Here is a 114847-nt window from a genome sequence, read left to right as displayed (position 1 = left end):
GCTCGTCCCCGACGTCCTGGAGCGGCTGCGGGAGGCCGGCGCCACCGACATCCCGGTGATCGCCGGCGGGATCATCCCGAACGCCGACGCCGAGCAGCTCAGGGCCGCCGGAGTGGCCGCCGTGTTCACCCCGAAGGACTTCGACATCACCGGGATCATCGGCCGTATCGTCGACGAGATCCGCAAGGCCAACAAGCTCGACCCCCTGGAGGTCCCCGCATGACCGCCCGCCCGTCGCCCGCCACCGCCCTTCCAGCGAGCGGCTCCGCCGCGCACCCCTTCAACCGTCTCCGCCCGCGGCGTTCCTGCCTGGCCGTACCGGGCTCGAACCCCCGCTTCCTGGAGAAGGCGCAGGGCCTCCCGGCGGACCAGGTCTTCCTCGACCTGGAGGACGCGTGTGCCCCCCTCGCCAAGCCCGAGGCGCGGCACACCATCGTCAAGTTCCTCAACGAGGGCGACTGGACCGGCAAGACACGGGTCGTGCGGGTCAACGACTGGACGACGGAGTGGACGTACCGCGATGTCGTGACGGTCGTCGAGGGGGCCGGCCAGAACCTCGACTGCATCATGCTGCCGAAGGTGCAGACGGCCCAGCAGGTCGTCGCCCTCGACCTCCTGCTCACCCAGATCGAGAAGACGATGGGCTTCGAGGTCGGCAGGATCGGCATCGAGGCGCAGATCGAGAACGCGCAGGGTCTGAACAACGTCAACGAGATCGCGCAGGCCTCCCCGCGCGTCGAGACGATCATCTTCGGCCCGGCCGACTTCATGGCGTCGATCAACATGAAGTCGCTGGTCGTGGGCGAGCAGCCGCCCGGCTACCCGGCGGACGCCTACCACTACATCCTGATGAAGATCCTGATGGCCGCCCGCGCCAACGACCTCCAGGCGATCGACGGCCCCTACCTGCAGATCCGCAACGTCGAGGGCTACCGTGAGGTCGCCCAGCGTGCGGCCGCCCTCGGTTTCGACGGCAAGTGGGTGCTGCACCCGGGCCAGGTCGAGGCGTCCAACGAGATCTTCTCGCCCTCCCAGGAGGACTTCGACCACGCCGAGCTGATCCTGGACGCGTACGACTACTACACGTCCGAGGCGGGCGGCAAGAAGGGCTCGGCGATGCTCGGCGACGAGATGATCGACGAGGCCAGCCGCAAGATGGCGCTGGTCATCTCCGGCAAGGGGCGGGCGGCGGGCATGACCCGGACGTCGAAGTTCGAGATCCCGGAGGCCTGAGCGCGATGCAGTTCGGACGCACCTACGAGGAGTTCGAGGTCGGGGCCGTCTACAAGCACTGGCCCGGGAAGACGGTCACGGAGTACGACGACCATCTCTTCTGTCTGCTCACCATGAACCACCACCCGCTCCACATGGACGCGAACTACGCCGAGAGCACGACGGACTTCGGCAAGAACGTCGTCGTCGGCAACTACATCTACTCGCTGCTGCTGGGCATGTCCGTCCCGGACGTCTCCGGCAAGGCGATCGCGAACCTGGAGATCGAGTCGCTGCGGCACGTGGCGCCGACCTTCCACGGCGACACGATCTACGGCGAGACGACCGTGCTGGACAAATGGCCGTCGAAGTCGAAGAACGACCGCGGCATCGTCCATGTCGAGACCAAGGGCTACAAGCAGGACGGCACCCTCGTGTGCGTCTTCCGCCGCAAGGTGATGGTGCCCACCGAGACGTATATCAAGGAGCGCGGCGGTGAGCAGCCCGGCCGCCCGGAGCCGACCGCCCCTTCGGAGAAGACGGAGAAGTAGCCATGGCGCGACTCGCCCAGACCCACGGCCTCACGGACGTCCAGCAGGAGATCCTGTCCACCGTCCGCGACTTCGTGGACAAGGAGATCATCCCGGTCGCGACCGAGTTGGAGCACCGCGACGAGTACCCGCAAGCGATCGTCGACGGGCTCAAGGAGCTGGGTCTGTTCGGTCTGATGATCCCCGAGGAGTACGGGGGTCTGGGCGAGTCCCTCCTCACGTACGCGCTGTGCGTGGAGGAGATCGCCCGCGGCTGGATGTCCGTGTCCGGGATCATCAACACGCACTTCATCGTGGCGTACATGCTCAAGCAGCACGGCACCGAGGAGCAGAAGGAGTACTTCCTGCCGCGCATGGCGGCCGGCGAGGTCCGCGGCGCCTTCTCGATGTCGGAGCCGGCGCTCGGCTCGGATGTGTCGGCGATCACATCGAAGGCGGTCAAGGACGGCGACGACTACGTCCTGAACGGTCAGAAGATGTGGCTGACGAACGGCGGGACGTCAACACTGGTCGCCGTCCTCGTACGAAGTGACGAAGGACACCCCGAGGGCACGGCGCCGCACAAGTCGATGACGACCTTCCTGGTCGAGAAGGAGCCCGGCTTCGGAGAGGTCCGGCCCGGCCTCACCATTCCCGGGAAGATCGACAAGATGGGCTACAAGGGCGTCGACACGACCGAACTCATCATGGACGGACTGCGCATTCCGGCCAATCGTGTCCTGGGCGGCACCACCGGCCGAGGGTTTTACCAAATGATGGACGGTGTCGAGGTGGGCCGGGTGAATGTCGCCGCCCGTGGCTGCGGTGTCGCTCAGCGTGCGTTCGAGCTGGGTGTTCGGTACGCCCAGCAGCGCCACACCTTCGGCAAGCAGATCGCGCAGCACCAGGCGATCCAGTTCAAGCTGGCCGAGATGGCTACCAAGGTCGAGGCCGCCCATGCCATGATGGTGAACGCAGCACGCAAAAAGGACTCGGGCGAACGAAACGACCTCGAAGCAGGGATGGCGAAGTACCTCGCCTCCGAATACTGCAAGGAGGTCGTCGAGGACGCCTTCCGGATCCACGGCGGCTACGGCTTCTCCAAGGAGTACGAGATCGAGCGCCTCTACCGTGAGGCCCCGATGCTGCTCATCGGTGAAGGTACCGCCGAAATCCAGAAAATGATCATCGGTCGCCGGCTTCTCGAGGAGTATCGATTCCAGGGCTAGTCCAGGGTCGAATGTCTGGTTCGGGGTGTTTTCTTCGAGAAGAAGATCACACCCCGTCAGCGCTGTTCGGCCGTCGACTCGGCTTCCTGGCTTGCCCAGTTGCGGCCCGCGACCGGTACGATCCCCGGAAAGCCGCCGTCCCCTGTCACCGCGCGGCATCATCCGCTACGAAGGTCATCCATGCCCCACAGCCAAACCTCTGCACCTCGCGACAGCCTCGCTGGCGTACGGCTCGCGCGCGGAGCATCGCCGTGGCTTCTCCCGACCGTCGCCACCGCAGCACTCAGCCTCGCCCGCTCGCGCCGCTCCGGCGTCGCCCGGGCCGTGGCCGTCCCCGCCACCGCGCTGGCGGCGGGCATGCTGTGGTTCTTCCGCGACCCCGAGCGTGAGATCGCCCAGGGCCGGGTCATCTCGCCCGCCGACGGAGTGGTGCAGAGCATCATGCCGTGGAAGGACGGCCGGACCCGCGTCGCGATCTTCATGAGCCCGCTCAACGTCCACGTGAACCGCGCGCCGCTCTCCGGCACGGTGACGTCCGTCGAGCACATCCCGGGCGGGTTCGTCCCGGCGTTCAACAAGGAGAGCGAGAACAACGAGCGCGTCGTCTGGCACTTCGACACCGAACTCGGTGACATCGAGATGATCCAGATCGCCGGCGCCGTGGCTCGCCGCATCGTTCCGTACGTTCCCGAGGGCACCAAGGTCGAGCAGGGTGACCGGATCGGGCTGATCCGCTTCGGTTCGCGGGTCGACATCTACCTGCCCGAGGGTGTGGAGGTCGACGTCGAGGTGGGGCAGAAGACCGTGGCTGGGGTGACTCGCATTGACCGTGATTGATCCTGATACACAGGCCGGGAAGACGAGCCCGGCCACCGACTGGGTGCCGGAGGTCGACGAGGCGGAGGACGACGCGGAGGAGATGCCGCTGTCGCTGCGCCTGTCGATAGCGGACACCCTGACCCTGGGCAACGCCACGTGCGGCTTCATGGCGGTGTACTTCACCACCACGGGCATCCTGATCCCGCACCTCACCGGCAGCCAGGAGACGGGCATGGCCCGCCACAGCGCGGCCACCGCGGTCATCCTGATGCTCTGCGCGGCGATCTTCGACCTGTTCGACGGTCTGGTGGCGCGCAAGCTGCGCTCCTCGCCGATGGGCGCGGAGCTGGACAACCTCTCCGACCTGATCAGCTTCGGCCTGGCGCCGGCGTACTTCGTCCTCGTCTACGGCATGGTCGCGAACGACGCGCACCAGCGGGTGGCCGCGGTCGGTGCGATCGTCGTCCTGCTGGCCGTGGTGCTGAGGCTCGCGAGATTCTCCTGCGTGACGGTGAAGGACGGCACGTTCCAGGGCATGCCGTCGCCGTTCGGCGCGCTGACCGTGGTGTCGATCGTGCTCCTGGAGCTGCCGTTCGAGGCGACGCTCCTGGCGATCCTCGGCACGGCGTGGCTGATGGTGAGCCGGGTCGAGTACCCGAAGCCGCGGGGTGTCCTCGCGGTCGCGATGCTCTCCTGGATCGTCCTCTCCATGGGTCTGCTGGCGGCGTGGGCCTTCGCCGCCCCCGGCGGCCAGTTCCTGCTCCAGGCCGGCTGCGCCCTGCAGCTCGTCATGGGCGCGGTCATCCCCCTGTTCGCCACGGCCCGCCGGGTGAACAACTTCCGCGACAACCGGCGTGAGGCGCGGGCGGCCCAGCTGCCCTGACCCCCTCCGCCACCGACAGGTGTGGCCCGAGCCCTCCCGGCTCGGGCCACACCTGTTTTTCCGTTCAAAGGTGTCCGCGCGTTGCGCTTGACAGGGCAAACTACCTAGCGTGCGGGCACGATCGCTGATGGTGAGGGAGGGGTGCACGGTGGAAGAGGGGGTGATTTCCAGCGCCGTCACACGCACGCCGATGCCCGACGGCCCGTTCTTCTCCGTCCCCGAGGTCTACAAGGCCATCGGCGGCACCGGAAGCTGATGTTCTGCTTCGAGTGGCCGGGCCACCCCATGGTCCGGGAGACCACGGCGAAGAACGTCCACCAGTTCTCGAAGCTGTGGTTCAGGAACGGCACGGTGGACGGCCTCGGCAGCGGCAGCTGCTTCCGCGAACTCGACGGCAGTCTGATCCGGCTGCCCTGACGGATCGATCGGGCCGGCTCGCGTCGGACGGCGTCGGGTCGGATGGGGGCGCGTCGGATGGGGGCGGGTCAGGTCAGGAAGTCCCGGGCGATCCCCTCGGCCACCCGCTCCAGGATCGGGCCCGGGTCGGCGAGGCAGCGCCGTACATCCGGCTCGACCTCCGTCAGGGGGTACGCCCGGCGGATGCCCGCGCGGCCCAGCGCCTCCGGGGGCAGGACCAGGCGGCCGCAGACCGCCACGACCTCCTTGCCCGCGGCCCGTGCGGCCGCGGCGACCCCCGCGGGCGCCTTGCCGTGCAGCGTCTGCTCGTCGAGGGACCCCTCACCGGTGATCACCAGCGTGGCCCGGTCCAGGGCCCGCGCGAAGCCGAGGACGTCGAGCATCACCTCGATGCCGGGGCGGAAGCGGGCGCCGAGGACAAGGGCGCCGTAGCCGACGCCGCCCGCGGCGCCCGCGCCGGGCGCGCGGGCGAGCTCGGCGGCCCGGTCGCCGAGGGACTTCTCCAGGACCGCCGCGAAGTGCGCCAGCGCCTCGTCGAGGACCGTCACGTCCTCGGGGCTCGCGCCCTTCTGCGGGCCGTACACGGCGGGCGCCCCCTTGGGACCCGTCAGCGGGTTGTCGACGTCGCTCGCCAGGACGAGGTCGAGGGAGGCGAACCGGGGGTCCAGGTCCGACAGGTCCGCCGTCACCAGGTCGCGCAGTCCGCCGCCGCCCGGCCCGACGGGCTCGCCCGCCGCGTCCAGGAAGCGCGCGCCCAGGGCGGCGAGCATGCCCGCGCCGCCGTCCGTCGTGGCGCTGCCGCCCACCCCGAACACGATCGTGCGGGCGCCGGCGTCTAGGGCGGCGCGCAACAGCTCCCCGGAGCCGTACGTGGAGGCGGTGAGCGGCGCGAAGCCCCCCGGGGGCAGCAACTGCAGCCCGCTCGCCTCGGCCATCTCCACCACGGCGGTGTCGCCGCGCAACGCGTACGCGGCGGTGACGGGCTCACCCAGCGGGCCGGTCACCCGTACCTCGTGGCGGGTGAATCCGGCGGCGACCGCGGCGGCCACCGTGCCGTCTCCCCCGTCGGCCACCGGCAGCGCCTCGACCTGCAGGCCGGGCAGGACCCGGTGCAGACCGGCCGTCACCCGCTCGGCGACCTGGACGGCGGTGAGCGTGCCCTTGAACTTGTCCGCGGCGATCAGTACCCGCGGGATCCCCGTGCCGGTGTCCGTCCCGTCCACAGCGGCGTTCGCCACCTTGTGTTCCCCTCGCTCATCGGGCCTTGCACATGTCAAGGCAGTCGCGCCGCAGTGACCCTAACCTCAGCGGGGCCCCTCCGTCATGCCCCGTCCCGCCCCTCGAACACGACGCGCCGTGTGCCCACGCGTTCACCGAGCGGCGGTCCGCGGAATTGGGTAGACCTTTCGTCATGACCCCTGTGGGCAGCGAACTCGCCGACCGTGTGCACGGAGGCTGGCTGGGCCGGATCGCGGGCAACATGCTCGGCAAGCCGGTCGAGCGGGGCGACCACTGGACGCGGGAGCGCATCGACCGCTACCTGCGCCGCGCCGACGCGCTGCCCCTCACCGACTACCTGCCGGAGCCGGCCGACGAGGGGGACCGGCTCGCGCTGCGCCCCGAGTGGCGGGAGTGCGTGCGCGGCCGTGTGCACGGCAGCTGCCGCGACGACGACGTCGACTACGCGATCCTCGGGCTGGACCTGCTGGAGACGCACGGCTTCGACTTCACCACCGAGCAGGTCGGCGACCTGTGGCTGCTGCGGCTGCCGTATCTGCAGACGTTCACGGCGGAGCGGGCCGCCTACCGCAACCTGGCCAACGGTCTGAAGCCTCCGCTGACCGCCACCTACGACAATCCGTACCAGGACTGGATCGGCGCCCTCATCCGCGCCGACGTCCACGGCTGGACCAGTCCGGGCGCGCCCCGCCGCGCGGCCTCGCTGGCCCGCCGGGACGCGGTCCTGTCGCACACCGGGAACGGTGTGTACGGGGCGATGTGGGCGGCGGCGCTGGTCTCGGCGGCGTTCACGGCGGGGACCGTGCGGGAGGCCGTGGAGCAGGCGCTGACCGTGATCCCGGCGAGCAGCCGGCTCGCGCGGACCGTGCGGCGGGTCGCCGCGCTGCACGAGGCGGGGGTGGCCTGGGACGACACGCTCACGACGGTGGCCGAGGAGACCGCCGGGACGCACTGGATCCATGTCGTCCCGAACGCGGCGGTGCTCACCGCCGGGCTCCTGTACGGCGACGGCGACTTCACCCGCACCGTCGCGCTGACCGTGCGCGGCGGCCTGGACACCGACTCGAACGGCGCGACGGCCGGTTCGGTGGCGGGGGTGCTGTGCGGGGCGGCGGCCATCCCGGACCGCTGGAAGGACCCGCTGGAGGACACCGTGCGCAGCGCCGTGTTCGGCTTCGACGGGGTGCGGATCACCGAACTCGCCGAGCGGACGGTGCGGTTGGCGCGGACTTCGGCGTGAGGGTGGGCGCGCTCTAGGCTTTCCGGATGACCGCTCAAGACTTCGCCGCGTACATCGCGAGCCTCCCGAAGGTCCTCGCGGGCGCCGCCGTGATCCTCCGCGACGCCGAGGGGCGGGTCCTGCTCGTGGAGCCCAACTACCGCGAGGGGTGGGCGCTGCCGGGCGGGACGATCGAGTCGGACGACGGGGAGACGCCCCGGCGGGGCGCGCGGCGCGAGACCGCCGAGGAGATCGGCCTCGACATCGAGCCCGGTCGGTTGCTCGCCGTGGACTGGGTGCACGTCGCGGGGCGGCCGCCGCAGGTGGCGTACCTGTACGACGGCGGGACGGTCGGCGAGGGCGAGCTGGCCCGTATCCGGCTGCAGGAGGAGGAGTTGCTGTCGTGGCGGCTGGTGCCGCGGGCCGAACTGACCGGCCATCTGCCGGGGGCACTGGGCCGCCGGGTGCTCGCCGCGCTCGACGCGCTGGCGGACGGCACCGGTCCGGTGGAGCTGGAGAACGGGATCCGGGTCGGCTGAACGACCGTCGACAATGCGCCACGGCCGCCCGCTCTCGCACGGCCTGCCGGTGACAGGAGTCAGCTGACCTACGGTCAACTGGTCTTGCACAGAAGGCGAGAAGGGCGTCCGCCACGGTTGATGGAAAATTAAAGTGTTGGCCGAAAAAAGCTGCCCGCGGGATGCTTCGGCCTCTAGGCTGACCGCAGACCCCGTCCGGGCGACCGCCCAGTGCCGTCCGTTCCGGAACCGGGGGCGGCACTCGGGGTCCAGGACCGGCATCCCGGGCGCGGGCCACGGCTCCGGCAGGATGCGGGGCTCCGGGGAGCGGTCGTACGGGGTCCGCCCGACACGCCAGTCTCCCCCCACCGCGGGCCGTCTCCCGCCCGTACTGACCGAGAACAGGCAGCTGAGGTCATGGAACCACTTGGCCCTGACGACCCCGAGGTACTGGGTCCCCACCGGCTCGCGGCCCGGCTCGGCGCGGGCGGGATGGGGCGGGTCTACCTGGCGCGCACTCCTCAGGGGCGGTTCGTCGCGGTCAAGGCCATCCGCCCGGAGCTGGTGGGCGACAGGAACTTCCGGATTCGTTTCCGGCGTGAGGTGGAGGCCGCGGGGGCCCTGGGCGGCCGGTACACGGCACCCGTGGTGGACGCCGACCCGGACGGCCCGGTCCCCTGGCTGGCCACCGACTACATCGCGGGCCCCACCCTGGCGGAGGCGGTCTCCGAGCACGGGCCGCTACCGGTGGAGTCGGTACTGACGCTGGGCGCCGGCATCGCCGAGGCGCTGATCTCGGTGCAGGCCGCCGGGCTGGTGCACCGCGATCTGAAGCCGTCCAACGTCCTGCTGGCCGCCGACGGTCCGCGGGTCATCGACTTCGGCATCGTCCGCGCCGCCGACGGGTACGACCTCACCCGCTCGGGGGCGCTGTTCGGGTCCTTCGAGTACATGTGTCCCGAGCAGGCCACGGGTGAGCCGCTGGGTCCCGAGGGCGACGTCTTCTCCCTGGGGTCCGTGCTCACGTACGCCGCGACCGGGCACGCCCCGTTCAGCGGGACGGCGGCTGCCACGCTCCTCTACCAGGTCGTGCACAGTCCGCCGGACCTGTCGGGCGTGCCGGATCCGCTCGACAAGATCATCAGCCTGTGCCTCACCAAGGACCCGCGGCTGCGGATCACCCCGGACAAGCTGGCCGCCGCGTGCGCGCCGGGCGGGGTGGAGCAGGTGACGGGCGAGGGCTGGCTGCCGCCGTCGGTGACCGCGTCGATCGCCCTGCGCGCGGCGGCGGTCGCGATGTTCGCCACCGCGCCGGACGACGTGCTCACCGACCCCGCCTGCGGGGACGCCCCCGAGCCGTACCCGTACCGCCGGGACAGGGCGGGCGGCGACCAGGCGCAGGACGCGGGGCCCTGCGCCGGGGACCGGGCCCCCTACGCCTCCGATCCGGCGTCCCGCGCCTCGGACCGGGCCCCGTACGCCTCAGGTCCCGATCCCTGTGCTCCCGAGCGGGCCCCGTACGGCTCCGGGGGGCCGGTGGCGTGCGAGGCGGGGGGCTGTGACCACTCCGCCCACCCGGACGGGGGGAAGGCCCCCGACGAGCAGCGCGGCGCCGGGGCACCGGGAGCCCACGCCGACGGCTCCCCCGGGCAGCCGGAGCCCTACCGCGCGGCATCGACCGGGCACCGGCGGGTGCCCGACCGGTCGGGGCCGTCGCGGCGTACAGTGCTCGCCGCGACGGCCGCCTCGGCCACCGCGGCGGCCGTCGGGGGCGCCGTGTTCCTGTCGCGGCGGGGGAGGCCGGGCGGGCGGGGGGCGCAGCCGCTCGGTCCGGCCCCCGAGCCGGCCTGGGTGTACCGGGGCGACCCGTTGCTGCAGGCGCCGGCCGTGTTCCACAAGGGGGCGGCCCTGGTGAAGACCCGGCCGGGTGACCTGCTCAGTCTCGACCTCAGGGACGGCAGCCGGCCCACGTGGGTCTACACCGGCATCAGCCAGTCCCCCACCCCGGCGGTGCTGACGTTCGACGCGGTGGTCGCGCTGGGCGAGGGCTCGACGGTGATCGGCGTGGACCCGGCCGACGGCTCGGAGCGGTTCACCATCGACTTCGGGCCGGACTTCCGGTTCACCACGCTTCTCGGCGCCGTCGACGCCCGCTTCATCTCCGTCATCGGCGTCCGGCTCCAGCGGGAATCCGGCGAGCAGGGGGGCACGACGTCCACGGACACCGTCTTCGGCGTCGACCTCGCGAGCCGCCGCGCCGAGGTCATCCCCATCAGCCCGGAGGACGTCGGTATCCGGCTCGCCCCGGTGATCATCCCCGGGTACTTCGTCTACGCCGACGGTCTGCGCAATGTGACGGCCCGCGACACCGGCAGCTCCGGCGTCGTGTGGCGACACCCCGTCGGCTACGACCTGCGGCCGCACCTCGCCGTCCTCGACCGGACCGTGTTCGCCATCGGCCGGGAGCTTCAGGCCCTCAACCTCGCGACGGGCAAGGTGCGTTGGCGGGTGAGTCCCGAAGACGGCCAGTTCGCCTCGCTGGGGGCCCACGGCAACACGGTGTACGTCACCGGCACCGATCCCTCCGGCGTCCACGCGTTCAACGCCGCGACCGGCTCCCGGCGCTGGTTCTGCGCCACCCCGCGACTCAACGTCGACCTACCGGTGACCGCCGGGCCGAGCGCGGTCTACGTGCCCGCCTACAAGAACAGGAACGGCTTCTACGCCATCGACGCCGCCCGCGGCCGGCTGCTGTGGAACTTCACCGACGGAGTGGAGACCGGCGTCAACGACTGGCAGCTCGCCTGCGACCCCTCCGGCCTCCTGGTCGCCCAGCACTACGACCGCGCCTACGGCATCGCCGTCTGACCGCCCTCCGTGTTCCGCGTGCCCCTCCGGCCGGGGACCTCGGACCGGGCCGGGGGCGCGGGCCGGGGGCACGGGCCTTCGGCCGGGGGCGCACCCCGATTTCCGCTGGTCCCGCGCTGCCGGGCGACCTACCCTCGGCCCCATGAAGAAGCCCCTCGTCGCCCTGCTCAGCGGCGCCGGTGTCTCCACCGACTCAGGTATCCCCGACTACCGCGGCCCGAACGGGCTGTGGCGTACGGACCCGGAGGCGGAGAAGCTGGTGACGTACGAGTACTACATGGGTGATCCGGAGATCCGCCGGCGCTCGTGGCGGATGCGGCGTGACAACCGGACGCTCAACGCCCGGCCGAACGCGGCGCACCTGGCGGTGGCCGAGCTGGAGCGGTCCGGGGTGCCGGTGCGGGTGATCACGCAGAACGTGGACGGGCTGCACCAGCTGGCCGGGATGCCGGCCCGCAAGGTCGTCGAACTGCACGGCACGGCGCGGTCCGTGGTGTGCACCGCGTGTCACGCCCGTACGCCGATGGAGGACGCGCTCGCCCGCGTCGACGCCGGTGAGGACGACCCGCCGTGCCTGGCGTGCGGGGGCGTGCTGAAGTCGGCGACGGTGATGTTCGGTGAGCGCCTCGACCCGGCTGATCATCGTGAACGCCGAGCCCACCCCGTACGACGAGCTGGCCGACGAGGTCGTCCGGGAGCCGATCGGCACCGCGCTGCCGGAACTGCTGCGCAGGGTCGCCGCCGTGGGCGGCTGAGCGGCCGAACCGGACGGGGCCCCGGTCGCCGGGCGGGGCCGTCGGTCGCCGGGTAGGGGGTCAGAACAGCGTTGTGCCCTGTTCGAAGGCGAGCAGGCGCCGTTTGCGGTCCAGACCGCCGCCGTACCCGGTGAGGCTGCCGTCGGAGCCGACCACGCGGTGGCAGGGCACGATGATCCCGACGGGGTTCCTGCCGTTGGCGAGGCCGACCGCGCGGGACGCCCGGGGGCTGCCCAGGGCGTCGGCGAGCTCACCGTACGAGCGGGTCTCACCGAAGGGGATCCGCGCGAGCTGCTCCCACACACCGCGCTGGAACCCGGTGCCGTGCAGGCGCAGCGCGAGGGTGAACTGCCGCAGCTCGCCCGCGAAGTAGGCGGCCAGTTGCTCCTTCGCCTCGGCGAGGAGGGTGTCGTCGCGCGGGCCGAAGGTCTCCTGCGGCGGGCGGTGGCGCTGCCCGGTCATGTAGAGACCGCACAGCACGCCGTCGTCGGCGACGAGGGTGAGGGGGCCGTAGGGGCTGTCGGTGACTGTGTGCTGCTTCATGCCGTGTCCTTCAAGGGGCTCATGCGGGAAGGAAGTTGATGGGGTGACTGTCCGTAGCCCACAGGTACTGGACCGCGTACGCCCGCCAGGGCCGCCAGGCCGCGGCGCGGGCGGTGAGCGCGACCGGGGTGGACGGCAGGCCCATGTGCGCCGCCGCGCGCCGGACGCCGAGGTCGGTGGGGAGGAAGGCGTCGGGGTCGCCGAGGGCGCGCATGGCGATGACGTCGGTGGTCCAGGGGCCGAAGCCGGGCAGGTCGAGGAGGCGGGCGCGGGTCTCCGCCCAGTCGCTGTCCACCCCCAGGCGCAGTTCGCCCCCGGCGAGCCGCCCGACCAGCGTGGTCAGGGTCGTCCGGCGGGTGCGGGGCATCGCCAGGGTCCCGGGGTCGACGGCGGCGAGCGCCTCGGGTGAGGGGAAGAGATGGGTGAGGCCGCCCTCGGGATCGTCGACGGGTTCGCCGTGGGCGAGGACCAGACGGCCCGCATGGGTGCGGGCGGCGGCGGTGGAGACCTGCTGGCCGAGCACCGCCCGTACGGCGAACTCGGCCTCGTCGACGGTGCGCGGCACCCGGCGGCCGGGCGCCTTGTCGACCAGCGGGGCCAGCGCCGGATCCGCACGCAACTGCTCGTCCACCGCGACCGGGTCGGCGTCCAGGTCCAGCATGCGGCGGCAGCGGCTGATGGCGACGGGCAGGTCCCGCAGGTCGCTGAGGGTGAGCCGGCAGGCGATGTGGTCGGGGCGCGGGGTGAGGCCGACGATGCCGTGCCCGTACGGCAGCCGGAGCGTGCGCCGGTACGCGCCGTCGCGCCACTCCTCCACGCCGGGGACGGCGGTCGCGGCTAGGTGTCCGAAGAGGTTGTCGGGGTTGAGCGGGGCCCGGAAGGGCAGGCGCAGGGCCAGGACGCCCGGTGTGCCGGCGGGGCCGCCGGGCGGCACGGCCCTGGTCCCGGCCCGCCTCGCGGCCCGTTCCCGCAGTTCGCTGGGTGAGAGCGCGAAGACCTCCCGCACGGTGTCGTTGAACGTCCGGATCGAGGCGAAGCCGGCGGCGAACGCGATCTCGGCCATGGGCAGCGCGGTCGTCTCGATCAGCAGCCGGGCGGTCTGCGAGCGCTGCGCCCGGGCGAGGGCGAGCGGCCCCGCCCCCAGCTCCGCCAGCAGCTGCCGCTCGACCTGCCGGGTGCTGTACCCGAGCCGCCGGGCCAGCCCCGGCACGCCCTCCCGGTCGACGACGCCGTCCGCCACGAGCCGCATGGCCCGCGCCGCGAGGTCGGCCCGCCGGTCCCATTCCGGTGATCCGGGGCTCGTGTCGGGCCGGCACCGCTTGCACGCCCGGTACCCGGCCTGCTGGCAGGCCGCCGCGCTCGGGTAGAACGTCATGTTCCGCGGCTTCGGCGGCACCACCGGACAGCTCGGCCGGCAGTAGATCCGGGTGGTCAGCACGGCGGTGAACACCCACCCGTCGAACCGCGCGTCCTTCGACTGCACGGCCCGCACGCACCGCTCCACGTCCCTGTACATCCCGTTCCGCATGGCTCAAGCATCGAGCACGGGAGGGGGCGGGGCTGGCGAGAATCCGACATCGAGGTGGCGGCTGCCCCGGCACCGCCTGCGGCCTTCGGGGGACGGGCGCACCGCGCGACGCGCCGCGGACTCCCCTGCCCCCGCGGGTGCAGCTACCCCGCGGCCCGCCGCCAGGCGCTCTCCCGCAGCAGCCGCAGTCCGTTGAGGCCCACGAGCACCGTGGACCCCTCGTGCCCGGCGACGCCGAGCGGCAACGGCAGATGCCCCACCAGGTCCCACACCACCAGCACGGCGATGCACACGCCCGCGATCACCAGGTTCTGCACCACCAGCCGCCGGGCCGCCCGTGACAAACGCACCACGGCCGGGATCGCGACCAGCTCGTCCCGCACGACCACCGCGTCCGCCGTCTCCAGCGCCAGGTCGGACCCGGCGCGGCCCATCGCCACCCCGGAGTGCGCCGCGGCAAGCGCCGGAGCGTCGTTGACCCCGTCCCCGACGAACAGCACCCTGCGGCCCTCGGCGCCCTGCAACGCCCGTACGGCCGTCACCTTGTCCTGCGGCAGCAGCCCGGCCCGGACATCGGTGATCCCGGTGCCGTCGGCCACCCGCGCGGCGGTGCGCGGATCGTCCCCGGTCAGCAGGACGGGCGCGGTACCGGTCACCGCGGTGAGCCCGGCGACGGCGGCGGACGCGTCGTGACGCACACGGTCCGTGAGGGTGAGCAGCCCGACGGCGGCCCCGTCCCGCGCGACGACGACGGTCGTCCCTCCGGAGTCCCGGCGACGGGCGGCGTCACCACCGGAGGCAGCACCGCCCGGGACCGCACTGCCGAGGACTTCGCCGCCGAGAGCCGCCGCGTCGGGGACATCGCCATCGACCGCGGCATCGAGGACATCGCCGGCGGCGTCGGCGTACTCGCCCGGTCGGCCGACGGTGATCACGGACCCCTCGACGGTCGCGCGCACCCCCCGCCCCGGTGTGGCCATGAAGTCCGCGGCGGCGGCCGGGCGCAGCCCTCGTGCAGCGGCCGCGGCGACCACCGCGCGGGCCAGCGGGTGCTCGCTCGGGTGCTCGGCGGCCGCGGCCAGCGCGAGCAGCCTGTCCTCGTCGAGCCCGGAGCCGGGAAGCGGCCGTACGGCGGTGACCTCGGGCGTGCCCTCGGTGAGCGTGCCCGTCTTGTCGAGCGCGGCGACGTCGATCTCGCCCAACCGTTCCATGGCGACGGCCGACTTGACGAGGACGCCGTGCCGGCCGGCGTTGGCGATGGCGGAGAGCAGCGGTGGCATGGTGGCCAGCACGACCGCGCAGGGCGAGGCGACGATCATGAAGGTCATGGCCCGGAGCAGGGCCTCGGTGAGGTTCTCCCCGAAGGCCAGCGGGATGCCGAAGACGGCGAGGGTGGCGACGACGACCCCGACGGAGTACCGCTGTTCGACCTTCTCGATGAACAACTGGGTGGGCGCCTTGGTGCGGGACGCCTCCTCGACGAGGCCGACGATGCGGGCGATGACCGAGTCGGCCGGGTCGCGTTCCACGCGGACACGCAGGGCGCCGTTGCCGTTGAGGGTGCCGGCGAAGACCTCGTCGCCCGGCGCCTTGGGCACGGGCAGGGGTTCACCGGTGATGGTCGCCTGGTCGGCCTCGCTCTCGCCCTCCAGGACCCGGCCGTCGGCGCCGATGCGTTCGCCGGGGCGGACCAGCACCGTGTCGCCGACGGCGAGCCGGTCGGTCGGCACGGTCTCCTCGGCGCCGTCCGGTGACAGCCGGGTGGCCGTGGTGGGCGCGAGGTCGAGCAGGCCGCGTACGGAGTCGGCGGTGCGGGCGGTGGCGAGGGCCTCCAGCGCGCCGGAGGTGGCGAAGATGACGATCAGCAGGGCGCCGTCGAGGACCTGGCCGATCGCGGCTGCTCCGAGCGCGGCGACGATCATCAGCAGGTCGACGTCGAGGCTCTTCTCGCGCAGCGCCCGCAGCCCTTCGAGGGCGGGCTCCCAGCCGCCGGCCGCGTAGGCGACGAGGTAGAGCGGGCCGTACAGCCAGGCGGAGGCGCCGGCGAGGTCCAGCGGGAGGGCGAGGAGGAAGGCGACGGTCGACGCCAGGGCCCAGCGCGCCTCGGGGAGGGCGAGGACGCGGGTGCGGCGGCGGGGTGCCGTCGACGCGGGCGCACGGCGGACCGGTGACGGGGCGAGAGTGGCAGACACCCGGCCACCATACAGGAACACATGAAGACTCATTCATGCCTTCATGTACGATGAGTAAGATACTCGCCATGGGTCATGGAGCCGTAACCGCCGCCGCGCAGGACGCCACCCCCCGTGTGCGCCTGGACGCGGGCAACGTCGCGAAGGTCGCCACCACCCTCCAGGCCCTGTCCACGCCGTCCCGGCTGCTGATCCTGGCCCGGTTGCGCGAAGGCCCGCTCCCGGCGACCGAGTTGGCCGCCGAGGTCGGCATGGAGCAGTCCGCGTGCTCCCACCAGCTGCGCCTGCTGCGGAACCTGGGGCTCGTGGTGGGTGAGCGCCGGGGCCGTTCGGTGGTGTACGCGCTGCACGACCACCATGTCGCCGAGCTGCTGGACCAGGCCGTGTACCACGTCGAGCACCTGCGGCTGGGGATCAGCGACGCGCCGGAGGGTGACTGAGACCGGATCGGCCGCCGCGGGGGCGCGCTACGGGGTGGCGGGCGCGCGGTGAGCTGTGACGGGCGTGGGCGCGCTACGGGGTGGCGGGCGCGCGGTGGGGCGCGGCCGGTGTGGCGGCGCGCAGGGTCCGCAGTCGCTCCCGCACGGTGGTGTGGGCCCTCCGCACGGCTTTCGCGTGCCGGGCGGCCGCGGCCGGTGCGAGTCGGTCGCCCTCCAGCCGCGCCGGCGTGGTCGACTCACGCGACAGCGGGGTGAGTACACCGCCCGAATCCATGCGGTCGAGCGTGCCGCTCCGGGGCACCAGCACCTCCGAGGCGGCGCCGAGCCGATCGGCGTCGGCCCTTCGCCGCCTCTTCGCCGCCGCGTCCGGCGCCGCTGACCAGCCGCTTCAGCCGCCCCGCGACAGCGTGCGGGACCGCTCGCCCGTTCGACCGTCCGTGTCCGCCGTGTCGCGCGCCCAGGAGAAGCGCCTGCAGGAGGGCGCTCAGTCGACCCGCGCCGCGAACGCGTCGTACGCGCGTTCGTCGAACAGGACGAACCTGACCTCCTCCACCGCTGTCTCGGTGGCGCGGACCGTCTCCACCGCGATGCGGGCGGCGTCGTCCAGGGGCCAGCCGTAGATGCCGGCGGAGACGGCGGGGAAGGCGACCGTGCGGGCGCCCAACTCGTCGGCCACGCGCAGGGATTCGCGGTAGCAGGAGGCGAGGAGGGCGGACCGGTCCAGGCTCTGGCTGTGCACCGGGCCCACCGTGTGGATGACCCATCGGGCGTTCAGCGCGCCGGCCGTGGTGGCGACCGCCTGCCCCGTGGGCAGGCCCTTGCCGTAGTGCGAGGCGCGAAGCCTGCGGCAGTCCTCCAGGATGGCGGGGCCGCCGCGCCGGTGGATGGCGCCGTCCACTCCTCCCCCGCCGAGGAGGGAGGAGTTCGCGGCGTTCACGATGGCGTCGACGGACTGCTGGGTGATGTCCCCCTGGACAAGGGTGATGGTGGTCATGACCACCTCTATAGCAGCAGCCGTCCGTGCTCCGCCCCGGCGCCGGCCGGCCCGTGGGTCACCAGGCCACCGGCAGGGACCGCACCCCGTGGACCGGGCTCAGGGGCTGGGCGAAGTCCTCCGGGTCGGCCGTCAGGCGCAGCCCCGGCAGCCGGTCGAACAGCGCGGGCAGGGCGATGCCCAGTTCGGCGCGGGCGAGGGACTCGCCGACGCAGTGGTGGGCCCCGTGCCCGAACGCGAGGTGCCGGGACGCGTCGCGGGTGACGTCGAGGCGGTCCGGTTCGGGGTAGACGTCCGGGTCCCGGTTGGCCGCCTGGAGGGGCACGATGACGCCCTCACCGGCGCGGATGAGGACACCGCCCACCTCCACGTCCTCGGTGGCGACCCTGCGCATGCCGGAGTGCACCACCGTGAGGTACCGCAGCAGTTCGTCCACCGCGCCCGGCCACAGCGTGGGGTCGGCGCGCAGCGCGGCGAGCTGCGCCGGGTCGCGCAGCAGGGCCACGGTCGACAGGGCGATCATGTTGGCGGTGGTCTCGTGGCCGCCGAGGAGCAGGACGAAGGAGATCCCGACGGCCTCCTCCACCGTCGCCTGACCGGTGGCGACCCGCTCCGTCGCGAGCCGGGAGAGCAGGTCGTCGGCGGGCTCCTCGGCCCGTCGCGCGAGCAGCTCGCCGAGGTAGCGGTACAGCTCGGCGCGGGCGGCCATCGCCTCCTGCGGGCTGGTGCCGATGGTGAGGAAGGTCCGGGACTGGCGCTGGAAGAAGGCGTGGTCCTCGTAGGGCACGCCGAGCAGTTCGCAGATCACGAGCGACGGCAGCGGCAGGGCGTACGCCTCGACGAGGTCCGCCTCGGTGGCCCCGTCGGCCGTCATCGCGTCGATCAGGTTCCCGACGTGCCGGGTGACGCGGGGGTGCAGCGCCTCGACCCGACGGTGGGTGAAGTCGCTGATGAGCATGCGGCGCAGCCGGTTGTGGTCGGGGCCGTCCATCATGAAGATCTGGCCGGGGGTGCGCGGTGTCGGCTGGGGGCGCATGGTCGGGTAGCCGGGGCGGGTGCCGTCGGAGCTGAAGCGGGCGTCGGAGAGCACCGCGCGGGCGTGCTCGTGCCGGGTGATCACCCAGGGGCTGCTGTCGCCCCAGAGCGCCACGCGGCGGATCGGTTCCTCCGCCTGCCACTTGGCGTACTCGGGGGCGGGGTCGAGCAGGGGTCGGGCGGTGGGGAGTGGGGGGTGCGTGGTCATCGCTGTGTGCCGTTTCCTAGGTCGCGTCGGTGCCGGTGCGGGGGGCGTCGGTGGGGTGCGGGGCGTCGCCCGGCCCGGGGGCGTTCCCCGTGGCCGCGTCGTCGACGGGGGCCGGAGTGTCGGTGGGGTGGGGGTCGCTGGGCCGCAGGGCGGTGGGGCGGAGGGCGGCGCCGGTGGCGGGGAGGCCCGCGAGGGTCAGCAGGAGCCGTTTGACCTCGGTCGCGGCGTACGCCTCGCGTGCCTCGTCCGGCGCGGAGCACAGCAGGACCGGGCCGTCGTCGGGGTCGGCGGGCAGCCGGCCGTGGCTGCCGCTCACTCCGGAGGGGTCCAGCGGGACGGTGCTGATGCGGTAGCGGAGCCCGAGCTTCTTGCGGGCCACCTGGCCGATCGCGCGGAGCCTCACCGCCGGGACGGTGTCGTCGTACAGCAGCTCGGCGGGGTCGTAGCCGGGCTTGCGGTGGATCTCGACCTGGCGCGCGAAGTCGGGGGCGCGCGCGTCGTCGAGCCAGTAGTAGTACGTGAACCAGGCGTCGGGGTCGGCGACGGCGACCAGGTCGCCGGAGCGTTCGTGGTCCAGGCCGTGGGCCTTCTTGCCCTCGGCGTCCAGCACCGCGTCCACGCCGTCGAGTCCCGCGAGGACCTTGGCGACGTCGGCGGTGTCGGCCGGGTCGCGGACGTAGACGTGGGCGATCTGGTGGTCGGCGACGGCGAAGGCCCGTGACGTCCACGGGTCGAGGTACTCCATGCCGTCCTGGGTGTACACGTCGAGGAGTCCGGCGCGGCGCAGCGCGCGGTTGATGTCGACGGGGCGGGAGACGGGGGTGATGCCGTACTCGCTGAGCGCGACGACGGTGGCGCCCTCGCGCAGGAAGTGGTCGATCAGCGGGCGCAGCGCCTCGTCGAGCCGGCGCGCGCTCTCGGCCGTCGCGGGCGAGTCGGGGCCGGACCGCTGGGGCTCGTAGTCGAGTTGGGGGACGTAGACGAGGGTGAGGTCGGGCCGGTGCTCGTCGAAGACCTGGCGGGCGGCGCCGAGGATCCACTGGGTGGAGGGCATCCCGGCGTTGGGGCCCCAGTAGGTGAACAGCGGGAACGGGCCGAGCCGGTCGGTGAGTTCGTCGTGCAGGGACGGCGGCCAGGTGTAGCAGTCGGGTTCCTTGCGGCCGTCGGAGTAGTAGACGGGGCGGGGGGTGACGGTGAGGTCGACGTCGGCGCCCATCGCGTACCACCAGCAGATGTTGGCGACCTTGTAGCCGGGGGCGGTCCTGCGGGCCGTGTCCCAGATCTTCTCGCCGCCGACGAGCGCGTTGTGCTGCCGCCACAGCAGGACCTCGCCGAGGTCGCGGAAGTACCAGCCGTTGCCGACCGCGCCGTGCCCTGACGGGGGTTCGCCGGTGAGGAAGGTGGACTGGACCGTGCAGGTCACGGCGGGCAGGACCGGGTCGAGGCGGGCCCGGAAGCCGCGCTCGCCGAGGGCGGCGACGGCGGGCATGTGCCGCAGCAGCTTGGGGGTGAGACCGACGACGTCGAGGACGACGAGCCGCCGCGCGGACGGTGCGCCCGCCGGGCGGGTGCCGGCCGACGACGGACTCACGGAGGGCGTGCGCGTGGATCGGGGGCCGGTGGGGGGCGTGTCCGTAGGTGGCGTGCCCGTGGATCGGGGGCCCGTGGGTGGGGTGCTCACTGGTGGTCCTCCTTGAGGCCGAGTCCGGTCATCCGGTCGCGGGCCCAGGTGAGTTCGGCGGCGATGCCGCCCGCCAGGTCGGCGGGCGGCTCGGGGAGGACGGACCAGGTGTAGGTCTCGACCTCGATGTGGTCGCAGTGGACGGAGGTGCCGCCGAGCAGCCCCGCGAGGACGGCGGTCAGCTGGTCGGCGGTGGTGCGCAGCGGCGGCTCGGGGTCGGCGTGCAGCGGGGCGTGGAAGTGGACGCGCCAGGGCCCGGTGCCGGTGGGCAGGCCGCCGTCGAGGGCGTCCGGCAGGTCGTCGACGGCGTGGACGGGGGCCCCGGGCGCGGACGCCGTACGGGTCTGGTGCAGGAACCGCGGCTCCGCGAGGCGCCGCAGGGCCGCGCGGGCCGCGGGATCGGCGGGGTCGGCGGCCTCGACGGCGCAGGACGCCTGCAGCTTGACCACCGCGAGCCCGGCGTCCGCGAGGCGGGCGAGGGCGGCCCCCGGTTCCTCGAACTGCACGGCGAGATGGCAGGCGTCGAGGCAGACGCCGAGCCGCTCGGGGTCGAGTCCGCGCAGCTCCCGTACGGCCTGGGCGGTGGTCTCCACGACGCAGCCGGGCTCCGGTTCGAAGCCGACACGGACGCGGCGGCCGGTGTCGGACTCGATCGCGGCGAGTCCGGCGGCGAGCCGGTCCAGGGCTCGGCGGGCGGTCTCGGCACGGTCCGGGGGCCAGGGCGTCCGCCAGGCGAGGGGGAGGGTGGAGACACTCCCCCGTTCCACGTCGTCGGGGAGGAGCGCGGCGAGCACGCGGGCGCAGTCGAGGGTGTGGCGCAGCCGGGCCTCGTCGGCCCAGTCGGGCAGGTACACGTCCTTCTTGACCACCTCGCGGTGGAAACCCGCGTAGGGGAAGGCGTTGAGCGTGACGGTCTCCAGGCCGCGGGCGGCGAGCTCGCCCTTGAGGCGCCTCACCTCGTCCTCGTCGTCGACGAGCCGGGTCACCACGTCACGGGCGAGCCAGAGGCCGATGCCGAGCCGGTCGGCGCCGAGACGTTCGCGCACGGGTTCGGCGTACGCGGCGAGCTGGCCGATGACGCCGTCGAGGTCCTCCGCCTGGTGGACGTTGCTGCAGTAGCCGAGGTGGACGGGGGTGCCGTCGGGGTGCCGGAATCGCATGGCCGGGCGCTCACTCCCCGCCGCGGCGGACGGAGTTGCCCTGGAAGCTCGACTCCTCGTCGGGCTTGGGCTCGTCGAGGTCCAGACGGCCGCTCTGTCCGTAGAAGGCGACGGGGTTGCGCCAGAGGACCTTGTCCACGGTGTCGTCGTCGAAGCCGGCGGCGCGCATGGCGTCAGCGGTCTTCCTGGTCTTCAGCGGGTCCGAACGTCCCCAGTCGGCGGCCGAGTTGACGAGTATCCGGTCGGTGCCGTGCTCCTGGAGTATGGCGACCATGCGGTCCTCGCTCATCTTGGTCCGTGGGTAGATCGAGAACCCGGCCCAGCTGCCGCTGTCGAGGACCATGCCGACGGTCAGCTCGTTGAGGTGGTCGAGGAGGACGAGTTCGGGGGCGATGCCCGACTCCCGTACGACGTCCAGGGTGCGGCGGGTGCCGGTGGCCTTGTCGCGGTGCGGGGTGTGCACGAGCGCGGGCAGGCCGTGTTCCACGGCGAGCCCCAGCTGGAGGGCGAGCGCCTCGTCCTCCTCCGGGGTCATGGAGTCGTAGCCGATCTCACCGACCGCGACCACCCGGTCCTTGGCGAGGTAGCGGGGCAGTTCGTCCAGGACGGGACGGCAGCGCGGGTCGTTGGCCTCCTTCGGGTTGAGCGCGATGGTGCAGAAGTGCTGGATGCCGAACTGGGCGGCCCGGTACGGCTCCCAGCCCAGCAGGGCGTCGAAGTAGTCGTAGAAGCTGTCGGGGGAGGTACGGGGCTGGCCGAGCCAGAAGGCCGGTTCGACGACCGCGCGGACCCCGACCGCGTGCATCGCCTCGTAGTCGTCGGTGGTGCGGGAGGTCATGTGGATGTGGGGGTCGAAGATGCGCACGTCGTGGTCTTCCTCGGGTTCTTCGGGGAGCGGGGCGGGTTCGGTGGCGTCGCGCGGGGCTCGGGCTACCGGAGCGCCTTCAGCGCGCGTTCGGCTGCCTCGCGGCGTTCGGGCGCGGCGGCCCGTGTCTCGGCGGTGAGCCGCTCGGTGAGGGCGGCGCGTGCGGGGTGGGCGCGGACGAAGGGCCAGATGTCGTGCGGGACGTCCCGGCCGGCGGCGACCCGCTCGTGTGCGAAGTCGGCGAGCATCCGGGCGAGTTCGGCGTCGGCGCGGGTGTCGAGTCCGGCTACGCGATCGAGCGGGATCTCCTGGAACACGCACTTGAGCACGGCCTGCCGGTACTCCGCGTCGGGGAGCCGCGCCGCCCCGTACGGTCCGAGGGCGGCCTCGATGACATGGCTGTCGTTGCCGCGCAGCGCCTCCCGGACCAGGGGGAGGGCGAGGTCGGCGAGGGGTTCGCCGCCGGCCCCGGTGGCGGTGTCGAGGAGGGGCAGGGCCCGCAGGACGGCCCGTTGTTCGGCCGGGTCGCCGTGGCGGAAGAGGCCCGCCAGTTCGGCTGCGAGGGGTGCGCCGGTGAGGGGCAGGGCGGTGAGCAGGACGGCACGGGCGGCCTCGTCGGCGGTCCAGTGGGCGTCCAGCCGGGCGCGTCCGCAGTGTCGGCGGGCGGTGGGGAACAGGGCCCGCACGGCGTCGGGCCGGGCGGCGATCCGTGCCTCCGCGTCGGTGAGCCAGGAGCGGGCGGCCGGTTCGAGTGGGTGGCGGGAGAGGACGGTGCGGGGGTCGGGGGGCACAGACGCGGGCATGCCGAGGGTCGCCATGGCGGAACAGCCTCCGGTGGGGGGGAGGGAGGGGAACCCGAGGAAAAGGGAGGGAGGGCGGAGGGGGTCAGGCCGACGCGGCGCGCAGGAAGTCGAGGGAGCGGCGGGCCACGTCGGGGGCGTCGAGGGAGCCGCCCTGGATCTCCACGGAGACCAGTCCGCGGTGTCCGAGGTTCCGCAGGGCGGCGAGCACGGGCGGGAAGTCGATCTCGCCCGCGCCGAGTTCGAGGTGCTGGTGGACGCCGCGCCGCATGTCCTCGATCTGCACGTTGAGCAGGCGCGGCGCGGCGAGCCGCACGCACTCCAGGACGGTCCGCTCCTCCACGCAGTGGGCGTGCCCCACGTCGAGGGTGATCCCGAACATCTCGTGTCCGCCGACGAGTTCGGCCAGTTCGAGGCAGCGTTCGACGGTGTCGACGAACATGTACGGCTCCGGCTCGAAGGCCAGGGAGACGCCGTACTCCTCGGCGGTCTCCAGGACGGTCTCGACGCCCGCCGCGAGCCGCTTCCAGGCGTCCGCCGGCGGGAGTCCGTCGTGCGGGGCGGGGCCGCTGCACAGGTGGACGGTGGGCGAGCCGAGGTCGGCGGCGATGCGTACGGCGCGCCGCAGCAGGTCGATCCGGTGTTCGGCCGCGTCGGACATCAGGGTCGGCTGGTGCTTGCCCCAGGGGTCGAGGAGGTAGGGCGCGCCGGTCTCCACGGTCACGTCGAGGTCGTGCCGGTCGAGGTCCCGGGCGATCTCGGCGACGCGTCGGGGCAGGTCGGGGGCGTACGGGTCGAGGTGCCCGTGGTCGAGGGTGAGGGCCACGCCGTCGTAGCCGAGGTCGGCGAGGACGGTGAGGACGTCGCCGAGGCGGTGGTTGGTGAAGCCGTTGGTGCCGTAACCGAATCGGAGGGGGGTGGGGGGCACGGTCATGCCGGCGTTCCTCCTGCGGAGGTCTGTGCTGGTCCTGGGGGTGGTTCAGGTGGGGGAGACACGGCGGGCGAGCCGCCGGGCGAGGGGGTGGGCGACGCCGAGGGCGGCCGCCGCGAGCGTGGCTCCGCTGCGCGCGGTCAGCGCCGTCTGCAGGGGCAGGAATCCGACGATCCCGGCGCCGACGGCCCGCCGTACGTTCTCGCCCGACGGCTCCCGTACGGCGCGGATCTGGGCGGTGCCGTAGGTGCCGAGGTAGGCGAGAGCCCCGGCGCCGACGACGGCGGCCCGGGTGAGGGCCGAGCGCGTGGTGGGACGGCTGCCGGGGCGCCGCGGGAGCCGCTGGGGGGCGGCACCGGCCGTGTGGCCCGGGGACGGCGCCGCCGTGCGGGTCCGGGCGGAGGCGATCGCCGCGCGGACGGCGGGGAGCGCCGTCGCGAGGGCGGTGGTCGTGGCGGCGGCGAGGGTCGACGCGGGCACGCGGGCCCGGGAGCCGGAGATCTCGTGGCGGCTCAGGGCGGACAGCGTGTACGTGTGGGCGCCGACGAGCGCGGCCGGGGCGGCGCCGCGCAGCAGTGCCGTGCCGGCTCCGCCCGGGCGGGCGGCGGCCAGGGCGCCGGCGAGGACGTCCAGGGTGCGGGCCGAGGCCATCGCGGCCGCTCCCACGGGGGTGGACTTGAGCTTCAGGTCGTAGGCCCAGATCACGCCGGTCAGCGGCAGCGCTCCCAGGAAGCTGCGGCGGCCGCCCGAGGCGGCGGCGAGCCCCAGGCCCGCGGCGGTGAGCGCGCCGGCGACGGCGAGGGCGGTGGCGCGGGGCACGCGGCCCGACGGGACGGGCCGCTCGGGGCGTTCGACGGCGTCGATCGTGGCGTCGGCGTAGTCGTTGAGAGCCATACCGGCCCAATAGAGGCAGACGGACGATCCCATGACTCCCAGCGTCGGACCGCTGAGCGGGCGTCCCGCGGCGGCGGCGCCGGCGAGGATGTCACCCGGCACGCTCAACGCGGCCGGTGCACGTACGAGTTGAGCGAGATCCGCGAGGCGCACGGCAGGCCGTGAACCGGAGCGGATATCCCCTCTCCGATCTTTCATGGCGGCAACTTACCCCTGCCGCTTGCACATTCATGTGGAGAAAACGTGAAGACCTTTGTCGTTTTGTGACTTGATACCGCCTATCGGTGAACACCCTTGTGCGCTATGGGCGTTCAGTGTTCCTGACGCAGTCTGCGCCACACCGCCTTGGCCGCGTTGTGCCCCGACATTCCGTGTACTCCGGGGCCGGGCGGGGTGGCCGACGAGCAGATGAACACGGCCGGGTGCGGGGTGCGGTACGGCTGCAGGGTGAGCCTGGGCCGGAGCAGCAACTGCAGGCCGGAGGCGGCACCGCAGGCGATGTCACCGCCGACGTAGTTGGCGTTGTGCGCGGCGAGTTCGGGCGGGCCCGCGGTGGCGCGGGCGAGGACCCGGTCGCGGAACCCCGGTGCGAAGCGCTCCAGCTGGCGCTCCACGGCGTCCGTCAAGTCTCCGGTCCAGCCGTTCGGGACGTGGCCGTACGCCCAGAAGACGTGCTTGCCCTCGGGGGCGCGGGTGGGGTCGACGAGGCTGGGCTGCACGGTGATGAGGAACGGCCGGTCGGGGGCGTGGCCGTGCCGGGAGGCCGCGTCCAGGGCGGTGCTGATCTCCGCCCTGCTCGCCCCGACCTGGACCGTGCCCGCGGTGCGCGCCGCCTCGGCGGTCCAGGGGACGGGGCCGTCCAGCGCGTAGTCGATCTTGAAGACGCTCGCGCCGTACCGGTACGACGCGTAGAAGTTCCCGAAGCCGGCGATCCGGGCGAGGGCGGTGGGCGAGGTGTCGAAGACGTAGGCGCGCGCGGGCGGCAGGTCGTCGAGCCGTTTGACCTCGTAGTCGGTGTGGACGGTGCCGCCGAGGTCCTTCAGGTAGGCGGTGAGCGCGTCGGAGACGGCCTGGGAGCCACCGCGGGCGACGGGCCAGCCGGCGGCGTGCGCGGCCAGCGCGAAGACCAGGCCCACCGCGCCGGTGGCGAGCCCGCCGAGCGGGGCGATGACATGCGCGACCAGCCCGGAGAACAGCGCCTTGGCCTTCTCGTCCTTGAAGCGGCGCATCAGCCAGGTGGAGGGCGGCAGCCCGGCGAGGCCGAAGCGGGCGAGGGTGACCGGGTCGCGGGGCAGCGCCGACAGCGGCAGCGACATGAAGTCCCGCACCAGGGTGTCCCACGTGGGCAGGAAGGGCTCGACCAGTCGGCGGTAGGCGCCCGCGTCCCGCGGCCCGAACGACGCGGCCGTCTCCCCCACCGAACGCGACAGCACCGCCGCCGAGCCGTCCAGGAACGGGTGCGCCATGGGCAGCTCGGCGTGCAGCCACTCCAGGCCGTAGCGCGCGAGGGGCATGGCGTTGAACGCGGGCGAGTTGACGCCCAGGGGGTGGGCCGCCGAGCAGGGGTCGTGCCGGAAGCCGGGCAGGGTCAGCTCGGCGGTGCGGGCACCACCGCCGACCGTGTCCCTGGCTTCGAAGACCGCCACGGAGAATCCGCGGCGGGCCAGCTCCACGGCAGCCGTCAGGCCGTTCGGCCCCGCCCCCACCACCACCGCGTCGAGCATCGCCGGCACGTCGGACCCCTTCGTCAGCCGATGGCCATCGAGCGCCGCGAACGGGTTTCCGCTCGGCGGCGAACCTGCGCTCAGGATATGCCCGACCACCGACAGCCATGGCACGGGTGGGCCGCCGACGCCGCCGGACGGGCGGAGGCCGGACCGATCACCGAGCGAGAGTTCGCGTCCCCGGCGGCGGCCCGTCCCCGCCGACGGCCGTCCGCCCGGCACGTTCACGCGGCAGCGGCCGGCTCAGGCTCCGGCCGTCAGCAACCCCCGCACCCGGCGAGCCGTGGCCGCGTCCCGCGCCGCGGTGAACGGCAGGGCGTTGCCGCCGGTGATCCGGAAGGGCTCGTCGGCGAGGGTCAGATGGGCGCCGCCGGACTCCTCGACGAGGAGGAGACCCGCCGCGTGGTCCCAGGCCGCCTCCCAGGAGAACGCGACCGCGTCCAGTCGTCCTCGGGCGATGGCGAGGTACTCCAGCCCCGCCGACCCGCACGGACGGGGGGCGACGCCCTGCGTCCACAGGCCCAGCAGCGCTGCCTTCTGCTCCTGCGTGGTGTAGTCCGGGTGGGAGGTGGCCACGTCGAGGTCGCGGCCGGGCTCGGGTGAGCCGGCGTGCAGCGGCTCTCCGTCCAGCGTGGCCCCCCGGCCCCGTATCGCCAGGGCGAGCAGGTCCAGCGCGGGCGCGTACGTCCAGGAGGCGCGCACCACGCCGTCCAGGGCGAGGGCGACGAGCGTGCAGAAGCCGGGCTCGCCGCGCACGAACTGCCGGGTGCCGTCGACCGGGTCGACGATCCAGACCGGCGCGTCGCCGCGGATCGCCTCGTACGACGCGGGGTTGGCGTGGACCGCCTCCTCGCCGACCACCACGGAGCCGGGCAGCAGCGCGGGCAGCGCCCGCGTCAGATACAGCTCGGCCTTGCGGTCGGCGTCGGTGACGAGGTCGTGGGGGCCGTTCTTCTGGTCGACCTCGTGCTCGGCGAGCTGCCGCCAGCGCGGCATGATCTCGGCGGCGGCGGCCTTGCGCATCGCTTCTTCGACGTCGGAGGCGTGCCGGGCGAGAAACTCGTCGATGGTTTCACTGTCTTCGATCATGCCCCTATGACAGCACGCACCACTGACAATCCCTACCGGGAGGGTGCACTCCGCATGGAATCACCATGAACAGCGGGTCCGGTGCCGCCCGGCGGGGGCTCCCGCTCAGCGCCCGACCGCGTATCCCTGCATGCCCCGCGGGTTGGCCGCCGCCGACAGCACGCCGGTCCCGGGATCGCGCGCGACCGCGCAGAGACGGCCCTCGGACCAGGGTTCGCCGACGGTGACGTCATGGCCGCGCCGGCGGAGTTCCGCGACGACCTCGGCGGGCATGCGGGACTCGACGGTGACGCTGCCGGGGCGCATGCCGCGCGGGTAGAACGAGCCGGGGAAGCTGTCGTTGTGCCAGTTCGGGGCGTCGACGGCGCCCTGGAGGTCGAGGCCGCCGCGGACCGGTGGGCGCAGGGCGACGCCGAGGAAGAAGTGGAGCTGCCACTGGTCCTGCTGGTCGCCGCCGGGCGTGCCGAACGCCATCACGGGCACCCCGTCGCGCAGTGCCAGCGAGGGGGTGAGCGTGGTGCGGGGCCGGCGGCCGGGCGTGAGCGAGTTCGGCAGTCCCTCGTCGAGCCAGGTCATCTGCAGCCGGGTGCCGAGCGGGAAGCCCAGTTCGGGCACGACGGGGTTGGACTGGAGCCAGCCCCCGCTGGGCGTGGCGGCGACCATGTTGCCCCAGCGGTCGACGACGTCCAGGTGGCAGGTGTCGCCCCGGGTGCTGCCGTCCGCCGCGATCGCGGGCTCCCCCGGCACGGGGGACAGCGGGCTCTTGGCGACCGTCGGTTCGCCGATGCCGGCGCGGGCGCCGCCGACCGTGGGCTCGCCGGCCCCCAGGGGGTCGAAGCCGACGTAGTCGGTGGCCACCACGCGCGCGTGGGCGCTCAGCCGCGGGGTGCGTCCGCCGGGACTGCCGGGCCGCAGGTCGTACGAGGCCGTGTCGCCGACGAGGGCCCTCCGCTCGGCGTTGTAGGCGTCGGACAGCAGCTCGGTCAGCGGCACCGGCGCCGCGTCGCCGTACCAGGCCTCGCGGTCCGCCATGGCGAGCTTGCAGCCCTCGATGAGCAGGTGCACGTAGTCGGCGGATTCGTACGCGGGCAGTTCGTCCGGCAGCAGGGCGAGTTGCTGGAGGAGCACCGGGCCCTGGCTCCAGGGGCGGGCCTTGCACAGGGTCCAGCCGTTCCAGTCGTAGGTCGCCGGGGACTCGTAGGTGGCGGACCAGCCGGCCAGGTCGTCCAGGGTGAGGGTGCCGGTGTGGCGTTCGCCGCTGGTGTCCAGGGTGGGCCGCCCGGCCTGCCGCACCAGGGCCTCGGCGATGAAGCCCGACCGCCACACCTCCCGCGCCGCCTCGATGCGGGACACGCGGTCGCCCGCCCCCTCCACCTCGGCGAGCAGCCGCCGCCAGGTCGCGGCGAGGGCGGGGTTGCGCAGCAGCTCGCCGGGGCGGGGCGCCCGGCCGCCGGGGAGGTACACCTCCGCCGACGACACCCACTCCTTCTCGAAGAGGTCGCGCACCGACTCGACGGCCGCCCCGACGTTCTCCACGGGCGCGTGCCCGTCCTGCGCGTACCCGATGGCGTACTTCAGGACGTCGGCGAGGTCCTTGGTGCCGTGGTCGCGCAGCAGGAGCATCCACGCGTCGAACGCGCCGGGCACGGCGGCCGCCAGGGGGCCCGTGCCGGGGACGAGGTCCAGCCCGAGTCCCCGGTAGTGCTCGATCGTCGCCCCGGCGGGCGCCACGCCCTGTCCGCACAGGACCCGGACCTCGCCGTCCGCCGTCGCGAGGACGAGGGGAACCTCCCCGGCGGGCCCGTTGAGGTGCGGCTCGACGACGTGCAGGACGAACCCGGCGGCGACGGCCGCGTCGTAGGCGTTGCCGCCGTCCTCCAGGACGGCCATCGCGGACTGCGACGCGAGCCAGTGCGTGGAGGACACCATGCCGAAGGTGCCCTGGAGCGTCGGTCGGGTGGTGAACACGGGCGGACTCCTCACAGCACGACGGTCGTCCGCCGATCGTACGCAGCACCCCGTGCCACCCTCGGACGTGCGTACGGCACACGGTCGTTCGCCGTCCGCGTCACGCGCGCCGCCCCACGGTGAGCACATGCCCGCTCGCGCCGAGCAGCGACGGCTCCGACTCGACGCGCCGGGTCGCCGCCAGGACGGCCTCTCTGCGCCTGGGGTCGTCGAGCCACTCCTGCACGTCCCCCATGAGCCAGGCGACGCCCTCCACCCCGTACTGACCCTCGCACGTGAGCCCCGCCGCGTCGAACTCGTCCGGCACCTCGGCGGGGTCGGCGAAGTAGGCGGTGGTGAAGACGGGGTCGTCCGCCCCCAGTCCGCAGCCGCCGGCGGCCAGGACCAGCGCGGCGGACAGGGGCACACGGGAGGCGGTGCGGCGGAGTGTCGGGAGCATGGATCCGATCCCGGCACGCGCGTCGGACGGAAGCCGGGGCTCCGGAAAGTCGCGGCGCGACTGAACGGTGAGGGCCGGTCACCACGTACACACGGAGCGAGGTCACACTTTCGCCCCACCGGCAGTCGTGTGACACTGACGTACCCCACCGACCGGCGGTACCGCCGCCACGACCCCGAGAAGTGCGCTGTGCGTGATCTCCCTCTGCCGCTCGCCCTCACCGTGCGTCTGCTTCCGGTCGCCGTACTCGCCACGGCAGGCTGGGCGTTGTCGTCCGGTTCGTCGGACCAGGGCCCGGCGGGCAAGGAGTCCGCGGCGGAGACCGCGTCCGGGCCCATCTCCACCTCCGAGTCCGCGCCGGCCGCGTCCGCCGCGACCAAGACCTATGCGAAGGCGCCCTCGCCCTGCGGCGCCGTCACGGCGAAATCGGTCACATCCCTTGTTCCGGGCGCCAAGCCCGCCGGCAAGGAGATAGCGTCGACCGACGAGTCGGTACGCCGCACCTGCTCCTGGAACGCCCTGAAGGGGTACGACTACCGCTGGCTGGACATCTCGTACGAGATTCACCCAACGGACGCGAAGGCCGAAACCACCTTCAAGGAGCGGATGTCGCAGAAGAGCGGCGGTGGCGCGGTGCCTGGTCTCGGTGACGCGGCCTACTCCGTCGTGAACCTCACCACCGAGGACAAGCAGCAGACCCGCGAGGGCGTGGTGTACGCACGCGTGGCGAACGCCCTGGTGGTCGTCACCTACAACGGCAGCGACTTCGAGTCGCAGAAGGCGCCGAGCACCGACGAGATCAACAAGGGTGCCATCAAGGCGGCGAAGGAAGCGGTGGCCGCGCTGGAGCGCGCCCGGTAGGGGCACGTCTCCGGCGCGGCCACCGCCGTCACCGTCCGGGGGCGCTCAGACCGTCGCTCTCGCCTTCTCCCGCTCCCCCGCCATCAGCGCCACGTACACCAGCATCGAGGCGGCGAGGCCCACCGCCCAGCCGTAGTCGGCGAGCGGCTTGAGGAAGGGGATGAGGCCGTCCTCGGGGAACGGACCCGAGGAGACCCCCTCGGCGGACACGGTCGAGTACGAGCCGCCGACCGCGAGGACACCGCCCACCAGGAACGCGGCGATGGCCCGCCAGTTCCAGCCGGCGGAGTACCAGTAGCGGCCGCCCGCCGTGTACAGGTCCGCGAGGTGCAGGACCGTACGGCGGATGATCCAGTAGTCGGCGATGAGGATGCCCGCGACCGTGCCGAGCAGTCCGCCGACCACGCCGAGCCACGTGAAGATGTAGAACTCGGGCGTGGAGATCAGCTTCCACGGGAAGATCAGGATGCCGACGACACCGGTGATCAGGGCGCCCGTACGGAAGTTGATGAGCTTCGGCGCGAGGTTCGCCAGGTCGTACGCCGGTGAGACCACGTTCGCCGCGATGTTCACGGAGACCGTCGCGATCAGCACGGTGATCAGCGCGAAGAGCAGACCGAACGTGCTGTCGGCCTTGGCGGCGAGGGTGACCGGGTCCCAGATCGCCTCGCCGTAGACGGCCTCGGAGCCGGAGGTGACGAGGACGGCGAGGATCGCGAAGAGCGTCATCGTCGTCGGCAGCCCCAGCGACTGCCCCCAGGTCTGCGCCCTCTGGCTGGAACCGAAGCGGGTGAAGTCGGGGATGTTGAGCGAGAGGGTGGCCCAGAAACCGATCATGCCCATGAGCGAGGGGAAGAAGACCGGCCAGAAGTCGGCGCCCCAGCCCAGCTTGGACGGCTGGTCCAGCAGCGCGCCGAACCCGTCCGCCTTGACCGCGATCCAGATCAGCAGCACGAAGGCGCCGACGATCACGAAGGGCGCGGCCCAGTTCTCGAAGTGCCGCAGGAAGTCCATGCCCCGGTAGATGATCGCGATCTGCAGCGCCCAGAAGAGGAGGAAGCAGAGCCACAGCGGCCAGGGGTTGCCGGCGATCTTCCCCGCGGTCTCCCACTGACCGCCGGTGAGCTTGGAGCCGAGGGCGAAGATGCCGCTGCCGCCGATCCAGGTCTGGATGCCGAACCAGCCGCAGGCCACGGCCGCACGGATCATGGCCGGTATGTTCGCACCGCGCAGACCGAACGACGCGCGGGCCAGCACCGGGAACGGGATGCCGTACTTGGGTCCGGCGTGTCCGGTGGCCAGCATCGGCAGCAGCACGATGACGTTGGCCAGGGCGATGGTGAAGACGGCCTGCTTCCAGTCCATGCCGAGGGCGACCAGGCCGGAGGCCAGGGTCCAGCTGGGGATGCAGTGGGCCATGGAGATCCACAGCGCCGCGAAGTTGTACGTCGTCCACTTGCGTTCGGCGACGGGTACGGGACGCAGGTCCTCGTTGGCGAAGGGACTGTCGGCGGGGAAGGCCCCGGGGGGCAGCTCGATCCGGCCGGACGAGTCGGTGGACTGAGCCATCGGCGACCCCGGGGGGACTGTTTCGGTCATGGGCAGGCCAATCAAGGAGGCGGGACGGGAGAGAAAGGCCGTGCGGGCCCTGGGCCCTCCCCGGGGGAGCGGGGAGGGAGTCAAGGTGTGGGGGGTCGTGATGGAGTGGAGCGTTCCGGATGGTGGCAGGAGCCGGCCCGGGAAGGAATCCCCGGTCAGCCGGTGAGCGCGGGGATGACCGTGGAGCCGTACACGTCGATCACCCGCTCCTGCGCGTCATGCATGTCGTACACGGCGAACTGGTCGACGCCCAGGTCCCGCAGCGCGTTCAGCTTCGCGATGTGCGCCTCGGGAGTACCGATGACACAGAACCGGTCGACGATCTCGTCGGGGACGAACGCCGTGTCGGGGTTGTCGGCCCGTCCGTGGTGGGAGTAGTCGTACCCCTCACGGGCCTTGATGTAGTCCGTGAGTTCCTCCGGTACGGCCGCGGAGTGCTCGCCGTACTTGGCGACCAGGTCGGCGACGTGGTTGCCGACCATGCCGCCGAACCAGCGGCACTGCTCACGGGCGTGGGCGAGCGCCTCCGGCGAGTCGTCCTCCGTGACGTAGGCGGGGGCGGCCACGCAGATCTTCACCTCGGACGGGTCGCGCCCGACGGCGACGGCCGCGTCCTTGACCGCCTTGACCATGTACTCGGTGAGGTACAGGTCGGAGAGCTGGAGGATGAAGCCGTCGGCCTCCTCCCCCGTCATCTTCAGGGCCTTGGGGCCGTACGCGGCCATCCAGACCGGGAGTTCGGCGTCCTCCTTGATCCAGGGGAAACGGATCACCGTGCCGCCGAGGTCGGCCTCCTCGCCGGAGCCGAGGGCGCGGATGACCTTCATGGCGGCGCTGATGCGGGCCAGGGTGTTCGGGGTGCGGCCCGCGACGCGCATCGCGGAGTCGCCGCGGCCGATGCCGCAGACAGTGCGGTTGCCGAACATGTCGTTGAGCGTGGCGAAGGTCGAGGCGGTCACCTCCCAGGTGCGGGTGCCCGGGTTGGTGACCATCGGACCGACCTTCAGTTTCGTGGTCCGGGACAGGATCTGGCTGTAGATGACGAACGGCTCCTGCCACAGCACGGCGGAGTCGAAGGTCCAGCCGTAGGTGAAGCCGTTGTCCTCGGCGCGCTTCATCAGCTCGATGACACGCGAGGCCGGCGGGTCGGTCTGCAGGACGAGTCCGAAGTCCATCTGCTCCGCTCCTAGTTGAGGTACTGACAGGTGGAGCGGGGGGTGTAGACGCCGTGCCCGGCGCGACCGGTGTACTCCCGCTCGGTGATGACGAGTTCGCCGCGCGAGAGGACCGTCTCGACCCGGCCGGTGGTGCGCCTGCCCTCGTACGCCGAGTAGTCGACGTTCATGTGGTGGGTCTCGGCGGACATGACCTGCTCGGCGTGCGGGTCGTAGATGACGATGTCCGCGTCGGCTCCCGGCGCGATCGTGCCCTTCTGGGGGTACATGCCGAACATGCGGGCCGGGGTCGCGCACGCGATCTCGATCCAGCGGCGGCGCGAGATGTGCCCGTCGACGACGGCCTGGTGCAGCAGGTCCATCCGGTTCTCGACGCCCGGCAGACCGTTGGGGATCTTGGAGAAGTCGCCCCGGCCGAGTTCCTTCTGCCCGACGAAGCAGAAGGGGCAGTGGTCGGTGGAGACCACCTGGAGGTCGTTGGTGCGCAGGCCCTGCCACAGCTTGGCCTGGTGCTCGCGCGGCCGCAGGGGCGTGCTGCACACGTACTTGGCGCCCTCGAAGTCCGGCTCGGCGAGGTTGTCGGTGGACAGGAACAGATACTGCGGGCAGGTCTCGCCGAAGACGTTGAGCCCTTCGTCGCGCGCCTTGGCCAGCTCGGCGACCGCCTCCATCGCCGAGACGTGCACGACATACAGGGGAGCGCCCGCGACCTGGGCGAGCTTGATGGCCCGGTGGGTGGCCTCCGCTTCGAGGAGCGCCTTGCGGACCTCGCCGTGGTACCGCGGGTCGGTCTCGCCGCGGGCCAGCGCCTGTTCGACGAGGACGTCGATCGCGATGCCGTTCTCCGCGTGCATCATGATCAGGCCGCCGTTGTCGGCGGAGCGCTGCATGGCGCGCAGGATCTGGCCGTCGTCGCTGTAGAAGACGCCCGGGTAGGCCATGAACTGCTTGAAGGAGGTGACGCCCTCTTCGACCAGCAGGTCCATCTCCTTGAGCGTCTCCTGGTTCACATCGGAGACGATCATGTGGAAGCCGTAGTCGACGGCGCAGTTGCCCTCCGCCTTCGCGTGCCAGGCGTCGAGGCCCTCGCGGAGGGTGTGGCCCACGCTCTGCACCGCGAAGTCGACGATGGTCGTGGTGCCGCCCCAGGCGGCGGCCCGCGTGCCGGTCTCGAAGGTGTCCGAGGCGAACGTGCCGCCGAAGGGCAGCTCCATGTGGGTGTGGGCGTCGACGCCGCCCGGGATGACGTACTTGCCGGTGGCGTCGAGGACCCGGTCGGCCACCCAGGCCTCGGCGGCCGGGGTACCGCTCGACGCGAGGGCGGCGACCCGGCCGTCCTCGATCAGGACGTCGGCGTGGATCTCGTCCGAGGCTGTGATGACGAGACCGCCGCGGATGACTGTGCGGCCGCTCATTCGGTCACGCTCCGTTCGGTTGTCGGGAAAGTGCCGGTCGTTCGTGGCTGGTCGCGCCCACGCGGCGGGCGGCCGCAGGGTGCCGCCCCGCGCCCCGGGAGAAGCGCGGGGGCGCGGGGTGGCCTCGCTACGGAGCCGTCAGCGGGCCGTACGCGTCCGGGCGGCGGTCGCGGAAGAACTGCCAGCGGTCGCGGACTTCGCGGAGCTTGGCCATGTCCAGGTCGCGGACGACCAGTTCGGTCTCCTTGTCGCTCGCCACCTCGCCGACGAACTGGGCCTCCGGGTCGACGAAGTAGGACGTCCCGTAGAAGTCGTTGTCGCCGAGGTCCTCGACGCCGACCCGGTTGATCGCGCCGATGAAGTACTCGTTGGCGACGGCCGACGCCGGCTGCTCCAGCTGCCACAGGTAGCGGGACAGACCGCGTGAGGTAGCCGACGGGTTGAAGACGATCTCCGCTCCGCCGAGGCCCAACGCCCGCCAGCCCTCCGGGAAGTGACGGTCGTAGCAGATGTACACGCCGATCTTCCCGACCGCGGTGTCGAAGACGGGCCAGCCCGCGTTGCCGGGGCGGAAGTAGAACTTCTCCCAGAAGCCGGGCACCTGCGGGATGTGGTGCTTGCGGTACTTGCCGAGGTACGTGCCGTCCGCGTCGATCACGGCGGCCGTGTTGTAGAGGACGCCCGGCTGCTCCTCCTCGTACATCGGCAGCACCAGGACGAGGTTCAGCTCCCTGGCGAGCGCCTGGAAGCGCCTGACGATCGGCCCGTCGGGGACCGCCTCCGCGTACTCGTAGAACGCCTTGTCCTGGACCTGGCAGAAGTAGGGGCCGTAGAACAGTTCCTGGAAGCACATGACCTGAGCGCCCTGTGCGGCCGCGTCGCGGGCCGCCTGCTCGTGGACCTGGATCATCGATTCCTTGTCGCCGGTCCAGGCCGTCTGGAAGATGGCTGCGCGGATGACTCTGCTCATCGGGACCTCCGGTCGCTCGGTGTGAAGCGAGACTAGGAAGCCCGACGATCGGGTTTGAGTTGCACGGTGTCACGTCTGGAGCCGCTCGGCGTTCCACCGTGTCACCTCTTCGTGGAGGCATGTTTCACCGCCGTTTTCCCAGGTCCTCGCATGTTTCAGCCCTGTTGCGCGTCGTGTGCGAGGAGGGCGATGTGCACGGACGCGGCCTGCTCGAAGTCGTCGAGGTCGACGCCGAGGCGGGCCTCTATGGCTTCGAGACGGCGGTACAGGGCGGGCCGGCTGACGTGGTGCAGCTGGGCGGTGTGGGACTTGTTGCGGCCGGTGGCGAGATAGGTCCGCAGGACCGGCAGCAGGTCCTGCTCGGCATGCCGGTCGCCGCACAGCAGCCCGTCCAGCTCCCGCTCGGCGAATGCCTGGACGTGCGGGTCGTCCCGCAGCAGCCGGATCAGGCCCCGCAGATGGACGTCGCGCAGCCGTACGACGGCGGGCAGGTCCAGCCCGGTCGCCGACTGGGCGACGGCGTCGGCCACGTGCTGTGCCTCGCGCAGGCCCGCCGGGACCTCCTCGAAGGTGATACGCGGCTCGGCCGCCGCCACGACCGTCCGGCGCGCCCCGGACTCCGAGCGCAGCCGGGTCGCGAAGTGCGCGGTGAGCGCCTGCGCGTCCTGGTCCCGGGCGAGGCTCAGCAGGACGGCGGTCGCGCCCTCGGCGAGTTCGGCGACGAGCCCGGAGAGCCCGAGCATCCGCAGCACGCGGTCGAGCGGGGCCGGGTCGATGTCGCGCACGACGAGCGGCACGAAGGTGCGGCGGTTGACGGGCAGTCCGGCCGCCCGCGCCCTGGGCAGCAGTTGCCGGGCCGGTACGACGCCGGAGACCAGGTCGGTCAGCAGGCTCTGCGCGGACTGCTCCTCCCAGCTGTGCGCGGTGCCGCCGAGCATGCGGTGCAGGACGAGTGCCTCGGCGGCCCGGTCGGCGAGGAGCCGTCCGGTGGCGGTGTCGCCGCGGTAGCCGCACAGCACGATCCGGCCCCAGCGCTCTCCGCGTCCGCCCAGTTCGGCGCGGATCCAGCCGTCGCCCTCGGTGCCGCCCGCCTGCCGGGAGATGCGCTCCCAGTCGCGCAGCACGTCGTCGACGGCGGGCCGCTCCCCGGCCGTGGCGAGGACGCGGTGGGCGAGATTGGTGACGACGAGCGGGCAGCCCGCGTGGTGGGCGATCTCGTCCAGCAGTCGTTGCAGCGGGGCGCCGGCCGTGATGAGGCCGGTCAGCGCGGTCCGTACGGACTCGGACAGGCTCACGGCGGCGAACTTCCGCCTCACGAGCCGGGACTGGACCTCCTCCGTCAGCTCGGCGAACGGGAACGGCCGGTGCAGCACCACCATGGGCAGTCCGCAGCGGTCCGCCGCCCGGCGCATCACGTCGGGCGGCGTCGGGAAGGCCCGGCCGAGGCCGAGGACGACCGCCGCGGCCTCCGCGCGGTGCAGGGAGCGGATGTACTCGGCCTGCGCCTCCTCGTCGCCGGCGAGGAGGACGCCGGTGGTGAGGACCATCTCGCCCCCGGTGAGCATGACGCCCACGTCGGGGGCCTCGGCCACGTGCACCCAGCGCACGGGCCGGTCGAGCTGGCCGGCCCCGGCCACCACCTCGGGCTCTCCGGCGAGGACCCGGTCCAGGGTGAGGACCTGGCGTACCGACAGGGCGGGTTCCAGGGCGGTGCTCATGGGGCGTTCCTCAGATCCTGCTCCGGTGCTGCTACTGGATGCTCCGCAGAGCCCGTTCGAGGGCGTCGGCGCCCTCCTCCGCCTCGGCGACGGTCAGGGAGAGCGGGGGCGCGATGCGCAGGGCGCTGGTGTTGTGGCCGCCGCCCTTGCCGATCAGCAGGCCCTCGCGGCGGGCGGCTTCGAGGACGGCGGCGGCCGCGTCCGGGTTGGCCTCCTCGGTGCCCGGCTTCACCAGCTCGACACCGATCATCAGGCCCCGGCCGCGGACCTCCCGCACTTCGGGGACCTGTGCCGTGATCGCCCGGAGCCGCTCGATGAGCAGTCCGCCGACGCGGCGCGCGTTGCCCTGGAGGTCGTGCTCGACCAGGTAGTTGAGGTTGGCGAGGCCGGCGGCCATGGTGATCTGGGTGCCGCCGAAGGTGGAGATGGAGTTGCTGTCGAGGCAGTTCATGACCTCGGAGCGGGCGACGACACCGCCGATCGACATGCCGTTGCCGATGCCCTTGGCGAAGGTCATGATGTCGGGCGGCCCGTTCTGCCCGTGCGCCTGCCAGCCCCAGAAGTTGTCGCCGGTGCGGCCCCAGCCGGTCTGCACCTCGTCGGCGATCCAGAGCACGCCGTGCCGCTGGAGCACCTCGCGGAAGGCCGCGTACAGGCCGTCCGGGGGTGAGGTGAAGCCGCCGACGCCCTGGATCGGCTCGGCGATCAGCGCGGCGGGCGGCCGGACGTGGCCGAGCAGGTCCTCCAGGTCGGCGACGCAGGCCGCGATGAAGTCGGCGTCACCGAGGTCGGCGTAGGGGCCTCGGGTGCGGACGCCGCCGTGCACGTACAGCGTCTGGAGCGGGGACAGCGACGTCGGTGACCAGCCCTTGTTGCCGGTGATGCCGACGGCGCTGAAGGAGCGGCCGTGGTAGCTGTTGCGCATCGCCAGGATCTGGTTGCTCTGCCGGTACGTCGTCGCCAGCATCAGGGCGGTGTCGTTGGCCTCGGTGCCGGAGGTGGTGAAGAAGACCCGGGCGTCGGGGATGCCGGACATCTGGGCGATGCGTTCGGCCAGTTCCACCATGGGCCGGTTGAGGTAGAGCGTGGAGGAGTGGATGATCCGCCCGGCCTGCTCGGTCACCGCCTTGGTGACCTCGGGCAGCGCGTGCGCCGTCATCGTGGTGAGGATGCCGCCGAAGAAGTCGAGGTACCTGGTGCCTGCGGCGTCCCAGACGTGACGGCCCTCACCGTGGGTGATCTCCAGCGGGTCCGCGTAGTAGAGCGCGAGCCAGTCGGGCAGCACGGCCTTGTGGCGGCCGAGCAGTTCGTCGGTCACGGCTGCACCACTCCTTTCACTGCGGTACGGGTGTGGCGGGTCAGGGCTGTACGTGCCCACGTCAGGGCCGCACGAGTCCTTCGTACGCGTCCGGCCTGCGGTCCCGGTAGAACGCCCACTGCGTGCGTACCTGCTCGATCAGGTCGAAGTCCAGGTCCCGTACGACGAGTTCCTCGTCCTTGTCGCTCGCCGGGTCGCCGACGAACTGGCCGCGCGGGTCGACGAAGTACGAGGTGCCGTAGAAGTCGTTGTCGCCGTACTCCTCCACGCCGACGCGGTTGATCGCGGCGACGAAGTACTCGTTGGCGACGGCCGCGGCGGGCTGTTCGAGCCGCCACAGGTGGGAGGAGAGGCCCCGGTGGGTGGCGGAGGGGTTGTAGACGAGCTGGGCGCCGTTCAGACCGAGCTGGCGCCAGCCCTCCGGGAAGTGGCGGTCGTAGCAGATGTAGACGCCGATCTTGCCGACGGCGGTGTCGAAGACCGGCCAGCCGAGGTTCCCGGGCCTGAAGTAGTACTTCTCCCAGAAGCCCTTGACCTGCGGGATGTGGTGCTTGCGGTACTTGCCGAGGTAGGAGCCGTCCGCGTCGATCACGGCGGCGGTGTTGTAGGAGAAGCCGGGCTGCTCGACCTCGAAGACCGGGACGACGATCACCATGCCGGTCTCGCGGGCCAGCTCCCGCATCCGTGTGACGGTCGGGCCGTCGGGCACGGGTTCCGCCCAGGCGTAGTGCTCCGGCTCCTGCACCTGGCAGAAGTACGGCGCGTTGAAGACCTCCTGGAAGCCGATCACCTTGGCGCCCTGCCGGGCCGCCTCGCGGGCGTGCTCCACGTGCTTGGCGACCATGGATTCCGTGTCACCGGTCCAGGTCGCCTGGACGAGGGCGGCGCGTACGACGTTGGCCATGTCAGCTGCTCCTTCGACCGGGACGTCAGAGAGCCTCTACGCCCGTAGAAGCAGGCCGTAGAGGCTTGAAAGTAAGCCTCGCCGACGGGCTGGGCAAGACCATCGCCGTTAACCGGTCGAGTCGATCACGTTTCGCACTCCAGTGGGTGATCGCCTCCGCGTCCGGCGCCGACGGCCGGTCGGCCGCGGCTCACCGTGGGGGTCAGACGAGTCCGGCGACGCGCAGGGCGTGCGCCACGTCCCGGTGGCGGTCCTCCGACACGGCTCGGGCCGCTTCCCCGACCAGACGGGTCAGCCGCTGCGGGTGCGTCTCCGCGACGCGCGCCGCCTCCTCGGGCGTACGAATGCGTACGTACGCGTCGAGCAGCGCGCGCGCCTGTGGCTCGCGCCCCTCCTCGGTGAGCCCGAGCACCGCCAGGCCGATCTCCTCGGCGGGCCGTGCGACGCCCTGCCGCAGCATCTGCTCGCCGTCGGTGCCGCGCCCCACGGCGTTCAGGGCGTCGACGACGTCGACCAGCCGGCCGACGGGCAGCGAGGCGGCCTCCCAGAGCAAGGTGGCCCAGTCGGCCCCCAGCCCTGCCCGGTACATGTCAGCGGCGAGCAGGGGGAAACGGGCGGCGGGCCCGTGGGCGACCTCCACGAGCAGGGCGTGCGCCTCTCCGCTGCGGCCCTCCGTACGCAGCCGCAGCAGCAGCTCGACGGTCGCGGCGACCTCCCGCCGCGCCCCGTCGTCCAGCGCCTGCCGGGTCGGGCGCTCCGTCCGCTGCGGCGGCACGGCCTGCTCGGCGACCCCGGCGTAGCGCGCGCCCCGGGGCACGCGTGCCGTGGGCGCCGCCGACTGCGCGGGCGCGCGCTCCGGCACGACGACGGGCGCCTCCTCCACCTCCTCCGCCTCCACGGCCCCGGCGAACCGGGCACCACCACGGGGGCGCCGCTTGGCCCTCTTCTTGGACGCCGCCGCCCCGGTCTGCGGGGCGGACTCGGACGCGGGGCCGTGGGAGGCGGACGCGACCGGGCGGGCAGCGCCGGTGTCGTCCTCGCCCGTGGGGGCCGCGTGGTCGGTCCGGTCCACCGGCGTGCCGTCGTGCGAGCGCGCCGGGTCCGTGCGCTCCGGGCCAGCGTACGGACGGTCGGTGCGGCCGCCGGGGGGCGCCATCCACGGCCCACGCACGTCCGTCTCCGCGGCCGGGGAGACATCGGTGGCGGGGTGGCTGTCCGGGAAGCGCGTCGCGCCCCGCACAGGCAGGTGCGGGGCGCGACGGTCGAGGTCCTCCATCCGGGCGCGCAGTTCGGCGCAGCGGGCGGTGGCCCGTTCGTGGTCGTCGCGGGCCCAGGCCAGGTCGAGGCGGAGCGACTCGGCCTCCTCCCGGGTGGTGGCGGCACGGAGGCGGCGGTCGAGTTCGGCGGCGCGCTCGGCGGCGCGGCGCTGCTCGCGCAGCATGACGTCGAACCGGTCGCCGAGGGCGTCACGGCCGCCGGGCCGGGCGTCGTACGCGGCGAGCGAGGCGCTGTGCAGGGCGCGGGCCCGCTCGGTCTCCTGGGCCGCGGCCGCGGGACCGTACGCGGTGTGCAGGTCGTGCATGAGCGCCTCGACGACGTCCCAGGGCGGGACCTCCAGACCGTCGAGGCAGGCCCGCATGCCGTCCGGGTCGCGCCGCCAGAAGACGGCGCACCAACCGGCGCCCTGGTCCAGCTTCGTCATCAGCTTGTTCAGATAAACCGCGAACTCCCGTACTTCTCCAGGGAGTTGATCCACAGCCATCGCACGCTCCCCGGCAGACTGGAGTGCCCCGGTCCGCCAGGGAACACCAGCCGTGTTACAGGGAGGCTACGCGGAGTTTTCGGACCGGACGCAGTGTGCCGTGTGCGACCGCCCGATGGCCGTGCGTGAGGGATTCAGGCCACGCGGGGACGAACTCCGGCCACACACAGGGAGGCAGGGACGCACGCAGGGGCGCACACCCGCACCACGCACGCACCCGCACCCCCGCGCGGCCCCGCCGGGCGCGGGCGACGGTACCGGCGCGGATGGACGCCCCCCGGCGGGCCTCGGCGGGCTCAGGCCACGGCCGCCGGCGGCTCCGCCTCCACCGATGCGCAGCGTCCGGCGAGTTCGTCCATGGAGAGGCCGAGCGTGCGGGCCAGGGTGGCGATCGTGAAGAAGGCCGGGGTAGGGGCGCGGCCGGTCTCGATCTTGCGGAGGGTCTCCGCGGAGATGCCCGCGCCCGCGGCGATCTCGGCCATGCTGCGACCGCCGCGGGCCTCCCGCAGCAACCGGCCGAGCCGCTCGCCGCGTTCGCGCTCTTCGGGGGTCAGGGGGGTGCGCACCATGCGTTCATCCTACTGCCGCCCCCGCCGGGGAACCGGTACGGGAATGGGCGCCGACCGGTATAGTAATCGGCTTGATGGAACTGCAGACAGACGCGTCCATGAACGCGATGTACGAGGCCGGGCGGGTCGTGGGGCGGGCGCGCCGACCCCGTTCCCGGCGGTGATCTGCGCCTCGGTGAACGACACGATCGTGCACGGCATCCCGATCTCCTGCCGGCTGCGGGACGGCGACCTCGTCTCCATCGGCTGCGGCGCCCACCTCGGCGGCCGGGCCGGGGACTCGGTGATCAGCTTCGTCGTGGGCGAGCCGCGCCCGGGCGGCCTGCGGATGACCGAGGCCGCGGAGCGGGCACTGGAGGCGGGCATCGCGACTGCCGCCGTGGGCAACCGCATCGGCGACATCGCCCGCGCCGTCGGCTCCGTGTGCCGTGCCGCCGGGTACGGCGTCCCCGACGGCTTCGGCGGCCACGGCCTCGGCCGCCGCATGCACGAGGACCCGTCCGTCCCGAACGAGGGTTCGCCGGGACGCGGCCTGCCCCTGCGGCACGGCCTGGTGCTCGCGATCGAGCCGATGCTGACCGGCGGCGGCAAGGACGGGTACCACGCGCCCCCGGACGGCTGGACCCTGCGCACGGACGACGGTTTCCGCGCCGCCCACGTGGTACACACGGTGGCCGTCACGGCGACGGGACCGCGGGTACTGACCGAGCGGTGGGGCGCCACGGGGGTCATGAGCCGGCCCGGGAGCGGGCGGCGGCTCACCTCCGTACGACGCCGCCCGCTCCCGGGGTCGAGACGCGGTTCAGCGCGTCGGGTGGACCACCATGGCCGAGCCGCCGCCGCGGCGAACCGTCTCGGCGGCGGCCAGCCACGTGCCGTTCGGCAGCCGCTGGACACCGGCGACCGCGCCGATCTCGGGGTTCTGCCGGAACCCGTGCCCGATGGCTTCGAGCCGTCCCTTCAGGGGGCTGTTCCACAGACCCGGTTCGAGTTCGGTGGTGGTCTGGTTGCGCTGGCTGGCACGGGGCGCGGCGATGGCGTCGACCAGCGGCAGGCCACGGTCGAGGAAGCCGGTGAGGGTCTGCAGCACGGTGGTGATGATGGTAGCGCCGCCGGGCGAGCCGAGCGCCACCACGGGCCTGCCGTGCTTGTCCAGCACGATCGTCGGTGACATCGACGAGCGGGGCCGCTTGCCCGGCCCCGGCAGGTTCGGGTCGTGCACGGCCGGGCTGGCGGGGGTGAAGGAGAAGTCCGTCAGCTCGTTGTTGAGCAGGAATCCCCGGCCGGGCACGGTGATGCCGCTGCCGCCGGTCTGCTCGATGGTGAGGGTGTAGGAGACGACGTTGCCCCACTTGTCGGCGACGGTGAGGTGGGTCGTGCTGTCACCCTCATAGGTGGTGGGCGCGGCCGTTCCGCCGGCGGAGCAGGCCGCGGGGCGGCGCGGGTCGCCGGGGGCGACGGGGCTGGTGAGCACCGCGTCGTCCTTGATCAGGCAGCCGCGGGAGTCGGCGTACCGCTGCGACAGCAGTTCCTTCGTCGGTACGTCCTCGAAGGCGGGGTCGCCCACCCAGCGGCCCCGGTCGGCGAACGACACACGGCTCGCCTCGATGAGGCGGTGCAGGTACCGGACGTCGCTCGCCTTCGACAGGTCGGTGCGCTCCAGGATGTTGAGCGCCTCGGCGACCGTGGTGCCGCCGGAGGAGGAGGGGGCCATGCCGTACACGTCGAGTCCGCGGTACGACGCCTTGGTGGGCGCCTGCTTCTTGGTGCGGTACGCGGCGAGGTCGGCGGTGGTCAGGTCGCCGGGGCGGGCGTGGTAGTCCGAAGCGGGGTCGACGGGTGGTTTGTTGACGGTGGCGACGATGTCCCGGGCGATGTCGCCCTTGTAGAGCGCTCCGACGCCCTTGCGGCCCAACTCGGCGTAGGTGCGGGCCAGATCGGGGTTCTTCAGCGTGGAGCCGACCTCGGGCAGCCGACCACCGGGCAGATAGAGGTCGGCGGTGGCGGGGAAGGTGCGGAACCGGGCCTCGTTGGCGGCGGTCTGGGCGCGGAAGGTGGCGTCGACGGTGAAGCCGTCGCGGGCGAGGCGCTCGGCGGGCTTGAGCAGTCGGGCGAGCGGCCTGCTGCCCCAACTGCGCAGCGCGGTCCCCCAGGTGGCGGGCGTGCCGGGCGTGCCGACGCTCAGTCCGCTCGTCACGGCCTCGGCGAACGGGACGGGTGTGCCGTTCTCCAGGAAGAGGGTGTCGTCGGCGCTGAGCGGCGCCGTCTCGCGGCCGTCGATGGTGTGCACCCTGCGGGACGCGGCGTCGTAGTAGACGAAGTAGCCGCCTCCGCCGATGCCCGCCGAGTACGGCTCGGTGACGCCGAGGGCGGCTGCCGTCGCGACGGCGGCGTCCACGGCGTTGCCGCCCTTCCTGAGGACCTCGATCCCGGCGGCGGAGGCGTCGGGGTCGACGCTCGCGACCGCACCGCCGTGTCCGACGGCGACCGGCACCTTCTCGACGGGGTCCGTCGCGGTGGACGTCGGCGGCGCCGCCGCCCCCACCGACACCACGGCGGACACCGCCGCAAGAACCGTCAGTTTCCGCGCGACAGGGCGACGCAGACGCATCAGTACCTCCAGTCAACGACCGTTCGCGCAGACTAACGTGGCCACCGTCCCGCCGTCAGCGGCGTCTCGGCCAACCGGCCGCCCCGTCACCCGCGGTCGACGGGGCGGCAGACGGGTGGATCCGCACAGGTGGCCGAGCGCGCTGCGGGGCGGAGCCGGCCACGGAATCGGACACGGATTCGGACAGTGGTCGGTCGCGCCCGCTACCATGCGCGGCCATGAATGACGACGTGCGCAATATCGTCCTCGGCGTGATCGCGGCGGGCCTCAGTGCCTCGCTGGGCTGGTTCGTCCGGACCTACCTCTGGAAGCGCAGGCTCCGCCGCAAGCAGGCGTTCTTCGGACTGCCCGAGAACTCCGAGTCGCTGCTGGTGGTCAACCGCGATCCGTCCAGCGCGGACATGGCGGTGCACCGCTTCGACGTGTTCGCGCTGCTGGAGCTGTCCGCCCTGATCAAGGACTGCGGTGCGCACGCCCAGATGATCACGCAGGACGCGGCCCGGCAGGGCTTCGGCGAACGCACCGAGTTCTGCGTGGGCGGGCCCTCCTCCAACCGCCGGATGGCCGCGCACATCGGGGCCATGCTGCCCGGCATACGCTTCAACACCGATCCCGAGCCCGGCCCCGACCGGGCGGCCTTCCAGATCGGCGACGACACCTACCGGCTGGAGCCCGGTGTCACCGAGCACGTCCTGCTGGCCCGGCTCACCACCGGCCAGCCCGACCAGGCGCGGCCCGTCTTCCTGTTCTGCGGCCAGCGGGCCATCACGAACCAGGCGGCCACCCGTTACCTCGCCCGCCACCACGAGCGGCTCCACCGCAAGTACGGCACCGGCAGCTTCGTCCTCCTGCTGAAGGTCGTCAACTCCCAGGCGTACGGCCCCGATGTCGTCGAGCTGGTCGGCGACGTCACCCGCGCCGCGCAGACCCCACCGGCGGCGCTCCCGGCCCCCAAGACCTCGCACCGGGCCCCGTAGGACGGCAGGGGCGAACCAGGTCGACGTGTTCACGCCAACCGTTACCGTCACGTGACCCACCGAGGAGTTACCCCCGGTAAGTCACGGCGGTTACCGTCGGGTCACTTTGCACTGACACGAGTGAGGAGCGACCCGTGAGACACCCGCACGGCACGACATCGCGTACGGCCCGGGCCCTGCGCACGACCACCGTGGGCGCCGTGTCGGCCGCCCTGGCCGCCGGTACGGCCCTCGGACTGGCCCCCGCCGCCCAGGCGGCCTCGGTCAACTCCCCCACCACCCGCTTCGTCGACATCACGGGCGACGGCGGCACGATCCTCAAGGCCAACGTTGTCGCCCCCGCCGACACCTCGCGCACCTACCCGCTGCTGGTGCTTCCCACGAGCTGGGGGCTGCCGCAGGTCGAGTACCTGGCCCAGGCCCAGCAGCTCGCCAGGGCCGGTTACGTCGTGGTCGGTTACAACGCCCGGGGCTTCTGGGAGTCCGGCGGGTACATAGAAGTGGCCGGGCCACCGGACATAGCCGACGCCTCCAAGGTGATCGACTGGGCCCTCGCCCACACCCCGGCCGACGCGGGCCGCGTGGGCATGGCGGGGCTCTCCTACGGCGCGGGCATCAGCCTGCTCACCGCCGCGCACGACAAGCGGGTCAAGGCGGTGGCCGCGCTCAGCGGCTGGGCCGACCTCATCGACTCCATCTACTCCGGGCGCACCCAGCACCTCCAGGCGGCCGGACTGCTGGACGGCGCCGGCCGGATCACGGGCCGTCCGGGCCCGGAACTGAAGGAGATCTTCAAGAACTTCTACGCGTCCGACCTGACCAAGGAGCAGGACATGGTCGACTGGGGGAAGAAGCGTTCCCCCGCGACCTATGTGGACGCCATCAACGCCAACGGCACGGCCGTCATGCTCGCCAACGGCTGGGGCGACTCGATCTTCCCGCCCAACCAGTACGCCGACTTCTACGAGAAGCTCACCGGCCCCAAGCGGCTGGAACTGCGCCCCGGCGACCACGCCACCACCGAACTGACGGGCCTGTTCGGGCTGCCCAACGACGTGTGGACGGACACCCGGCGGTGGTTCGACCACCATCTGCGGGGCCAGGCAGGCGGCATCGAGGACGAGCAGCCCGTCCAGCTCAAGTCCCGTACCGGCGGCGCCTTCGAGGGCTACCCGGACTGGAAGTCGGTCTCCGCCACCCGCAAGAAGATCGCCCTCGCGAGTGGCATCACGATCCACGCGAACGTCGACTCGGGCGCGAACGGCGGGGTCGTCTTCCTGTCCGGCATCCTCGACCAGGTCGCCCAACTGCCGCCCGTGGCCTCGATCCCGCTGTTGCCGCGCCGCTGGGCGGCCGTGTGGCAGTCGGAGAAGTACCGGTCCACGCAGCAGGTGCGGGGCACCGCCACAGTGCACACCACGGTGACGGCCACCAAGGAGAGCGGCACCCTCGTCGCCCATCTGTACGACGTGGGCCCGCTCGGCCTCGGCAAGCTGGTCAGCCACGCGCCGTACACCTTCCACGGCGAGACGCCCGGCAAGCCGTTCGGCGTGGACCTGGAGTTGTTCTCCACGGCCTACGACGTCCCGGCGGGCCACCGTCTCGCCCTGGTCGTCGACACGGTCGACCCGCTCTACATCGAGCACAACCCGTCCGGCGCGCAGCTGACCTTCTCCTCGCCGCCGAACGACCCGTCGTACGTGTCGATCCCGCTGCGCGAGCAGTGATCTCCGGCTGCCGCCGGGCGGGCCTGGCCCCTGGCCACTGCGCGCCTGGCAGCAGCGTCCCCTTGTGCGGCCGGGATGGAGTCCTCGGCCTCGGTCACCCCCAAGTGGAGGAACCGCTCATCGTAGTCGAGGCCCGCGCCCGGTCCAGCGGCGGCGGTCAGTGTGTGAGGATCTTGGAGAGGAAGTCCTCGGACCGGTCGCTCTTCGGATTCGTGCAGAACTCGTCGGGCGTGCGGCCCTCGACGATGCGCCCGTCGGCCATGAAGACGACACGGTTGGCGGCCGAGCGGGCGAAGCCCGTCTGCCGGAGCCTGGGCCGGCCGGGGCCGGAGTCCCGGGGTGGCTCACCGCACCTCCGCCTCCCCCCACCGCTTCCCGCCTCCGCTCACCCTTCCGCGATCTCGGCGTACAGCTGCGAGAGTTCCGGTGCGCCGTTGTCGGCCCACTCGTGTCCGGCCTCGACCACGTCGATCTCCCGCCCGGAGGCCAGCCGCACCGCGGGCCGGCCGTTGGGCCGGATCTCCCAGCGGGCGCCCGCGACGGTGCGGACGACGACGGTACCGAGGTAGAGCCCCGCGTCGTTGCCCAGCCAGGCGGCGGTCTCCTCGTCGTCGCGCCAGCGCGGCACCAGTTGGTCGAGGGCCTCCAACGAGTCGGCCGAGTCGTCGAGTTCGACCCCGGCCTGCTGGGCCTGGGCGCGCAGCAGCTCGCATTCGGAGAGCAGTTCGGCGATGCGTTCGTGACGTTCCCGGTCGTTGTCGTCCCCCTCGTCCTCGCCGGCGGACAGCACCGCGACTCCCGGGGCGGGACCGTGCTTCTTGCGCCAGTGACCCAGGAAAGGGATGTGCATGCGGTCAGCGTGTCATTCGCACCGCCCTGCGCACCACAGGCGCGCGGGGATCGCCTGTTCGCCCGGAGTTCACGCCTGGTTCGCGCCTGCCTCATTGACGGGTCTCTGACGCCTCTTTAGTTTCGTGGCGCATCCGTCGTCATGAGGGGAACGGGAGGGTCGCCGCGTGCGCCGACGCGTCTGGGGAACCGCCGTCGTGCTGGGCCTGTTGGCGGGGGTCGCGCCCGTCGCCTCGGCCCGTGCCGCCGCCGGGGCGGGTGAACCGGTCCCGCTTGCGCGGCTGTTCGACAACCGGGCGGTCAGTGACGACGCGCGGCCCGGTGAGGCCGACTTCGACGGCTCGGGCGGTTCGCTGTCGGCTCGGGACCTGACGGCCGCCGGCTGGACTCCGGGCGGTGCGCTGACCGTCCAGGGCGCCCGTCTGACCTGGCCGGACCGCGCCCCGGGCGAGGCGGACAACGTACGGGCCGACGGCCAGTCCGTCCGGGTGCGCGGCAGGGGCGACGCCCTCGCCTTCCTGGTCGCCGCGACGGGCGGCGCCGACGCGAGCGGCACCGGGACGGTCCGCTACACCGGCGGCGCCCGTTCCTCGTACCGGCTGACCGCCCCCGACTGGCGCACCGGCCCGCTCGCCACCAAGGCCGTCGCCCTCCCCCACATCAACACACCCGGCGGTCAACTCGCCGAGAAGGCGCGGCTGTACGTCGTGACCGTGCCCCTGGCGCGTGGCCGTCAGGTGGTTTCCGTGACGCTGCCGCGCGACCGGGACCTGCATGTGTTCGCCCTGTCGGTGCGGCCCGAGTCACGGGGCTGGACCGGCAGTTGGGCGGCCTCCACCTCCGGCTACACGGCGGTCGGGCCGTGGACCGACCGGACCCTGCGGCTGGTCGTGCACACCTCGGCGGGCGGGCCCCGGGTCCGGATCCGGCTCGACAACACGTTCGCGTCGGCGCCGGTACGGGTCGGCAGCGCGACGGTGGCGTTGCGGGGGCAGGGGGCCGCCGCCGTGGGCACGCCGGTGCCGCTGTCGTTCCGGGGCCGGGCCGGCACCGACATCCCGGCGGGCGCGCAGGCGTTCAGTGATCCGCTGGGCTTCGAGGTGCCGCCGGACGCGGATCTGCTGGTCAGCTTCCATCTGCCCGGCACGGTGCCGGCCGCGCCCGTGCACCGGCTGGCCCAGCAGATCTCGTACGTCAGCGAGCCGGGCGATCACGCGGGCGACGGCTCGGCGGCGCCCTACACGTCGACGATCACGACGTGGCCGCTGCTGACGGGCGTCGACGTGGGCGGTGGGCCGGGGTCGGTGGTCCTCCTCGGCGACTCGATCACCGACGGGGAGCGGACGACGGCGGGCGCGAACCGCCGCTGGCCGGACGTCCTGGCGGACCGGCTGCGGCAGCAGGACGCGGTCCCCCGCTACGGGGTCCTCAACCAGGGGATCTCCGCGAACCGGGTGGTCACCGACCGCTACCCCGGCGACGGCGTCTCCACGGACACGGGCGGTGTCAGCGCCGTCCACCGTTTCGACCGCGATGTCCTCGCGCAGACGTCCGCCCGGACCGCCGTCGTCTTCCAGGGCGTCAACGACATCCGCTGGGGCGGCACCGCGGACCAGGTCGTCGACGGGCTGCGGAAGATCGCCGCCAGAGGCCACGCGCGCGGGCTGCGGATGCTGGTGGCGACGATCGCGCCGTGCGAGGGCGAGGCCCGCTGCACGGCCGCCGTGGACGCCCACCGGGTCGCCGTCAACGAGTGGATACGGGGCAGCGACGCGTTCGACGGGGTGCTGGACTTCGACCGGGTGCTGCGCGACCCCGACCGGCCGGCGCGGATGCTCCCCGCGCATGACAGCGGGGACCATCTGCATCCGGGCGAGGCGGGCCTCGCCGCGCTGGCCGAGTCGGTGGATCTGCGGCTGCTCTGAGCCGAGGTGCGCGGGGCCGCTACACGTCCAGGTCGACCACGACGGGCGCGTGGTCCGAGGCGCCCTTGCCCTTGCGCTCCTCGCGGTCCACGTACGCGTCCTTCACGGCCTTCCCGAACGGCTCGTTGCCGTAGACGAGGTCGATGCGCATGCCGCGGTTCTTGGGGAAGCACAGCTGGCGGTAGTCCCAGTACGTGAAGGGGTGCTCGTACTTGAGGGGGCGCGGGACGATGTCGGAGAGGCCGGCCTCGCGGAGGGAGGCGAGGGCGGCGCGCTCGGCGGGGGTGACATGGGTGGCGCCCTCGAAGGCGGCGACGTCGAACACGTCGTCGTCCGTGGGGGCCACGTTGTAGTCGCCCATGACGGCGAAGGGGCGGCTGCCGGCGGCGTCGTCGGCGACGGCGGCCTTCAGGGCCTCGAACCACTGGAGCTTGTACGCGTAGTGCGGGTGGTCGACCTCGCGGCCGTTCGGCACGTACACCGACCAGACGCGGACCGGGCCGCAGGTGGCGGAGATCGCGCGGGGCTCCACGGCGCCGTCGTAGCCGGGGTCGCCGGGCAGGCCCTTGACGACGTCCTCCAGGCCGACGCGGGAGATCACCGCCACGCCGTTCCACCGGCCGGTGGCGTGCACCGCGGCCTCGTAGCCCCTCTCGCGCAGCGCGTCGAAGGGGAAGGCGTCCTCGGCGATCTTGGCCTCCTGGAGGCACAGCACGTCCGTGCCGCTGGTCTCCAGCCAGGCGAGGAGCCGCGGGAGGCGGGCGGTGATCGAGTTCACGTTCCAGGTGGCGATACGCATGCCCCACAACTTACCGGGCGGGTCCGACAACGCCGTCCCGCCCGGTTCTCCGCCCCGGGCCCCTACACGTCCGCCGAGGCGCCGGGGGCGAGGCGGAGGTGCTCGGCGCCGCCCAGGGCGCCGATCTGGCGGTCGTAGATCGGGCGGGCGAGGTCGGTGAGGAGGGCGTCGTGGATGTCGTAGGCGCGCTGCGGCTCGACCTCGCGGACGTAGTCGATGACCTCGGAGATCTTGCTCCATGGGGCCATCACGGGGAGCATCAGCGTCTCCACGGCGTGGCCGGGGACGGTCAGGGCGTCGCCGGGGTGGAAGACCCGGCCGCCGTCGACGAGGTAGCCGACGTTGGTGATGCGGGGGATGTCCGGGTGGATGACGGCGTGCAGCTCGCCGTGCACCTGGATGTCGAAGCCGGCGGCGGTGAACGTGTCGCCGTGGCCGACGGTGTGCACCCGGCCGGGGAACGCGGCGGAGATCTTCTCGGCGACGGAGCGCAGGGTCCAGATCTGGGCGGCCGGGTTGCCCTCCAGGGCCGTGCGCAGCCGTCCCTCGTCGAAGTGGTCGGGGTGCTCGTGCGTGACCAGGACCGCGTCCGCGCCGACCGCCGCGTCCTCCTCGCTGAACCCGCCGGGGTCGATGACGAGCGTGCGTCCGTCCTTCTCCAGACGGACGCAGGCGTGCGACTTCTTCGTGAGCTTCATGGTCATGGTTCCATCCTGCCCCCGCGGGACACCCGAGGGTCCGCACACCGGTGCCTCCCCGGGCCCGAACGCCGGCCGTGCGGGCCCGAACGCAGGTCCTACGGGCACGACGACGCAGGTCCTGCGGGCCCGATCGCCGATTCTGCGGGCCCGCGGCCGGGTCATTCCTCGGGGGTGGTCTCCTCCCGGATGATCTGCTGGGCGACCTTGAAGGCGCTGTTCGCCGCGGGGACGCCGCAGTAGACGGCGGCCTGGAGGAGGACTTCCTTGATCTCGTCCGGGGTGAGCCCGTTGCGGAGGGCGGCGCGGGTGTGGAAGGCGAGTTCGTCGAGGTGACCGCCGGCGACGAGGGCGGTGAGCGTCACGCAACTGCGGGAGCGGCGGTCGAGGCCCGGCCGGTCCCAGATCTCACCCCACGCGTAGCGGGTGATGAACTCCTGGAAGTCCCCGGAGAACTCGTCCGCCGTGGCCAGCGCCCGGTCGACGTGCGCGTCGCCGAGGACCTCGCGGCGGACCTTGAGCCCGGCGTCGTACGGGTCCGGCCTTCCCGCCGCCTCCGGCTGGACCGCGGCCGGGGCGATCTCGGCCACGGGGCCGCTCTGCTGCGGCACCGGGACCGCGAGGACCGGCTTGGCGGGCGCCACCGGGATGGCGACCTGACCCGTGGTCGAGTCGTACGCCGGCTGCCAGGCCGTCGAGAAGTGCCGGACGAGGAGGTCGGTGACCGCGGCCGGCTGTTCGACGGGCACCAGGTGCGAGGCGCTCGGGACGACGGCGAGCCGGGCGTCGGGGATGCCGGCGACGAGCGTACGGGCCTCGGCGGGCCCGGTGACCTGGTCGTCGGAGCCGACGAGGACCAGGGTGGGGACGCCGATACGGCCCAGCTCGGCGCGGACGTCGAACGAGGCGAGGGCCTCGCAGGCGGCGATGTAGCAGCCGGGATCGGTGGTGCGGACCATCTGCACGGCCCACTCGGTGATCGCGGGCTGCGCCGCCGCGAACCCGGCGGTGAACCAGCGGTCCGGGGATGTCCGGGCGATCGGGTCGAGACCGTTCGTCCGTACGATCACTCCGCGCTGGCGGAACTCGTCGGCCGTGCCGAAGCGCGGCGAGGCGGCGATCAGCGCGAGCGAGGCGATGCGGCCGGGGTGGCGCAGCGCGAGTTCCGCGCCGATGGCGCCGCCGAGCGCGCAGCCCGCGTAGCCGAAGCGCTGCACACCGACCGCGTCCAGCGTGGCCAGCAGCCGGGCGGCCAGTTCGGAGACCGAACCGCCGGGGTACGCGGGCGCACCGCCGTGGCCCGGCAGGTCGAACCGGAAGACCCGCCACTGCCTGGTCAGTTCGGGGATCTGCCGGTCCCACATGTGCCATGTGGTACCCAGTGAGGGACCCAAGATCAGGACCGGAGCGTCTTCTGGCCCGTCAAAGCGGTATTGCAGGGTGTTCGGGGGTGTCTCACTCACGCCCCAGACCCTCTCACGTCTCACGAAATCTCACACGGCCAGGTGAACCCAGCGGCTCGTGACCCTCGCGGCGCGGCACGCCCGGCACCGCCAAGACCCTCATGGTCCACGTACGGGTACTTCGATGTGCACGCCTGACCGTGGGGACAGTGCGTCCTCCCGGCTCGCGCACCCTCCCAATCCCTGCGCCGCACAGCTTCCCACCCTCGGCACGGCTTCCAGACGGTCTGGTTTGCAGCAAAGCATGTAGTGCCGTCCCCAAGGATCGGCATGACGCACCTGAAAACCTTCCGGGATTCACCGACGAACAGCCCGAACACCACACGGCGGGCAAGCTCTGCCTTGCCTCGCAGGAGGGGAGACGTTGGCCGTAGCCTGGCCGCCCCTCCCCCCTTGCCGTCGCTGGTCCACAGCCAGCAGCGGCCGGGGCCACTCGATTTGACTGCCATACGGCTGGGCGGGTCGCTCAATCGGCAGGCCGCCTGAGTCACGCTTGCCCCTCCGTCGCAGCACCGTGCAGGCCGTCCCACGTTGTGGCGGCTCCGCGGAGGTCCTCCACGTCCGGCTTCACGTACCACTTCTTGGTGGTCTTGACGTTCGTGTGTCCGGCCCACCGGGCAAGGATGTGATCCGGCACGCCTTTGTTGGCGAGGTATGTGAGGCAGGAGGAGCGAGCGTCGTAGAGGCGCACTCTGCGGAGTTCAAGGATCTCCATGAGCCGGTATGCGCGTCTGCGGAGCTGCTTGATCGTGAAGGCTTCCCCGGTCTCGTGCACCACGACGTATCCGGAATCCGAGTAAGCCTCACCGAGGACGAGCTTCTCCTTGGCTTGGAGAGCCCTGAACGACTTGAGGGCAGCCAGCACCGGTGCCGGCAAAGGAAGATCCCGTTCCCCGGCCAGGGACTTGGTGTCCTTCTCCACAACGTACCGATTCCCCATCATTGTCCGCGTGTTGGCTATGGTGATCGTGGCGGCTTCCAAGTCCACGTCTTCCCATCGGAGTCCGCAGACTTCAGCCGGACGTAGACCCATGAGGGACAGCAAGAGAGCAGCGTAAAGCCGTTCTGTCCGGACACCGTGAATGAACGTCTGAATCTCCTGCACGTTCCACGGCTTCACCTCCTGCTTCTTCTTTCGCTCTTCTTTACGTGCCCTACGTGGGATGGTCACATGTTGGGCTACATTCATGGTTACTAGCCGACGCGTAACGGCTCGATTCAGGGCGTCCTTCAATCGGGCGAGACTCATCTCCACGCTGGTCACTCCAAGCGGAGTACCTGCTTTGTCACCGCGTACCCGCCCATGCTTCAACGCCCAGTGCATCCAATTTTCTACATCTTCCTCGGTGAGTTCTTGAAGCCGGATGCGCCCCAGCCTCCCCCGAACTCGATCGAGGGTAACCCGATAGTTGTAAATAGTGGTCTCTTCCAGATCCTCTGCCTTCATGGCCAGCCACTGATCAAGCCACTCATTTACATTTATCTGGTTGGGCGGTACGAACGTCCCTTCCTCGCGGCGGTTGGTGATGCGCGCGTACTCAGCCTTCGCCTCCTTGAGAGTGGCGAACGTACGAGTCAGCTGTTTGCGCCTCCCGGTGGCAGGGTCGATGCCTACGTCGACTACGAACCGGTAGCGCACCTGTCCCCTGGAGTTGGGTGGAAGCTTCTTGATCGGAACGGACAGGGGGTACTCACTCTCCTTCAAGGGGACCTGCACGAGCAGGGCGCCGGATCATCTGGCTAGCACCAGACCAGTGCCATTCCGTTTCACGGGCTGCTGAGTTCGCTGCAGCTCCGCCACCAAGCACAGCCGCGCATGCGAACGTCCTCAAGGAACCTCACGATCGCCGGTTTTGCTAACCGGCGATCGTCGTCTATGTTGCGCACCGCATCACGAAGGCGGCATCTGCTTAGAGAGTGTTGTCTTTTCGATCTTGAGCGGTGGCGGTCGAACGCGGTTTCCCGGTCGGGTGATCTGGCCGTGGCCGGGGCATGAGGACGGGGCCTCCTGAACAGCTCGTGGGTGTCGAATCCATAGAGCAGCAGGAGGCCCCGGTGCCGCAGTCTTCCGTGTCGATGGCAGGGCAGTCCAACTCGGCTGCTCCATCGTGTGATTGCCTCGCGCACGTGTACGGCAACGCGGCCGACCAGCCCGAACGGCAGCGCCGGTACCCGACGGACATGACGGACGCGGAGTGGGCCGAGGTCCGGTCACTGCTGCCGGTGCCGGGCTGGATGCGCGGGCGGGGCGGCCGGCCGGAGGGGTATTGCCACCGTGCGATGCTGGACGCGATCCGCTATCTCGTGGACAACGGAATCAAGTGGCGGGCGATGCCGGTCGACTTCCCGCCGTGGGACCGGATTTACGCCTTCTTCCGCCGCTGGCGCGACCATGGCCTGGTCAGCGAGTTCCACGACCGGCTGCGCGCCAGGGTTCGCGAGAAGCTGGGCAGGGATACGGAGCCGACGGCCGGGGTCATCGACTCGCAGTCCATCAAGGCGGACGCCGTCGTCGGTGCCGACAGCCGTGGCTACGACGGCGGCAAGCAGATCAACGGGCGCAAGCGGCACGTCGTGGTCGATACCCTCGGCCTGCTGCTGGGTGTGATGGTCACGGCTGCGGATGTCGGCGACCGCACCGCCGCGCAGGTCCTGCTGGCCCAGGTGGCCGCCGTGCACCACCGCCTCGCCCTCGTCTGGGCCGACGGCGGCTATACCGGCAGCCTCGTCGAGCACTGCCTGGCCGCCTTCGCGCTGGTGCTGGTGATCGTCAAACGCAGCGATGACATGCGCGGCTTCGTGGTGCTGCCCAAGCGGTGGATCGTCGAGCGTCTTTTCGCCCATCTCATGCGCAGCCGCCGCCTGGCCCGCGACTACGAGCGCCGCACCGCCAGTGCCGAGGCGGTCATCTACTGGTCGATGACCATGGTCATGAGCCGCCGCCTGGCCCGGCCACACCGCGGGCGGGCGTGAACCGGCCCGCGGCCGGCTCGGCCAGCCAGCCGCGCGCGACCAGGCGTTTCGCCTTCGACCGGAGCGCCTCCACCCTTGCCGGCACCACGTCCATGCCGAAGGCGGCGGCCATCTCCTGGCAGGTCACCGGCCCCTGCCCGAGCCGGGCCCGGTCGGCTGCCACCTGCAGAATGCGCTGGTAGTCCGCCGACAACACCGACCAGGCCAGACCTTCACGCCACACGGGCACCTGCGACTTCGGCTTCGCCGCGTCCCGGACGACCGCCTGCGCATCCGTGTCCCGCGTTTCCTGGACGACCTCCACGGCCGCGGTGCCGGTGTCCGGAGTCAGCACGTCACCGACTCGCCTGCGGGCGATCACCCACTCCTGCCACTCCTGCTCGGCCGCGGCCAACTCGGCCTGGATTCGGTCGGCCTCCTCCCGCAGCCCGTCGACGCGACGGCGAGCAGCGAGCTCGTACTGTTCCAGCAGTCCAACAACCGACGGCATCCACGACCTCCCGGGCAGCGACAACACGACACGCCACTACTCCCAAGAGACCGCCGACCTATGCCCCACCAGCAGAAACGCAGTCCTCAAGTCCGGAAAGGCAACAACTTCTTAGGCCCGCCGCAGCCAGGGCCAGCCGACGCGCAACCAGGTGCGCGCCGTCCGTGGCGAGCACCAGCAGACCGTCATCGGTGAGGCGGTCGAGATTCCGGGCAGCGAGTCGCTCGTCCTGATGGCGAGTGCCACTTGCCGTGTTGCGGCGCCAAGACGTGCCGCACGGTATGCGAGGGCGGCACTGACGCTGCGATAGCCCTCGCCGAACAGGCCAGCCACGCAAAGGCAGACGTACAGCCCGGCGGAAAGGGTCCCGTAGTCGCCGGCTGCCTGGCTGTACCAGGCGTTCAGACGCGCCGCGGGTATAAAGAGCGGGTGCAGTGAAGCGAGCGGATCGAATAGCGGGGTCAGACAGGCGGACCTCCCCAAGTAGGAGCCCTGCCAGCAAGGCAGTCACACGGGTGCAGGATTCCAAGGCATTTCGCAACCTGGGCCGCAGTGGAGCATCTGCACATCCTGGCCTGGTGTTTTCCGGGACGTTGTACGTTGACATGGTCCGGACGGAGGTATCCAGTCCTGTGGTCCTATTTCTCGTCTGCCGTGAGCGAATGCCCGCCGACAGCCAGCAAGTCCTCCTGTCGCGGGCTTGTGAAGCGCACGGGCCCGGCGCCTGCATAATGCAGCCGCACGACCTCGTTGATGAGAACCTGCCACCGCAGTGCCGAAGCGACGCGCCACCCCGCATGGCCCGCCGTCACTTGACTGGTACAGGTCGTGGTCGAGCCCTCACTCGCCTTGAGAGGTGGCGACCGGCCCTCGGTGTGCCCTGGACGGCTGGGTAGGGTCGCGGTACCCGAGCTGGAGAGGTAGTTGCATGGCCCACGATATTGTGATTGCTCAGACGACCAGCGACGACGAGGGGCAGGCGACGATGCTGGCCCGAGGTGCGGTCGAGAGCAAGCTGGCAGCGGGAGTTCACATCGATGCGCCAATCACCGCCTTCTACTGGTGGAAGGGGAAGGTCGAGGCGGCGCGGGAGTGGCGCATCTCGTATATGACTACGACGGACCGTCTTCCCGCGCTAGAAGCGTGGGTGCACGAGAAGCACTCGTACGACGTCCCCCAATGGATCACACTGCCCGTAACCGGCGGGTCGGAGGCGTACCTGTCCTGGGTCTTCGAGGAGACGGAATCCGACTGAGGAGCCACGGGCCGGGCGTCGGCGACGTTGGTGCCCTGGGCTTGCCGCGTGCCACCCGAGGTGGATCATGCGAACCGCCGGAAATGAACGGCAAGTTCGTGCTCGCTGTCAGGGAGCAACACTGCAATAGCCGCCGCCCGCTCCTTGCCCATGGTGTTGGGCTTGGCCTGTGCCGCCGCAGCGAACTGGCGGGCCACGTAGATGCCTTGGTCGACGTCACCCCCACGCAGTAGGGCCGACGCCAGATCACCGAGGACTACGACGCCCCCGTCCGGTAGCCCGTCTCCGAGGCGGTCGACCGCGGTATCAGCTGTGGACGTGAGCTCGGGGCGCCTCAGCTGGCCGTACACGGACAGGGCCAACGAGTCCATGCGGTATGGGGTCACGAACCTGACCCATGCCTGCTCGCTGGTGTGGTCCGCGAAATCGTAGGCGAAGCGCGCTCGGTCTAACGCCTGGAGCGCCCCCACCTCGTCGCCGGCCGCCGCAGCTTCTTCCGCGTGCCTACCGAGAACCCAGGCGGCAGCAGTAGCGTTTCCGTGGCCTCGCACGTCGTTGGCGGCTTGGGAGAGGAACTCCATCTTCGCCTTTGGCGTCAAAGCGCCGTAGCTGCTGTAGGTCAGGGCCAGGGCTCGGAGTGGAGGATGCCCGGCAGCCGCCGCGCACTGCGACGTGACTTTGTAGTAGGCGTTGGCTTTGTCGTGCTCCCCCAGGTCCCAGGCCACCCAACCGGCCAGAGCGGCGGTTTCCCCGGCGGCGATGGTGAGAGCGCCTTCGTGTTCGCCTGCACGAGGCAGGGCCGTAGTGATCGCGTCAAGATGCGACTCGACCGTTTTTTGTAGCCGCCGCGCGCTGAGGTTGAGTTCCTGGACGTGCAGTTCAGCGGCTCGGTCGATGAGCGCGGCGGCAGCGGGCGAATCGATCTTGGTCCCCTTGCTGAGGGCGAAGGCGAGGCGCCCCCACGGCTCGGCGGCCACGCTCACGCCGATAGTGGCGCTACCCAGGAGCGTGCGACGCTTCACGGCGTCTTGGTCCTCCCCTGCATCGGCATGCCCCTTTCTCTTCCGAGCGCGGGCGGCCTTGGCCTCTCGCTGTAGTTCCTCGAAGGGGACACCGCAGGCCGCCGCGATGTGGCCGATTGTGTGGTTGGTAGGAATGTTCTCGAAGTTCTCATAACGGCTGATCTCTCGGCGGGTCATGGTGTCCCGGCCGGAGACAGCGTTGATCGCCTCCGCCTGCTCCTCCTGTGTCCGGCCCGCCTCCTGCCGAAGCCGGAGGAGCAGGTCGGCGAACGGGTCTGGCATGAGTGTGACCTCTGTTGGTGGGCGGAATCCAATCATGGCCTCAATTCCCCCCTCCAGTTTCCCCCTTGACATAATTTTCCCCCTCTGGATTCCCCTGGTCGACGGCGTCGCCGCACGGTGCCATAGCCCACATGACCAGGCTCCAAGAGGCGGCCCCGCCCGGCGGGGGCATCCGTAGCTGTGCGGCTACAGCCGGCGCGTCATGCGTCAGGCCAGTTCAGGAAGACGAGCCCGGCGCATGGGAGAGGGCAGAGGTACCGGCGGCATCCCATGCCTGTCAGGCGGCCCTTCTCCCCGACCTCGCGAAGGTCGGGGAGATGCGGCGCATAGCCAGGGCGTTCCTGCGGCGGTGCCGGGTTTCGGAGCCGGTGGCGGGGTTCGTCGTACTGGCCGTTTCGGAGCTGGTCACCAACGCCGTGGTCCACGGTGAGGGCGAAGTCGTGCTCCGCATCACGGTGGCCGTCGACGTGGTGCGTGTCTCGGTAACCGACCACAACCCGGCGCCCGCTGTGCTCAAGGAAGCCGGACCCGACGGCGAATCGGGGCGCGGGATCCGGCTGGTCGATGCGATCTCAGACGCATGGGAGAGCAGCGGCGAGGAGACGTGGTGTGAGTTCCGAGACGCGAGGGCTGCAGCTTGAGCCAGACCTCCAGTTGGTTCCCGACGATGCAAATGGCAAGCTGGGCAGCTCAGTCGCTTCTGTCATACAGGGCGCTCCGAGGGCCGTTCGCTTGCCTTCGCCCAGTAATTCGGTTCGAGCATCTCGCCGGGCCAGGCGGGCTGACGGATCGGGCCACGAGGCCCCATCTGTTCGAAGTACGGTGCCAAGTCGATCACGGGCGTTCCGTCTACAGCGTCGAGATCGGTGACCAACAGGTCCCGCCCCTCGACCTTGAGCAGCCGCGGGTAGCTGATCGCCAGTTGATTGGGACGCCGATGGTTGCGGTGGACGAAGGTACCGGTCGGCGGCCAGTCCGGATTCCCCCGGGGGCTGCGTGCGTGGAGCTGAACATCTTCCGGTCGCGCCAGGTGGAAGAGCCAGGTCACCGTCAGGTGGGAAAACTCTTCGATTCCCTGCAGCGTCTCGAGGGGGTACGCCTGGTTGAGTCGGATGATCGACTCGACTCCACCCTGGTAATCGTCCTGGACGCGGGTGTGGCCCCCGACAACCGTTGCGATCGATTCGACCTCGTACGTTGCCATCGGCGCTCGTTCCTCTCTAACGGGGGCGCGTGTTCAGCAGCTGCCGTCAATAGCTGCGGACCTGCCCTGTGGTCAGCCTATGGCGCGCAGCATTTCCCGCGCCCGGCGGTCCAGTTCGGCGACGTGGCGGCCACCACGTTGCCGAACAGGCGAGAGGTCGCTCTGCATGCGGACGATGACGTCGCGGGCGCGGCCGGACTGGACGCCAGCCATGGCGTCCAGTGCTTGTCCCCAGGTACCACATGCCTCATCGAGGCGTCCCTGCTGGACCTGGACGGCACCGAGGTAGCCGAGGGTCACACTGTGTGTACGGGCATACTGCTGCCGCCGGCGGGTGGCGACGCTGCGCTGGAAATGCAACTCCGCGTCGAGAGGATTTCCCAGGTCCCGCAAGGCACAGGCAGTCTCGTGGGCGAGGGAGGCTTCCTGGAAGAAGCTGACGCGGTCGGGGGCATCCTCGTTATCGGCACGTGCGAGGTCCCTCTCCGCGCGACTGATGGCCGCGAGACTGCCGCGGCGGTCGCCGCCGGAGGCCAGGGCGCGGGCATGGACTACCGCGAGCAGGGCCTTCTCCCGCGAGCTGGCCTGGCCGTAGTGGGTGCGGGACATCGAGGCGTCAGCCAGGTCGAGCGCTCTGCGTGGGTGCCCGAGGTCGACTGCTTGGTGGGCGAGGGCACGCAGGATGTGGCCGCCCAGCGGTCCGTCTGCGGCTTCGGCCGCAAGGCGTGCGGCGAGGGTGAGGTAGCGCTGGGCGGTTCGATGCTCGGAGGCGTCGAAGGCCATCCAGCCGGCGAGGTAGGTCATCTCTGCCACGGCCGAGTACGTATCCCGGCGGTGCTGTTCCGTTCGGAACCTGCTGCCCAGGAGCGGCACCGCTTCGTCGCGAAGATGGCCGGCCAGGGCCGAGCGCCCCGAGGCTCCACCGCGCTGCTGGTCCCTCGCGGAGTAGAAGGTGGTCAGCTTGCGGACGTCGTCGATGTCAGCCTGAGTCACCAGCCGGGAGGAGACTGCATAGCGCGAGGCCGCCGCGGCCGGGGCGGCTGCCCACCATGGAGAGGCAGGCAGGACGAGGCCGGCGGCCGAGTACGCGGTGGTAGCCAACAGCTTGCGTCGGTGCATGTGCAGATCGTCGCTTCCCAGCTCGGCCAGCACAGTCAGAGGGTCGACGCTCCAGTCAGAACTACTGTCAGTGGGGCCTGTCGGTCCATCTTCCAGTCCGAGGTCAGCGAGGGTGAGGCGTCGGCCGAGCCTGCGGGACAGCGTCTCACGCAGGATATGAGGCGCTCGTCCACTGGGCTTCGTGCCCTGGACCCACATGGCGATGTGGGAGCGGGAAATGGCCTCCAGTTCGCGTACACCGCTCTCCGCGGCAACGCGAGCGACCGCGGCGGCTGCTTGGGGCTGGGACCAGCCCGCTTCGCGCAGGAGCGCGGCAAGGGCGACGTTTCTCTCACGGGCCATGTACTGCCCCTCGGCTCCGAAATGATCTTTGACGCCTTTGACGGCCTTGAGGGCCGCGTAGGCATACCCCCTGACAGGGATTCGCGGTTCGCTCAACGTAGCCGCAGGATCACTCACCTTGCACCTCAGTCGCCTGCGGTGCACAGCGTTCCTCGCTCAAGTTGGCTGGATTCATCTAGGAGTTGCGTCATGCGTCCCTCGCTGGCCCTTCGCCGGGCGTGCCAACTCAGTGATCAGGGTCGGAGAAACCACGCCCTTGGTGAGCCCATCTTGCGACGGGACCCGGCGGCCTCCGCGACGGAAACGGTGGCGCTCGTGCTGGGCGAGGACTCGCCGTTACCCGATACTGCCGCCGATGTGGAGGACCTCGCACTGCGGCTGCGAGGACACGTCAGCCAGCTCGGGGCCCTGACGCCTTCGCAAGAGCCAGCCCTGCTCCGTGCGCAGCAGCTCTGCTCGGGCGGCCTCACTGATGGCTACATGCCCAGCAGGGTCCATCTGGTCAGGCTGGCCGAGGCAACCCAAGACCTTGTCGCTGCCGTGCGGGCCCACGACGTGGCCCCTGCGAAGCCGGTCCAGAGACGGCGCTGGTGGCAGCCGCCGATCAACGTGCTGCGCGGCGCGGTCTTCGCTCTCGCCCTCGCCTGCGTGGTTCTGGCCGCGTCGGTGCCCCGGACATGACCGCCGCCGGGGCAGTTCTGATCGCGCTGATTCTCGGTCCCATGGTGTGGCTGGCTCTTCGTGGTGATCGAGTAAGCGGCCGCATCCCTCCACGGGACGTGGATCCCCCGCCGAGGCAGAACAGACTTCCCCCGATCCGGTTACCACCGTGCCTCTCTCACCGACACTTCCCGGCCGCCACGGCGGCCCCGAAGCCACCCCCGGGTCCACGGGGACTACGGAGACCCACACGATGAAACGCCTCCCGCGCATCGAGCAGTACGGCCTGATCGGCGACATGCAGACCAGTGCCCACGTCTGCGATGACGGTTCGATCGACTGGCTGTGCCTGCCCCGGTTCGACTCGTCGGCCGTCTTCGCCGGCCTGCTCGGCACGCACAAGCACGGCACCTGGCAGATCGCCCCGGCCGCGCCTGGCCGCTCCGGGCCCGGAGCGGTCGCCGAGCGCCGGTACCGCGGTGACTCGCTCGTCCTCGAATCGATCTGGCGCACACCTGCCGGGTCGGTCCGCGTCCTGGACTTCATGCCGCCGCGCGACGGGGCACCGCAGGTGATCCGGATCGTCGAGGGTCTGGCCGGCGAGGTTGCGATGGTCTCGGCCATGCGTCCGCGGCCGGGATACGGCAGTGTCAGCCCATGGATCCATGAGGCCGGTGAGCGCATGGTCGCGGAGGCCGGCGCGGACGCGCTGTGGGTCGACACCTGCGTCCCGCAGGTGGAGAAGGACGGCGTCGTCGTCAGTGCCTTTGCCATCCGCGCCGGGCAGAGCGTGGCGTTCGTGCTCAGCTGGTGCCCGTCCCACGCACTGGCTCCGGAGATCCCCGACCCGCACACGGCGCTCACCGAGACGCTCGCCTTCTGGCAGGACTGGACGCAGCAGTGCACCTACGAGGGCCCCTACCGTGAGGCCGTGGTCCGTTCCTTGATCGCGCTGAAGGCACTGACCTACCGCCCGAGCGGCGGGATCGTCGCCGCGCCGACCTCCTCGCTGCCCGAGCAGATCGGCGGCCGACGCAACTGGGACTACCGCTACACCTGGCTGCGGGACGCCGCCACGACCCTGGCCGCGTTACTGGGGACCGGCTACCGGCAGGAGGCGCAGGCATGGCGACGCTGGCTCCTGCGTTCCGTGGCCGGCGACCCAGAAAATCTGCAGATCATGTATGCGATCACCGGGGAGCGTGATCTACGGGAACGCGAGTTGCCCTGGCTGCCCGGGTACGAGGGCTCGACGCCGGTGCGGGTCGGGAACGGGGCGGCAGACCAGCTCCAGCTCGACGTGTACGGCGAGGTGATCGAGACCCTGTACCTCGCGCACGAGAGCGGCGTGGCCCACTGCGCCGACACCTCGGTTCTGCACCAGCGGCTCGTCGAGCACCTGGCACAACGCTGGCGGGAGCCCGACGAGGGGATCTGGGAGATCCGCGGGGCCCGCCGGCACTTCGTCCACTCCAAGGTGATGGCCTGGGTGGCGATCGACCGCACCATCCGCCTGGCCGAAGCCGGCGCGCTCGACATCGAGCTGGCCCCCCTGATCGAGCTGCGGGCAACCATCCACCACGAGGTCTGCACCCGGGGCTTCGATTCGGTGCGCAATACCTTCACCCAGTCCTACGGTTCCCAGGAACTCGACGCCGCCACACTGCTGATCCCCCGCGTTGGCTTCCTGCCGCCCAACGACCCGCGCGTCATCGGCACCGTGGACGCAGTGCGTCGTGAACTCTCCACGTCAGACGGACTCGTACGCCGATACCCGACCATCGGAGACCACACCGGGATGGACGGTCTGACTGGAGACGAGGGCGCATTCGTCCTCTGCTCCTTCTGGCTCGTCGACGCCCTGGCCCTGACCGGCCGCCTCGACGAGGCCCACGCCCTGTTCGAACGCCTCCTCGCACTGCGCAACGACCTCGGCCTCCTGGCAGAGGAGTACGACCCCGTCCAGCAGCGCCAGCTCGGCAACTTCCCGCAGGCGTTCAGCCACATGGGGCTGATCCAGAGCGCCCGGCTCCTTCAACTCCTGGCGACACAGTCCCCCCACCGCAGCGCGGTCGCGTCTCCGTCACCCAGCTCGACCGCACGCAGCACACACCAGACCTGCGCAGACCTGACGCCGCAGCACGCCTAGCCACCCCCACCCTGACGAGGATTCCCATGCCTGACAGCGCCTTTGCGGCAGGGCCAGCCGCCGCCGGCCACCGCCGACGGCGGCCTCAGATCGACGCGTTCACGCTGCACCATGTCCACCGCGCCGTCGCACTGCCCCTAGTGCTCCTTGCCGCACTGCTGGGTGCCGCCTTCATCCTCTGGTCGGTGTCCGCGGTGGGCCCCGGCTGGCTCCTCGCCGGCCTGGTCTGCGGACTGGCGGGAGTCGCCACGCTGGCGGCTCGCGGAGCGCGAACGGCTGCAGGGGCCGTGCAGACGGCTGCGGAGCATGCCCAGGCAGCGGCACTGGCAGCGATCGCAGGAGCCGCGGCGGCCGTCGAAAAGTCGGTGCAGTGGTCGGCAGACGAGCTGTGCCGCGGGGGACGGCCGCCGCTGCCGGACCTGCAGGTGCCACCATCGGCCAGTCCGAACGTCGAGATCAACAAGGCGTTGAGTGCCCTCCAGGTGCAGGCCATCGCGTCGCTGATACGGGTGCACGACGAGTCCCAGTCCGTCGTACTCCTGGAAGTGCTGCGTCGCCTGGCCATGCGCGAGCACGCGCTGGTCGGCAAGGCGCTTGAGGCACTGAGCCAGCTGGAGATGCTGACCGACGACCCGGAGCTGCTCGCCAAGATCTTCGAGATCGATCAACTCGTGACGCGGATGCGTCGCCAGGTCGAGAGCACGGCGGTGCTGGGCGGGCAGTCCCTGCGCAGCGTGCGTCGGCCCGTTCCCGTCAAGAGCGTGCTGCGCGGCGCCGTCTCCGAGGTCGTGCAGTATCCGCGGGTGGCGGTTGCGGCGGGGTCCGTGGGCGCGGAGCTGGGCCTTCCCGGCCATGTGGGTCCGGACCTGACGCACCTGCTGGCTGAGCTGATCGAGAACGCCTGTGAGTGTTCCGATCCGGCTACGAAGGTGATGGTGCGTGCGCAGCGGGTGGCGAACGGGCTGGCGGTCGAGGTCGAGGACCGGGCCATCCCCATGCATCCGCAGACGCGGGCGCAGATGAACCACCTGCTCCAGGCCCCCGACGAGGTCGACGTCAGCGGCCAGGTGCGAGCGGGACAGCTCGGCTTGCTGGTCGCCGCGAAGATCGCCCAGTCGCACGGGCTGTCCGTTCTCCTGCAGGAGAACGTGACAGGAGGCACCACCGCCCTGGTGGTCATCCCGGCACGGCTCCTGGTAGCCATTCCCTCCATCGACGATGCGGGCGCGCCGCCCCAGGACACCCGCCCCTTGGGGCCGCAATCGCAGCAGGTTGCCGCGACTCCAGCCACCCCGAGAGCGGGGCAGGTTCCACGCACCAGTGCCACAGGGGCGCCGGAAGCCGCACAGGCAGGTCACCCTGCTGATCCACCCGCACTTCCCATGCGTAGACGCCAGGCCGGCACGTTCCGTCCGCCACACGAGCGGGAGCAAGCCCCTGTGACCGAGGCGACGCCAGGGCTCGCAGCCGCCTTCCGCACCGGCATCCAGGCCGGCGGGCAAGCCGGTTCTCCCACCGCTTCGACAGAGCACCCCAGGCCCTGAACCTCGTCCCTCCACGTTCCCGGTGGCCGTTACATCCGCTGGCCCTTCCCCCCTTTCTGGAGCGATCCCTATGAGTACCCACCCCGCGATGAACAACGTGACCGGCGACGCACCCGCAACCGAGACAACGGCAAGCGGACAGCGGGACAACATGGCGTGGCTGCTGCGGCAGTTCGCCTCCGACACGACGGGCGTCACGCACGCCGTCCTGCTCTCGCGGGACGGACTGCGGCTGCTGGACAGCGAGGTCGACAAGGACTGGGCGGACGAACTGTCGGCCGCCATCAGCGGAGTGGCCTCACTCGCGGCGAACATCACCGGTCCCACCCACAAGAAGAGGCCGGCGAGGCAGGTCGTCATCGAGCGAGACGACTGTCTGATCTTCGTCCAGAGTTCCGGTCGCAGCGCGGCCTTCGAGGGCCATCCCGGCAACGAACGAGGCGTGGTGGACACGGTCCTCGCGGTGATCGCGACCATGGACGCCGATGCCGGCACCGTCGGGTTCGAGATGGGGCGCCTGGTGCAGAAGTTCGCCCCCTACATGCAGATCCCCGTCCGCGTCGGCACGGGTGATGAGGTCCGGTGACCGCACACAGGAGCGCGGCCGAGGATTCGACGTTCGTGCGGACCTACACCCTGACGCGCGGTCGCACCCGGCCACGGCATCTGCTCGGCCTGGACACGGTGCTGGATGCCGGACCCGGGCGGCCCGGCCCGGGCCAGGCCGAAGAATGCGCAGAGATCCTCGCCCTGTGCCGGGAGCACCGGCGTTCGGTGACCGAGCTGGCGGGCCGACTCGGCCGTCCCGTAACCGCCGTCAAGATCCTCATCTCCGACCTCCTGGACGCCGACGCCCTGGTCGTCCCTGTCACCGCCTATGCCGCGTCCGACGCGCATGCACGTCCGTCTGCACAACTGCTGGCGGCCCTATCTGCCGGCCTGAAGAGGAAGTGGCCCGATGCCATCGCCTACCCCCAGGCCGGGTGACCCGGCCGTGGTGCTGCGGCCGTCGTCGCGCCCGCGTACCGGTTCACCGACCGTGCTGAAGGTCGTAATCGCTGGCGGTTTCGGCGCGGGCAAGACCACCGCCGTGGGTGCCGTCAGTGAGATCACGCCGCTGAGCACGGAGGAGTACCTGACCGAGGCGAGCGCGGACGTGGACAGCCTGGCGGGCGTCGAGGCCAAGCAGACCACCACGGTCGCCTTCGACTTCGGTCGCCTCAACCTGCCCGACGCGCCCGTGCCCATGGAATTGTTCCTGTTCGGCACGCCCGGCCAGGACCGCTTCGTCGACCTCTGGTACGACCTTTGTCGCGGAGCCGTCGGCGCGGTCGTCCTGGTCGACACCCGCCGCCTGGAAAGCAGCTTCGCCCCCGTCGGCTTCTTCGAGGACATCGGCCTGCCCTTCGTCGTCGCGGTGAACCAGTTCGACGGAGCACATCGTTACCCCCCCGAAGAGGTCCGCACCGCCCTCGAACTGCCCGCCTCTGTGCCGGTGGTCACCTGCGACGCTCGCGATCCGAACCACGTCGCTGGCGTCCTGCTGACCCTCGTTGGCCACGCCTTGAAGAGCGCATCGGCAAGCCCCGCTGGCCCCGCATCCACTACCACCTTTCAGGACGCCTGATGTCGTATCAGCCCAACGACCCCTACCGCGCGCGGCAGACCGCCCCCCTCACGCAGTCGCTGCCGCGACGTACCATGCGGGACGTCACCCATGGGCCATCCCTCCCCGCCGGCGCCGCCGTCCCCGTCCCGCAGGCCCAGCAGGCGACCGAGCTGGCGCAGCGGTACGAGCTGCTGGATCGCCTAGGCGTGCCCACCGCTGCCAGCGAGGACTTCGACGAACTGGCCCGCGACATGGCCACACAAGCCGGGTTCCTGTACGGCTTCGTCAACCTCTTCCTGGAGGAGCAGACCTTCGTCGGGCTGCACCAGCCGCCCGCGGACAGCGGGTACGTCATCGTCGGCCGCACCATGAGCCGCGACCACGGCTGGTGCCCGGAGGTCATGGCCCGCAAGAAGGCCCTTCCGCTGCACGACGTGCACGCCAGCCCGCGCTTCAGCGGCAACCCCGTGGTCGACGCGGTCGGGATCCGCTCCTACTTCGGTGCCCCGCTCATCCACGACAGCGGCACCGTGCTGGGCACGGTGTGCGTCATCGACCCCGAGAAGCGGCCCCTGAGCGAGGCCCGACGGCTGAGAGACATCGTCATCAACGCCGGCTTCCGGGTGATGGACCACATCGCCCGCGCGCCCGTCCGCTAGTCCGTTGCACGACCCCCCACCCGGGAGCCGCAGGCGATCCCCGGCCGCTCCACCGTGCGACCTTCATCCAGGGAGAGGGAGAGGACCATGCCCGCCACACCCACCACGCCGCCGCCGGCGCTGCGCCCCTATTTCAACGCCCGCCACGAACTGCTGTGGGACGAGGCGGACGCCTTCGCGGCCGAGCACATCGCGCCGCGCGCCGCACGCATGGAGGCCGCCCCCGGCAGGGTGGAGCGCAAGGTCGCCGACCTGATGGCCGCACGACGCTGGTTCGCCGTCACCGTCCCGTCCTCCTTCGGCGGGCTGGGCGCCGGACACGTGGCCAAGACCATCCTCGTCCACCGCATTGCCCGCGTCTCGGCGGCTGCGGCGGCCATCCTCCAGGCCACGCTGATCCCCGTCGGCGCCCTGCTGCACTTCGCCACCTACGAGCAGAAGGGCCGCTGGCTGCCCCGCGTAGCGGACGGTTCACTGCTCTTGTCGATCGCCGTGACCGAACCGCGAGCCGGCGGGCACATCGGCGGCATCGAGACCATCGCCGAGCACGTCGGCAACCAATGGGTGATCACCGGCAGCAAGATCCACATCGGGAATAGCCACCTCGCGGGAGCCCACCTCGTGGTCGCCCGGACCGCCAAGGCAGGCGTGAGCACCTCCCAGGCGCTGACCGCGTTCATGGTCGAATCCAAGCGCCGAGGGCTCTCAGTCGCCGACCACCGTCCCGGCCTCGGCCTGCACGGCTTCTCCGCCGGCCGCCTCGACCTCGATCACGTCCACGTCCCCGAGGAAAACGTGGTCGGAGAGATCGGCCAGGGGCTGGGCGTAGCGCAGAGCAGCAGCATCCTGTACGGCCGTCCCAACCTGGCCGCAGTCAGCCTGGGAATACACGAGGCAGTCGTGGCCGCCTCGACCGCTTACCTCAAGGCGCGCTCCCGCTACCGAGGCGCCCTCTCCGATCTGCCGGTTCTGCGGGACCGCATCGGTGACATGGAGGCCCGCCTGCGCGCCGGGCGAATCCTGGCCTATCAATCCGTGCACCTCCTCGACCAGGGCCTGCCCTGCGACACCGACCTGATCAACGCCAAGTACCTCGGCCACCAGTGGGCGATGCAGTCAACCCAGGACGCCATGGAGCTGCACGGCGCCCATGCCCTCAACGGCGACTACATCCTCCAGCGCCTGTGGCGCGACATCCAGTTCACCTACCCACCGGCCGGAACCGGCGAAGTCCAGCGCATACGCCTCGCCGACGCCGCCTTCGACGAGGCCCACATCCAGTGGTCAGAACGTCTCGCCGCCGAAGCGGCGTGGGCCCGCCCCGACCCGACGGCCGCATGAGCCCCCGTGTGCGTCGCCCCGTGAATCCAGCCGCCGCGCACGGGCCCGTGTCGCCGGCCCCCGTCCCCCGCGGGGTCCGGCGACACCCCACCCGATATCCCTCAACCCAGCCGCGAAAGAGACACCCGTGACCCCGCGCATGATGACCAGCGCACCGATCACCCCCCTGACCCCGACCCAGCAGCGCGTCGCCCAGCACCTCGTGGACGGCCTTGGCCCTCAAGAGATCGCCGCGAGGACCGGGCTGTCGGCCGTGACCGTCCGCCAGTACGTACGCGACATCCGGGAGAGCCTCCACTGCCCGCCCCGCTGCAAGCCCCCGGTGATCGTGCACTTCCTGTGCAACGCCCGGCAGGTCGCTCCGCCCACAACGGACAGGCCAATGCCGGAACTCAGTCCAGAGCAGCAACTGTTGCTGCGGGCGGTCGCTGAGCACAGCAATCCCAGCGACATTGCTGCCATAGCCAAGATCGCGCCCGCCGACGTGCGAGCCGCACATGACGAACTGCTCGACAAGACCGGGGCGGCCAACACCACCCAACTTGTCGTCTGGGCCCACGCGTGGGGCCTGCTGGGCGCCAGGCGGGCCACCACGATGGAGAGCGGAGCTAGCCAGTGAATGCCTCACCCGCTTCTACGGCCATCGAGTCCTCCCCCGCGCCTCGAAGCCAGTGCGCGACAGGGTTACCGGCCGTGTACGAGATGCGGTCGTTGCGCACCAACGCCGAACGGGACGAGGCCGCGGCCCTCGTCCAGGACCGTCAGCGCTGGCTCGCCATGCGCGGCGTGCCTACACCCGCCCGGTCCGATATCCCGGCCCTGTTCCGCGCCCCGCAGGTGAAACCGGCTGGACTGTTCGAGGACGGGCTGCTGCTGGCCTGCATGATCCCGCAACGCGGGCCCGACCTCGGATGGGGCGAAGGCCCGTGCCTCTTCCTGGACTGCGTCCACACCCTGCCCGGTCACTCCGATGACACCGTCCGACTGATCACTCTGTGGGCCTCCGACTTCGCCGCCCGGCTCGAGGTACCGCTTGTGCGGGCCGAGGCCATGGCCCGCCATCCTCTCGACGTCGATCCGATCGCCACATTCCTTCGTCGGCTCACCGACATGGGCTGGGACGTCCGCGGATCGGGCACCGGACAGCACCATGAGCGAGTCGCGCGCCTCGAACTCACCGCCGAGCTTCGGCCTGGGCTGAGCGCGCTCATCGGCTGCCAGGTCCACGAGCCGCAGTCCGCCGCCGACCAGCGGAGTATCGCGTGAGGACCGCGGAACCGCTGCGGCCGGACCTCGCCCGCGAACTCATCGCCCGCGCCGCACAGTCGGCAGCACGCCGGGCCAGACGCGTACGCAACCAGCTCGACGCCGTCCACCTCGGCCAGGACCGTCACGCTGAGCACGCCGACACCAAAGTGCTGCGCCGCATCCTGGCCGAACATGACTGGCCCGGCCACCGTCTCGTGGGCCCCGACGCAGCACGTGCCGCCTGGAGCATCGCTCTTCACGCCGACGACGAACCCGACTTCCAGCGGGCGGCCACCACCCTTTTGAAACGTGCGGTCCAGGACGGCGATGCGCGCATCCAGCACTGGGCCCACCTTCACGACCGCGCCCTGGTCAACAGCGGGCGACCCCAAGAGTTCGGGACGCAACTCGTCCTCAGCGCAGCAGGGGTGGAGCTGTGCCCACTGCGTGCGCCGCAGTTGCTGGACCAGCGAAGGGCCGCCGTCGGACTGCCGCCGATCGCCGTCGCTTTGGACACTGTGCGCCGCCGGTACGCCCTGGATCGCATTGACGGCGGCTCACCGGCCGTCGTGCTAGCGGGAGTCGCATGACGCAGCGAGCCCCGCAGGCTTCCACAGACCCGCCCTCGCCCCAGATCACTTTGCGTGAAAGGACCGTTAAAGCATGAAGCTCACCACCGCCGTCCTCGCTGCCGGCGCCGCGGTTTCCCTCGCCACCGTCGTGGTCGGAGCCGCCCGGCTGAGGCAGGACGCGCGGCACCAGGCCGAACGAAATGAGGCGACCGTCGCGCGCAACCAACTCGACTGGCTGACGCAGATGTCCGCCAACCCTGACCTCGCCAAGCTCTGGACGCCCGAGGACCTGGACGTCGAGGAGTACATGCAGCTGCTGAAGGCCAACCAGCTCATCTGCATGCTCAGCCTGCGCGACCGCCTCGGCTTCGTCCGGGACGGGCGTCTGCCGTTCTACGCCTCGAAGCTGATGGAGAGGGACGTCTGCCGGCGGTACTGGGCCCGTTTCGGGGGCCTCCGCGCTCAGGAGGCCGAGGGCGACGAGCGCGCCGAGCACTTCACCAAGGTGCTGGACAAGGCCGCGAAGAACCACCTGGCGGCACAGCCCGTAGCCGCCTGAAGAGGCGGCTGCCCCACCCCGCCCGAATCAGCCACACCCTCACCTCTCGGAGAAATCGAATGGGCTTCACTGCTGTTCCACTACCGCCCGGCAATTTCACCATCGGTAAGAAGTTCGCCTTCGAGGCCGGCCATCGGCTTCCCCGGCTGCCGCATGAGCACAAGTGCTCCCGCCAGCACGGGCACAGCTACGAGGTTGAGGTCATCCTCACTGCATCCGCGCTGGAGGATCCCGGCTTTGTCACGGACTTCGGTGCGCTCGCCCCGTTCAAGTCGTTCCTGGACACCGAGCTCGACCACCACAACCTGCACGAGATCCTGCCCTTCGAGCCCACCTCGGAGCGCCTGGCCCAGTTCCTGGCCGGCTGGTTCGTTCAAAACCTCCAATCGGAGATCCCCGGCCGCCTTGTCGCCGTCCTAGTCCGCGAGACCGCAAGCAGCTGGGCCCGCTTCGATGTGGTGGGCCAATGACCACAACCAAGCCGCTCAACCTCGAACCGGAAGCTGCCGAAGGCGAATCCCTGATCGTCGCGGAGTGCTTCGGTACCGAGGTGCCGACGTTTCAGGGCGAGGGCCCAAGCTGCGGACACCCGGCCCTGTTCATCCGCCTGTCCCGGTGCAACCTCACTTGCACGAGATGCGACACGAAGTACACCTGGGACTGGTCTCGGTTCGACCCGCACGAGGAGTCGACGAGGCAATCCGTCGCGGGCCTGGTGGCCTGGGCCACGTCTTCACCGGTCGAGCTGGTCGTGATCACCGGCGGCGAGCCGTTGATCCAGCAGGCGCGACTGGTGCCTCTCGTCCGGGGACTGATAGCAGCCGGCAAGCGGATCGAGTGCGAGACGAACGGCACCATCGCGCCCACCCCCGAGCTGGTGGCCGACGGGGTCCGGTTCAACGTCTCGCCCAAGCTTGCCAGCTTCGGCGTGAAGGAGACCAAGAGCATCGTGCCAGCCGCGCTGGAGGCGTTTGTGGCCTCCGGGCGGGCGGCGTTCAAGTTCGTCGCTTCCACGGTGGACGACCTCGACCGGATCGCCGAGCTGGCCGACGCCCACCGGCTCGCGCCGGTGTGGGTCATGCCGGAGGGCACCACCCCCGAGGTGATCACCGCGACTACCCGGGTCCTCGCGGACGGGGTCGCGGCCCGGCACTGGCACTTCACCACCCGCCTTCACGTGTTGGCCTTCGCGGACGCCCGAGGCCGCTGACCGCACGCGACTCCACGCCCCATCCGTTCCCCAGTCCCCGGAAACGAGAGACGCCCATGACGACCTCTATCGCCAGCCCTGCGGCGGCGCCGACCGCTGCCGTCGCCGGGCCCGCTACGGTCATCGACACCGGCCGGGTCTCCGGCCTGATCCACCAGCTCTTGGTCGAGCTGGGCGAGAACCCCGCCCGCGAGGGGCTGACCGGCACCCCGGACCGCGTCGCGGCCTGGTGGAGAGCCTTCCTGTCCCCGGACGGCGCCGAAACGGCCACCTGCTTCACCGAGTCCCAGCTGGGTGGTCAGCTGGTCATCGTGGGCGGCATGAGCGTGTGGTCGCTCTGCGAGCACCACATGCTGCCCATGAACTTGCAGGTCACGGCCGGATACGTGCCGGATGGCGAGGTGGTGGGCCTGTCGAAGTTCGGGCGGATCGCCCAGCACTTCGCCGGCCGACTGCAGGTCCAGGAACGCTTCACCCGCCAGGTCGCCGAATACCTCAACGGCGTGATCGGACACGAGAACATCGCCGTCGCCGTGCGCGGCGTGCACCTGTGCATGAGCATGCGGGGCGTACGGATGGAGGAGGCTCGCACCACCACGGTGCACTCGGGCGGGCGCTTCGGCACCGACCCCGTCCTTTCCCAGCAGTTCCTCACCCTCACCACCGGCCTGTGGGGGGCGTCGTGATCACCACCGCGGGCATCGACTTCTCCGTCATCGCTCCGCCTGCCTACCTGAAGAACTTCGTCGCCCAAGAGCCGGCCCGCGTCCACCACGTGGCCGCCCAGCACGTGCTGTCCGACGAGAGCTACCGGGCCTTCTTCGCTCACGAGGCCGAGCGCGGCGCCGAGATCATCATCGACAACGGGCTCTTCGACCTAGGCTACGCCCTGCCGGTGGAAAGCCTCGTCGAAGCCGCGCTGGCGGTGTCCGCGAGGGAGATCATCCTGCCGGACGTCATGCGGGACGGGACCGCGACCTTGAAGGCGAGCGAGAAGGCCGCGCGAGAGATCCGGAAGCTGTCCGGCGACGCATTCCGGCTGTGCGCGGTCCTGCACGCCGCTGACGACGACGAGTGGCTGCGCACCTACGACGCCTTCGTGACCAGCGGCTGGGCCGGGGCCATCGCCCTGCCGGCCTCGCGTCGACCGGATCCCGACGAGCAACTGTGCCGCACCCGCTGGTTGGCGACCGCCTACCTGCAGGATCGCGGCCTGGTCGACGATCTGCTCATCTACCGGCTGCTCGGTCTGGGCCGGACCGGGCACCTGGAGCTGATCGAGCAGCGCGAGCACGAGTGGATCTCCTCCGTGGACGGCGCAGCCCCGGTCATCCTCGGCGCGATGGGCGTCGCCCTGCTGCCCGAAGGGCCATACGAGAAGCCCTCCACGCCCCGCATCGAGAAGCTCGGCCCGATCCCCGAAGACCGGTTCGACCTCATCCGGAAGAACATCTCCGTCGTTCGCGCGGCGGCCGGCAGCACCGTGACGATCGCCGAGGAGCACCGATGACGCCCTTACTCGCCGACCCGACCCCCGGACTCCTGCGCGCCGCCCCGATCGAGCCGGCCGGGCACACCATGACCCACGCGAGGCTGCTGCGCTACCTGGAGATCAAGGTCCACCACCTCATCCAGGACCAGGACTGGGACAGCATCCGCGTCATCGGCGGCTACGACCGCACGGCGGTGATCTCCCGGTACGAGAAGACCGGGAAGCTGTTCAACATCGAACGGCCCACCGCAGAGATCCACGGCCGTGACCTCATCGTCAAGGCTTTCCCCGGAGCCGACTACGTCCAGCACTACGCCCTGATCATCGCCACGTATCTGGCCATGACCGGCCGCCCCGCCGATACCGTCACCTATCAGCCGCCCGAGCAGGAGGAGTGCCGAACGGCGCTCGACGCGCTCGACCTGGAACTGGACGGCGACCTGGTGATCGTCGGCTGGGGCCTTCAGTACCTCGCTCCCGAGAACGGAGTGTGGACCCGCGGACCCGGCTACGCGTGGCAACGCACCGAAGTCGCTGGCCGTCGCGTGGTCTACCTCGGGTTCCTCCACAGCATATGGGGAGACGTGGCCGGACGGGTCGTCGCGCGCCTTGCCGAACTCGGCGCAGGCGATGTCGTCTACGTCGGCAAGGTCGGCTCGCTGACCCCCGGCGTCGAACCGAACGCCTGGCTGGCGACCGGCAACACCAGCCTGGTACGCGGGGCGATGGTGAGCTGGGACGACTTCTTCGGCGACTACGCCGCCGCCCACGACGGGGTGCGCAACGGCCTGCACGTGTCCTCCCCGTCGATCCTGCTGGAGAACCGCGACTGGCTGGCCCAGCACACCGCCTCGTACGCCTTCGTCGACCCGGAGATCGGCCCCATGGGGGCGGCGGCGCGCCAGGCGGGGATCAGATTCGGTTACCTCCACGTCATTTCCAACAACCTCGCCACCCACTATCCCGCCGACCTGTCCAATGAGCGTCACAGCGACGTCCTGCGCCAACGCGCCGCCCTGGTGGACCGCATCCGCACCATCATCACCGGCCGCCTGACCGTCAGCCCGACCCACCCCCTGGGAGAATCCCGATGACGGCGAACACGCCGGCCACCACCGCAGCCGGGAAGCTGATCACCTTCGTCGGCGGTGACGGGGCCGGCAAGTCCACCCTCGCAGCCCGCCTGCACCAGGCCCTCAACGACGCCGGCCACACGGCAGTCCTCATCGGCAAGCACAGCACCGACGTCCGCCGGGACCCGGAGCTGTCCGCCTACCTCGACCGCCTCAACGAGCTGGTCTACCGGCGCGACGCCAGCGTCGCCCAGGCATGCGGCGACCACTACTGGCTGCTTGCCCTGGCCTCCTGGTACACCCTGCAGGACCGGCGTCATCCAGCCGGCCCTCGCCGCGGGAACCCACGTGATCCTCGACAACGCGCACCACAAGATCCTCGCTCGGTACTCGGTCAACCCCGAGGTCTCCCCCCGCCTGTGCGAGCAGGTCTTCGCGCATCTCACAAAGCCGGACCTGGTGTTCTTCCTGAACATCGGTGCTCGCGAGGCTCTCGTCCGCAAAGGCTCGTTCACTTCCCTGGAGGCCGGCCACGCCGGCGGCGGTGACGAGGACTTCATCCGCTACCAGGACACCGTCCTGGACCAGATGCGCGAACAGGCGGAACGCGGCGCCTGGCTGACGCTGCACGTCGCCCAGTTGGACCGCGACCAGGTCTACAAGGCCGCCTCCACTGCCCTGGCCGACCGTCTGCGCCTGACCGTCTAAACCGGCCCTCCCTCCCCGATCGACAAGGAACGCACCATGGACCAGGCCCTGCCCGTCAGCGGGACATACGTCTGTCACGGCATCACCTGGGCGAGCGCAGACCCCCGCCTTCTGCTCGCCCCCGTGACCGGCGGACCACTCGTCTACGCCCCGGTCATGGGCAGGCGCCTGAGTTACCAGGTGAGCGGTACCGGCCGGTGGTGCATCGGCAGGTACCGGTTCGCCGACCGCGTCCGCGTCGAGGCGGTCGCCTGCCCTGACCGGGCCCCGGCCGAGGTCGGCGGACAGTGCCCGGCCTGCGCCGGGCGGGACGACTTCCGCTTCGCCCACCGGTTCCACTCCGGCGGGCATGTTCCCGACTCCCTGGCGGCGTACATGGCCCAGCCGCACTGGCTGTACCTGGCGACGTTCGCCGACGGCACCACCAAGATCGGCACCGCGGCCGAACCCCGTAAGCGCTCCCGCCTCGACGAACAGGGTGCCCTGATCGCTACCTACCTCGCCCGGAGTGCTGACGGCCGCGCTGTGCGGTTCCTGGAGGATGCCCTCACCCGCCAACTCGGCCTGACGCAGACCGTGCGAGCCGCGGCCAAGCTGACGGCCCTGGCCGAGCTGCGCGACCTCGCCCCGGCCGACGCCGCCCACCATCAGCACCTCGACCGCGCCACCGCGGCCCTGAGCGGCCTGAACGTCCCGGCCACACCGGAGCCGTGGACGCCGCCCGGCGAAGGCGAACTGCTGCGGACGCCGAAGACCGGGCGCGCCTTGTACCCGCACGACCCACGCTCCGGTGAGCACGGACTGACGGTGCTCTCCTGCCTCGGCTCCCAGGTCCTCGCCACCCTCGACGGCGACGGTGAACAACTGCCCTACCTGCTCGACCTCGGCACCCTCAAGGGCCGGCGCATCGTCCTCGGCGCACAGTTCTCCTCACCGCCCGCCGCCGTACAGTCCGCGCTCTTTTGACCCTGCCCGAACACCCGGCCTGCACTGCCGGGCCGCTCTGAGAAGCGAGGCCACAGCAACATGGCACCCCAGGACGCCATCCTCGGCTGGGACGAGGACAGCAACGCCGAGGCATACAACGCCTTCACCCGCGCCCACCCCATGTACGACGCGACCAGCCGCGACCTTGCCCGCCGAGGCCATCTGGCCAACGCCAGCCTGGTGGTCGACCTGTGCGGCGGCGCCGGCGCGACCGCCCGCGCGATCCTCGACCTGATCCCGGCCCGCGCTCGGGTCGTCTCCGTCGACAACGCCACCGCGATGCAGCGTGTCGGTCGCCGCACCCTGACCGACGCCCGCCTGACCTGGATCACCTCCCCGGCCGAACGGCTCGCCGACCACCTGCACGCCAGCAGCGCCGACGCCGTAGTGTGCAACTCCGCGATCTGGAAGACCGACACCGCCGCAGTGTTCGCAGCCGTCGCCCACATCCTGCGCCCAGGCGGGCACTTCGTCTTCAACATCGGCGGCGGCTTCGCCGGCGTCCGGCACCCCGACGAACTGTCAACCCGCACCGGGCCTTCCCTAAACGCCCTCATCCGCCAAGTCGCCGCTGAGACCCACGGATACACCCCACCGCCGCGCGACGCGGACAGGCCGCCGAAGCTGCCGCTGAAAACAGTCACCGAGCAGCTGACCGCAGCCGGACTGACTATCGTCGGCACAGAGCTCACCGCCCAGCACAGCACCATGGCCGAGAAGAAGGCGTGGCTGTCCATCCCCGTCTTCGCCCGGCCCGAAGGCGACTTCACCCACGCCCAGCGGATGCAGATCCTCGACACCGCCTACGCCATGACCACCCCCGATGCCCCGGCCGTGACGAGCTGGCTCGTCGTCGTCGCCCAACGGCCAAAGGCCGCCGCATGACTCCGGCCGCCCCGGCTCCCGGCGGCGGGGCCCGCCTCTGTGACCACGCAAGCGTCGGGGTACTGATCTCCTCCCCGAGCGGCCTGCTGGTGTTCGAGCGGGCGATTCCTCCGGCCGGAATCGCCCCGGTCGCCGGCCACGTCGACGAGCATGGCGGCCCCGAGCAGGCCGCGCGCGACGAAGTCACCGAAGAGGTCGGTCTCACCGTCACCCACCTGCACCTGCTGCTGGACCAGTGGCGGCCCAACCACTGCCACCGCACGCCCAGCGGTCCGGTCGGCCACCACTGGTGGATCTTCCAGGCCGAGGTTTCCGGGTCGCTGTGCCCCTCGCCCCGGGAGGTCCGCGCCCCTCGGTGGATCCACCCGGCCCAGCTGCAGCAGCACGCGCTGCGGACCACCGCGCACGCCAACGGGTACCTGGACCGTGAGGAGTTCGAGCGCGAACCCGGCCTGGAGCCGGTGTGGTGCCGCTTCCTACACGACCTTGAGCTCGTCAGCCTGCCCTCGGCCGACCTCGACCGGATCGAGGCCCTCCTGTGAACGGCGGCCAAGGGCCTACCTCAGCGGGAGCCGACCGCCCGGCCGGCTGCCAGACAGCGAGCGTGCGCACGGATCCGCTCGCGGTCCTCGGGGAAGACGCTGTCCCAGCCTGTATCCAGACGGAACCATGCCGCCGGCTGGTTCTGCTCCCCGGCGAGCGGCACGTCGCGTCCCACGATCGCGGCGTAGGACAGGCCCAGCGTCGGAGACCAGTCGGCCCGGTAGGAACGCACCGCCACGGCAGCGGGCTCGGGCAGCAACTCGGTGCGCAGGCCGGTCTCCTCCAGCAGCTCTCGTGCCGCCGCCGCACGCGGCGCCTCGCCCGGCTCCACCTTGCCACCGGGCGGCACCCATCCGCGCACGCGGTGCTTGACCAGCAGGACGTGCTCGAAAGCAGGGTCGGTGACCCACACCTCGGCCGCCAGCGGCTCCATGGGATGTCGGCGGGCTTCCTCCAGCCAGGCCCGTGCACCGTCGAACTCCCACGCGGCGAGGCGGGCATCCGCAACAGCCTCGTCCAAGATCACCTGACCGACTTCACCATGACTCACCCGCCCCACCCTAGGCCGGCGAACCGGCCGGACGTCGCAGCGACGAGCAGGCAGCCATCCGGGCATGTCCGGCCGACCCGGTGGCCCCTTCGGGCTGCAGGGCGATCACCCGTGGCACCCGCTTCACACGAAGGAGACCAGCGTGCCCGATGAGCAGCCCTCGGACCGGGGAGCCTGGGTCGTCCTCGGCGGCGTCCACCTCCTCAACCGCACCGCGCCACGGCGACCAGACGAGCCGATCGTGCTCGTACGGGTGCCACCGCAGGAGGTATGCCGGCCGGCCACCACCGTGATCGTCCGCTGGAACGCGCTGGGGCCATGCCCGGCCGAAGCGCTGCACCCCGGCGGCACCCGGCTCGGGGCGGCCAGGATCGACGGCTGCGAACTGTTCCCCGACGCCATCGCCGGCCCCGCCCTGCGCGGCCTGGTCGGCACCGAGGACGCCCCCGGCCTGGTGCCGCTGTGCTACCTAGCCGAACACCCCGGCGGCGGCTACCACGCGTACGCGCAGATCCGCTTCCACCCCGAGGACGCCTGCTTCGTCCGCACCACCCGGGAACCAGTCGGCCACGGCCCGGTCGAGGAACTGCACTGGTTCGACCCCGTGCTGACGGCGCACGCAGAGTCGAGTACGGCGCTCAACAACCATCTGCGGTACTTCCGCAAGCACTTCTCCGGCACCGAGCTGGAGTTCAAGTACACCCTTGCCCCGGCACCGGACATCTGGTCCGCGTCCATGGAACTGCTCAAGGCACTGCGCGACGGCAAGCTGGAAGGCTGCCGTCCGGAGTACCGGGAAGAGTTCCAGATCCACCACACCGAGAACCATCTGTTCGACGTCACCGGCCCCGAGCCCGAGATCGGCTACGCCTCCTTCATCCCTACCGTCACCGCCGGGCACGTGCTGAAGCGAAAGTGGTTCACCGAGGACGCCTTCGCCCGCCGCGAGGAACTCACCCCTGGCCTCGACATCACCCCCGACCGCTTCGAGACGTTCCTGCGCGAAGACCTGAACCTCCAGGTCCGGGCCATGCCGCCCTTCCAGCGCGTCCGCTACGACATCCAGTGCGAGTCGCTGCGCACCGGACACGTCTACGGCATCTTCCTCGACCGCTGCGCCCTCCTGGCGGCCCCCGACGTGGTGCTCTCCCAGTGCGAGCTGGAGTATCTCCGCTCACGCAGCATCCTCGACCACGACCAGGACGAGATCCTCATCGAGATGAAGCGGATCGACAGCTGGCTCTGCGAGCACGTCGCCAGTCACGGTTGGGCCGCCGAGCACACCTTCTACTCCAAGCGCAGCTTCCTTCGCGACGCCATCGCCCTCCGCCCGGACCTCGCTACGCCATGACTGATCAAGCGCCCCCCCCCGGCAATCCCCCGCAGGAGGTACCGCAACCCACATGAGTGATCGAACACTGCATCACAGCCCGCCTCGACCGACGACACAAGGAGAGAGCCCGATATTCGAGATCACGTTCTAGATTTCGCCCCCCTCCACCCGTTACGGCTACAGCAGGGCCGCCGTTACCCGATCACCTGTCCGCATCTCGCCCCGAGGAGTCCCCATGCATCCCGTACGCCGCCCTGGACTCGTTCATCCTGCGTTCGAAAATGCCGCTACCTCCTCGGGCGCCAGCCTTCGCCTCACTTCCGGTCGCGCAGCTCTGCTCGACGACGGGTCACGACCGGATACGAGGTACCTGGCATGACGCAGCCCACACCTCTCCCGTCCTCCGTCCTCACCTATAGCTTTCGGCACAGCGGTGCCCTCGTGACCAATGGTCGGCACACCCTAGAACGCCTGGTGCAGGAGGGCCGCCCGTGAGCGACTCGCCTCACCAGCTGATCGCCGACGTGGCACAGGTCCTGCTCCGTACGAACGGCGCCGCCCTGTGCGTACGCCGCGCACTGGACGCCGCCCTCGCACCGGGACAGCTCACTGTCGTGGGCGGCCACCTGGAATTCGGTGAACCACTCGACCACGCTGCGCGACGCGAGGCCATGGAGGAGGTAGGGGTCCATATCACTGCTGAGCAGCAGGAGTTCTGCGGACTAATCCACCACCATGACTGCGACGGTGGCCTGGACCGGATCACCGCCGTGTTCCTGGCGCAGTCGTGGACGGGTGAGCCGTACAACGCCGAGCCACACAAGCACGAAGGGCTCGTCTGGGTGCCGATGGAACGACCGTCGCCGGACTGTCACCCCTACACCGCCACCATCTTCCACCTGCTCACCCACGGCCCGTCCTACCGGGCCATCAACTGGCCTGCGGGAGGCGCCCGGTGAAGAGATTCTTCGGCCCGGTCACGATGGCCGATCCGCAGGTCTCCGACGCCGAACACGAGCTGTTCGGCGGCCCCCTGCGACCCACGGCCGCCACCCGGGAGCATGACGTGAACCCCCGCACCCTCGACCACACCGACACCCTCGAACTACCCGTCACCGGCGACGGTCCGTTCAACGCCCTGCACACCTTCTGGAAGCCGTCCCACTACGCCACCGGCCTGGAAGCCCACACCGAGTCCTGCAGCTGGCGTACCTTCCGAGTCGGCGACCTCGTGGTCGGAGTCCGGCTGCATGCCGAGGACCGCACCGTGATCGCCGACATCTACACCGCCGGTGACTTCAAGCCCGCCGACCGCGAGGAGCTGACGCGCCGGCTCATCTCTTCATACGGGTTGGACGAAGACCATGCGGCGTTCGCGGAACTCGCGTCCCATGTGCCCGCAATGCGCGAGGCACTCGCAGTCCTGGGCGGGATGCGGCAGTCGTGCCCGGAGGACCACTTCGAGATCGCCGTGATCGCCCTGCTGCTGCAGAACGTCACCATCCGCCGCACCACCCAGATGACCCGCAATTTGCTGGCCCACTACGGCCATCTCGTCCACTTCGACGGGATCACGCTGCGGGCCTGGTTCACCCCAGACGAGATCGCCCACGTTCCGCCCGAGACGCTGAAGGAACGGGACCGGCTGGGCTTTCGCGCCAAAAGCCTTCCGCACTACGCGGCCTACTTCCGCGACCACAGCACCGAGGACCTCAAGGCTGCCGGAAACCTGATGGAGGCCGTCCAAGAAATCAAAGGAGTGGGCCCCTACACCGCCGCGGTAATTGCCTCCCACGCTTCCCGCGACCCTGCCGCCTTCGGCATCGACGTGTGGAACCGCAAGATCCTTGCGCGCCGCCTCCTCGACGCTGACGACGCCGCGCCGGAGACCGTGATGACCCGCCTCAACGAACTGTTCCCCGGCTACGCCGGCACCGCCGGCCTCTACCTCGTCGAGCACGAGTACCTGACCAATCCCGTCGCCTCGCTCCTGCGTTCCGGCCCCGACGCCCTCACCGCATGGAACGCGGCCCTGGAGCAGACCGGAACCTGACCCGCCCCAGGTCGAGAGCAGCGGACGCCACCGCCGCCGCTGCTCCTCGTTGCCATGCCCCACCGCGCCCGACGGGATCCCCCCGCAATACCTCGAAAGGGTTATCCCAGCTGTTCGAGCGACACAGGCGCGACCCACGACAAGGCCCGCTTGACCCTGGCCACCCAATAGAACATCCGTCCACTATCTGCCCCGGATCTGCCCGTGACAGACCCGTCCGGGGGCCGTTGTTAGAGCACCAGTACCCCTCGTGCGTCCATCTGGAGGACTCCGTGAACCCTGTGCCCGTCCCTGCGAATCCCATCGCCGCATTCGAACGTCCCATGCCGGCTGTCCCGTGCTCCGCACGATCCGGGCGGCAAGTTGACGCCGCTGCCCAGCGCGCAGCACGACCGGATACGAGGTGGGCAGCATGAGTGAGCCCACCGATGCATCACCCGACAACATCCCGGGGCCGCGCACCGCCCCGCTGGAGTCCACACCCTCCTCGTTGCCTCCCGGACCGACGACCGGGCCCGACGCGTCCTCTACAGCCGAGCCGGATGAGCCATCGGAAACGGCTGCCAGGGAGCCGCAGATGCGGTACATCGATCTGACGGGCAGCCATGAAGCGGCCGGCCGTTCGATCAGGATGCGCTATATGGCCCGGCGGCTGCCGCAGTTGGTACGCCGGTCACTGGCTCTCGCATGGCGGGTCGACCGCCGAGCGACCATCGGTCTCCTGCTGTGCCAGGCCGTCACCGGCGTGATGCAAGCCCTCGGCCTGGTCGCCATCAGCGGCACCCTGACCGCCCTGCTGACCAGCGGAGACGTCTACCTGTCTACCAGCGGCTCCTTCAGGCGTGGCCTTCTGTGGCCCTGCTGGCCGGCACCGCCGGCGTACGCGCCCTTCTGGGGATCACCGTCTCCTGGTTGTCTTCCCGGTTGGGCCCACTGATGTCGCGCGAGGCCGAGCAGATGCTGCTCACCGGCTGCGCCGAGGTGGAGCTGTGCGCCTATGACGAGCCCGACTTCAACCACGACCGCGAAGCCGCCGACCGCGGGGCGCAAGTCACTGGGGACCTGATCAACGAGGGGCAGGACCTGATCGCCTCGTCGGCCTCCTTCGTCGCTGGAGCGATCGTGCTGGCCGGCGTGCACTGGGTCCTTCTCCCACTTCTGGTCGCGGCCAGCCTGCCGCAGGCCCTGGCCCAGGTCAGCGCCGCACGTGTGCGCTACCTCGCAAATCTGCGCAGCAACGGCGACCTGCGGATGCTGTCGATCCTGCGCTGGCACATCTACACCAAGGAGGCTGCCGACCAGATCCGTGCCGGCACCATGGCCGGTTTCCTCTCCGGCCGGTACCGGCAGACGGTTGCCCGGATCAACCGCGAGGACCGCGCCGCCGCCGACAAGGGGGCCCGCATGTCCTTGATCGGCGCGCTGTGCGGCGGCGTGGGGTCGGCGGTCGTATGGGCGGCGGTCGTATGGCTGCTGGCCACCGGCCGCATCAGCGTCGGACACGCCGGGACGGCTGTGTTCGCCTTGCAGACGGTGGGCCAGTCGGTCCGCGGTCTGGTCTCGGTAGGGGCGCGCGCCGTGCGCACGGGCCTGTACATGGACGACTGGAGCGGCTTCCTGGACAAGGCCGGGGGGTTCCGCATGCGCCGGGGCACGCATCGCCCGGGGCCGCCGAAGAAGATCGAGATCAAGTCGGTCACACACCGGTACGCGGGCAAGAACCAAGACGCTCTGTCCGACGTGACACTCACCCTTCGCCAGGGCGAGGTCACCGCCCTTGTCGGCTTCAACGGCTCGGGGAAGTCGACGCTGTCGAAATTGATCAGTGGCCTGTATCTGCCCACCGAGGGGCAGGTGCTGTGGGACGGCGTTCCCACCGGCGACGCCGAGCCGCAGGCGCTGTGGCAGCAGGTGGCCCTGGTACCCCAGACCTACGCACGTTGGCCTTTGACGGTGCGGGAGAACATCACCCTCGGGCAGCCCACGGCGCGTGGGGACGCGGCGGTACGCGAGGCGTGTGAGGCCGCCGGGGCCGACGAGGTCGTCGACAAGCTCGGCGCCGGGCTGGACACCCTTCTCGCCCGCGAGTGGCTCAACGGGGAGGAACTGAGCGGGGGCCAGTGGCAGCGCATCGCTCTCGGGCGGGCGTTCTTCCGCCAGGCAGGGCTTTTGGTCCTTGACGAGCCGACCGCGAACCTCGATCCGCTTGCCGAGTACCGGATTTTCCAGCGGCTACGGGGTCTTGCCCGGGACCGGGTGGTACTGCTGGTGACCCACCGCATCACCAGCGTCGCCGTAGCCGACCGAATCGTCGTTCTCGACGAGGGCAGGGTCGTGCAGGAGGGCACATACGAACAGCTGGCCGAGCAACCGGGTCTGTTCCGACAGCTGCTGTCGTGCCAGGTCTCCTCGGATGCCCGGGACGATGACGCACAGCGGCAGGCATCCGCATGAGCACACGCCCGCGGAAGAGCATCGTGCTCACCGCCATGCTGACCCGTCCGGATGCCGATGTGCTGAACGGCCCCCATCCATGTGACGCTCCCCTTCTGCGGCGGAAGGGGTTTCTGCTCCGCGGCGCCAGCGCCCCGGCCGTGGACACCGCGGTGCATGGGATGCCCGAGCAACACGATCACGCATCCACGGTCGTGCCGGGCGTGCGCCCGACGGGAGCCGAGGGGGTAGGTCATGTCCTCCTCGTGTGACCCCGTCTCGTCGGCCGGGCGGACGTCGCTGTGGCGGCACCAGGACTTCCGTCGGTACCTGACCGGCCAGGCCGCCAGTGTGGCCGGCAGCTCGATCAGCGCGATGGTCCTGCCCGTGCTGGCCGTTCTCGTCCTGGATGCCAGCCCTGCCCAGGTTGCCTGGATCACGTTCATGGGCCAACTCCCGCCCGCCCTTCTGGCGCTGCACGCCGGAGCGCTGGCCGACCGGTACTCCAAGCGGAAGCAGATGATCACCGGAGATCTGGTCAGTGCCGCCGCGCTGGCCAGCGTGCCCGCAGCGGCGGCGCTGGACAGGCTGTCCCTGGCTCAGCTCATGGTGGTCGCTGCGGTGCAGGGTGCGGCAGGGGTGCTGCATGATGCCGCAGCGATCAGTCTCCTGCCCGGCTTGGTCGACCGGTCCCTGATCCAACGGAGCAACAGCCGTATCGGCGCCCTGTTCGCCGTCGCCGCCACCGCCGGCAGCAACCTCGGCGCCGCCCTGACCGCGCTCCTCGGACCGGCCCGGGCACTGCTCGGTGACGTCGGCTCCTACCTCGTCAGCGCCTGGTGCACCGCCCGCATCCAGACTCGCGAGACCGCCCGGGCGCGAGCAGGAAGCGACCGTCTGCACACCGAGATCGGTGAGGGCCTGCGGTACGTAAGCCGTGACCACCGGCTGCGTACGCTGACCCTGGTCAACGCGACTACCTCGGCCGCCCTGGCACTCCTCAACACCCTGTGGGCCCTGTACCTGCTCAAGTCCCTTTCGATGAGCCCGACCGCCTTCGGCGTGGTCCTGGGGCTGGGAGCCCTCGGCGCGGCAGCAGGAGCGCTTGCCGCGCCAGCCCTCGCGCGACGGTACGGGCCCGGGCCGATGATGCTCGTCGCGCTCGCGCTCACCCCGCTCACCCAGATCCCGCTGCTGCTCGCTTCCCCAGCCCCGGCCTGGCAGACCGGCATCGGCGCCGCCCTGTTTCTCCAGCTGGCCTGCGCCGCGGCGGCGGGAACCACCCAGCGCTCCATTCGTCAGGTCGTCACCGCCGATGACATGCAGGCCCGCATGCAGGCCGTGAGCACCTGGCTCACCTCAGGCGCCCGGCCGGTGGCCGCCCTGGTCGCTGGCGGCCTCGGGACACGGATCGGCGTACGGCCCACCCTGATCGTCGGCACCTGCCTGCTCCTCGTCCCCCTCATGGTCCTCTACCGCTCCCCACTACGCGGCCTCCGCCAGATGCCCGGAGCCAAGCCCGTCCCCTCCCCTCCAGGAGATCCACTCATGCAACCACCCGTCCCCTCCCCCTCACCTTCACCCGGCGCCGCCCCCGCCGGCGACGGACAGCGCAATCCCGCGGTGGGCGGAGGTGGTACGGCGTGAGCGCGGAACTGAATGTGATCGGCGGCCACCTGTACCTGGAGCGGGACGGCATGGTGCTGCTCGGGCAGCGGCACCCGGATTCGGCATACGCGGGCGGCCAGTGGCATGTGCTCGCAGGCCATGTGGAACGAGAACCGGCCCGGAGCTGCGTCGCACGGGAGGCGATGGAGGAGGCGAAGCTGGTCGTCGCCGAGGAGGACCTCACCCTCGTGCATACGGTGCACCTCCTCGACCACGAGGACGCCGTACCGCGCGTTCAACTGTTCTTCCAGCCCAGCCGATGGGCGGGCGAGCCCAACGTACTGGAGCCGGACAAGTGCCTCCGTTGGACCTGGTGGCCTGCCGACCGTCTGCCGGAGCCGACCGTTCCCTACACCCGAGCGGCCATCGAGGGGATTCGTGCCGGCCGGCTGTATACCGAGATCGGTTGGGAGCGGCAAAAGTGAGCGCCCCGGAGATGGACACGCACCGGCCTGGTGCTGAAGCCGTCCAACAGCCGGACTCCTCTTGCAAGCACCGCGCCGAGATCCTGGACACACCCGCACCCCCCGGTGCAAGCACTACAAGGACTGCCGCAGGGCCAACCGGTCAGGAACAAGGAGAGGGTTCTGCATCGAGCACGTCCCAGCGTCCGAGGATGCCCGCCGACCTGTTCGCCGCAACGGCCGCCGCCCGCACCGCGATGGTCGACCGCCTCGTCGCCGACGGCGTGCTGACCGACCCGCGGCTGCGCGATGCCCTCCTGCGTGTGCGGCGGGAAGTGCTTCTCCCCCACGCGTACGTCCGGCTCAGCGGCCCAGGCGCGGATCCGATCGACTGGCGGCTCCTCGACGGCTCGCACCCCGACGACCAGCCGGAGTGGCTCGACCTCGTCCACAGCGGCGACTCCATCCTGCTCCAGCGCGACGGCGAGCCGCTGGACGCCCTTCGCCGGGGACCGGTGACCGGCGGCCACATGACCTCCATGAGCACCTACGCCCCTGCCACCGTCGAGGTGTTGCAATGCCTCCAACTGGACTGCGGGCAGCGGTTCCTGGACCTTGGTTCAGGTCCCGGGATCTCCCTGGCGCTCGCCGCTGCCATCACGGGCCCTGGCCGTGCCACCGGGGTCGAACGCGATCCGCACATGAGCGTGTTCGCCCAGCGGAACCTGGACCGGCTCGGGCTGGAAGCGACGGTCGTCGAAGGTGACGCGCTCAACGGACACACCACCGGGGCACCGTATGACCGGATCCATTCCGGCATCGGCGTGCCCTGCATCCCGCTGGCTTGGGTGGAGCAGCTCGCCCCCGGCGGAACGCTGCTGACCACGCTCGTGACCAGAACGCCCAGCTGGCCAGGCCAGATGCGCGCCACCCGCACGATGAAGGGCAGGCTTCAGGCGGTGCTGACGGGCAGGCCGCGCGGCCACCGGCCCTTGCTCGGCTACGAGTGGCTCACCGCCGTGACCCACCGGCCCAAGGTCAAGGCCGACCCCGGCCGACCGCGCCCAACCCGGCTCGCGCCGCCCGACGATGACGCCCACGGCTTCTGGATCGCCGCCGCGTACCTGGCACCGGGCTTGGTCAGGGATTTCCAGGCCGACACGATGACCATCGTCGCCCCGGAGGAGGATTCCTGGGCGGTGGCCGGCCCCGGCGACGGCACGGTCCGCGTGCACGGGCCGCGTGATGTGTGGGCCGAACTCGAAAACGTCCACGACGCTTGGGAGCGGGCGGGCCGTCCGGACACGTACCGGGTCGATATTCCGGACGGCGGGGACCCGCAGCGCGTCGCCTCCGGTCCCGGCCGGATGGCCCTCACCTGGACGCTGCCCCCGCTCGCCGCCGTCCCCCACCAGACGTCTCCATCGCTCGGGAGTTGTCCATGACCCAGCAACGGCAACCCGTTCCCCCGCCCGCCGACGGCCCCAGTCGACCGGCCGGGTGGTCCGAGGAATTCCTCCGCCACCGCGACGGCCAGGGCTGCCCCATGTGTGACAACGACTTCGCCGCCGAAGACATCGGCTGGGGCATCCTGCTCCACCAGGGCGAAGTGGCCAACGCCTACCTGTGGCGCTCGGGCCAGGTCCGGGGCTACTGCGTACTCATTCACCGCGGCGCACCGCACGTCGCCGAGCCCACCGACCTCTCAGACGCCCACGCCGCCGCGTACTGGGCCGACACCCTCACGCTCGGCAAGGCCCTGACGGCGTTCTACCAGCCGATGAAGATGAACTACTCCACCCTCGGCAACGTGGTGCCCCACCTCCACACCCACATCGTTCCCCGCTACGCCGACCACGCCGACCCGGCGCCAGGCGGGCCGCTCCCGTGGACGGCCCTAGACACAAACCGCCAGGACGAGGCACAGCTCCAGGCGGACGCCGCCGCACTGCGTGCGCTGCTGGAGCAGGCATGAGGGGCCGCCCGGAAGAAGAGTCCAGGGACCTGTTCGCCTCTGCGGCGGCCGACTACGCCCGATACCGGCCGGGCATCCCGTCCGAAGCGGTCCGCCTACTCGCCGGCACAGTGAGAGGTGTCGCGCGGCCTGTCGTGCTCGATCTCGGCTCCGGGACCGGGCAGGTTGCAGCTGCGCTGCTCCCCGCTCTTGCCCATGTGGCCCGCCTGGACCTAGTGGATCCGGACGCAGGGATGCTCCGCGAGGCCACTGAAACCCTCGCCCCGCTCCTGGGTGACAGTCCCGCTGGCTTCCACTGCGTGCGGGCCGAGGACTTCACGCCGCCGTTCGACGGCTACCGAGCGGACCTGGTCACCTGCGCGCGGGCGTTTCACTGGATGCCCCGCCCCGCGGTCCTCACGATGGCCGACCGCGTCACCGCTCCCGGGGCCGGCGTGGCGATCATGGGGGATGGCAGCCTCTGGACCTACCAAGCGCAGTGGACGGCAGATCTGCAGCGGCTCATCCAGTCCTACCTCGGCCCCGAGCGGCGGGCCGGCACCGCTGGGGCGTACACCGAGCCGGGGCGCCGCTACGAGGACGACCTCGCCGAGTCCGCGTTCAGCGACGTCAGCGAGCACCGGATCCCGGTCCGCCGCACGTGGACACCCGCAGCCGTGGTCGGTTATCTACGCAGCACGAGCTTCGCCCGCCCGGCGCTCTTCGGCGATCAGCACGCACGGTTCGAGCAGGAGGCCCACTTGCTGCTGGAGGAACACGCCCGAGGCGAACCGCTCGTCGAGGACGCCGTGTTCACCATGCTGCTCGCGCGCCGCCCCGGCGGTGACCGGTGAGCGGGGGGCGGCACACCGAGCCGCTGGACGTGCACCTGGTCGCGGTCCGTGATACCGCGGCCGGCCCCGAAGTGCTCCTGTCCCGGCGGGCCGGCGACGTCTACGCGACAGGACTGTGGCATCTCCCATCTGGTCACCTCGACCCCGGAGAGGATGTCGTCACCGCGCTCGTGCGGGAGACCAGCGAGGAGACCGGCGTCATCGTCGACCCCGCTGATATCCTCGCGGCCGTCACCGTGCACCACCGCTCCCCCGGCGGGGGCGCACGCGTCGGGTTCTTCTTCGAGGTCCGGCACTGGCGCGGCAACCCCCGCGTCATGGAGCCGGACCGGTGCGACGCCATGGGCTGGTTCCCGCTCGACGCGCTGCCGCAGCCCATGGTGGCCTACTGCCGGGCCGGGCTGGACGCCTACCGGGCCGGAGCCCGGATGGCCCTGCATTTCCAGGAGCCCGGCGATCCCATCGCCTACGCCCCGGCCGTCGACCGGCTGCGCCTCGTGCCCGACGCCGGTCCAAGCAGCACGGTCCCTGAGGACGCGGTGCGGGACTTCGTCGAGCGGGCGGTCGGCAGGATCACCGGCTGGACGGATGTCTCCTGGGCACGCAAGGGCAGTCAGGTGTGGCGGGCACGCGATGCCGAGGATTGGGTGTGGTTTGTCAAGATCCACCAGAACGACCGCTTCCACCAGCGCGAGTTGGCCGCATACCGCAGCTGGGTTCCCCGTCTGGGCCCGCTGGCACCCCGTCTGGTGGCCGCCGACGAATCACTGCGGGCCATCGTCATCACCACGGTGCCAGGCCGCTCCCTGCACGGCGCCGTCCACCCGCCCGACCAGGAGCGGCGGATCTTCCACTGCATCGGGCAGCTCGCGGCAACCATTCACCGCAGCGCCCCGGCACTGCCGCCCCTCCCCGACTCTCTGCCGCTCGAGAAGCTGGAACGGCACCTCGACGGCGCACGCGCCTACTTGGAGCCCGGGGACGAGGCGTTCATCCGTGCCACCGCAAAGGGGGCCGCTGGTCTGCCGGCCCTGGAGAGGGTTCCCACGCACGGTGACTTCCAGCGGCGGAACCTTCGCTGGGAGCAGTCGACGGGCATCTTGTACGTGATCGACTTCGAAAGAAGCGAAGGCGGTTCGGCCGTCAGGGACTTCGTCCGCTTGTCCGACGCCTGGCACGGACGGCCGGACCTGCACGAGGCCCTGATGACCGGCTACGGCCGCCCCCTGTCCCTCGCCGAAGAAGAGCACCTGGTCGTCCTGTCCGTATTGGATGCCGTCTCCGGCATCCAATACGGCGCCGCCCACGGCGATCCGGAACTCGTCGAGCGAGGCCGCCGCACCCTGGCCCGGCTCCGCGCAACGAACCGTCTTTGACCAGCACACCACACCACCCACCAGCTGAAGAGCAGTTGAGGAGCACGCCCGTGGCGTACGTCGTCCGCGACCAGTGGCAGCAGCACTATGCCGACGGCAAGGGGTTCCGGGAACTCGGTGAGCGCGAGCGGGCCCTGCTCGCCGAGCACGCTCCCGTTCCCGATGGCGGCGGACGGGCGCTCGATGTGGGCTGCGGCACCGGCAGCCTGGCCGCCTACCTTTCCTCCCTCGGCTACACGGTGGACGCCGTCGACTTCGCCGACAGTGCTCTCGCCCGGGCCCGGGACGAACACGCCGACGTCGAGCGGGTGCGCTGGATCTGCCTGGACATCGAGCGCGACGACCCGGCAGATCTGCACGAGGACGGCTACGACCTGGTCACCATGCGGCTGATGTACCCCTTCCTGCGCGATCGCAGCCGCGTCCTGCACGGGCTCGGTGAACGACTGCGGCCCGGCGGCACGCTTGTGGCCATCACCCCCGTGGTCGAGCACACCCCGGCCGAACGACGGGACATCGCCCTCGACGAGGACGAGGTCCGCCTGCTCGCCGAAGGCTGGGAGACCGTCGAGCGGCTGGAGGCGGACCAGCTCGCTGTCCTGGTCCTGCGCGGCCCGTGCCACACCGGCACCCGGGCGGTGGAGCGGCAGCGACCGCCCACCGGTCTGGCTGTGACAGGCGCCCTTGCGGTCGTCGCCGACGAGGCCGGCCGGGTCCTGCTCGGCCGCTCGCGCCGGGGCATGTGGGAACTTCCCGGCGGGAAGACCAGTGGTGCGGAGTCCTTCGAAGCGGCGGCGGTTCGGGAACTGGCCGAGGAGACGGGCCTGACCGCCTCGGCCTCGGACGCGCACGTGGTCACGATGCTGGCCGACGACAGCCACGGCGTGCCGCGGCTCACCGCGGTCGTCCGTATCACCGCATGGTCCGGCACCCTCGCCAACCGAGAACAGCAGCTGTTCGACCGGTGGGAGTGGCATGACCTGCACGCCGTGGCCTGCCTCGGTCCCGTGTTCGCTCCAGCCGCGCAGGCCCTGGGCGCGACCTGGCCCGGGGTTATTCCTGGCCTTGCACCGGTCCACTCCTATCCGCTCGCGATCGACCAGCCGCCCGTGCCCGGCGAACCGGCCGAAGCTGTCCGGCTGCGCCAGCAGATGACCCAGACAGTCATCGACGGCGGCTGGGCGCCCTCCGAACCGGTACAGCAGGCGCTGCGCACGGTGCCCCGGCACCGCTTCGTCCCCGAGAAAGCCCTGAAGACCGCGTACGACGGCGGCGACCGGGCCGTCGTCACCCGCCGCGACGAGACGGGGAAGGCGACCAGTTCGGTGTCCGCTGCCTGGCTCCAGGCCGACATGCTCCAAAGCCTGTGCCTGAAGCCGGGAGCGATCGTGTTCGAGGCGGGATCCGGCGGCTACAACGCCGAGCTCATCGCCCATGTGGCCGGCCCCACGGGCAGGGTGGTCACCGGCGACATCGACCCCTACGTCGTACACCGCACCCGGCGGTTGACCACAGAGGCCGGCAGCGGCCGTGTCACCGCGTTCCAGGGCGATGCGGCACTCGGCGCCCCCTCACACCTCGTACCGCGCGGCGGCTTCGACGCAATCGTGATCACCTACAACTCCTGGGACATCTCCCCCTCCTGGCGGGAGCAGGTAGCTGAGGGCGGGCGCCTAGGGCGTGTATCGAATGTGCTGGTCACAGCCATTCATTGATGGCCGCTACGAGGACGGTCGCCTCGTAGCGGACCGCGAGCTTGTCGTACCTCGTGGCCACGGCCCGGTGCCTTTTGAGGCGGTTGATGCCGCACTCGACCGCGTGCCGAGCCTTGTAGTCCTGCGGGTCGAACTTCGGCGGTCGGCCGCCGCGCGAGCCGCGTTTCTTGCGGTTGCGGGCCTGGTCGGCCTTGTCCGGGATGGTGCAGCGGATCCTGCGCTGCCGCAGGTAAGCGCGGTTCTTCCGGGAGGCGTACGCCTTGTCGGCGCGCACACGATCGGGCCGGGTGCGCGGCCTGCCTGGGCCAAGACGCGGGACGCGGATCTTGTTCAGGACAGGCTCGAACTGCGGGGAGTCGCCCCGCTGGCCGGCCGTGATCACGATGGACATGGGCTTCTGGCCTTGTTCGACGGCCAGGTGCAGCTTGGTGGTCAGGCCACCGCGCGAGCGGCCGAGGCCGTGGTCGTCGGGCTCGACGCCGACGCCGCCGGGCGGCTCCTTCTGCAGCTCCCCTTTTTCCTTGCCCCGGCGGCGTGCTGGTGGGCCCGACACACCGTGGAGTCGACGTTGATGTCCCAGGTGATCAGCTCTTTCGCGTCGGCCCGGGCCTGGAGCGCGGTGAAGATCCGATGCCAGGTGCCGTCCCGCTGCCACCGCCGGAACAAGTCGTACGCCCGGCCCCACGGCCCGTACTCGGCGGGCAGGTCCCGCCACGGAACGCCAGTACGGACCCGGAACCGTATGCCGTCGATCAGCTGCCGCCTGGCCCACGTCGGCGGCCGTCCGGGCTTCTTGCCCTTCGGCAACAGCGGTTCCAGCACCGCCCATTGCGCGTCCGTCAGATCTCCACGTGCCACGAAGCAAGATCATCTCACGTTCAAGATCCACTTTCGACACACACCCTAGTCCTGCCCCTCGAAATCCACGGATACACCCGGGCGATCGCGTTCGAGCGACGCTGCGAGGTACTGCACGCGCGGAAGTTCACGCACTGCGGATTCCTCCGCGCCCAGGGCGAACACGCCCGCCCTATCCCGGCCGTGGACCTCCTCGACGGCGAGCTGAAGCTCCGATTCGTAGACGGCACCCCCGCCTCGACGAAGGGATTGGAAGAGGCGCTGCGCGGGCCGCGCCACCAGGTCGCCACCGGGGTCACCATGGGGGCGGCCTTCTACTTCGGCTCGCTGCAGCTCTACGCGGCCACCACATTGCCAGGCTTCGTCCGTCTGTCCGCCCACCGGGACAAAGGCACGGGCGTCACCCAGATCGCGAAGGACGGCGATGCGCCGGCGATCCTCGGCGACGCCTCACTGGCCTACCTCATCCACGTCCAGACCCGGCACGGTGACAACCCTGCCGAAAAGGAGTGGGAGTGGGTCGTCCACGCCTTCGGCCAGCACGACCCGCAGCTCGCCGAGCAGCTGGCGGCCACAGTGAGAGCCTGGGACCGCGACGTACGCACGAACGACGGCAAGCAAAGCGACCCTGTCCTGACCGTTCACCCGGCTAGCACCCCCGACGGCCAGCTACCCGCCGGGGATGTCCTGGACAAGCCCCACAGCCGCCTCGTGTTCCAGTGGCCGGGCCGTGTGCCTTCACCGTAGACCCGGCCGGACGAAAAACATGGGGCTGGCGCTGAAGCGCGCCGGACCGGGACGGCCTGCTATGTCCGGCATACGTGAGCCCGACAGAACCCCGACTCACGGGCGCCGAGACCCACCCCTCATCGATCCCTGTACCTGCTAGAAGCCTCCACGACCCTGCCGTCCGCATCCCGTTTCCTCGAGGAGATCCATGGCCGAGACGACCCGCCCCTCCGAACAAACCGAGCGCGAAATCTGCCACACCACACGCAGTCCTTCCGGTGACCCGGCCGAGAGTCAGCAAGCCGACGGATCCGAAGCCCCCGAACAGGCTGTCACCCTCCTGGTCCCAGAGATCCGAACCGGCCGATGCCAGTGCGGTGACATCGCATACGAGGTAAGCGGCCTCCCGGATGATCCCCATTTGTGTTTCCCTGATGATTGAGTGAGTTCAAGGGACTCACAGGGGTTGCAGATGGACGAGTGGTGGCTGGTGTTCGTGCCGGATCCGGAGCGGTGGGGGCCGCTGCCGGAGGAGGGGGTGCTGGGGGTCCGCGACCTGCCAGCAACTGTGGCCGCGGTGGGCCTTCAGCCGGGCGATCCGGTATTTGTACGGCCTGATTTCGTGGTCGATCGCGAGCTGCTGGAATTCGTCCTGTCCCCGGAATTCCATCCGCTGGAGCGAGAAACCCGGCGGAATTACGCGCTGGATATCCGGCTGTTGCTGACTTGGTTGTGGCGACGCGGCATCCCGTGGCGGCAAGCGACCGAGGCCGACTTGCGCGCGTACCGGGAATTTCGGTGTGACTCGTCACTCAACCCAAGGCGAATCAGCGGGACGAAGTGGGACCGGGAAGCGTCGGCCTTCACGCGGCTCTACCGGTGGGCGAAGGTCACACCGTTGCCGGTGGACAGCCGGCGCCGGACGGACCGCGCAGCGGACGCCCGCAGCTCGCGGGTGTCGTGGCTGACACCGCGTACCTGGGGTCTTTGGCAGGACGTGGGCCTTCGCGGCCTCGGTCCCGACGGAACGCCGGTGCCGGGCTGGGACGCGCGGACCGAGCTTCGGAACACCTCGTTCGTCGGGTTCACGCTCAGCTCGGGACTGCGGCGGCAGGAGTCCGGCGCGATGCTGACGTTCGAAGTGCCGTCCCGCCCGCTGCGCTCGGGCCGCTACTGCCACGGGCAGATGGCCCGAGCGCTGTCCCGGTCGAAGCGAGACCGGACCTTCTACGCGTCGGTCGATTCATTGCGTCAGGTCAGTGCCTACGCGGAGTCGGAGCGGGCCTGGACAGTCGAACGGGCCCAGGCCCAGGGACGCTACGAGAAGTTGCCGCTGATGCGGCTGATCACGAAGGTCACGACGGGCCTCACCCCGACGGTCCACTGGGTCGACCGTGACGGCGTCCAAGGCCGATATGACCTGAACCTGCTCGACTGGCGTGAGCGGCAGTGGCTGTTCGTCGAAGGCCCGCAGGGCCCGGAGCCGGCGTGGTTGTGGCTGACCGAGCAGGGCCTGCCCATGCTGCCGGACCGCTGGAACACCGTGTTCCGGCAGGCCAACCAACGGTGCGAGCAGGCTCTGTTGACTCCGCAGGAGCGGGAGACATCCCGCCTGCTGCGGGTCGCGGAGATCCGCGGGAAGGTGCCGTACGCGACACCCCATTCCATGCGGCACTCGATGGCGCTCTACATGTTGATCCTGCTCAACGAGTTGATGGACGAGAAGTACGGGCTGACCCCTGCGGATCGGCGCGACTTCGCTCAGCTCTACGGCGACCCATGGTGGCTGGTGAAGACCCTGTTGGGGCACAAAGACGTTGAGACGACGAAGGAGCACTACCTCCGCCCGGTCATGCATCTGCAGCTGGAGTCGATCCTCTCCTTCGACACCGACGACGAGCACGGTGAGACGGACGAGACGAAGGATCTGAACGGTCTGTTCGCCCGGCTGGCCCGGGAGACCTCCGGGATCCAGGACATCGAGGTGCTGGTCGACGCCCTGCCCGTCGCGGAAGCGTCATGAGCGGGCGGGGCCGCCGGGCGGTCCTGCCACCGCCGGACTTTCAGGCGACCCAGCGAATAGCCGCCGACGGCCTGCAGGTCACGGTGGTCAACAAGGAGGGCTACAGGCGGGTCTTCGGCTTTGCCGAGATCTCCGTACCGCAGCCGATGCGCTTCTCACTCGCGCGAGCGTTCGCCGCGCAGTCCATGGGGTGGAACAGCCACTCCAGCGGCGAATCGTATTGGCGGTCCGTGGAGGTCTTCGCCCGGTTCCTCAAGGACCAGGGGCACCCGGCCGAGGATCTCGGCGACCTCACCTCGGCCACGCTCCGGCTCTGGCGCAACAACCACAAGGGCACCCCCGGCGGGCGTGAGGCCCTCGCGAAGATGCGTACGCTGCTGAAGCGGGAGCCGCGGCTGGCACAGGGCCTGGCCGCCGAAGAACTGGCCCGCCCGGTCCCGAAGAAGGGCAAGCCGTCCAAGCAGTCCTACCGGCCGTCGGAGCGCGACCAGGTGCTGCTGGCCGCCGAGCGGCAGTTCCGGGCCGCGCTGCTGCGGATCCGGGAGAACACCACGCTGCTGGACCGCTACCGGGCAGGCTCGCTGGATCCGACCAGCCGTGAGTGGAGGGTCGCGTCCGTCCTCGAGTGCTTGGCCTCCACGGGCGAACTGCCCGGGTACCCGGACAAGGAGGGGAAGGTCTACACCCGGGCCGAGAATCTGCTGCGCGGGAAGAACCGCGGGAAGACGACCGGTCGGCTGTTCCTGAGCCGGGCGGAGCTGACGGCGCTGGCTGTGATGATGACCGACCGCTACGGCTGGAACCTGTCGGTCTACGACCGTCTGCACGTGCCCGTCATCACCCCGTCCGCAGGAGAGAAGACCACGGTCACCTACGAGGTCCTGGTGGAGAAGCGCCGCTCCGGCGAGGGCCGGTGGTTCGCCACGGAGAACTACACCGACTCCGGCGCGGACTCGCCGGGCCGGCTCATCACCCAGGCCCTGGAAGCCACGCAGCACGGGCGGACCCTGGCTGCCGCCCTGTCACCGGGCCACGACCTGCTGATGGTCGCCCGCAACCGGCGCCGTGACGACGTGGACTCCAATCTGGACCGGCCCCGGAACGTCGGCCCGCTGTGCTTCGGGGTGTCCAAGGCCGACGCGCGAGTCTGGGCCAGGTCCCACAACATCGGCTCGCCCTTCCAGCGCGCACGCAGGACGACCGTCACCACGACGGGAAAGCCGCTGCAGCACAAGCCCGGCACCCACGAGAGTATCTACGTCCTGCCCGACGAGAACGTCCAGAAGGCTGCCGTGGACGTGATCGCGGCGGGCGCCGAGGAGGCCCTCGAACAGGCCCGCGACTACACCTTCCATGGGCGCCTGACGGACGCGGCCGACGCTGCCCACCAGGAGACCGCGACGGCGGACTGCGCGGACGAGGACAGCAGCCCCTGGCCGGACCCGAACGGGGGCTGTGGCGCCGACTTCCTGCTCTGCCTGTCCTGTGAGAACTCCCGGGTCCACACCGGTCACCACCCGCGCCTCGCGCTTCTACGCCGACAGTTGATCTCGCTCCGCTCCACCTGGCCCGAGAAGCTGTGGCGCAAGCGCTGGGACGAACATCTCCAGCGACTCGATGACCTGCGGTCAAAGGTCAACGAGAGCACCTGGGATGCGGCACTGTGCCGGGTGACCGACCGCGACCGAATGATCATCGACCACCTGCTCGAAGGAGACCTGGCCCCGTGACGACCGCACTGTCCATCGAGGCCGATCCCTACATCCTGCCCCTGCCGGAACCACACAGCCCGGTCGTCATGGACCGGTGGATCAGCGCCGGCAACACCCACCCCAACTCCCGCTACAGCGACGACATCTGGTCGCTGGGGCCGCTGACCGACAATCCCGGGGACAGCATCCACAAGATCAACCTGAGGAAGTGCCCGGCTGCCTTGCGGAGCGAGGTTCGTCGTGTCCTCTGGGGCCTGATCAACGGCGAGCTGCGCCCCACCTACATACGGGAACGCGGCTTTCAGAACCGGACACGCGACGGCGTGATCAGCATGCGCGACAACATCATCCAGTGGATGAAGTTCGTACGCTGGCTCGACCGGCAAGGCGTTTCCCAGCTCAGCGACTGCACCATGGAGCATTGGAAGGCGTACGCCGCCAAGTGCGCCAGCGGCTGCACGCGCGGTCATGCCCTGACGATTCTGCGCTGGCTCTCGGACCTGTGGGCCTTCGACCAGCTCTCGGCCAGCCCCTGCGGCATTACGCGTCCGCCCTGGGAGGACGAGGGCATCGACGACTATCTACCCGCCGAGACGGGAGGGGCTGGCGGGGAGAACAAGACCGAGCCGCTGGATCCGACCGTGATCGGCCCTCTGCTCACCTGGTCGATCCGTCTGGTCGAGGACTTCTCCGGCGACATCCTGGCTGCCTGGGACGAACGCCGCCGCATGCACGCACAGGTGAAATCCGCCAAGACCACCCGCGAGGGCCTGGCAGCCCTCAAGAGCTATCTGCTGCCTCTGATCAACTCCGGTGCACCGCTGCCCGCCACCGTGAGCCGGCTGCACGGCGTCACACTGGCCCACCACTACGTCGCCGCGGTCACCGGGTGCAGCCGGACCCAGGTGCAGACCATCGTCGCCCGCCTCGGGCTCTACCGACTTGCGGCTCAGCGGCCTGGCCCCAGCCCGATGCAGGTGCCGGTGACGGGCCGGATCGAGGGGCGTCCCTGGCGCGAGTTCATGGACTACGAGGAGACACCGATCCTGGTGCGGCACCTGGCTACGGCAGCCGCAATCGTGATCTTGTATTTGACCGGGTTGCGCCCCCAAGAAGCACGGTCGCTGCGGTCCGGCTGCTGCCCCGACCCACAGCCGAATCCCGACGGCTCCATGCCGCGGCATCTGATCCGATCCCACCACTACAAAAACGTCCGCGACTCCGACGGGCACCATGTCTCCGCCGGTGAGGAGCGGGCAGTCCCTTGGGTCGCGATCACTCCGGTCGTGAACGCCATCCGTGTCCTGGAACGCATCGTCCCCAAGGGCGAGCTCCTGTTTAGCTCCACCCACCACGACATCGTCGCCCAGCGCAAGCACCACGGCGCCCTGAAGCGGTCCACCCTGGATCGCCGCGTCGAGGCCCTCGTGTCGTGGATCAACCAGGAGGCCACCGCCCAGGGCCTGCCCGCCCAGCAGGTGCCGGAGGACCCGCACGGCAACCTTGGACTGAGCCGTCTGCGCAGAACCCTGGCCTGGCACATCGCCCGCCGCTCCGGCGGCCTGGTCGCCCTCGCCATCCAGTACGGGCACATGCGCACCGCCCTGGATGCGCGCACCTCCGCCGGCTACGGCAGCCGCGAGCGCAGAGGCTTCCACGGGGAACTCGACGTCGAGACCGCCCTCGCCGCCGCGCAGACCGCGGCACGGCTGCGCGACGCCACTGCAGCTGGCGAGAAGATCTCCGGACCGGCAGCGCGGCGGGCGATCGTCGGAGCGGCTTCGATGCCCAGCTTCGAAGGCGCCCTGACCACCCCGAAGGCCGCCGCCAAGTTCCTCGAACGCGACGGCCTCGTGCTCTTCGACAACCCGGACGCCTTCCTCATCTGCGCTTTCAAGCGCGACACTGCCCTGTGCGATCCGGACCCCGGAGCGACGGCACCCAACCAGTTCGCCTGCCAACTCGGTTGCGGCAACGCGGTCCGCACCGACAGCCATGCACGCGCGGCACGAGAGCACGCCGATCGGCTAGATGCGAAGGCAGCCAACGTGCCCGAGCCTCTGGGCAACCGGCTCCGCCGGACCGCCGCCCGCTTCCGCGCCCTCGCCGACGCCCACGACTCCGACGCCCAGACCGCTGAGGAAGCCATCGCATGAACGAACAGCACTTCGACGAACGCACCCGCATCCGCGCGGCCATCGACCGCCTCCTGGTCGGACAGCCCACCAGCTCCAACGGCAGCCTCACCGCGGTCGCGCTCGCCGCGGAAGCCGGTGTCCACCGCATGGCGCTGCAAAAGCGCCACGCCGACCTCAAGGAGGAGTTCTACGCGCGGGTCCGCGCGGAAACGCACCAGACCCCCGAGGTCGAAAAGCGGCTTCGCAAAGAGGTCGTCCGCCTGAAGGAAGCCCTCAAGGACTCCCGGGCCGCCGAGGCCGAGTCCCGGCATCGAGCGGAGCAGATGGCCCTCGCCGCGGCCGTCCTCCTCCTGCGGAACCCCGACAGTCAGGATCAGCCTGCCCCCGGCAACGTCATCCCGCTCCGCCCGCCCGGCGATTTAAGGCAGGCGGGCCTTGTTACTCGGTCACACGCGCAGGACGAACCGGGCTCCGCCCCTGGCGCTGGGGCCCACGGTGAGTGAGCCGCCGTGCGCGTGCGCGATCCATGCCGCGATCGACAGGCCCAGGCCGGTGGAATGGCCACCGCTGTGGTACCGGTCGAACAGTTCACCGGCGAGCGCGGGATCGATGCCGGGACCGTCGTCGTCGATGGCGATCGTGCCGTCGGCGGTGAGGGTGATCTCCACGTCCGCGGGCGCGCCGGGCTGGTGGCCGTGGGTGAGGGCGTTGTCGAGCAGGTTGGCCACCGCACGGCGGAGCAGGGTCGGGTCGGCGGTGACGACGACCGGCTGGGCCGTTACCCGTATGCGGTGTCCGGCCGTAGGTGTGTCGTCCAGGATTGATTCGACGAGCTGGTCGAGCCGCAGCGGCTCGCGGCGAACGGGGGTGACACCGGCGGCGAGCCGGGCGCGGGTCAGCAGGTCGTCGACGATGTCGCCTGTTCTGGCCGCGAGGCGGGCGGCGCGGCTCAGGGCCTCACCGCGCGAGGCGTCGTCGTGCAGCGCCCCCTCGGTCAGCGCCCGGAGGGTGGCGAGCGGGGTGCGCAGATCGTGCGCCGCGTCGGCCAGGAACGCCTCCTGCTGGGCCAGGGCGGCCAGGGCGGGCCGCATGGCCCGGCCGGAGAGCATGTGCCCGGCGAGTGCTGACAACCCGGCGAACGCCGCGCAGGCGATTGCCAGCAGCAGGACCACCTGCCGATGTCCGGCGATGTCGGCAGACATGTCGTCGGCGACGACGACCGCTCCGCCGGTGGCGCTGAAGTCGGCGTTGGGGAAGGCTTCCGCGTAGAGCCGGACCTGTCGGCCGGCTTGGTCGGTCACGGTCGCGGCGACCGGTTGCCGTACATCGGCCGTCGCCCGCCTGGCGATGGCGACGAGGTCCTTGTCCGCGACCTTGGCGCACGGGCGCCGTGGGCGGCGGACGGGTACGGGGCCGTTGGCCTGCTGGGCGAGGACGGTCAGGGCGGGGCAGTTGCTGTCCACGTCGTCCTCTATCAGGCCGTCGAAGACGAGGCGTTCGCCCGGGTCGTAGACGAGCAGGGCGGTGGCCCGGCTGGTGCGGCGGTGCAGTTCGTCGTCGAGCTGTCCACGCCAGAGCGAGTTGTTGAGGTGCGCGGCATACAGCGTCAGGCCGATCAGACCCGCCGTACTCGTGAGCGTGAACAGCACCGTCAGCCGCCGACGCAGCCGGCGGATCCTCGTCGTGGCGTTCAGCATGCCAGCCGGTACCCGACGCCGCGGACCGTGTGGATCAGCGGCGGGTCTCCCAGCTTGCGGCGCAACTGGCCGATCAGGACATCGACGACGTTCGAGTTCGGTTCGGTCATCTCGTCCCAGCCACGCTCGATCAGCTCGGCACGCGTCACGGTCTGGTCCGCGCGTGCGGCCAGCAGCTCCAGCACCGTGAACTCCTTGGCGGTCAGGCTCAACAGCACACCGGCCCGGCGCACCTGGCGTCGCGCGGTGTCGATCTCGACATCGGCCAGCCGGATAACCGGTGGCCGCAGTGTGCCCGCTCGGCGGCACAGGCTGCGCACCCTCACGATCAGCTCCTCGACCGCGAAGGGCTTGACAAGATAGTCGTCGCCCCCGCTGTCGAAGCCCACCACCCGGTCGGCAACGGTGTCGCGGGCGGTCAGGAACATCACCGGGCTGTCCCATGCCCGGGTGCGGCCGGCCCGCACGAACGCGGCGGCATCACCAGCCGGCAACGAGCGGTCGAAGACCACGCAGTCGTACGCATTGACGAACAGCGCCTCATCGGCCGCGGGCAGGTCCGCGGCCTCGTCGACCGCGAACCCGGCACGTCGCAGAGCGTGTGCCACCGCGAACCTCAGATCGTCGTCATCCTCCACCACCAGTACTCGCACCGGCCTCATCGTAGTGACGGCGCGGCGCGGGCGGCGGACCGTAGGGATCCGGCAGGAGCCGGGGGCCGCGACGGGCGGCAAGGTCTTCCACCCAGCCCAGCGCCAGCACGAACACCCCGGTGACCAGCCAGACCGCGCCCAGGAGCGCCGCCTGCGAGTCCAGCCCCAGCCTGTCCAGCAGGAGACCGGCCACCAGGACCGCAGGCATGTGCCACAAGTAGATGGTGACCGCACGGGCGTTGAACACGCCCACCAGCCGGTGCAGAGGCCGTGTACGCGTCAGCCAGGCCATCTGCGGCCGCCAGCGCAGCAGTACCACGAGGAAGGCGATCGACCACAGGACGTTGGCGAGTGGGACCGCGTTGAGGTCCCACGGCATTTCAGTTGAGGGATGGCGGAAATACCAGACCGCGGCCAGGGCGCCGGACAGGAGAGCCAGACCGGCAACCACGGGCGCCTTGAGCCGGTGCAGCATCCCGTCGCGGTGAGCGAAACCGAGAAGCCAGCAAGGCATCCAGGTGACCACGTCGTACAGCGCGGTGCCGGCCAGGCTCTCCAGACGCACGTATCCCAGACCGATCACCAGCAGCGCGGCGAGCGGAGCGAGGAGGGTGGGTATCGGCCACCGCCGGAACAGCGGCAGCAGCAGGGGCGACAGCAGCACAAGCCACAGGTAGGTGCGCAGATACCACAGCACGGCGGCGAAGTACTCCACGCCCCAGTCGCTCGCTGGCGGATCGACGACCGGCAGCAGCCACAGAAGCAGCTGTTTCACATTCAACGGCCGATAGTCGGCGTCCGACCAGCCGTGCCACACCATCACCGACACCCCGATGGCACCCAGGACCCACAGCACCGGCAGCAGCCGCCGCAGCCGTCCGGTGACCGCCACCCTGGGGCCGACCCGGTCCAGAGTTCGCGCCATGAGCGAACCAGCCAGCGCGAACATGACCCCCATCGCTGGGAAGACGACACTGAGCACGCCGTATCCGATGGTGTGGAAGACCACCACCCGCACCATCGCCACAGCCCGCAGGACGTCGAAATACACATAGCGTGCGGTTTTCATGCCCGCGATCTTCTTCGGGCGCGGATGAGGATTCGATGAGGGCAGCGGGTCCCGTCGCACTCGGCCACGACCATCGGCCAAGCGCAGCCCGAAGCCGACGAACGCGAGCGCCAGGAGCAGGAAGCCCAGCAGGCCGCGCGGAAGTTCGGCGGCTGGCCCTCCCCCTCTCGTGCCTGACCCGGGCAGGTCTTCCGCCCGGCGCGGGCAACCCACTGGCCATGGGCGAGCCAGAACCAGCATCCGTGAAGGCCGAAGGCGAACCGGGCAACCCCGCGTCTCGAACGTGTTCGTTACGATCGGGTTATGACTGTGAGAAGAGAGCCGATCAGCCGCCGGGAGCGTCCGGCGAAGCCCGCTCTGTCCCGGCGTTGGATTGTGGACACCGCCGTGCGGATCATGCGGGCGGAGGGGCTGGGGAAGGTCACGATGCGCCGCCTGGCGCAGGAGTTGGACACCGGCCCGGCGTCGCTGTACGTGTACGTCGCCAACACCGCGGAACTGCATGCGGCCGTTCTGGATTCCCTGCTCGGCGAGGTCGACCTGACTGGGCGGGACGGCGGTGGGGACTGGCGCGAGCAGCTCCGTGCCGTCATGGCGTCGTACACCCAGGTGCTGTTCGAGCACCCGCAGCTCGCGCGGGCCGCGCTCGTAGCCCGCCCGAGCGGCGAGAACTACCTGCGCCTGGTGGAGCGCATCCTCGACCTCCTCTCGCAAAGCGGGGCCGGTCGCGAACAGGTCGCCTGGGGGGTGGACAAACTGCTCCAGGACGCGACAGCCACCGCCGCCGAGCACTCGACGCGTGCGCACGACCCCGCCTCCGAGGGCGACTGGGACGCCACGGTGCGTGCACTGCATGCCGTGGACGCCGCCACGCATCCGGCGATCACCGCGCACATGCCCGCCCTGATCGGCGGCTCGGTGCCGGACAGGATCCGCTGGAGCTTCGACGTCCTCGTCAACGGCATCACCCGCACACCCGCCCCGGGCGCAGTGGACTGAGCCCGGGACGGGGCGGCCCGCCCGGGCGGCGGACGCCGCCCGGGGGAACGGAAGGTCTCCGCGCCACCCGCCGCTCTGTGACGAACTTGTTCGCAACGAACATGTTCGATACGGTGAGGGGGTGGCCGAGGCAACCTCTTGCCGCCCCGTCGCGCACGCCGCTCCTGCGAGGAGCTTTGCGGCGTCGGCGGCGATGACTCGGCGCACCGAGGCGTTTCCCCTACTGCTTTCGGAGGCCCCCATGAGCACCAGTCATTTCCCGATCGCGATCATCGGCGCGGGTCTTGGCGGCCTGACCGCCGCCCGTGTCCTGCACGTCAACGGCATCGAGTCGGCGATCTTCGAGCTGGAGGCGTCGGCGGCGGCCCGCGTCCAGGGCGGGATGCTCGACATCCACGAGAACAACGGGCAGAAGGCCCTGCACGCCGCCGGCCTGCACGACGACTTCCTCAAGATCGTCCACGAGGGCGGTCAGGCCATGCGCCTGCTCGGCCCCGACGGCACGGTGCACGTGGCCGAGGAGGACGACGGCACCGGCGGCCGGCCGGAGGTGGACCGTGGTGACCTGCGTGACCTGCTGCTGGGCTCCCTGCCCGACGGCACGATCCACTGGGGCCGGAAGGTCACCGGGGCCTGGGCGCTGGGCGACGGGCGTCACGAGGTGACGTTCGCCGACGGCTCGGCCATCACTACCGATCTCCTGATCGGCGCGGACGGCGCCTGGTCACGGATCAGGCCGCTGGTCTCGAGCGCCTGGCCCGCCTACACCGGCATCTCCTTCGTCGAGACCGACCTGTTCGACGCCGACACCCGCCACCCGCGCAGCGCCGCGGTCATCGGCGGCGGGTTCTTCATCGCCCTGGGGCACGAGCGCGGTGTCCTCGCGCACCGGGAGAGCGACGGCAGTCTCCACGTCTACACCGCCGTCAAGATCGACGAGGGATGGCTGGACACGGTCGACTTCACCGACCAGGCCGCCGCCAAGGCCGCGGTCCTCGCCCGCTTCGAGGACTGGGACGAGAGCCTTCGCGCCCTGGTCGCCGACGCGGACACGATCACCCCGCGCCGTATCCACGCCCTGCCCGTCGGCCACCGCTGGGACCGCGTCCCGGGCGTGACGCTGCTCGGTGACGCCGCCCACGTGATGTCCCCCTTCGCCGGGGAGGGCGCCAACCTCGCCATGCTCGACGGCGCCGAACTCGCCCTGGCACTCGCCGCCCGTCCCGGCGACACCGAGGCCGCCCTGGCCGCGTATGAGGAGGCACTCTTCCCGCGCAGCGAGGCGTCCGCCGCCGAGTCCGCCGCCAGCCTGGACACGATGTTCGGAGAGCGGGGCCTGGAGCAGATGGTCGAGTTCTTCACCTCCGGCCCGGCAGCCCGGTGAGGCCCGCGCTCACGGCCGCCGCACCCTCAGCCACCGAGCACCCCGCACCCAGGAGGAGGAACTCATGACCGCATCTGCGCAGCGCACCATTCCGGCACGGCCCGGCCTCGACCTCGAAGTGCGCGAGGCCGGCACCAGCGGCAGCCCGGTCCTCGTCCTGCACGGCGGCCCCGGCCCCTTGAGCATCTCGCCCCTGATCGACCACCTCGCACCGGATCACAGAGTTCTCGCGCCCACCCATCCGGGCTGGGAGGGCACCGCACGGCCCGAGGACCTGAACTCCGTACCCGCGCTCGCCGCTGCCTACCTGGACCTGCTCGGCCACCTCGGGCTGGACGACGTGACGGTGATCGGCACGTCGTTCGGCGGCTGGGTCGCCACCCAGACCGTCCTGGACGACCGCGAGGGCCGGATCTCCCGGCTCGTCCTCATGGACGCCATCGGCCCCGTCATACCCGGCCGGCAGATCACCGTGCCCGCCGGGCCACCGGCTCCGGCGGCCGCAGGAGCGGCGCCGCAGGGCGGACCGTCGGCGCAGTCGATGGCCGCCATGCGCGCCTACGCAGGCCCGGCCATGGCAGACGCCGACATGCTGCCCCGCCTTTCCACCGTCACCTGCCCGGTCCTGGTGATCTGGGGCGCCGACGACACAGTCGTCACCCCGGACTTCGGCCGCGCCTACACCGCGGCGTTCCCCCACGCGCGGTTCGAACTCATCCCCGGCGCAGGACACTTGCCCATCCGCGAGGAGCCCGAGGCGGTCTTCGCGCATCTCGACTCCTTCCTCACCCCCCGGGCCCCGGCCACCGGCCACTGAACCCTGCCCTCTGACTCCCCGTCCGCAGGTCGGCACCGGCACAGCCCCTCGGCAAGCGGGCACCCCCGGGACTCATCACGCGCGGCCGCACACCGGCCACCCACACCGGGGGTGGGGAACCGACCACCCCTTTCATCCACCGGAGGCACGATGACGAAGATCGCGATCATTCTCGGCAGCACCCGCACCGGACGTGCCGGCGAACGCGTCGCACAGTGGGTCCTGGAGCAGGCCCGAAAGCGCGGCGACGCCGACTACGACCTGATCGACCTCGCCGAGGTCGACCTGCCGCAGATCGACGAACCGTTCCCGCCCGCCATGGGCCGCTACACCCACCCGCACACCCAGCAGTGGGCCACGACCGTCGCCGCCTACGACGGTTACGTGCTCGTGACCCCCGAGTACAACCACTCCTTCCCCGGCGTCCTGAAGAACGCCCTCGACCGCGTCTACGCCGAGTGGAACAACAAGGCCGTCGGCCTCGTCTCCTACGGCGTCGACGGCGGTGTGCGCGCCGTCGACGCCCTGCGTTCGGTCCTGGGCGCCCTGCAGCTCGCGGACGTCTCCGCGACGGTCACCTTGAACCTGCGCACCGACTTCGCCGACTTCGGCGCCACGTTCACCCCCGGCGCCCACCAGGGCCCCGCCCTCACGGCGATGCTCGACCAGCTCCTGTCCTGGAGCAACACCCTCGCCCAGACCCGCAACAGCGCAGCCCCGGCAGCTTCCTGAAGTCCCATCGCACGGTCTCGTACCTCAACCCGGCCCGGACACCGGGCTCCAGCCCGCATCACGTGCCGGCGAAGAGGTGCGCTTCGCCTGCGAGCCGGACCGCAAGCCCGCCACGCTGCGGCTCGCACACGCGCTCCGTTCCGCCGAGTCGCACAGCACGAATGAAAGGTCGAACATGACCGACTATTCGGATGGGCCAGACACTCGCCCTCGGGCCGGTCACGCTGACGGTGGCCGACGTGGCACGCAGCATGCGTTATGACACGCAGGTCGTGGGCTTCCGCCTCCTCGATCGCCAATCACAGCGAGCCAGCCGGGGGTGGCAGGACTGGTGCTGGTCGAGCTGCACGAGGTGGCCGGGCCAGCGCGCCGCCCCGGTCGAGCCTTGGGCTCAGCCACTTCGCCCCACTCGTGCCCACCAGGGCGGAGATGGCCTGCTTCACCCAGCGGCACCTGCCCGCGGGACTCGGCGCCGACCCGCGCGATCACGTTGTGAGCCAGTCGTGCTCCTGGCTGACACGGGTGATCTTGGTCGAGAACCCATCTACCAGGAGCTTCGTCGATGTGCAGGTGTGTCCAACTCGCGGTCATCACCGCCAGCCTGGAAAGAGCTCACGGTTGCGGGCCATGCCTGTGTCGCGTGGAGCGCGCCCTGCCTGCGACATCACGCCATATGCCACATACGTGCGTTTCAGTGGAGAAGATTTCGCTATGTCGACTTCGTTGAGTAGTACTCCCGTCTCGGGTTCCGGGCCGGAGGGTGGTGAGCGACATGCCTCGTGGCTGGAGTTGTTCTTCGACCTGATCGCGGTCGCCGGGGTAGGGCAACTGGCCCACCTGCTGCATGAGGGGACGAGCTGGACCTCGCTTGGTGAGTACGTGCTGCTGTTCCTCGCTTTCTGGTTCGCCTGGGTCATGGCGACCATGTACGGGAACGTGGCGGGGGAACGAACGCGCGTCCTGGCCGTCGTGGCCGCGATGTTCGGGATGGCTGTGATGGCGTCCGCCGTGCCGGGAGTCCATGAGTCCGACGAGAAGGCCCGTGCCTTCGCTCTCGCCTACATCGTGGTGCGCCTCATCGCGTCCCGGGTATTTAGCGGGCGCGGGCAGATCGTCGCGGATCTGCCGATCATCCAGCTGGGGGCCGGCCTCACGCCGTGGGTGGTGTCGTTGTGGGTGCACGGGGACGCCCGCCTCTGGCTGTGGGCGGCGGGACTGCTGATCGACATGGCGGTCATGGTCCGCGTCACCCACGAGACTCTCCAGGCGGACATTGACCAGAAATGGGCCCGCGCTGAAGTCCGCGCGATGCGATGGTTTCGGCACGAGGAGCGGCGCAGCGCCGCCCGACCGCCCGGGGAGGCCCGCGCGCGGGTCGAACACACCCGGAGCAGGATGCGGCAGAAGCCGCAGGTCGTGGCCGCCGATGTCGAGCACCTGTCTGAACGGCTTGGGCTGTTCGTTCTGATCGTGCTGGGTGAGGGGCTGGTGCAGTCGGTGTCCGCGGCGAGTGAGGAGCCGTGGGACGGCGGGGTGCGTGCTGTCGGTGCCGGGGTGTTCGTGGTGCTGGTGCTGGTCTGGTCGCTGGCGTTGCGTACCGGCGCGTACGGGCTGCCGTTGCTGGTGCCGCGGGCGCTGCCGGTGCGGCTGCTGCTGTTGCTGCACTGCCTGTTCGCCGGCGCGGTGGCGGCGCTCGCGGTGGCGCTGGGCCGGGCGGTGGAGGAGGCGGGTGGCACGATGCCGCAGTCCGGTCGACTGCTGCTGGCCGGTGTGCTGGCGCTGGTCCTCGTCACAGCGCTGGTGTGCGCGCTCGTGTCCGGCTGGGGGGCGAGATGGGCCGCGGGGGCGATCGGGCCGGCGCTGGTGGTCGTGGGTGTACTGGCGCTGGGCCCGGGGGCACGGGACCCGGAGGGGCTCGGCACCGTGGTGTCGATGGTGCTGGCGGTGCTTGCTCTTGCCTGGCCGGTGGCCTGGCGGGCGTACCGGCCCGGCACCCCCGCGGCGGGCACCGCTGGGACCGCGCCCCGGGCGTGACGCTGCTCGGTGACGCCGCCCACGTGATGTCCCCCTTCGCCGGGGAGGGCGCCAACCTCGCCATGCTCGACGGCGCCGAACTCGCCCTGGCACTCGCCGCCCGTCCCGGCGACACCGAGGCCGCCCTGGCCGCGTATGAGGAGGCCCTCTTCCCGCGCAGCGAGGAGTCCGCCGCCGAGTCCGCCGCCAACCTGGACACGATGTTCGGCGAGAAGGGCCTGGAGCAGATGGTCGCCTTCTTCACCTCCGGCCCGGCGGCCCAGTGAAGCTCGCGCTCACGGCCACCGCGCCCTCAGCCACCGAACCCCCCTCGGCATCCAGGAGCACCTCATGACCGCACCTCATCAGCGCACCATCCCTGTACGGCCCGGCCTCGACCTCGACGTGCGCGAGGCCGGCACCTGCGGCAGCCCGGTCCTCGTCCTGCACGGCGGCTCCGGCCCCTCTAGCATCGCGCCCCTGATCGACCACCTGGCACCGGACCACAGGGTGGTCGCGCCCACTCATCCGGGCTGGGACGGCACCGTACGGCCTGACGATCTGGACTGCGTGTCCGCACTCGCCGCTTCCTACCTGGACCTGCTCGGCCACCTCGGGCTGGACGACGTGACGGTGATCGGCACGTCGTTCGGCGGCTGGGTCGCCACCCAGACCGTCCTGGACGACCGCGAGGGCCGGATCTCCCGGCTCGTCCTCATGGACGCCATCGGCCCCGTCATACCCGGCCGGCAGATCACCGTGCCCGCCGGGCCACCGGCTCCGGCGGCCGCAGGAGCGGCGCCGCAGGGCGGACCGTCGGCGCAGTCGATGGCCGCCATGCGCGCCTACGCAGGCCCGGCCATGGCAGACGCCGGCATGCTGCCCCGCTTGTCCGCCGTCACCTGCCCGGTGCTGGTGATCTGGGGCGCCGACGACGCAGTCGTCACCCCGGACTTCGGCCGCGCCTACGCCGCGGCGTTCCCCCACGCGCGGTTCGAACTCATCCCTGGTGCAGGGCACCTGCCCATCCGCGAGGAGCCCGAGGCGGTCTTCGCCCATCTCGACTCCTTCCTCGCCCCCCGAGCCCCGGCCACCGGCCACTGAACCCTGCCCTCTGACTCCCCGCCCGTGGGCCGACACCGGCGTCGTCCTCGACGCGCGGATCATCACGCGCGGTCACCGAACGACCCTCCCCGGGGCGGGCAGCCAACTGCTTCTTCCACCTACCGGAGGCACGATGACGAAGATCGCGATCATTCTCGGCAGCACCCGCACCGGACGTGCCGGCGAACGCGTCGCACAGTGGGTCCTGGAGCAGGCCCGAAAGCGCGGCGACGCCGACTACGACCTGATCGACCTCGCCGAGGTCGACCTGCCGCAGATCGACGAACCGTTCCCGCCCGCCATGGGCCGCTACACCCACCCGCACACCCGGCAGTGGGCCACGACCGTCGCCGCCTACGACGGCTACGTGCTCGTCACCCCGGAGTACAACCACTCCTTCCCCGGCGTCCTGAAGAACGCCCTCGACCGCGTCTACGCCGAGTGGAACAACAAGGCCGTCGGCCTCGTCTCCTACGGCGTCGACGGCGGCGTGCGTGCCGTCGAGGCCCTGCGTTCGGTCCTGGGCGCCCTGCAGCTCGCGGACGTCTCCGCGACGGTCACCTTGAATCTGCGCACCGACTTCGCCGACTTCGGCGCCACCTTCACCCCCGGCGACCACCAGGGCCCCGCCCTCACGGCGATGCTCGACCAGCTCCTGTCCTGGAGCAACGCCCTCGCTCAGACCCGCAACGGCGCAGCCCCGGCAGCTTCCTGAAAACACCTCCCGCACGACCTCCTCTCACACGACGGCCCCGGCCCGCACCCGCTTCGTCGTGCCTTTCGTGAGGTGCGCTGCCCGGCAGCAGGCCACGAAGTCACAACAGGCCACGCTGCGGCAAACACACGCACTCCGTACCCGGAGAGCCGCAGCACGGATGAAAGGTCGACCATGACCGACTACCGGATGGACCAGACACTCACCCTCGGCCCCGTCACGCTGACGGTGGCCGACCTGGAACGCAGCGTGCGTTACTACACGCAGGTCGCAGGCTTCCACCTCCTCGATCGCGAACCACAGCGAGCACAATTGGGCGTGGAGGGACGGGTGCTGGTCGACCTGCACGAGGTCGCCGGGGCCATCGCGCCGCCGCCCTCCAGCCCCGGGCTCAGCCACTTCGCCCCGCTCGTGCCCACCCGGGCGGACGTGGCCCGCTTCACCCAGCGGCACCTGGACGCAGGACTCGACGTCGACCCGCGCGACCACGTCGTAAGCCAGTCCTGCTACGTGACCGACCCCGACGGCCACACGATAGAGGTGACCTGGGCCTGCCCGCAGGAGCAATGGCAGTGGACCGACGAGGGCCTGCCCGTCGTGGTCTCCACCCCGATCGCTGTGCAGGACCTCCTCGACGAGCCCGGCGCGAGCACGCCCGCACCCCTGCCGGCCGGGACGCAGATGGGGCACGTCCAACTCAAGGCGACCGACGCCGCCCTCACCCGCACCAAGCCGTTCTACCGCGACCTGCTGGGCCTGGAGATCTACGCCCGTCTGGGAGACGGGTTCATCGGCGTCGGCGTGAGCGACTGCCGCAGCCTCCTCGTCCTCACCAACCGGTTCAGCCCGCACGGAGGCACGCCCGCAGAACCCGACACCGCCCGGCTCACCTGCGTCGACCTGCTCCTCACCAACCCGGAGGCGATCGAGCAACTGGCCGAACGCCTCACTGCCGCCGGCCACCCGCACCAACGCGCAGGGCGCAGCCTGACCACACACGACCCCTCCGGGAACCCGCTGCGCTTCTCCGTACACGCTGCCGCGAAACCGGCATCCAGCACGGACGTGTAGCACCCTCCCGGCGGCCTGCACAGGCGCATCACGCAGGCCGCCGACGGGCCGCCGCACCGCGAGCTCCCTCTGCGCCCGCCCTACTGCACACCTCGCTCAAACGCATTCGTAGCGAACCGGTTCGTTGATAGCCGGGTCGCTTCACGCCAGATCCACAGAAAGGGATGATCGGTCATGGCGGCCCCTTCCATACCGGCCGGCACTGGCGACAGCATCACCGTGCCCAAGAACATCCGCTGGGTCCTGCTCGGCGTCATGCTCGCCCTGTTGCTGTCGATGCTCGATGGCCTGATCGTCGGCACCGCGATGCCCACCGTCGTCGCCGACCTCGGCGGCCTGGACCACATGTCCTGGGTGGTGACCGGCTACACCCTGGCCACCGCCTGCTCCACCCCGGTCTGGGGCAAGCTCGGCGACCTGTTCAACCGCAAGACGGTCTTCCTCACCTCGGTCGCCCTCTTCATCGCGGCCTCCGTGCTGTGCGGCACGGCCGGCTCGATGACCGAGCTGATCATCTTCCGGATCATTCAGGGCCTGGGCGCGGGCGGCATGGGCGCAGGCGCCTTCTCCCTGATCGGCGCGCTGCTTCCGCCGCGAGAGCGCGGCAAGTACCAGGGCATGACCGCCGCTGTGATGGCCGTCGGCCAGCTCGGCGGCCCCCTGGTCGGCGGGTTCGTCACCAGCCACCTGAGCTGGCACTGGGCCTTCTACATCAACGTGCCCGTCGGCGTCATCTGCATCGCCTGGTGCTGGCTGCTGCTCCGCCTCCCGCCCGCGCAGCGCCGCGCGAAGATCACCATCGACTGGCTCGGCATCATGTTCCTGACCGGCGCGATATCCGCGTTCGTGCTCGCCGCGACCTGGGCCGGCAGCACGTACGCCTGGCTCTCGTGGCAGACCACCGGCCTGGCCGTCCTCGCCCTCACCCTGCTCGCCGCGTTCATCGTCACCGAACGGCGCGCCACCGAGCCGCTGATGCCCCCGCGCATCTACAGCGGGCACCGCAATTTCCCCCTCGCCGCGATCCTGCTGACCGTCAGCGGCATCACCCTGTTCGGCGCGACCCTCTACCTGCCGCTCTACCAGCAGGTCGTCCAAGGAGCCTCGGCCGCCAACTCCGGCCTCCTGCTGCTACCCCTGATGATCGCCACACTGATCACCTCCAGCATCGCCGGCAAGGTCATGACCGCGACCGGCCGCTACAAGATCTTCCCCGTACTGGGCACCCTGCTCACGGTCGTCGGCATGGGACTGCTGTCCACCATGAACACCGGCACTCCCCGCACCCTGACCTCCCTCTACATGGTGGTCCTCGGCGCCGGCACCGGCCTGTGCATGCAGATGTCC

Annotated in this window: 101 protein-coding genes and 8 pseudogenes (2 of these 109 running past the window's edge); 67 read left to right on the top strand and 42 right to left on the bottom strand. The window is 70.9% G+C overall.

The annotated features are described in order from the left end of the window. From GSY65_RS31185 to GSY65_RS31155, 7 genes are all read left to right on the top strand, one after another. Window positions 1-223, top strand: the 3' end of a protein-coding gene (locus GSY65_RS31185) for a protein meaA (protein WP_268978237.1). The gene continues 1952 nt to the left of window position 1, outside the view; only the last 223 of its 2175 coding nucleotides appear in the window; its start codon lies off the left edge, out of view; the stop codon is at window positions 221-223. Continuing rightward, entirely contained in the window at window positions 220-1233 is a 1014-nt protein-coding gene (locus tag GSY65_RS31180) for an HpcH/HpaI aldolase/citrate lyase family protein (RefSeq protein ID WP_236580139.1), read from the top strand. Before GSY65_RS31185 ends, GSY65_RS31180 begins: the two co-directional genes overlap by 4 nt. A gap of 5 nt (window positions 1234-1238) precedes the next feature. Continuing rightward, complete coding sequence (locus tag GSY65_RS31175) at window positions 1239-1763, top strand: MaoC family dehydratase (protein ID WP_159774844.1); 525 nt, start codon at window positions 1239-1241, stop codon at window positions 1761-1763. 2 nt (window positions 1764-1765) lie between these two features. After that, on the top strand, window positions 1766-2971 hold the full coding sequence (locus GSY65_RS31170; RefSeq protein ID WP_159774842.1) for an acyl-CoA dehydrogenase family protein: 1206 nt from the start codon (window positions 1766-1768) through the stop codon (window positions 2969-2971). Between the two features lie 180 nt (window positions 2972-3151). After that, window positions 3152-3808 carry a phosphatidylserine decarboxylase gene (locus tag GSY65_RS31165; protein ID WP_159774840.1) on the top strand — a complete coding sequence of 219 codons (657 nt, stop codon included), beginning with the start codon at window positions 3152-3154 and terminating at the stop codon, window positions 3806-3808. Beyond that, entirely contained in the window at window positions 3795-4673 is an 879-nt protein-coding gene (gene pssA, locus GSY65_RS31160; RefSeq protein ID WP_159774838.1) for a CDP-diacylglycerol--serine O-phosphatidyltransferase, read from the top strand. Before GSY65_RS31165 ends, pssA begins: the two co-directional genes overlap by 14 nt. A gap of 255 nt (window positions 4674-4928) precedes the next feature. After that, complete coding sequence (locus GSY65_RS31155; protein ID WP_159774836.1) at window positions 4929-5090, top strand: hypothetical protein; 162 nt, start codon at window positions 4929-4931, stop codon at window positions 5088-5090. A 68-nt stretch (window positions 5091-5158) separates the two neighbouring features. On the opposite strand, the gene GSY65_RS31150 is transcribed toward GSY65_RS31155, so the two are convergent. Further along, the gene (locus tag GSY65_RS31150) at window positions 5159-6328 is read right to left on the bottom strand and encodes a glycerate kinase (RefSeq protein WP_201452730.1); all 1170 of its coding nucleotides are present in this window, start codon (window positions 6326-6328) and stop codon (window positions 5159-5161) included. A 173-nt stretch (window positions 6329-6501) separates the two neighbouring features. Here GSY65_RS31150 and GSY65_RS31145 point away from each other — a divergent pair, with 173 nt between their 5' ends. The 4 genes and pseudogenes from GSY65_RS31145 (at window position 6502) to GSY65_RS31130 (ending at window position 11689) form a co-directional block, all read left to right on the top strand. Continuing rightward, window positions 6502-7569, top strand: coding sequence for an ADP-ribosylglycohydrolase family protein (locus GSY65_RS31145; protein WP_159774834.1), 1068 nt, complete (start codon window positions 6502-6504; stop codon window positions 7567-7569). A gap of 26 nt (window positions 7570-7595) precedes the next feature. Next, window positions 7596-8087: an NUDIX domain-containing protein gene (locus GSY65_RS31140; RefSeq protein WP_159774832.1), complete on the top strand. Its 492-nt coding sequence runs from the start codon at window positions 7596-7598 to the stop codon at window positions 8085-8087. Window positions 8088-8483: 396 nt separating this feature from the next. Beyond that, window positions 8484-10934, top strand: a complete 2451-nt coding sequence (locus tag GSY65_RS31135) for a protein kinase domain-containing protein (protein ID WP_159774830.1) — start codon at window positions 8484-8486, stop codon at window positions 10932-10934. A gap of 142 nt (window positions 10935-11076) precedes the next feature. After that, a pseudogene (locus GSY65_RS31130) lies at window positions 11077-11689 on the top strand (SIR2 family NAD-dependent protein deacylase). A gap of 60 nt (window positions 11690-11749) precedes the next feature. Here the strand turns inward: GSY65_RS31130 and GSY65_RS31125 are convergent. The 3 genes from GSY65_RS31125 to GSY65_RS31115 form a co-directional block, all read right to left on the bottom strand. Beyond that, window positions 11750-12232, bottom strand: a complete 483-nt coding sequence (locus GSY65_RS31125) for a methylated-DNA--[protein]-cysteine S-methyltransferase (RefSeq protein ID WP_159774828.1) — start codon at window positions 12230-12232, stop codon at window positions 11750-11752. 19 nt (window positions 12233-12251) lie between these two features. Continuing rightward, complete coding sequence (locus GSY65_RS31120) at window positions 12252-13760, bottom strand: AlkA N-terminal domain-containing protein (protein ID WP_328707525.1); 1509 nt, start codon at window positions 13758-13760, stop codon at window positions 12252-12254. A 143-nt stretch (window positions 13761-13903) separates the two neighbouring features. After that, entirely contained in the window at window positions 13904-15985 is a 2082-nt protein-coding gene (locus tag GSY65_RS31115) for a heavy metal translocating P-type ATPase (protein ID WP_201452729.1), read from the bottom strand. Between the two features lie 35 nt (window positions 15986-16020). Between GSY65_RS31115 and GSY65_RS31110 the strand changes: the two genes are divergently transcribed. Then, window positions 16021-16392 (top strand): ArsR/SmtB family transcription factor, encoded by a 372-nt coding sequence (locus GSY65_RS31110; protein ID WP_159774824.1) that lies wholly within the window; start codon window positions 16021-16023, stop codon window positions 16390-16392. A 73-nt stretch (window positions 16393-16465) separates the two neighbouring features. On the opposite strand, the gene GSY65_RS31105 is transcribed toward GSY65_RS31110, so the two are convergent. The 13 genes and pseudogenes from GSY65_RS31105 to GSY65_RS31045 all read right to left on the bottom strand — a co-directional run. Continuing rightward, a complete protein-coding gene (locus GSY65_RS31105; RefSeq protein ID WP_159774822.1) occupies window positions 16466-16666 on the bottom strand; it encodes a hypothetical protein in 201 nt (66 codons plus the stop codon). A gap of 210 nt (window positions 16667-16876) precedes the next feature. Then, complete coding sequence (locus GSY65_RS31100; RefSeq protein ID WP_159774820.1) at window positions 16877-17386, bottom strand: O-acetyl-ADP-ribose deacetylase; 510 nt, start codon at window positions 17384-17386, stop codon at window positions 16877-16879. Window positions 17387-17444: 58 nt separating this feature from the next. Next, a complete protein-coding gene (locus GSY65_RS31095; protein WP_159774818.1) occupies window positions 17445-18629 on the bottom strand; it encodes a cytochrome P450 in 1185 nt (394 codons plus the stop codon). 16 nt (window positions 18630-18645) lie between these two features. Then, the gene (locus GSY65_RS31090) at window positions 18646-20118 is read right to left on the bottom strand and encodes a nucleotide pyrophosphatase/phosphodiesterase family protein (protein WP_236580271.1); all 1473 of its coding nucleotides are present in this window, start codon (window positions 20116-20118) and stop codon (window positions 18646-18648) included. Between the two features lie 188 nt (window positions 20119-20306). Beyond that, the gene (gene eboE, locus GSY65_RS31085) at window positions 20307-21470 is read right to left on the bottom strand and encodes a metabolite traffic protein EboE (RefSeq protein ID WP_159774816.1); all 1164 of its coding nucleotides are present in this window, start codon (window positions 21468-21470) and stop codon (window positions 20307-20309) included. A gap of 10 nt (window positions 21471-21480) precedes the next feature. Continuing rightward, window positions 21481-22335 (bottom strand): TatD family hydrolase, encoded by an 855-nt coding sequence (locus tag GSY65_RS31080; RefSeq protein ID WP_159774814.1) that lies wholly within the window; start codon window positions 22333-22335, stop codon window positions 21481-21483. A 65-nt stretch (window positions 22336-22400) separates the two neighbouring features. Then, on the bottom strand, window positions 22401-23153 hold the full coding sequence (locus GSY65_RS31075; protein ID WP_159774812.1) for an EboA domain-containing protein: 753 nt from the start codon (window positions 23151-23153) through the stop codon (window positions 22401-22403). 67 nt (window positions 23154-23220) lie between these two features. Continuing rightward, a complete protein-coding gene (locus tag GSY65_RS31070) occupies window positions 23221-24069 on the bottom strand; it encodes a sugar phosphate isomerase/epimerase family protein (RefSeq protein ID WP_159774810.1) in 849 nt (282 codons plus the stop codon). A gap of 45 nt (window positions 24070-24114) precedes the next feature. After that, window positions 24115-25158 carry an SCO3242 family prenyltransferase gene (locus GSY65_RS31065; protein WP_201452728.1) on the bottom strand — a complete coding sequence of 348 codons (1044 nt, stop codon included), beginning with the start codon at window positions 25156-25158 and terminating at the stop codon, window positions 24115-24117. A gap of 113 nt (window positions 25159-25271) precedes the next feature. After that, window positions 25272-26684 (bottom strand): phytoene desaturase family protein, encoded by a 1413-nt coding sequence (locus GSY65_RS31060; RefSeq protein WP_159776569.1) that lies wholly within the window; start codon window positions 26682-26684, stop codon window positions 25272-25274. A 243-nt stretch (window positions 26685-26927) separates the two neighbouring features. Continuing rightward, window positions 26928-27773: an inositol monophosphatase family protein gene (locus GSY65_RS31055; protein ID WP_159774808.1), complete on the bottom strand. Its 846-nt coding sequence runs from the start codon at window positions 27771-27773 to the stop codon at window positions 26928-26930. 105 nt (window positions 27774-27878) lie between these two features. Continuing rightward, entirely contained in the window at window positions 27879-29741 is a 1863-nt protein-coding gene (locus GSY65_RS31050; RefSeq protein WP_201452727.1) for a gamma-glutamyltransferase family protein, read from the bottom strand. A gap of 100 nt (window positions 29742-29841) precedes the next feature. Further along, a pseudogene (locus GSY65_RS31045) lies at window positions 29842-30090 on the bottom strand (class I SAM-dependent methyltransferase); the annotation flags it as partial. Window positions 30091-30369: 279 nt separating this feature from the next. Here GSY65_RS31045 and GSY65_RS31040 point away from each other — a divergent pair. Beyond that, entirely contained in the window at window positions 30370-31041 is a 672-nt protein-coding gene (locus GSY65_RS31040) for a hypothetical protein (RefSeq protein WP_159774804.1), read from the top strand. Window positions 31042-31086: 45 nt separating this feature from the next. On the opposite strand, the gene GSY65_RS31035 is transcribed toward GSY65_RS31040, so the two are convergent. The 9 genes from GSY65_RS31035 to GSY65_RS30995 all read right to left on the bottom strand — a co-directional run bounded on the left by GSY65_RS31035 (window position 31087) and on the right by GSY65_RS30995 (window position 42471). After that, complete coding sequence (locus tag GSY65_RS31035) at window positions 31087-32640, bottom strand: NCS1 family nucleobase:cation symporter-1 (protein ID WP_159774802.1); 1554 nt, start codon at window positions 32638-32640, stop codon at window positions 31087-31089. A gap of 155 nt (window positions 32641-32795) precedes the next feature. After that, complete coding sequence (locus GSY65_RS31030) at window positions 32796-33815, bottom strand: TIGR03842 family LLM class F420-dependent oxidoreductase (protein ID WP_159774800.1); 1020 nt, start codon at window positions 33813-33815, stop codon at window positions 32796-32798. An 11-nt stretch (window positions 33816-33826) separates the two neighbouring features. Then, the gene (hydA, locus tag GSY65_RS31025; protein ID WP_159774798.1) at window positions 33827-35230 is read right to left on the bottom strand and encodes a dihydropyrimidinase; all 1404 of its coding nucleotides are present in this window, start codon (window positions 35228-35230) and stop codon (window positions 33827-33829) included. 127 nt (window positions 35231-35357) lie between these two features. Next, a complete protein-coding gene (locus GSY65_RS31020; RefSeq protein ID WP_159774796.1) occupies window positions 35358-36200 on the bottom strand; it encodes a nitrilase-related carbon-nitrogen hydrolase in 843 nt (280 codons plus the stop codon). 155 nt (window positions 36201-36355) lie between these two features. Next, the gene (locus GSY65_RS31015; RefSeq protein WP_159774794.1) at window positions 36356-37918 is read right to left on the bottom strand and encodes a PucR family transcriptional regulator; all 1563 of its coding nucleotides are present in this window, start codon (window positions 37916-37918) and stop codon (window positions 36356-36358) included. A 31-nt stretch (window positions 37919-37949) separates the two neighbouring features. Further along, window positions 37950-39236 (bottom strand): aspartate aminotransferase family protein, encoded by a 1287-nt coding sequence (locus GSY65_RS31010; RefSeq protein ID WP_159774792.1) that lies wholly within the window; start codon window positions 39234-39236, stop codon window positions 37950-37952. A 61-nt stretch (window positions 39237-39297) separates the two neighbouring features. After that, window positions 39298-40140 (bottom strand): nitrilase-related carbon-nitrogen hydrolase, encoded by an 843-nt coding sequence (locus tag GSY65_RS31005; RefSeq protein ID WP_159774790.1) that lies wholly within the window; start codon window positions 40138-40140, stop codon window positions 39298-39300. Between the two features lie 202 nt (window positions 40141-40342). Then, window positions 40343-41902 carry a hypothetical protein gene (locus tag GSY65_RS31000; RefSeq protein WP_159774788.1) on the bottom strand — a complete coding sequence of 520 codons (1560 nt, stop codon included), beginning with the start codon at window positions 41900-41902 and terminating at the stop codon, window positions 40343-40345. Window positions 41903-42198: 296 nt separating this feature from the next. After that, complete coding sequence (locus GSY65_RS30995; RefSeq protein ID WP_159774786.1) at window positions 42199-42471, bottom strand: helix-turn-helix domain-containing protein; 273 nt, start codon at window positions 42469-42471, stop codon at window positions 42199-42201. Window positions 42472-42598: 127 nt separating this feature from the next. Between GSY65_RS30995 and map the strand changes: the two are divergent. Then, a pseudogene (gene map, locus GSY65_RS30990) lies at window positions 42599-43183 on the top strand (type I methionyl aminopeptidase); the annotation flags it as partial. Window positions 43184-43273: 90 nt separating this feature from the next. Here map and ggt read toward each other — a convergent pair. Next, complete coding sequence (ggt, locus tag GSY65_RS30985; RefSeq protein WP_159774784.1) at window positions 43274-45082, bottom strand: gamma-glutamyltransferase; 1809 nt, start codon at window positions 45080-45082, stop codon at window positions 43274-43276. A 218-nt stretch (window positions 45083-45300) separates the two neighbouring features. On the opposite strand from ggt, the gene GSY65_RS30980 reads away from it, so the two are divergent. Further along, entirely contained in the window at window positions 45301-46059 is a 759-nt protein-coding gene (locus GSY65_RS30980; protein WP_159774782.1) for a hypothetical protein, read from the top strand. 134 nt (window positions 46060-46193) lie between these two features. Next, complete coding sequence (locus tag GSY65_RS30975) at window positions 46194-47786, top strand: CocE/NonD family hydrolase (RefSeq protein ID WP_159774781.1); 1593 nt, start codon at window positions 46194-46196, stop codon at window positions 47784-47786. Between the two features lie 157 nt (window positions 47787-47943). Here the strand turns inward: GSY65_RS30975 and GSY65_RS30970 are convergent. Both GSY65_RS30970 and GSY65_RS30965 read right to left on the bottom strand, forming a co-directional pair. Then, window positions 47944-48090, bottom strand: a pseudogene (locus GSY65_RS30970) (amino acid ABC transporter ATP-binding protein); the annotation flags it as partial. 81 nt (window positions 48091-48171) lie between these two features. Continuing rightward, on the bottom strand, window positions 48172-48636 hold the full coding sequence (locus GSY65_RS30965; RefSeq protein ID WP_159774779.1) for a DUF6278 family protein: 465 nt from the start codon (window positions 48634-48636) through the stop codon (window positions 48172-48174). A gap of 166 nt (window positions 48637-48802) precedes the next feature. Between GSY65_RS30965 and GSY65_RS30960 the strand changes: the two genes are divergently transcribed. Further along, the gene (locus tag GSY65_RS30960) at window positions 48803-50560 is read left to right on the top strand and encodes an SGNH/GDSL hydrolase family protein (protein WP_159774777.1); all 1758 of its coding nucleotides are present in this window, start codon (window positions 48803-48805) and stop codon (window positions 50558-50560) included. Between the two features lie 19 nt (window positions 50561-50579). Here the strand turns inward: GSY65_RS30960 and GSY65_RS30955 are convergent, their stop codons facing one another. The 4 genes from GSY65_RS30955 to GSY65_RS30940 all read right to left on the bottom strand — a co-directional run bounded on the left by GSY65_RS30955 (window position 50580) and on the right by GSY65_RS30940 (window position 55225). Next, complete coding sequence (locus tag GSY65_RS30955) at window positions 50580-51359, bottom strand: exodeoxyribonuclease III (RefSeq protein WP_159774775.1); 780 nt, start codon at window positions 51357-51359, stop codon at window positions 50580-50582. Window positions 51360-51421: 62 nt separating this feature from the next. After that, complete coding sequence (locus tag GSY65_RS30950) at window positions 51422-52057, bottom strand: MBL fold metallo-hydrolase (protein WP_159776567.1); 636 nt, start codon at window positions 52055-52057, stop codon at window positions 51422-51424. A 161-nt stretch (window positions 52058-52218) separates the two neighbouring features. Then, complete coding sequence (gene pcaDC, locus GSY65_RS30945) at window positions 52219-53520, bottom strand: bifunctional 3-oxoadipate enol-lactonase/4-carboxymuconolactone decarboxylase PcaDC (protein WP_159774773.1); 1302 nt, start codon at window positions 53518-53520, stop codon at window positions 52219-52221. A gap of 487 nt (window positions 53521-54007) precedes the next feature. Beyond that, the gene (locus GSY65_RS30940) at window positions 54008-55225 is read right to left on the bottom strand and encodes a tyrosine-type recombinase/integrase (protein ID WP_236580138.1); all 1218 of its coding nucleotides are present in this window, start codon (window positions 55223-55225) and stop codon (window positions 54008-54010) included. 476 nt (window positions 55226-55701) lie between these two features. On the opposite strand from GSY65_RS30940, the gene GSY65_RS30935 reads away from it, so the two are divergent. After that, window positions 55702-56493, top strand: a complete 792-nt coding sequence (locus tag GSY65_RS30935) for an IS5 family transposase (RefSeq protein ID WP_236580197.1) — start codon at window positions 55702-55704, stop codon at window positions 56491-56493. Here the strand turns inward: GSY65_RS30935 and GSY65_RS30930 are convergent. After that, the gene (locus GSY65_RS30930) at window positions 56450-56983 is read right to left on the bottom strand and encodes a hypothetical protein (RefSeq protein WP_159767255.1); all 534 of its coding nucleotides are present in this window, start codon (window positions 56981-56983) and stop codon (window positions 56450-56452) included. The genes GSY65_RS30935 and GSY65_RS30930 overlap by 44 nt on opposite strands. A 928-nt stretch (window positions 56984-57911) precedes the next feature. Between GSY65_RS30930 and cutA the strand changes: the two genes are divergently transcribed. Then, entirely contained in the window at window positions 57912-58238 is a 327-nt protein-coding gene (gene cutA / locus GSY65_RS30925; RefSeq protein WP_006143010.1) for a divalent-cation tolerance protein CutA, read from the top strand. Window positions 58239-58303: 65 nt separating this feature from the next. Here the strand turns inward: cutA and GSY65_RS30920 are convergent, their stop codons facing one another. Further along, entirely contained in the window at window positions 58304-59542 is a 1239-nt protein-coding gene (locus GSY65_RS30920) for a helix-turn-helix transcriptional regulator (protein WP_159774771.1), read from the bottom strand. Window positions 59543-59673: 131 nt separating this feature from the next. Between GSY65_RS30920 and GSY65_RS30915 the strand changes: the two genes are divergently transcribed. Then, the gene (locus GSY65_RS30915) at window positions 59674-60183 is read left to right on the top strand and encodes an ATP-binding protein (RefSeq protein ID WP_159774769.1); all 510 of its coding nucleotides are present in this window, start codon (window positions 59674-59676) and stop codon (window positions 60181-60183) included. A gap of 62 nt (window positions 60184-60245) precedes the next feature. On the opposite strand, the gene GSY65_RS30910 is transcribed toward GSY65_RS30915, so the two are convergent. Together GSY65_RS30910 and GSY65_RS30905 are read right to left on the bottom strand one after the other, a co-directional pair. Next, the gene (locus GSY65_RS30910) at window positions 60246-60746 is read right to left on the bottom strand and encodes an SAM-dependent methyltransferase (protein ID WP_159774767.1); all 501 of its coding nucleotides are present in this window, start codon (window positions 60744-60746) and stop codon (window positions 60246-60248) included. Between the two features lie 72 nt (window positions 60747-60818). After that, on the bottom strand, window positions 60819-62207 hold the full coding sequence (locus GSY65_RS30905) for a Tat pathway signal protein (RefSeq protein ID WP_201452859.1): 1389 nt from the start codon (window positions 62205-62207) through the stop codon (window positions 60819-60821). Window positions 62208-62513: 306 nt separating this feature from the next. On the opposite strand from GSY65_RS30905, the gene GSY65_RS30900 reads away from it, so the two are divergent. The 21 genes from GSY65_RS30900 to GSY65_RS30800 all read left to right on the top strand — a co-directional run bounded on the left by GSY65_RS30900 (window position 62514) and on the right by GSY65_RS30800 (window position 79445). Further along, the gene (locus tag GSY65_RS30900) at window positions 62514-62888 is read left to right on the top strand and encodes a DUF6415 family natural product biosynthesis protein (protein ID WP_236580137.1); all 375 of its coding nucleotides are present in this window, start codon (window positions 62514-62516) and stop codon (window positions 62886-62888) included. A gap of 232 nt (window positions 62889-63120) precedes the next feature. Then, complete coding sequence (locus tag GSY65_RS30895; protein WP_159774763.1) at window positions 63121-65016, top strand: glycoside hydrolase family 15 protein; 1896 nt, start codon at window positions 63121-63123, stop codon at window positions 65014-65016. A 26-nt stretch (window positions 65017-65042) separates the two neighbouring features. Beyond that, complete coding sequence (locus GSY65_RS30890) at window positions 65043-66560, top strand: sensor histidine kinase (RefSeq protein ID WP_159774761.1); 1518 nt, start codon at window positions 65043-65045, stop codon at window positions 66558-66560. A gap of 70 nt (window positions 66561-66630) precedes the next feature. Next, window positions 66631-67146, top strand: a complete 516-nt coding sequence (locus tag GSY65_RS30885) for a roadblock/LC7 domain-containing protein (RefSeq protein ID WP_055493701.1) — start codon at window positions 66631-66633, stop codon at window positions 67144-67146. Next, window positions 67143-67547: a DUF742 domain-containing protein gene (locus GSY65_RS30880; RefSeq protein ID WP_159774759.1), complete on the top strand. Its 405-nt coding sequence runs from the start codon at window positions 67143-67145 to the stop codon at window positions 67545-67547. The genes GSY65_RS30885 and GSY65_RS30880 overlap by 4 nt, the downstream gene beginning before the upstream one ends. Before the next feature lie 7 nt (window positions 67548-67554). Next, window positions 67555-68187: a GTP-binding protein gene (locus tag GSY65_RS30875; protein ID WP_201452726.1), complete on the top strand. Its 633-nt coding sequence runs from the start codon at window positions 67555-67557 to the stop codon at window positions 68185-68187. Further along, a complete protein-coding gene (locus GSY65_RS30870) occupies window positions 68187-68828 on the top strand; it encodes a GAF domain-containing protein (RefSeq protein ID WP_159774757.1) in 642 nt (213 codons plus the stop codon). Before GSY65_RS30875 ends, GSY65_RS30870 begins: the two co-directional genes overlap by 1 nt. 87 nt (window positions 68829-68915) lie before the next feature. Then, window positions 68916-70169 carry an acyl-CoA dehydrogenase family protein gene (locus GSY65_RS30865; RefSeq protein ID WP_159774755.1) on the top strand — a complete coding sequence of 418 codons (1254 nt, stop codon included), beginning with the start codon at window positions 68916-68918 and terminating at the stop codon, window positions 70167-70169. Between the two features lie 127 nt (window positions 70170-70296). Further along, window positions 70297-70788 (top strand): LuxR C-terminal-related transcriptional regulator, encoded by a 492-nt coding sequence (locus GSY65_RS30860; protein WP_236580136.1) that lies wholly within the window; start codon window positions 70297-70299, stop codon window positions 70786-70788. A 74-nt stretch (window positions 70789-70862) separates the two neighbouring features. After that, window positions 70863-71435, top strand: a complete 573-nt coding sequence (locus GSY65_RS30855; RefSeq protein WP_159774753.1) for a hypothetical protein — start codon at window positions 70863-70865, stop codon at window positions 71433-71435. Next, window positions 71432-72007: a DUF6624 domain-containing protein gene (locus tag GSY65_RS30850; RefSeq protein ID WP_159774750.1), complete on the top strand. Its 576-nt coding sequence runs from the start codon at window positions 71432-71434 to the stop codon at window positions 72005-72007. Before GSY65_RS30855 ends, GSY65_RS30850 begins: the two co-directional genes overlap by 4 nt. Window positions 72008-72080: 73 nt before the next feature. Beyond that, window positions 72081-72548: a DUF6082 family protein gene (locus tag GSY65_RS30845; RefSeq protein WP_159774748.1), complete on the top strand. Its 468-nt coding sequence runs from the start codon at window positions 72081-72083 to the stop codon at window positions 72546-72548. Between the two features lie 59 nt (window positions 72549-72607). Next, the gene (locus tag GSY65_RS30840; RefSeq protein WP_093593327.1) at window positions 72608-73018 is read left to right on the top strand and encodes a 6-pyruvoyl trahydropterin synthase family protein; all 411 of its coding nucleotides are present in this window, start codon (window positions 72608-72610) and stop codon (window positions 73016-73018) included. Continuing rightward, entirely contained in the window at window positions 73015-73758 is a 744-nt protein-coding gene (locus GSY65_RS30835) for a 7-carboxy-7-deazaguanine synthase QueE (RefSeq protein ID WP_159774746.1), read from the top strand. The genes GSY65_RS30840 and GSY65_RS30835 overlap by 4 nt, the downstream gene beginning before the upstream one ends. A 56-nt stretch (window positions 73759-73814) precedes the next feature. Further along, on the top strand, window positions 73815-74444 hold the full coding sequence (gene folE / locus GSY65_RS30830) for a GTP cyclohydrolase I (RefSeq protein ID WP_159774744.1): 630 nt from the start codon (window positions 73815-73817) through the stop codon (window positions 74442-74444). Further along, window positions 74441-75268 (top strand): hypothetical protein, encoded by an 828-nt coding sequence (locus GSY65_RS30825; protein ID WP_159774742.1) that lies wholly within the window; start codon window positions 74441-74443, stop codon window positions 75266-75268. The genes folE and GSY65_RS30825 overlap by 4 nt, the downstream gene beginning before the upstream one ends. Continuing rightward, the gene (locus GSY65_RS30820) at window positions 75265-76344 is read left to right on the top strand and encodes a hypothetical protein (protein ID WP_159774740.1); all 1080 of its coding nucleotides are present in this window, start codon (window positions 75265-75267) and stop codon (window positions 76342-76344) included. The genes GSY65_RS30825 and GSY65_RS30820 overlap by 4 nt, the downstream gene beginning before the upstream one ends. A gap of 327 nt (window positions 76345-76671) precedes the next feature. Further along, window positions 76672-77031, top strand: a complete 360-nt coding sequence (locus GSY65_RS34170) for a hypothetical protein (RefSeq protein ID WP_236580135.1) — start codon at window positions 76672-76674, stop codon at window positions 77029-77031. Between the two features lie 36 nt (window positions 77032-77067). Beyond that, entirely contained in the window at window positions 77068-77997 is a 930-nt protein-coding gene (locus GSY65_RS30810) for a DUF2797 domain-containing protein (protein WP_159774738.1), read from the top strand. Window positions 77998-78057: 60 nt separating this feature from the next. Beyond that, window positions 78058-78903, top strand: a complete 846-nt coding sequence (locus GSY65_RS30805; RefSeq protein WP_159774736.1) for a class I SAM-dependent methyltransferase — start codon at window positions 78058-78060, stop codon at window positions 78901-78903. After that, complete coding sequence (locus tag GSY65_RS30800; RefSeq protein WP_100572073.1) at window positions 78900-79445, top strand: NUDIX domain-containing protein; 546 nt, start codon at window positions 78900-78902, stop codon at window positions 79443-79445. The genes GSY65_RS30805 and GSY65_RS30800 overlap by 4 nt, the downstream gene beginning before the upstream one ends. Window positions 79446-79465: 20 nt before the next feature. Here the strand turns inward: GSY65_RS30800 and GSY65_RS30795 are convergent, their stop codons facing one another. Then, window positions 79466-79996, bottom strand: a complete 531-nt coding sequence (locus GSY65_RS30795) for an NUDIX domain-containing protein (protein ID WP_236580134.1) — start codon at window positions 79994-79996, stop codon at window positions 79466-79468. Between the two features lie 142 nt (window positions 79997-80138). Here GSY65_RS30795 and GSY65_RS30790 point away from each other — a divergent pair, with 142 nt between their 5' ends. From GSY65_RS30790 to GSY65_RS30740, 11 genes and pseudogenes are all read left to right on the top strand, one after another. Then, window positions 80139-81347, top strand: coding sequence for a hypothetical protein (locus GSY65_RS30790; protein ID WP_159774734.1), 1209 nt, complete (start codon window positions 80139-80141; stop codon window positions 81345-81347). A 473-nt stretch (window positions 81348-81820) separates the two neighbouring features. Further along, complete coding sequence (locus tag GSY65_RS30785; RefSeq protein ID WP_159774732.1) at window positions 81821-82288, top strand: NUDIX domain-containing protein; 468 nt, start codon at window positions 81821-81823, stop codon at window positions 82286-82288. Then, the gene (locus GSY65_RS30780; protein WP_159774730.1) at window positions 82285-83382 is read left to right on the top strand and encodes a DNA-3-methyladenine glycosylase family protein; all 1098 of its coding nucleotides are present in this window, start codon (window positions 82285-82287) and stop codon (window positions 83380-83382) included. The genes GSY65_RS30785 and GSY65_RS30780 overlap by 4 nt, the downstream gene beginning before the upstream one ends. 577 nt (window positions 83383-83959) lie before the next feature. Beyond that, window positions 83960-85836: pseudogene (locus GSY65_RS30775) on the top strand (ABC transporter ATP-binding protein). Window positions 85837-86070: 234 nt separating this feature from the next. After that, window positions 86071-87462, top strand: a complete 1392-nt coding sequence (locus tag GSY65_RS30770) for an MFS transporter (protein ID WP_159774728.1) — start codon at window positions 86071-86073, stop codon at window positions 87460-87462. Then, the gene (locus tag GSY65_RS30765) at window positions 87459-87908 is read left to right on the top strand and encodes an NUDIX hydrolase (RefSeq protein WP_159774726.1); all 450 of its coding nucleotides are present in this window, start codon (window positions 87459-87461) and stop codon (window positions 87906-87908) included. The genes GSY65_RS30770 and GSY65_RS30765 overlap by 4 nt, the downstream gene beginning before the upstream one ends. Window positions 87909-88099: 191 nt before the next feature. Beyond that, window positions 88100-89332 (top strand): methyltransferase domain-containing protein, encoded by a 1233-nt coding sequence (locus GSY65_RS30760; protein ID WP_236580133.1) that lies wholly within the window; start codon window positions 88100-88102, stop codon window positions 89330-89332. Between the two features lie 101 nt (window positions 89333-89433). Continuing rightward, window positions 89434-89862 (top strand): HIT family protein, encoded by a 429-nt coding sequence (locus GSY65_RS30755; RefSeq protein ID WP_159774722.1) that lies wholly within the window; start codon window positions 89434-89436, stop codon window positions 89860-89862. Window positions 89863-89996: 134 nt separating this feature from the next. Then, entirely contained in the window at window positions 89997-90695 is a 699-nt protein-coding gene (locus GSY65_RS30750) for a class I SAM-dependent methyltransferase (RefSeq protein WP_236580132.1), read from the top strand. After that, the gene (locus tag GSY65_RS30745) at window positions 90692-92071 is read left to right on the top strand and encodes an NUDIX domain-containing protein (protein ID WP_159774718.1); all 1380 of its coding nucleotides are present in this window, start codon (window positions 90692-90694) and stop codon (window positions 92069-92071) included. The genes GSY65_RS30750 and GSY65_RS30745 overlap by 4 nt, the downstream gene beginning before the upstream one ends. A 50-nt stretch (window positions 92072-92121) precedes the next feature. Next, a pseudogene (locus tag GSY65_RS30740) lies at window positions 92122-93747 on the top strand (methyltransferase domain-containing protein); the annotation flags it as partial. Window positions 93748-93769: 22 nt separating this feature from the next. Here the strand turns inward: GSY65_RS30740 and GSY65_RS30735 are convergent. Continuing rightward, a protein-coding gene (locus tag GSY65_RS30735) for an IS5 family transposase (protein WP_443043178.1) occupies window positions 93770-94644 on the bottom strand; the annotation gives its coding sequence in 2 pieces (ribosomal slippage) (window positions 93770-94252 and window positions 94255-94644; 873 coding nt in all). Between the two features lie 183 nt (window positions 94645-94827). Between GSY65_RS30735 and GSY65_RS30730 the strand changes: the two genes are divergently transcribed. The 5 genes and pseudogenes from GSY65_RS30730 to GSY65_RS30710 all read left to right on the top strand — a co-directional run. Next, on the top strand, window positions 94828-95391 hold the full coding sequence (locus GSY65_RS30730; protein WP_201452725.1) for a hypothetical protein: 564 nt from the start codon (window positions 94828-94830) through the stop codon (window positions 95389-95391). Between the two features lie 454 nt (window positions 95392-95845). Then, window positions 95846-97396 carry a site-specific integrase gene (locus GSY65_RS30725; RefSeq protein ID WP_159774717.1) on the top strand — a complete coding sequence of 517 codons (1551 nt, stop codon included), beginning with the start codon at window positions 95846-95848 and terminating at the stop codon, window positions 97394-97396. After that, window positions 97393-99126, top strand: coding sequence for a hypothetical protein (locus GSY65_RS30720; RefSeq protein ID WP_159774715.1), 1734 nt, complete (start codon window positions 97393-97395; stop codon window positions 99124-99126). The genes GSY65_RS30725 and GSY65_RS30720 overlap by 4 nt, the downstream gene beginning before the upstream one ends. Next, complete coding sequence (locus tag GSY65_RS30715) at window positions 99123-101264, top strand: integrase (RefSeq protein ID WP_159774713.1); 2142 nt, start codon at window positions 99123-99125, stop codon at window positions 101262-101264. The genes GSY65_RS30720 and GSY65_RS30715 overlap by 4 nt, the downstream gene beginning before the upstream one ends. Next, window positions 101261-101665, top strand: a pseudogene (locus GSY65_RS30710) (hypothetical protein); the annotation flags it as partial. The gene GSY65_RS30715 and the pseudogene GSY65_RS30710, both read left to right, overlap by 4 nt. 27 nt (window positions 101666-101692) lie before the next feature. Here the strand turns inward: GSY65_RS30710 and GSY65_RS30705 are convergent. From GSY65_RS30705 to GSY65_RS30695, 3 genes are read right to left on the bottom strand one after another with little or no spacing between them, the layout of a single operon-like run. Further along, on the bottom strand, window positions 101693-102943 hold the full coding sequence (locus tag GSY65_RS30705; protein ID WP_159774711.1) for a sensor histidine kinase: 1251 nt from the start codon (window positions 102941-102943) through the stop codon (window positions 101693-101695). Beyond that, a complete protein-coding gene (locus tag GSY65_RS30700; protein WP_159774709.1) occupies window positions 102937-103596 on the bottom strand; it encodes a response regulator transcription factor in 660 nt (219 codons plus the stop codon). Before GSY65_RS30700 ends, GSY65_RS30705 begins: the two co-directional genes overlap by 7 nt. Beyond that, a complete protein-coding gene (locus GSY65_RS30695; protein ID WP_159774707.1) occupies window positions 103571-104665 on the bottom strand; it encodes an acyltransferase family protein in 1095 nt (364 codons plus the stop codon). The genes GSY65_RS30700 and GSY65_RS30695 overlap by 26 nt, the downstream gene beginning before the upstream one ends. A gap of 303 nt (window positions 104666-104968) precedes the next feature. Between GSY65_RS30695 and GSY65_RS30690 the strand changes: the two genes are divergently transcribed. The 10 genes and pseudogenes from GSY65_RS30690 to GSY65_RS30645 form a co-directional block, all read left to right on the top strand. Beyond that, entirely contained in the window at window positions 104969-105664 is a 696-nt protein-coding gene (locus GSY65_RS30690; RefSeq protein ID WP_159774705.1) for a TetR/AcrR family transcriptional regulator, read from the top strand. A gap of 241 nt (window positions 105665-105905) precedes the next feature. Then, window positions 105906-107048, top strand: a complete 1143-nt coding sequence (locus tag GSY65_RS30685) for an FAD-dependent oxidoreductase (RefSeq protein ID WP_201452723.1) — start codon at window positions 105906-105908, stop codon at window positions 107046-107048. 64 nt (window positions 107049-107112) lie between these two features. Then, a complete protein-coding gene (locus tag GSY65_RS30680) occupies window positions 107113-107865 on the top strand; it encodes an alpha/beta fold hydrolase (protein ID WP_159774701.1) in 753 nt (250 codons plus the stop codon). A 150-nt stretch (window positions 107866-108015) separates the two neighbouring features. Next, window positions 108016-108597, top strand: coding sequence for an NADPH-dependent FMN reductase (locus GSY65_RS30675; protein WP_159774699.1), 582 nt, complete (start codon window positions 108016-108018; stop codon window positions 108595-108597). Between the two features lie 258 nt (window positions 108598-108855). After that, window positions 108856-110631, top strand: a complete 1776-nt coding sequence (locus GSY65_RS30670; RefSeq protein ID WP_328707524.1) for a low temperature requirement protein A — start codon at window positions 108856-108858, stop codon at window positions 110629-110631. Further along, window positions 110601-110897, top strand: a pseudogene (locus GSY65_RS30665) (FAD-dependent oxidoreductase); the annotation flags it as partial. The gene GSY65_RS30670 and the pseudogene GSY65_RS30665, both read left to right, overlap by 31 nt. 64 nt (window positions 110898-110961) lie before the next feature. Next, window positions 110962-111714, top strand: a complete 753-nt coding sequence (locus GSY65_RS30660) for an alpha/beta fold hydrolase (protein ID WP_159774695.1) — start codon at window positions 110962-110964, stop codon at window positions 111712-111714. Window positions 111715-111847: 133 nt separating this feature from the next. After that, window positions 111848-112429, top strand: a complete 582-nt coding sequence (locus tag GSY65_RS30655; RefSeq protein WP_159774693.1) for an NADPH-dependent FMN reductase — start codon at window positions 111848-111850, stop codon at window positions 112427-112429. Between the two features lie 174 nt (window positions 112430-112603). Next, window positions 112604-113500 carry a VOC family protein gene (locus GSY65_RS30650; RefSeq protein WP_159774691.1) on the top strand — a complete coding sequence of 299 codons (897 nt, stop codon included), beginning with the start codon at window positions 112604-112606 and terminating at the stop codon, window positions 113498-113500. A gap of 174 nt (window positions 113501-113674) precedes the next feature. Then, window positions 113675-114847, top strand: partial view of an MDR family MFS transporter gene (locus GSY65_RS30645; RefSeq protein ID WP_159774689.1) — the 5' portion only. Its footprint extends 324 nt past the window's final position; 1173 of the gene's 1497 nt are visible here — the first part of the coding sequence; its start codon is at window positions 113675-113677; its stop codon lies off the right edge, out of view.

Origin of the sequence: Streptomyces sp. HM190, from assembly GCF_009857135.1 — a bacterium.
Lineage (GTDB): Bacteria > Actinomycetota > Actinomycetes > Streptomycetales > Streptomycetaceae > Streptomyces > Streptomyces heilongjiangensis.
The sequence above is the reverse complement of the archived record's forward strand: the minus strand, read 5'-3'. Positions and strand labels throughout refer to the sequence as shown.

What these genes read in the sequence shown, in the direction of transcription:
- GSY65_RS31180 (WP_236580139.1), top strand. Translation starts at nt 220, where the DNA reads ATGACCGCCCGCCCGTCGCCCGCCACCGCCCTTCCAGCGAGCGGCTCC.
- GSY65_RS31175 (WP_159774844.1), top strand. Translation starts at nt 1,239, where the DNA reads ATGCAGTTCGGACGCACCTACGAGGAGTTCGAGGTCGGGGCCGTCTAC.
- GSY65_RS31170 (WP_159774842.1), top strand. Translation starts at nt 1,766, where the DNA reads ATGGCGCGACTCGCCCAGACCCACGGCCTCACGGACGTCCAGCAGGAG.
- GSY65_RS31165 (WP_159774840.1), top strand. Translation starts at nt 3,152, where the DNA reads ATGCCCCACAGCCAAACCTCTGCACCTCGCGACAGCCTCGCTGGCGTA.
- GSY65_RS31155 (WP_159774836.1), top strand. Translation starts at nt 4,929, where the DNA reads ATGTTCTGCTTCGAGTGGCCGGGCCACCCCATGGTCCGGGAGACCACG.
- GSY65_RS31145 (WP_159774834.1), top strand. Translation starts at nt 6,502, where the DNA reads ATGACCCCTGTGGGCAGCGAACTCGCCGACCGTGTGCACGGAGGCTGG.
- GSY65_RS31140 (WP_159774832.1), top strand. Translation starts at nt 7,596, where the DNA reads ATGACCGCTCAAGACTTCGCCGCGTACATCGCGAGCCTCCCGAAGGTC.
- GSY65_RS31135 (WP_159774830.1), top strand. Translation starts at nt 8,484, where the DNA reads ATGGAACCACTTGGCCCTGACGACCCCGAGGTACTGGGTCCCCACCGG.
- GSY65_RS31125 (WP_159774828.1), bottom strand. Translation starts at nt 12,232, where the DNA reads ATGAAGCAGCACACAGTCACCGACAGCCCCTACGGCCCCCTCACCCTC.
- GSY65_RS31120 (WP_328707525.1), bottom strand. Translation starts at nt 13,760, where the DNA reads ATGCGGAACGGGATGTACAGGGACGTGGAGCGGTGCGTGCGGGCCGTG.
- GSY65_RS31115 (WP_201452729.1), bottom strand. Translation starts at nt 15,985, where the DNA reads ATGAGTCTTCATGTGTTCCTGTATGGTGGCCGGGTGTCTGCCACTCTC.
- GSY65_RS31110 (WP_159774824.1), top strand. Translation starts at nt 16,021, where the DNA reads ATGGGTCATGGAGCCGTAACCGCCGCCGCGCAGGACGCCACCCCCCGT.
- GSY65_RS31105 (WP_159774822.1), bottom strand. Translation starts at nt 16,666, where the DNA reads ATGGATTCGGGCGGTGTACTCACCCCGCTGTCGCGTGAGTCGACCACG.
- GSY65_RS31100 (WP_159774820.1), bottom strand. Translation starts at nt 17,386, where the DNA reads ATGACCACCATCACCCTTGTCCAGGGGGACATCACCCAGCAGTCCGTC.
- GSY65_RS31095 (WP_159774818.1), bottom strand. Translation starts at nt 18,629, where the DNA reads ATGACCACGCACCCCCCACTCCCCACCGCCCGACCCCTGCTCGACCCC.
- GSY65_RS31090 (WP_236580271.1), bottom strand. Translation starts at nt 20,118, where the DNA reads ATGCCCGCCGTCGCCGCCCTCGGCGAGCGCGGCTTCCGGGCCCGCCTC.
- eboE (WP_159774816.1), bottom strand. Translation starts at nt 21,470, where the DNA reads ATGCGATTCCGGCACCCCGACGGCACCCCCGTCCACCTCGGCTACTGC.
- GSY65_RS31075 (WP_159774812.1), bottom strand. Translation starts at nt 23,153, where the DNA reads ATGGCGACCCTCGGCATGCCCGCGTCTGTGCCCCCCGACCCCCGCACC.
- GSY65_RS31070 (WP_159774810.1), bottom strand. Translation starts at nt 24,069, where the DNA reads ATGACCGTGCCCCCCACCCCCCTCCGATTCGGTTACGGCACCAACGGC.
- GSY65_RS31065 (WP_201452728.1), bottom strand. Translation starts at nt 25,158, where the DNA reads ATGAAAGATCGGAGAGGGGATATCCGCTCCGGTTCACGGCCTGCCGTG.
- GSY65_RS31060 (WP_159776569.1), bottom strand. Translation starts at nt 26,684, where the DNA reads ATGCTCGACGCGGTGGTGGTGGGGGCGGGGCCGAACGGCCTGACGGCT.
- GSY65_RS31055 (WP_159774808.1), bottom strand. Translation starts at nt 27,773, where the DNA reads ATGATCGAAGACAGTGAAACCATCGACGAGTTTCTCGCCCGGCACGCC.
- GSY65_RS31035 (WP_159774802.1), bottom strand. Translation starts at nt 32,640, where the DNA reads ATGACCGAAACAGTCCCCCCGGGGTCGCCGATGGCTCAGTCCACCGAC.
- GSY65_RS31030 (WP_159774800.1), bottom strand. Translation starts at nt 33,815, where the DNA reads ATGGACTTCGGACTCGTCCTGCAGACCGACCCGCCGGCCTCGCGTGTC.
- hydA (WP_159774798.1), bottom strand. Translation starts at nt 35,230, where the DNA reads ATGAGCGGCCGCACAGTCATCCGCGGCGGTCTCGTCATCACAGCCTCG.
- GSY65_RS31020 (WP_159774796.1), bottom strand. Translation starts at nt 36,200, where the DNA reads ATGAGCAGAGTCATCCGCGCAGCCATCTTCCAGACGGCCTGGACCGGC.
- GSY65_RS31015 (WP_159774794.1), bottom strand. Translation starts at nt 37,918, where the DNA reads ATGAGCACCGCCCTGGAACCCGCCCTGTCGGTACGCCAGGTCCTCACC.
- GSY65_RS31005 (WP_159774790.1), bottom strand. Translation starts at nt 40,140, where the DNA reads ATGGCCAACGTCGTACGCGCCGCCCTCGTCCAGGCGACCTGGACCGGT.
- GSY65_RS31000 (WP_159774788.1), bottom strand. Translation starts at nt 41,902, where the DNA reads ATGGCTGTGGATCAACTCCCTGGAGAAGTACGGGAGTTCGCGGTTTAT.
- GSY65_RS30995 (WP_159774786.1), bottom strand. Translation starts at nt 42,471, where the DNA reads ATGGTGCGCACCCCCCTGACCCCCGAAGAGCGCGAACGCGGCGAGCGG.
- ggt (WP_159774784.1), bottom strand. Translation starts at nt 45,082, where the DNA reads ATGCGTCTGCGTCGCCCTGTCGCGCGGAAACTGACGGTTCTTGCGGCG.
- GSY65_RS30980 (WP_159774782.1), top strand. Translation starts at nt 45,301, where the DNA reads ATGAATGACGACGTGCGCAATATCGTCCTCGGCGTGATCGCGGCGGGC.
- GSY65_RS30965 (WP_159774779.1), bottom strand. Translation starts at nt 48,636, where the DNA reads ATGCACATCCCTTTCCTGGGTCACTGGCGCAAGAAGCACGGTCCCGCC.
- GSY65_RS30955 (WP_159774775.1), bottom strand. Translation starts at nt 51,359, where the DNA reads ATGCGTATCGCCACCTGGAACGTGAACTCGATCACCGCCCGCCTCCCG.
- GSY65_RS30950 (WP_159776567.1), bottom strand. Translation starts at nt 52,057, where the DNA reads ATGAAGCTCACGAAGAAGTCGCACGCCTGCGTCCGTCTGGAGAAGGAC.
- GSY65_RS30935 (WP_236580197.1), top strand. Translation starts at nt 55,702, where the DNA reads ATGACGGACGCGGAGTGGGCCGAGGTCCGGTCACTGCTGCCGGTGCCG.
- GSY65_RS30930 (WP_159767255.1), bottom strand. Translation starts at nt 56,983, where the DNA reads ATGCCGTCGGTTGTTGGACTGCTGGAACAGTACGAGCTCGCTGCTCGC.
- cutA (WP_006143010.1), top strand. Translation starts at nt 57,912, where the DNA reads ATGGCCCACGATATTGTGATTGCTCAGACGACCAGCGACGACGAGGGG.
- GSY65_RS30920 (WP_159774771.1), bottom strand. Translation starts at nt 59,542, where the DNA reads ATGCCAGACCCGTTCGCCGACCTGCTCCTCCGGCTTCGGCAGGAGGCG.
- GSY65_RS30915 (WP_159774769.1), top strand. Translation starts at nt 59,674, where the DNA reads ATGACCAGGCTCCAAGAGGCGGCCCCGCCCGGCGGGGGCATCCGTAGC.
- GSY65_RS30910 (WP_159774767.1), bottom strand. Translation starts at nt 60,746, where the DNA reads ATGGCAACGTACGAGGTCGAATCGATCGCAACGGTTGTCGGGGGCCAC.
- GSY65_RS30905 (WP_201452859.1), bottom strand. Translation starts at nt 62,207, where the DNA reads ATGGCCCGTGAGAGAAACGTCGCCCTTGCCGCGCTCCTGCGCGAAGCG.
- GSY65_RS30895 (WP_159774763.1), top strand. Translation starts at nt 63,121, where the DNA reads ATGAAACGCCTCCCGCGCATCGAGCAGTACGGCCTGATCGGCGACATG.
- GSY65_RS30890 (WP_159774761.1), top strand. Translation starts at nt 65,043, where the DNA reads ATGCCTGACAGCGCCTTTGCGGCAGGGCCAGCCGCCGCCGGCCACCGC.
- GSY65_RS30885 (WP_055493701.1), top strand. Translation starts at nt 66,631, where the DNA reads ATGAGTACCCACCCCGCGATGAACAACGTGACCGGCGACGCACCCGCA.
- GSY65_RS30870 (WP_159774757.1), top strand. Translation starts at nt 68,187, where the DNA reads ATGTCGTATCAGCCCAACGACCCCTACCGCGCGCGGCAGACCGCCCCC.
- GSY65_RS30865 (WP_159774755.1), top strand. Translation starts at nt 68,916, where the DNA reads ATGCCCGCCACACCCACCACGCCGCCGCCGGCGCTGCGCCCCTATTTC.
- GSY65_RS30845 (WP_159774748.1), top strand. Translation starts at nt 72,081, where the DNA reads ATGAAGCTCACCACCGCCGTCCTCGCTGCCGGCGCCGCGGTTTCCCTC.
- GSY65_RS30840 (WP_093593327.1), top strand. Translation starts at nt 72,608, where the DNA reads ATGGGCTTCACTGCTGTTCCACTACCGCCCGGCAATTTCACCATCGGT.
- GSY65_RS30835 (WP_159774746.1), top strand. Translation starts at nt 73,015, where the DNA reads ATGACCACAACCAAGCCGCTCAACCTCGAACCGGAAGCTGCCGAAGGC.
- folE (WP_159774744.1), top strand. Translation starts at nt 73,815, where the DNA reads ATGACGACCTCTATCGCCAGCCCTGCGGCGGCGCCGACCGCTGCCGTC.
- GSY65_RS30820 (WP_159774740.1), top strand. Translation starts at nt 75,265, where the DNA reads ATGACGCCCTTACTCGCCGACCCGACCCCCGGACTCCTGCGCGCCGCC.
- GSY65_RS30810 (WP_159774738.1), top strand. Translation starts at nt 77,068, where the DNA reads ATGGACCAGGCCCTGCCCGTCAGCGGGACATACGTCTGTCACGGCATC.
- GSY65_RS30805 (WP_159774736.1), top strand. Translation starts at nt 78,058, where the DNA reads ATGGCACCCCAGGACGCCATCCTCGGCTGGGACGAGGACAGCAACGCC.
- GSY65_RS30800 (WP_100572073.1), top strand. Translation starts at nt 78,900, where the DNA reads ATGACTCCGGCCGCCCCGGCTCCCGGCGGCGGGGCCCGCCTCTGTGAC.
- GSY65_RS30770 (WP_159774728.1), top strand. Translation starts at nt 86,071, where the DNA reads ATGTCCTCCTCGTGTGACCCCGTCTCGTCGGCCGGGCGGACGTCGCTG.
- GSY65_RS30760 (WP_236580133.1), top strand. Translation starts at nt 88,100, where the DNA reads ATGCCCGCCGACCTGTTCGCCGCAACGGCCGCCGCCCGCACCGCGATG.
- GSY65_RS30755 (WP_159774722.1), top strand. Translation starts at nt 89,434, where the DNA reads ATGTGTGACAACGACTTCGCCGCCGAAGACATCGGCTGGGGCATCCTG.
- GSY65_RS30725 (WP_159774717.1), top strand. Translation starts at nt 95,846, where the DNA reads ATGGACGAGTGGTGGCTGGTGTTCGTGCCGGATCCGGAGCGGTGGGGG.
- GSY65_RS30720 (WP_159774715.1), top strand. Translation starts at nt 97,393, where the DNA reads ATGAGCGGGCGGGGCCGCCGGGCGGTCCTGCCACCGCCGGACTTTCAG.
- GSY65_RS30705 (WP_159774711.1), bottom strand. Translation starts at nt 102,943, where the DNA reads ATGCTGAACGCCACGACGAGGATCCGCCGGCTGCGTCGGCGGCTGACG.
- GSY65_RS30695 (WP_159774707.1), bottom strand. Translation starts at nt 104,665, where the DNA reads ATGAAAACCGCACGCTATGTGTATTTCGACGTCCTGCGGGCTGTGGCG.
- GSY65_RS30690 (WP_159774705.1), top strand. Translation starts at nt 104,969, where the DNA reads ATGACTGTGAGAAGAGAGCCGATCAGCCGCCGGGAGCGTCCGGCGAAG.
- GSY65_RS30685 (WP_201452723.1), top strand. Translation starts at nt 105,906, where the DNA reads ATGAGCACCAGTCATTTCCCGATCGCGATCATCGGCGCGGGTCTTGGC.
- GSY65_RS30680 (WP_159774701.1), top strand. Translation starts at nt 107,113, where the DNA reads ATGACCGCATCTGCGCAGCGCACCATTCCGGCACGGCCCGGCCTCGAC.
- GSY65_RS30675 (WP_159774699.1), top strand. Translation starts at nt 108,016, where the DNA reads ATGACGAAGATCGCGATCATTCTCGGCAGCACCCGCACCGGACGTGCC.
- GSY65_RS30670 (WP_328707524.1), top strand. Translation starts at nt 108,856, where the DNA reads ATGACACGCAGGTCGTGGGCTTCCGCCTCCTCGATCGCCAATCACAGC.
- GSY65_RS30660 (WP_159774695.1), top strand. Translation starts at nt 110,962, where the DNA reads ATGACCGCACCTCATCAGCGCACCATCCCTGTACGGCCCGGCCTCGAC.
- GSY65_RS30655 (WP_159774693.1), top strand. Translation starts at nt 111,848, where the DNA reads ATGACGAAGATCGCGATCATTCTCGGCAGCACCCGCACCGGACGTGCC.
- GSY65_RS30650 (WP_159774691.1), top strand. Translation starts at nt 112,604, where the DNA reads ATGACCGACTACCGGATGGACCAGACACTCACCCTCGGCCCCGTCACG.